Consider the following 96,521-nt stretch of genomic DNA (forward strand, 5'->3'; position numbering starts at 1 on the left):
CATCGCCGATGGTAGTGTGGGGTTTCCCCATGTGAGAGTAGGTCATCGTCAAGATTAAATTCCAGAACCCCTGATTGCTTATGCAGTCAGGGGTTTTGTTTATGTAGAAGTCCATGATTTTCACCGGCACGTTGCGAACGCAACGGTCTGGTACACAGAATTTCTTGACGACCATAGAGCATTGGAACCACCTGATCCCATCCCGAACTCAGCAGTGAAACGATGCATCGCCGATGGTAGTGTGGGGTTTCCCCATGTGAGAGTAGGTCATCGTCAAGATTGAATTCCGAAACCCCTGTCTGCTAGCGCAGACAGGGGTTTTGTCGTTTAAGGGCTGGGCAAACAACTAGAACCGGCTCACCCTTTGCGTGCCTTACTGCTTCGCCTGGCCATTAACTTGCGCCACCATATATAGATCCCGGTAGCAGACAACATCGCGATCACAGCTCCCAGCAGCGCAATCAGCACCTGACCCGTCACCCCGATGATCCTGCCCCCATGGATCGGCAGTTGCAGCCGATAAAAGCGCTCTCCCAACGTACCTTGCCCTGCTATTTCCTGCCCCAGTAAACGCCCATCCGTCCCGTGGAAAAACAACCAGGATTTCCCATGGGCCTCGGTATCATGTTGTCCAAAACCCGCCCCATAAAAGTTGTACTCAAAGCTGTAGTAAAGCTCTCCAATCGCCGCCGTCAGTCCCAGCCGCTTGCCTTCCTCCAGCGCCCGCTCATAGGCCTGTTGATAACTCAGTTGTGTCACGCCCAATTGCTCGGCGGGTAACCTGCCACGGGCCTCATAGACGCTAGGCTTAACCGATGAGAACAGCGAGACAGCAGGCTTGAACACCTGGCTCGGCAAATTCATCGCGACGCTGCTGACTGCAATCGGCAGCAACAACAGCCAAAGCCATAACCCGCCTGCACGATGCAGGTCGAAGTTCAGCCGATAAGCGTGGCCGCCCTTGATCTTCCACGCCGTGGACCACTTCTTCCAGAACGGTTTACCTCTCGGTAGGGTCAGCCACAGCGCGATAAAACAATCGAACACCCATGCGATCGCCACCAGTCCCATCAGCCACAAACCCCAATTACCCGGCAGTGTCAGGTTGTAGTGAAATTCCAGAATGAACGGAATGAAGTTCTCGCGCTGAAAGCAGCAAGCCCCCCAAACACGCCGGCCCATTTCTTCGCCGCTGACCGGATCCAGGTAAAAGACCTGGTTGGGCTCCTCAAAGGGTTTGCCCGTCGCCGGATCGTTTCTCGCAACTGCCGCCAGCATCGCGGTATGACCGGCCTCTTGTGGATACTCCATGTACCAGACTTGCAGTTTGGGATGCTGCCCCTGCAGCGTGTCCACCAGTTCACCTGGCGGCAATGCCGAACCTTTGGCCGTTGCTCCATAAAAGCCGGGATTGAGCCATTCATCCAACTCATGGTTAAACGCCAGAAGGCTGCCCGTGAGTCCCGCCATCATCAGAAACAACGCCGTTGCCAACCCGATGTAGCGATGAAGTAAAACCAGCAATGCGCGCATAAAAATTTCCTGCAAAGACGACAAAGCCAGCGCCTGGAATCAGGAACTGGCTTTGTATGAATCGAGAGGGATTAGAACTGGTAGCTCACCGTCGCACTGACGTTGCGCTCTTCACCCAGGTAGCAGAAGTTCAAACTGGCACACGACGCCACGTACGACTCGTTCGTCAGGTTGTTGGCATTCAGGCGTACATCCACACCCTTCAGTCCAACCTTGCCAAGGTCATAACCCATCGAGGCGTCAAACAGCGTGTAGGCGGGCACCTTCATGGTGTTCTCCGCATCTGCCCAGCTGTAGCCGACATAACGAACACCACCACCGAGTCGCAGGCCATCCAGTGCGCCGCTATCGAACTTGTAGTCTGCCCATACCGACGCCATATGACGCGGCGCCTGCGTCGGCGAGTTCCCCTTGTTCTCGATCACGTTGTCCGCAGTACTCAGCGTGCTGACCATCGACTTCGAATACTCGATATCGGTGAAGGTATAGCTGCCCAACAATTTGAGATGGTCGGTCAACTGCATATGCGCCTCCAGCTCCAGGCCCTGGGAGCGCACAGCGCCGACCGCGCGATAGAAGTTTTCCTGCGGCAGTTTGGTCGCCAGGTTTTCCTGGTCGATGCGGAACAGCGAGGCCGTGAACAAATTGTCGGTACCCGGCGGCTGATACTTCAAGCCGACTTCCCACTGGGTGCCGTCGGTAGGTGCAAGGGGATTGCCGGCACTGTCCGAATAGGAGTTCGGGTTGAAGGATTCGGAATAGCTGACGTAGGGCGCGAGACCGTTATCAAACAAGTAGAGCGCTCCGGCCCGGCCGGTCAGTTTGGTACGTTTATCACTGATCTCTGTGCCCAGCGGTCGTCCCGCTTCGGCAATGCGATTTTCATCGGAGGTCTCAACCCAGTCCTGACGCAGCCCGAGGGAGAACCGCCACTTGTCCATCTCAATCAGGTCTTGCAGGTAAACGCCGGTCTGCTCGAGCCGGCGCAGATAACTGGTTGGGCTGTAATAGCTGATCTCGGAATTGCCATACACCGGGTTGAACGCATTGATTGGCGCAAGAGAGCCGCTGCTCCAGTCCACGACGGTTTTGCGCCGCTGATAGTCCGCCCCCATCAACACCGTATGCTTGGTCGCGCCGGTAAAAAATTCAGCCTGCAGCATGTTGTCGATGATGAACGCATGCAGCTTTTCGTCACCGCCTGAGTAATAGCGATTCAACTCATTACTGGTGGGCGTAGTCCAGCCATAGGCATATACCTGGTCCAGCCGGACCTTGGAGTCCAGATACCGAAAGTTCTGCCGCGCGGTGAAAACATCATTGAAGCGATGCTCGAACTGATAGCCGAACGACTGTTGATCACGCTTGTACCCATCAATGCCCGGCTCGCCTTCGAAGAAGTGGTTGGAGATCCGCTGGCCGTTGCGCTGGTGCAACGCGCCATCTGCCGGCATGCCTCCGTGGTAGCCACCGTCGGGGTCATGCTGCAGGTAAGCCTGGAGTGTGAGGGACGTGTCATCGGTAAAGTCGATGCTCAAGGTGGGTGCCAGCGCGTAGCGTTTTTCCTTGGCATGGTCGAATTGCGTGTCGGACTTGTCTGCAAGCCCGGTCAGTCGGTAAGCAATGCGCTTGTCGTCATCCACCGGGCCGCTGAAGTCGAAACCCATGCCTCGCTGCCCTTGGGAACCTATCGTGGCCTGGACCTGATGGTATGGCTCAAACAATGGCTTCTTGCTGGTCAACGCCACCAGCCCACCCGGCGAGCTGCGCCCGTAGAGCACCGATGACGGTCCTTTGAGGATATCTACGCGCTCGAGGAAATACGGGTCCACCTGCATGGTGCTGTAGGTTCCGCTGTCACCCATGGATTTCAAACCGTCCAGGTAGATGTTATCCACCGAACCGTCGTTGAAACCACGCATCGCCACATAGTCATAGCGGTGAGTGGCGCCATAAGGGTTGGTCAGCACGCCAGGGGTGTAACGCATGGCTTGGGCAACGGTTTGCGAGCCTTGGTCGTCCATCTGCTCGCGGGTCACCACTGAAACCGTCTGAGACGTTTCCAGCAGCGCGGTACTGGTCTTGGTGGCGATCTGGCTGTGGGTCGCGTTGTAGCCTTCCATGCTGCCCAGGGCATTACCCAGGGCGAAGCCTTTGATGTCGGTGGTCGGCAAGGTCAGCGCCTCGCTCTCGGGCTGGACCTGCAACACGAAACTCACGTCGTCCTGCGCCTGCGCCTGCAAGCCTGAGCCGTTGAGCAATTGGCTCAGGCCCTGTTCGGCCGAGTACTCCCCGTGCAGCCCGGGAGACTGTCGGCCCTGAGTCTGCGCAGGCGTGCTGGAAAGGGTGATGCCTGCCTGACGGGCAAACTGATTGAGCACATCGCTCAGCGCGCCTGCCGGGATGTCATAGCGCTGGCTGATACGTTCGACCCCGCTATCAGCCGCGACACCGGCCACTGGCAGCAAGCCGATGCCCATCGTGGTCGACAGCAATGCTGCGCGTACGGCTTTGCCGAGCAAAGGGTAGGAAGAGGGAGAGTTGCTGAAAAAACGCACAGTCATTATCGAGATCCGTAGAGGTCGCTGAAGGCAGATTGAATTGCTTACTGTCTAAGCCGGACTCACGGAAAAAAGCCGCCAAAAATAAATCAGGCACGCCAAAAATAATCAGGCCTGACGCTCCAGGCTCACCCACCAGCGGGTGCGATAGCGCAGGCGCACAGGCAGCGTCTGCGGAAGGATCGCCAATAGTTTCTCGGTGTCCTCCAGGCGAAAAACACCAGACAAGCGCAAATCTGCGATATCGCTCGAGCAGCCCAGATAACCATGGCGATAGCGCCCCACCTCCGCCAGGAAGTCGGCAAGACGCATGTTGCGGGTGACGATCAATCCGTCGGCCCAGGCCCCTGTATCCATATCCGAAGGCGGCGCCAGAGCGGCCGCATTCTGACGCACCAGGTAGCTTTCTCCTGCATGCACTTGAGTGAAAAGCCCGTCGGCGGTATGCGGTGAATGAATCGCCACGTTGCCTGACGCGACGCTCAGGCGTGTGCAATCGCTGTCCTGGCGCACCACAAATCGCCCGTCTATTCCTTCGAACAAACCATGACGGGTGCGAACCAGCAGGGGGGCGGTCGCCGCGGCGCCGCAGGTCACCAGGATTTCCCCGCGCACCAATGTGATCAAGCGTTGTTGCGGGTTGAAGTCGAGGTCCACTGCGCTATCGGTATTGAGCTGCAGGCGCGTGCCATCCGGTAGTTGCACGCTACGGCGTTCGCCAGTGGTGGTAGCCAGGTCAGAGGTCCAACGCTGCCAGCCGGTGAGGTCTCGGCTGACCCAGGCCGCCGAACCCATCAACAGCACGCCGGACAATACCTTCAATGCCTGCCGGCGCCCAAGGCGCTGGGCACTGTTCTCCAGCGCCACATGGGCCCCGGGAATCGCCGCCAACTGGCTGCTTAATTCATGCTGCAGTGCCTGCACGCGTTGCCAGGCCAACTCGTGTTCATGATGAGCCTCGCGCCAGTGCTCGCACTGCGCCTTCAGGCGGACATTGGCGCGATTGTTACGCAGGCGCAGCATCCAGCTGATGGCCTGCTTGACCACCTGCGGGTCGATTCCTGCGCGCGCGGTGTTATCCATCGAGGTCATGCCTCATACCGCAGCACATAACAGTGATAAAGCGCCTCGGCGACATAGCGTTCCACCGAACGCAGTGATACACCCATCTGCTGCGCAATCTGCTTGTAAGTCAGGCCGTCGCATTGAGCCAGTAGAAACGCCTTGCGTACCTTGGGCTTGAGTCCGTCCAGAAGCCGGGCGATGGACTCCAGCAATTCCAGAATCAACGCACGTTCTTCAGCACTCGGCGCCAAGGCTTCGGGCAAATGCGCGATGGACTCCAGGTAGGCGCGCTCGATTTCTTCGCGACGCCAATGATCGATCACCAGGCCCCGCGCGATAGTGCGCAGGAAAGCGCGAGGGGCCTTGAGTTCGAAACGTTCGGTTTTTTGCAGCAGCCGCACGAACGTGTCCTGGGCCAGGTCCGCCGCATCCGCTGCGTTACCCAGACGGCTGCGCAGCCAAGTGTTCAGCCAGCCATGATGGTTGCTGTAAAGCGTCTGTACTGCGTACTCGGATGAGGGCATTCACACGGCCTGGCAAAGCGTCACAAATGATAATTAGTCGCATTGTCGACAAGCCTGAAAAATTTTGCAACTCCTGACGTTAGAGCGCTACCACTGGTCGGTTTCTGACATTAAAAGCAGATGCTTCTCACAAATTCCTAAGATTTATCCTGCCTTGGCCGAAAGCCTGACGAGCCATGCGTGCACCGAAATAGAGCAGTCGCAGAGTCTGCCTATACCGTTACATGGAATGTTGCATCCGGCACGCTCACCCCCTTTTGGCAAAAAGAAGTCAATGAAATGAATCTCAAGTTCAGTCATAAAATTCTGTTGGCCGCGTCAGGCGTAGTGGTTCTGGCCTTCGCGTTATTCACGTTCTACAACGACTACTTGCAGCGCAATACCATCCGGCAAAACCTGGAGTCGTCCATTCAGCAATCCGGTGAACTCACCGCCAGCAGCGTGCAGAACTGGCTCAGCGGGCGGGTGCTGGTACTGGAAAGCCTCGCGCAAAACGTGGCCCATCAAGGCAGCTCTGCCGATCTTCCGGGGTTGGTCGACCAGTCGGCATTTACCTCCAACTTCCAGTTCACCTACGTCGGTTCCACCAACGGCGTGTTCACCCAGCGTCCCGACGCCAAAATGCCCGACGGCTACGATCCGCGTCAGCGTCCCTGGTACAAGCAAGCTGTCGCAGCCGACAAGACCATGCTTACACCGCCCTACATGGCTGCGGTAGGCGGGCTGATCGTGACCATCGCGATGCCGGTGAAAAAGAATGGCGAACTGCTTGGCGTGGTCGGCGGTGACCTGAGCCTGCAAACCCTGGTGAAGATCATCAACTCGGTGGATTTCGGCGGCATCGGCCATGCATTCCTGGTCAGCGGTGATGGTCAGGTGATTGTCAGCCCGGACCAGGACCAGGTGATGAAGAACCTCAAGGACATCTATCCCGGCACCAACGTGCGCATCGAGAAGCTCAGCCAGGAAGTGGTCTTGAATGGCCAGGAACGGATTTTGTCCTTCACCCCTATCAGCGGGTTGCCGAATGCCGACTGGTACATCGGCCTGTCGATCGACAAAGACAAAGCCTACGCACCGCTGGGTAAGTTCCGTACCTCGGCATTGATCGCCATGTTCATTGCGGTTGCCGCCATTGCCGTGTTCCTCAGCGTCCTGATCCAGGTCTTGATGCGCCCGCTGACCACCATGGGCCGCGCCATGCAGGACATCGCCCAGGGCGAGGGTGACCTCACCCGCCGCCTGACAGTGGAAAGCAAGGACGAGTTCGGTGACTTGGGCAGTGCCTTCAACCAATTCGTCGAGCGTATTCACGCGTCAATTTCCGAAGTTTCCTCGGCGACGCGCCAGGTGCACGACCTGTCCCAGCGAGTAATGGCCTCGTCCAACGCGTCGATCATCGGTTCCGACGAACAAAGCGCGCGCACCAACAGCGTGGCCGCAGCGATCAACGAACTGGGGGCCGCCACGCAGGAAATCGCGCGCAACGCTGCTGATGCTTCGCAACACGCCAGCGGTGCCAGTGAGCAGGCCGATGATGGGCGCAAGGTGGTTGAGAAAACCATCCTGGCGATGTCGGAGCTTTCGCAAAAAATCAGCCTGTCCTGCACGCAGATTGAAACCCTGAACGCCAGCACCGACAACATCGGCCACATCCTGGACGTGATCAAAGGCATCTCCCAGCAAACCAACCTGTTGGCCCTCAACGCCGCGATTGAAGCTGCACGTGCCGGTGAGGCCGGGCGTGGGTTTGCCGTGGTGGCGGATGAAGTACGCAACCTGGCGCACCGCACCCAGGAGTCGGCAGAAGAGATCCACAAAATGATCACCTCGCTGCAGATTGGCTCGCGTGAGGCCGTGACCACGATGAACGCCAGCCAGACCTCGAGTGAAGAAAGCGTCGAGGTCGCCAACCAGGCCGGTGAACGCCTGGTCAGCGTGACGCAGCGGATCGTCGAGATCGACGGGATGAACCAGTCGGTAGCGGCCGCCACCGAGGAACAGACCGCCGTGGTGGAAACCCTCAACGTCGACATCAACCAGATCAACCTGCTGAACCAGCAGGGCGTGGCCAACCTCAACGAAACCTTGAAGGATTGCGACGCCTTGTCTCAACAGGCCAACCGCCTGAAGCAGTTGGTCGACAGTTTCAAAATCTGATCGATGAACACACAGGAGCGAGCCTGCTCGCTCCTGTCTCCTTTAGCCAAACATCGCTCGCACATTCGCCAGCGCACCGTCGGCGAATGCCTGCACAAACGGCTCAAATCCCTCCGCGCCAGGTTCAACCGGCTCGGCGATGATCGTCCAGGTCACCCGTGAGGATCCTGCTCCCAACGGTTCGACATCCATGGCGGCCCACAACCGTGCTACGCCCAAGGTGTTGTAGATCGTGGTCCAGGTCATGCGCATGGCCTGCTCGTCGCGGCTGTTGAGTTGCTCCACCACCAGGTGTCCATCGTGGAAGAACTTCTTGCGCAGCGATCCCGCGCCCGCACCAGTGATTTCGATGTGGGACAAGGCGGGGATGAATCGATCAAATCCGCCAAAGTCACCGACCACCGCCCACGCACCGGCGGCATCACAGGCAACCACAACTGAGGACACCACAGGTTTGGCGCAAGGGTTGCGAATCAACGTATCGGGTTTCATAAGGTCTTCCTTCAATTGAGAGCCTGGTCACAGGAAACCGGTGCTGCGCAGGTACTCGCAGCCCTTGCGTAACAGCGCCGGATTTTTTTCGGGGTAGCGTCCGCCCATCTGCTCGACGCCGCGTCGTGCGTTGTCATGGCGGATCATCGAGGTATCGCCGATGTCCTCGCCCACCCCATTGAGGTAGAAGCCCAGTACGCCGAACAGCGCATTGCGGCTGTCCACTGTGTGCAGGTGACGTTGCCAGTGAGCCACGCTCACCAGCTCGAATGCGTGGCCTGCCTGGCGAAAGGCGTCGACGTAGGTTTCCCAGCTCAGGGGCTGCGGGTTATGCAGGTTGAACACCGTCCCTCCAGCACGGCAGCGGCTGCTGTGGAACGCAATAAACCGGGCGAGAAAGTCCACCGGCATCAAGTCGAAATTCAACTCAAGGTGCGGCACCAGGCCCAGTTGGAGTGAACCTTTGAGCATCAACATCAGGCGATTCTTCTGTGGCTCGCAGACTCCGCTGCGGCTGTTGAAGCTGATGTTCCCCGGGCGATGGATATTGACCCAGGCACCTTGCGCTGCGGCGCGTCCCAGCAAGCGTTCGGCAACCCATTTGGACAGGTTGTAGCCATTCTGGATGTAGAGCGGCGGGGTGGCCGCGGCGGGGTTTTCGAGTACCTGGCCATGTGCGTCGATAGTGCTGGCGGCCGACAGCGTCGAGATAAAATTGAAGACCTTCTTGCACCGGGTTTCACACAGGCGCAGGCATTCCAGCACCGGTTCGACGTTGTCCTTGGCCAGGGTGGCGTAATCCATCACATGATTGACGTGGGCGGCGTTGTGCACCAACACGCCGAACTCCCCGGCGAGGTAGTCATACACCTCACTCGACAGGCCAAGACGCGGCTGGCTGATGTCGGCGGCATACACCTGCACCCGGCTCAGGTCCAGGTGTTCCAGACGGTACTCTCGCAGGGCCTCGGCAAACCTCGCGGTCGCCGAATGTCCGGGCCGTTCGCGCACCAGGCACGGCACTTCAAGTGCACCCTCGGCCAACAGTGCCTCGACGATATGCACCCCGAGAAAACTGTTGGCCCCGGTCACGATCACCCGGCGACGTTCGCCCGCCTGTTCAGCCGGCAATGCCTGCACATGCAGCTCACGCAGCGCATCCCGGGTAGCCTGGCCGGTCGGTGCTTCGGGTGGTGCGTCGTCCCCCATCAGCGTAGCGAGGGTACGAACCGTGGGGGTTTCAAAAAACCGACTTAGGGATAGGCTGCGCCCGAACTGCTCGCGGATACGCAGCAGCATCGTCGACAGCAGGATGGAATGGCCGCCAAGATTGAAGAAGCTCTCGTCGGCCGACAGCTGCGTGACCGGCATGCCCAGCAACTCGCTCCACAGGTTGAGCAACTGCACTTGCATGGGCGTGTGCGGTTCGCCGTGAATGATGGCCGGCAGCGTTGGAGTCGGTAACGCCAGCAATGCCTGGCGGTCGACCTTTCCGTTGGGGGTGCACGGCATGCTCGCAAGTTCCGTGCACAGGGTTGGGCGCAAATAGTCCGGCAGTGTTTGCCGGGCATGCTGCGTCAGTGCAGGCAGGGCGTCTTGTGTTTCGGGCTGAGCAACAAAAGCCAGGATTCGCCGCTCACGGTCAATCACCACCGCCACTTGGCGAAACAGCTGACTGCTGCGCAGGCAATGTTCGATCTCTTGCGGTTCGACCCGGAACCCACGGATCTTCACCTGCTGATCCCGGCGCCCGACCAACTCGATGCCGGCAGCGGTCCACTTCGCCAGGTCGCCTGTGCGGTAGGCCCGCAAGGTCTGGCCGTCGGGCAACTCCAGGGGGACGAAATGCTCGGCGGTCTGACGCGGCTGGTTGAGGTAACCCAGGCTGACGCCGGGACCGGCGATGTACAGTTCGCCCAACACCTGCTCATCCACCGGTTGCAGGTGCTCGTCGAGGATCAGTACCTGGCTGTTGGCGATGGGCGTGCCGAGGTTGCGATTGCTGTCGCCCGGCTGCAACGTGTGGCTGGTCACCAGCACGGTGGCTTCGGTGGGCCCGTAGAAATTGTGCAGGCGGCACTGGCCTGCCAACTGCTCGATGACATAGGGCTCGCACACATCGCCTCCGGTCATCAGGTGCGCCAGGCCCAGGGGTTGATCCAGCGGCAGGATGCTCAGCAGCGCCGGCGGCAGGAAGGCGTGGGTGACGCGCTGTTGTCGGATCAACTCCACCAGTTGCTGCGGGTCGCGTCGCTGGTCCTCACTGGGCACGATCAGCTCGGCGCCCGCGATCAGGCTCGGGAAGATATCGATCAGGGACGAGTCAAAACTCAAGGGCGAAAACTGCAAGACCCGGCTGTGTTCGCTCAGTTGCACATGACCCCCGAACCAGGCGCTGAAATGGGCCAGGTTGTGCTGGCTGAGCAGCACGCCCTTGGGGTGGCCGGTAGTGCCCGAGGTGTGGAACACCATGCAAGGGTCGTCCATGGCGGGGCGCTGGCGCATTGGCAGCGAGGTGTCGGGAGTGTCGACGGCACTCACATCCAATGCACAAAACCCGTCCCGCAGTGGATGTTTGCCATCATCCAGCAGCACCGAGACGCCGGCGTTTTCCAGCATCGCTTGCTGGCGTTGCAGCGGGTGGCCCGGCTCCAGGGGCAGGTACACCGCACCGCAGGCGAGTACCGCGAGAATGCTGGCGTACAGCTCCAGGGATTTGCCCAGGCAGACGCCGATTACCGGCGGTGTGTCGTGGGGCCCAAGCAGAGGTCGCAGACGGTGCTGGATAGCCAGGCTCTGGCGATGCAACTGTCGGTAAGTCAGCCCGCTGCCGGCAATGTTCAACGCCAGCCGGTCGGCGAAGGTTTGCAGACTGTTTTCCAATCGTTCGATCAGGGGTACCTGGGCTTGCTGCTGCAGAGCCAAATCGGCCGTCAGGTTAAAACGATGCAGGTACGCCAGGGATGCAAGCGCTTGCAGGCCGTGTTCCGGATCATCAGAGGCGACGGCCGCCTGCGAGAAATAGCCCGGGTCCCGGGAGAACCCACTCACCTGTTGGGCTACCCACTCCACCAGGCGGCTTACTGTGTGTTGACGCAGCCGTTGACCATTGCCACAGGCTTCTCCGGCAACCTCCAGGGTTGTCAGGAGTCGCCGTGAGTGGGCGTAACACCTGAACTGCAGGGCCGGCAATCCACAGCCGGTCAACGCTCCCATACCCACGCGCAGGCTCATCAAGGCTGTGCACGTCACGCCGGGCGGAACCTCCTCGCTACCGTCATCGATCAGCAGGTCTACTAGGTGGGTGACATCCTGTGCTCGCACCACCCCATGACCGTATTGCGCCAATGTCTCACCCAGTTCATTCAGCGCCGCGCTGAAGCCCGCCAGCCCAATCTTCAGGTGCCTCATGGGTGCCCTCCTGGCGCCGCAAGAAAGGCATCCAGCGCCCCAACCACACTCGGCGTTTGCAGCAAGCCGCTGTGGTTCAGGAAGCCCATGATATTGCCGATCAACGGGTGCTGGCGGGTAATGGGAAAGCCCATCGCCTGCACTTCAGTGCGCAGCGCAGAGCGCGTGCCGTCACTGACATCCAGGTGCTCGATCAAGTGCAGGTCGAAGTTTTTCTGCAGGTCGTGGGTCAGGTAATGCTGGAGAAAAACCGGCAGGATCCGGGCGATACAGTCGCGGTCCGCGGCGTCTGCAGACCGCCAATAAATACGCACCAGGCGCGTCCAGAAAAGCGCGTGGCGGCCCTCGTCAAACAAGTGGTCGGCCATCAACCCACGGATGGACTGCTTGACACTGTCGTCCTTGGAAAACGCTGCCACGTCATGGGTCACGGTGTTCTCGGCGATGGCCACGGCAATCAGTTCCACGGCATCGCGCAGGTGTTCGGGCGCCAGCGCCAGTGCGGCAGGCAAGGCGCGGCTCAGCTCGATTTGCGCGGGTAGTTCAAGGGGTGGGATCCCGGTCATCTCGATGGTCTGTTGCATGAAATCGAGGGCGACGAGGGCGTGGTAATCCTCGTCCACCACCACGGTCATGGCGTCGTAGCGACAGGCAAGCGGGAAGGGCACCGAAAAGCGATTCTTGGCGATGCTGCGTGCGGTCTTGTCGACGATCTCGGTTTCAAAGATCACCACGTCGTTGATGAACTTGTAGAACGTCTGCAGCAAGACAAAATCACGGCACTGCGGGCATCGGTCGATAAAGGTTGCGCTCAGCACCAGGGGCTGTCGGCTCAGGGGGTAGATCAGTTTCTGATCGTTTTCCAGCCGCCGCCGCGGGCGTGTGCGGATGGTCGCGCGGCGCTCCCAGTCGTCGGCAAATGAGCGGTAGTCGGCAGGGTTCATGCGCTCATCTCCGGCAGGCACCTATGCAACCCATCCCATAAGGCCAGGCGGCTTTCCACGGCGCCGAGGGCGCAACTGTCGGCTTGCTGCTCGTGGCTTGGGTCGCCGAGGGTAAGGCGTTGCAGCAATTGCGTTGCCGCCGGGCCATGCTCCTGGGCGTCGATCTCCATGTGGCGCTTGAGGTAGTAGCAGAAGGTGGGCGCCTGGCGATGGAGCACCTCGCACTCCTCCAGGATGCGCTTGAACATCGCCGGGATGACGCTCTCGCGCCCGTGGAGAAAGGCAGCCGCCACGCAGTGCGTTGGTGCGTCCAGGGCAACCTGCAGGGTACTTTTGACGAACCGGGCCACGGACGGGTGGATATCGATTTTTTGCAGGGCCGTTTCTGCATCGTTGCCGTCACGCTGCAGGCTGACGAACCGCTCGATGTTCGCCGTGCTCGCGCCGACTTCACGCATGGCTTCCAGGTACAACTCGAAGTGGCTGCCGTGCCCATGGCCGGGATACGCGTCCGACTCTTCGCCCAATACGATCTCATTGATCAGGCGAGCCGCTTGCGGGTCCGTTGGCGGTAACCAGGGCAGGCGCATACCGGTGAGGTCATGTTGCAGGCGTTTGGTGAGTGTCATGAAGTCCCACACGGCGAATACGTGGTTTTCCATAAAGTACTGCAACTTTGGAAGGGTATTTATATGTTTGAATATTGGATGGATATGTAACTTCTGCTTTTTTTGTTTAAGCAGGTGTGAGTGCTGGAACATGTTGATGCCTATAAGTCGTCGTCTCTTCCCTGATAAAAGCGTTGTGCTTTAGCGACAAATAAACATTGGTTTTCACGGATGCACGGGTGCCTTGATAACAGGCAGCGCTGTACGAGGCTGACACTGTTACTAGCAAGCAGCATGCTGTGACAAAATACCAAGGCTTTATTTAAAGGAACGCCACGCGCAGTGACGCACCGAGCATGGATTCACGCTGTCGATTGGGAGAATTGGAGTGTTGGTAATAATCTGATTAAGTATTCAGGTGTTTTTAATTTTATAAGTTTTTCGAGTTGGAATATTGCGGTAGTTGGATCGCTCTGCGGAGTGTGTGAAGTTTTCTTTGGGCTTAATGGTTTAACGGGAGTAATGGTGGTGCACTGGCCTCCGTCGGCCAGCGTCACTTTGCAGCGCTTTGTGGTCGAGGGAGGCGTTTCAGTTCCACGCGGAATTTACAGCGCAGCGTTCTGTTCAGTCTCTTCAAGAGTTTTGAGGTAACCCGTAATCACCTCCATGCCGCGGGTAAGGTGGTTACGCAGGGTCAGGATGCTTTCGTCGACCTTCTTTTGCGCCACGAGGTCGAGCAGTTCGCGGTGATCTTCCTGGGACGTCTTGCCCAGGCCCATGGCCTCGAGGTTGAAGCGCAGGAAACGTTCCTCTTCGTTCAAGCCGTGTTCAACCAGCTTGAGCAACCGCTGATTGCCCGCCTTGCCATATAGCGCCATGTGGAACAGGCGGTTGAGGCGGCCGATTTCGGTGTAGTCGCTTTCCCGTTCCAGCGCGTCGATAAAGGCGCCAGCCTGGGCGATGTCATCGGGCGTGAGCAGGGGAATCGACAAGCGCAGCGCTTCGGATTCGAGGAGTATGCGCAGGGCGTAGGTTTCCGCCGAGTGGTCCTCGATCAGTGGCGCCACCACCGCGCCTTTGTGGGTGACCACATGCAGCAGCGATTGGGCTTCCAGTTGACGCAATGCCTCGCGCACCGGCATCCGGCTGACCCCGAACAAGCTGGCCAGCTCCTGTTGACGCATGGCGGTGCCACAGGGCAAGCGGCCATCCAGGATGGCGTTGCGCAATGTTTCTTCAATCACGGAGCGGGCGAGATGGGCGGGGATAGGCCCGCTGATCTGGATGCTGCTCAAAGGGTTCGGCTTCTGCGTCACGACTACGCTATCCTCCTTTTCAAGGTGAGGTGGCTAATTGGATCCAATGCACACTAGAGATTGTCCACAAGCTTGTCAAACGGGCAAGGTTTCGGCTTGTAAGCGACTCAACAGCGTGTTCTTCGGGCCCACAGCTCCCATTTGTCAGGTCTTACAGGCTAAAGGTCCGTCGTGCACATTTTATTCCCGGGAGTCGGGCCAATAGCGGTATTGCTGCATATCGATATTCACTAACGGTATTTAAAATGCGGTTCTTATGACTATAAAGTCACTCTCCTGACTGCACGGGAGTGAACTCATGTCTGCCACCTCTACTGTTCCAACAGCGACCGACACCACACAAACCTTCGAGATCCGTCCATTTCCCGGCAGCGTCGGCGCCGAAATCATAGGCCTGGACCTGGCCCGCCCGGTCAGCGACCAGGACTTCGCACGCATTCACCGCGCGCATCTGGACCATCACGTCGTGGTCTTCCGCGACCAACGTATCACCCCCGAGCAACAGATCGCCTTCAGCCGCCGTTTCGGCGTGCTGCAAATCCATGTGCTCAAACAATTCCTGCTGGCCAACCACCCGGAAATCCTGATCGTCTCCAACATCATCGAAAACGGCCAATCCATCGGCCTGGGAGACGCCGGCAAGTTCTGGCACTCGGACCTCTCCTATAAGGAGCTGCCGAGCCTGGGCTCGATGCTCCATGCCCAGGAGCTGCCGTCCGAGGGTGGCGACACGTTGTTCGCCGACATGCATAAAGCCTGGGACAACCTGCCCGAGTCCCTGCGCAAGGCCGTTGAAGGCCGCAGCGCCGCGCACTCCTACACCGCACGCTACAGCGAAACCAAATTCGAAGGCAATTGGCGCCCGACCCTCACGCCCGAGCAACTCGCTCAAGTGGCGCAAGTGGTACACCCGATTGTGCGCACCCACCCGGAAAACGGCCGCAAGGCGCTGTTCGTCAGCGAGGGCTTCACCACCCGTATCGTCGGCCTGCCTGAGGATGAAAGCCGCGACCTGCTGGCCCAGCTGTACGCCCACAGCGTGCTGCCGGAAAACATCTACCGCCATCAGTGGCAGCCCCACGACATGGTGTTCTGGGACAACCGCTCGCTGATCCACCTGGCGGCCGGCTGCCCCAGCCACCTGCGGCGCAAGCTGTACCGCACCACCATCCAGGGCGACGCGCCTTTCTGACCCGGAGCATGACCATGTCCAAGAAAACCCCATTTGCGCGCCTGGCCGCGACGGTCGGCCTGGGCGTCAGCCTGCTGGCCGGCAGTCTTGTGGCGCCTGCCGCCGCCCAGGCCGAAGGCGAAATTCGCATCGCCGAGCAGTTTGGCATCGTCTACCTGTTGCTCAACGTGGTGCGCGACCAGAACCTGATCGAAAAATACGGCAAGCAGGAAGGCATCGACATCAAGGTCGACTGGACACAATTGTCCGGCGGCGCAGCCGTCAATGATGCGCTGCTCTCCGGTTCCATCGACATCGCCGGGGCCGGCGTTGGCCCGCTGCTGACTATCTGGGACCGCACCCACGGCAAGCAGAACGTGAAAGCCGTTGCCTCCCTGGGCAACTTCCCCTACTACCTGGTGAGCAACAATCCCAAGGTCAAGACCATTGCCGACTTCACCGAAAAAGACCGCATTGCCGTACCGGCAGTGGGCGTTTCCGTGCAGTCGCGTTTCCTGCAATACGCTGCCGCCAAGCAATGGGGCGACAAGGAATTCAATCGCCTCGACAAGTACACCGTTGCCGTCCCGCACCCGGATGCCACGGCTGCGCTGATTGCCGGTGGCACCGAGCTGACCGGGCACTTCTCCAACCCGCCGTTCCAGGAGCAGGCCCTGACCAACCCGAACGTGCATGTGGTGCTCAACTCCTATGACATCCTCGGGCCTAACTCGCCGACCGTGCTGTTCGCCACCGAGAAATTCCGCAACGACAACCCGAAAACCTACAAGGCGTTCGTCGAGGCACTGACCGAAGCGGCGCAGTTCGCCCAGAACGACAAAGGCGCCGCCGCCGATACCTACATCCGCGTGACCAAGGCCAAGATCGACCGCGCCGAGCTGCTGAAAATCATCGAAAACCCGCAGTTCGAATTTAGCGTCACCCCGAAAAACACCTACCCGCTGGCGGAATTCCTCTACCGCGTCGGCGCGATCAAAAACAAACCCGAATCGTGGAAGGATTACTTCTTCCAGGACGCCAAGCCGCTGCAAGGGAGCTGACATGAACGCGCCCTTGCAAGGCCACACGGCCAGCAACCCGACCACCACCGAAGCACTGCTTTCGGTGGATAAAGTCAGCCTTGAATACCGCACGCCCGAACGGGTGGTGCGGGCCACTCACCAGGTCAGCTTCGCGATCGATCCGGCAGACAGGTTTGTATTGCTGGGGCCTTCGGGCTGCGGCAAATCCACACTGTTGAAATCCATCGCCGGCTTTATCAAGCCGTGTGAGGGCGAGATCCGTCTGCTCGGGCAAAAAGTCGAGCAGCCAGGGCCGGACCGTATCGTGGTGTTCCAGGAGTTCGACCAACTGCCGCCGTGGAAAACCGTCAAGCAGAACGTCATGTTCCCGCTGCTGGCGTCCAAAACCCTCAAGCGTCGCGAGGCCGAAGAGCGGGCGCTGTACTACCTGGAAAAAGTCGGCCTTACGGCCTTTGCCGATGCCTACCCGCACACCCTGTCCGGCGGCATGAAAGCCCGCGTGGCAATCGCCCGGGCGTTGGCCATGCAGCCGAAAATCCTGCTGATGGATGAACCCTTCGCCGCCCTCGACGCCCTGACCCGGCGCAAGATGCAGGAAGAACTATTGCTGCTCTGGGAAGAGGTGCGTTTCACCCTGCTGTTCGTCACCCACTCCATCGAGGAAGCGCTAGTGGTGGGCAACCGCATCCTGTTGCTGTCGCCGCACCCGGGGCGAGTGCGGGCGGAAATCCACAGCCATCAATACGACCTGCACAGCCTCGGCGGTGTGGAGTTCCAGGCTTCGGCGCGGCGCATTCATCGGCTGTTGTTTGATGAAGCGCCCGAGGTGGAAACCGAACTGGGTTTCGCCGATATCCGCATCGCTTATTGAAGGGCTTGCACCATGCGCCAGGAATATGAAATCACTCTCGAACCGTTGCCCGGTGTTCGCGTAGAGCGCGAGTTGCCGTGGCGCCAGCGCCTGTGGCAACAAGGCTGGCTGCGTAAAAGCCTGATCCTGATCGTGCTTGCGATCCTCTGGGAAGCGGCTGCCCGTTATCAGAACAATGACCTGCTGCTGCCGAGCTTCCTGCAGACACTGAGCGCGTTCTACGACGGCATGGCCAGTGGCGAGTTGTTGAGCAAGGTCAGCATCTCGCTGGTGGTGCTGATCAAGGGTTACCTGATCGGCATTGTGCTGGCGTTTGCCCTGACCACGCTTGCGGTGTCGACCCAACTGGGGCGTGACCTGCTGAGCACCCTGACCTCGATGTTCAACCCGTTGCCGGCGATTGCCCTGCTGCCGCTGGCGCTGTTGTGGTTTGGGCTGGGGCAGAACAGCCTGATCTTCGTGCTGGTGCATTCAGTGTTGTGGGCGCTGGCGCTCAACACCTATTCAGGGTTCCTCGGCGTCTCCGAAACCCTGCGCATGGCCGGTCGAAATTATGGCCTCAAGGGTATGCGCTTCGTGTTGTTCATCCTGATCCCGGCTGCGCTGCCGTCGATTCTCGCCGGGTTGAAAATCGGTTGGGCGTTCGCCTGGCGCACGCTGATCGCCGCCGAGTTGGTGTTCGGTGCTACCAGCGGCAAAGGCGGTTTGGGTTGGTACATCTTCCAGAACCGCAACGAGCTGTACACCGACAAAGTGTTTGCCGGCCTGGCGGTGGTGATCCTGATCGGGCTGCTGGTGGAGAACCTGGTGTTCGACACCCTGGAGCGGGTCACCGTGAAGCGCTGGGGCATGCAACGCTGACTGAACACCAACCCGGACTGAAACACCAACCCTGTGGCGAGGGAGCAAGCTCCCTCGCCACAGTCTGCTACGATTGCGCCAAGTTCACTCATAACCCATCACGAGTGCTTGGCATGCAATTACCGGACATGAACCTGCTGGTCGCCCTCGACGCCTTGCTCGACGAGGGCAGTGTGGTAGGCGCCGCGCGGCGGATGAACCTGAGCCCGGCCGCCATGAGTCGCACCCTCACGCGCATCCGCGAGGCAGTGGGCGATCCGATCCTGGTGCGCGCCGGTCGCGGCCTGGTACCGACGCCCAAGGCCCTGGAGCTACAAGGCCAGGTGCGCAGCGTGGTGGAGCAGGCGGCGCTGCTGTTCCGCTCGGCGGACGAAGTGGACCTGCGCACCCTGCGCCGGCGCTTCAGCGTGCGGGCCAATGACTTTTTTGTCGGAGTGTATGGCGGTCGGCTGTTCGACACCATGGAACGCATGGCACCGCTGTGCGAACTGCGCTTCGTGCCGGAAGGCGACACCGATGACGAGGCCCTGCGTGAAGGCCGTCTCGACCTGCGGGTGGGCAACACCATGCCGATCACTCCGGAAGTGAAGGTGCAGAACCTGTTCACCACCACCTTCGTCGGCCTGGCACGGGAAGGGCACCCGTTGTTCGATGGAGAAATCACCGCCGAACGGTTTGCCAGCTATTCCCATATCAGCATCTCCCGCCGCGGCATTGCCCGGGGGCCCATCGACACCGCCCTGAACGCCCAGGGCCTGGAACGCCGAGTCGCGATGATCGCCCCGGGGTTTCACGGCGCGATGTTCATGCTGCCGGACTCCGACCTGATCCTGCCGGTGCCCAAGGAAGCGCTCTACAGCGCCAATCGCCTGAAGCTGCCGTTGCGAGCCTTCACCCTGCCAATTTCCCTGCCGACCCTGGTGCTGACCCAAGCCTGGCACCCGCGTTTCGACAAGGACCCGGCCCATAGATGGCTGCGCGAGACCATGCGTGAATGCTGCGAGGCGACGTGGAAGGAAGCGCAGCCCACGTGAGTCGCAAGTGAGCCCGGTCAATGTGGGAGCTGGCTTGCCTGCGATGCGGGCGACACGGTTTTTCAGGCATAGCGAGGTGATGCCATCGCGGGCAAGCCCGGCTCCCACAGAGATCGCCTACATTTTGATCATTGCGTCTGGTGCACTTATAAGCTTCCGATAAGTCACTTTTTGTCATGTCTAAGCCTTATTAAACTGCTCGGGTATTTCCTATTCCGAGTTGTAGTTCATGACGTCCCTCGCTGCTCCCGCACCCCTGGCCGCAGCCAAACCGACCGCCATTACCCCTCCCGTTTTCGGCCCGCGCATCATCATCGGCCTGGTGGGCGTATTGCTTGCGGTACTGGTGTCCGGCCTCAACGAGATGGTGACCAAAGTCGCTCTCGCCGATATTCGCGGTGCGATGTACATCGGCTTCGACGAAGGCACCTGGCTGGTGGCTGCTTACACCGCCACCTCTGTCTCGGCGATGGCCTTTGCACCCTGGTGTTCGGTGACGTTCTCTCTGCGCCGTTTCACTCTCTGCGCCATCGGCCTGTTCACCGTGCTTGGCGTGCTGTGCCCGTTCGCACCGAACTACGAAAGCCTGCTGATCCTGCGCACCGTGCAAGGCCTGGCCGGTGGCGCCTTGCCGCCGATGCTGATGACCGTGGCCCTGCGGTTCCTGCCGGCCAACGTCAAGCTGTACGGCCTGGCCGGCTATGCCCTCACGGCCACTTTCGGCCCCAGCCTCGGCACACCGCTGGCGGCCATGTGGACCGAATACGTCGGCTGGCAATGGGCGTTCTGGCAGATTGTCGGGCCGTGCCTGCTGGCCATGGCGGCCGTGGCCTACGGCTTGCCCCAGGACCCGCTGCGCCTGGAGCGCTTCAAGCAGTTCAACTGGCGCGGCTTGCTGTTGGGCTTCCCGGCGATCTGCATGTTGGTGATCGGCCTGTTGCAGGGCAATCGGCTGGACTGGTTCGAGTCGCCGCTGATTACCTCATTGTTGATCGGCGGCCTGGTGTTGCTGGTGCTGTTCATGATCAACGAGTGGTCGCACCCGATGCCGTTTTTCAAGTTGCAGATGCTTGGGCTGCGCAACCTGTCGTTCGCGCTGATTGTGCTCGCCGGGGTCCTGATCGTGCTGCTGGCGGTGACCATCATTCCGTCCAGCTACCTGGCCCAGGTCCAAGGCTACCGCCCGCTGCAAACTGCACCGGTGATGCTGATCATGGCGCTGCCGCAGTTGATCGCACTGCCGTTGGTGGCGGCGTTGTGCAACTTGCGCTGGGTCGATTGCCGCTGGGTATTGGGCATTGGCTTGAGCATGTTGATCCTGTCCTGCGTGGGCGGGGCGCAACTTACGTCGGCATGGATTCGCGATGATTTCTACGTGCTGCAACTGCTGCAAATATTCGGGCAACCGATGGCGGTGTTGCCGCTGCTGATGCTCTCCACCGGCAGCATCACGCCCCAGGACGGGCCTTTCGCCTCGGCGTGGTTCAACACCGTGAAAGGCCTGGCTGCCGTGGTCGCCACCGGCGTGCTCGATGCCCTGACCACACACCGCCTGCATTTCCACTCGACCATGCTGGTGGACGGCCTGGGCAACTCGCCCCTGGCCGACAGCGATGCCGCCGGCCTTGCCCATCGGCTGCACGAGCAGGCCGTGGTGCTCACCTCTTCGGATCTCTACTACGTCATGGCCGGTGTCGCGGCGGCGTTGATCCTGCTGATTTTCTGGATGCCGACGCGGATTTATCCGCCCCGCGCGCCGACTTGATTGCTCACTGAGCCAAAGGGATTGTTATGAAACGCAAAGACAAAATCGCTGTAACCGTCATCACCGTGTTTGCCGTAGGTGTGCTGGTTTACCTGCTGGCGCCGGGTGTGTTCGGCAGCAAACGCCAGAGCACCAACGACGCCTTCGTCGCCGCTGACTACACCCTGGTGGCGCCGCGTGTGGCCGGCTTCATCAAGGAAGTGCTGGTGGAAGACAACCAGCGGGTCAAGGCCGGGCAGTTGCTGGCGCTGATCGATGACCGTGACTTCCGCGCCGCTGCCCAGGCGGCCGATGCCGATACGCTGGTGGCCCAGGCGCAGCTGAAAAATGCCACGGCGACCCTGGTGCGCCAAAGCTCGGTGATTGCCCAGGCCCAGGCGACTGTGGCGGCGGATCGCGCCGAAGTGGCGTTTGCCGAACACGAACTGAACCGCTACAACCACCTCGCGGGTGTAGGCGCCGGCACCGTACAGAACGCCCAGCAAGCCAAGACGCGTATTGACCAGGCCACCGCACGCCTGGCGAATGCCACGGCGGTGCTGGCCGCTGAACGCAAGCAGGTGGAAATCCTCAGCGCTCAGCGTGATGCGGCAGAGGGCGGCCTGAAACGTGCCCAGGCCGCACTGGAAATGGCCAGCTATCAGCTGTCGTACACCCGCATCGTCGCGCCGGTGGACGGCATGGTCGGCGAGCGCGCGGTGCGGGTCGGCGCCTATGTGACGCCGGGCAGCAAGATCCTCGCCGTGGTACCGCTGGCCGAGGCCTACGTGGTGGCCAATTTCCAGGAGACCCAGTTATCCCACATGCACGCTGGCCAAACGGTGGACGTGAAGGTCGACAGCCTCGACGGCGAAGTGCTCAAGGGCCACCTCGAAAGCCTGGCGCCAGCTACCGGCGTGACATTTGCCTCGGTCAAACCCGACAACGCCACCGGCAACTTCACCAAGGTGGTGCAGCGTATTCCGGTAAAAATCATCCTGGAGCCCGGCCAGGCGTTGACCGAGCGCCTGCGGGTCGGCATGTCGGTGGAAGCCAGCGTCGACACCCACGCCGCCGCCCAGCAACGTGAGGTGGCGCAGCAATGAGACGCCTTGCCTGGTTAACCTTGAGCCTGCTCACCCTGAGTGCCTGCACCGTCGGCCCGGACTTCCAGCGCCCGCTGAATCCCGTCGGCCAATGGACCGAGCCCCATGGCCGGCAAGCCGCCAGCCACGCGGTCAACGACCCGCTGGAAGAGCGCTGGTGGGAAGTGTTCCACGACGCGCAGCTCACCGCGCTTACCCATCGCGCGCTGACCGATAACCTTGACCTGAAACTCGCCAGCAGCCGCCTGCAACAAAGCCGCGCGGCGCGCCAGGTGATTACCGCCGAGCGCTACCCGACCGTCAACGCCACCGGCGATTACCTGCGTCAGCGCAACAGCGCCGATGGCTTGAGCGATGCCTCGGGCAAGAACGGCCGCTCGGCGTTCAACCAGTGGGACATGGGTTTCTCCGCCGCCTGGGAACTGGACTTCTGGGGCCGGGTAAAACGCGAAACCGAAGCCGCCGACGCCACCCTGCAAGTCGCCGAAAACGACCGCCGCGCGGTGCTGTTGTCGGTGCTGGCGGAAACCGCCCAGGACTACATCCAACTGCGCGGCGTGCAAAACACCCGCGCCGTCACCGAGCAAAACCTCGAGGTGGCGCGCCACAGCCTGAAGCTCTCGCAACTGCGCCTGGCCGATGGTGTCGCCACTGACCTGGACGTAGCCGAAGCCGCTGCTCAAGTGGCCGCCATCGAGGCGCGCCTGCCGGATTTGCAGCAACGCCAGGACCAGTTGATCAACGCCCTGAGCCTGCTGATGGGAGAACCGCCACAAGCCTTGTACGCCGAGCTGTCCAAGGACGCTGCGGTGCCGCAAACCCAACGCCAGGTCGCCATCGGCCTGCCGTCGCAACTGGCCGAGCGCCGCCCGGATATCCGCCAGGCCGAAGCTCGCTTGCATGCGGCCACCGCCTCCATTGGTGTGGCCAAGGGCGACTTCTACCCGCGCATCACCCTGTCTGGCAGCGTGGGCTCCCAGGCGTTGCAGCTGGCGGATTTCGGCTCGTGGAGTTCGCGTGCATTCGCCTTCGGCCCGCAACTGAGCTTGCCGATTTTCAACGGTGGCCGGTTGCAAGGCATGCTCGATCTGCGCGAAGCCCAGCAACAGGAGGCGGCCCTGGCCTACCAGCAGACCGTGCTGCGGGCCTGGCATGAAATCGACGATCAACTGACCCGCTACAACGCCAGCCAACTGCGGCGCGACAGCCTCGCCGAAGCCGTGCGGCAGAACCAGATCGCCCTCAGCACCGCGCAGCATCAATACGTCGAAGGCGTGGTGGATTTCGTCAACGTACTGACCGTGCAAAGTGCGTTGCTGGCGACCCAGGAGCAGTGGGTGGAAAGCTCCACCGGCGTGTCCCTGGCCATGGTCGGGTTGTACAAGGCATTGGGCGGGGGCTGGGAATCGGTATACCCGTTGCAGACCGCCGGACGCTGAATGACAAAGAACTTTGCCAGCCACGCAACAAGGTGTAATGATAATTGCTCTCAATAACGTATCCGAGCTTTTCATGGACACCGCGACTGACGGCCGGCAACAGCTTCATCTCCTGTATCGCGACCATCATGGCTGGCTGCAAGGCTGGCTGCGCAAACGCCTGGGGGATCGCGAACACGCCGCCGATGTGGCGCAGGACACCTTCCTGCGCTTACTGGTATCGGGGCGCTTTCCCGGTGACAAGGAAAGCCGCAGCTACCTGACGCAGATCGCCCGCAACCTGGTGATTGATCAATGGCGACGCCTGCGCATCGAGCGTGCCTACCTGGAAAGCATTGCCCACCTGCCGGAGCCCGAATCCCCGTCCCTGGAAACCCGCGCACTGATCCTCGAAACCCTGATGCAGATCGACGCCATGCTCGACCGCATGCCCGACAACGTGCGCCGCGCATTTCTGTTGTCGCAGTTCGAAGGGCTGAGCTACGCACAGATTGCCGAGCGCCTGGAGGTCACTGTCAGCTCGGTGCAGAAGTACATGACCCGGGCGATTCTCGCCTGCTACCAGGTCGTCTACGAAGAATGAGAACCCGGCACGAAGCGCCGATTGCCCCGGCCATTGTCGAGCAGGCCAGCGAGTGGTTGATGCTGCAATGGGGCGGCGAGATGGACGGCGATCAGCGCCAGGCCTTCGCGCGCTGGCAGGAGGCCGATCCGGAACACCGGCGCGCCTGGAAGCGCTTGCAGCAGTTACAGCAAACCCTCGGCGGTGTGCCTGTCGACAGTGCCCGTGCGGTGTTACGCGATACACCGGACACCCAACGCCGCGCCGCCTTGAAACTGCTCGGGCTGTTGCTGGTGGCCGGTGGCAGCGGCTATCTGGTGCAAAGCAGCCAGCCCTGGCAGGCGGCGTTTGCCGAATACCGCACCGCCACGGGCGAGATTCGCCACCTGACCTTGAGCGATGGCACGCGCCTGGACCTCAACAGCAACAGCGCGGTCGACTTGCGCTTCAGCGCCAGTGAGCGGCGTATCCGCCTGATACGCGGCGAGATCCTGCTGACCAGCGGCCACGATCCGTCCCGGCCATTGATCGTCGAAACCCCGGCCGGAGATGTGCAGGCCTTGGGCACCCGGTTTGCCGTGCGTGAAGTGGACGATGGCAGCCGCGTCGACCTGTATGAAGGACGTGTGCAGGTACGTCCGGTGCGCGGTGCGGCGGTGCAGATGAATGCCGGGGACAGCCTGTGGTTCAGCGCCAGCCGGACTTCGACGCTGGTGCCGGTGGATGCCAATGCCAGCAGTTGGACCGAGAACCGCTTGATCGCCGAGCGCCAGCCGCTGGGGCAGTTCGTTGCCGAGTTGAGCCGTTATCGCCCGGGGCTGTTGCGCTGCGATGCGGCAGTGGCCGGCTTGCTGTTGACCGGCGTGTTTCCGCTGAATGACACCGACGCGATTCTCCACGCGCTTGAGCGTTCGTTGCCGGTGCAGGTACAGGCGGTGACGCGCTATTGGGTCACGATCAAGGCGCGGGGCTAAAAAATTTTTTGCCTACGGCTTGTCGGTTTTCCAACCCCGTCCGGGATACCTCTTGAAAGCCAATCAAGAAGCGTTCTCACGGGGAGCCCTGCAATGTCGCACCACCCAATCCAACCCCTGGCCCGCGCCCTGCGCCGTGGCCTGTTTGTCAGTCTGCTGGCGACGGCGCCTGTGGTGCCGAGCGTGGTCCAGGCCCAGGAGAGTGCTGAAGCCCTGCGCCAATACAACATTGCGGCGGGCAACCTCGACCAGGCCTTGAACCAGTTCGCCAGCGCCTCGGGGATTCTGTTGTCGGTGGACGCCTTGCTGACCCAAGGCAAGCGCAGCGCCGGCTTGCAGGGCCGCTACGCCACCGGGCCAGGGTTGGAGCGTTTGTTGGCCGGCAGCGGATTGGTCGCGGTGCAATCCCAGGGCGGCTGGTCATTGCAGGCCCTGCCCGCGAGCGGCGCGCTGCAACTCGGTGCGACGCAGATCAGTGGTCAACAGGATCAGGAAACGGCCTGGGGCCCGGTCGACGGCATCGTTGCCAAGCGCAGCGCCACCGGCAGCAAGACCGATTCGGCGCTGGTGGAAATCCCCCAGACCATCAACGTCATCACCGCCGCCGAGATCAAGGCGCGGGGCGCGCAAAGCGTTACCCAGGCGTTGCTCTATACACCGGGCATGACGGCCGGCGGTTTTTCCGATCGGGTCAAACTGTTTGATGAGCCTACTTCCCGTGGCTTTACGCCGACGCCGCTGTACCTCGACGGTTTGCACTTGCCCTACGGCGGCGGCAGCACCGGCGGTGCTTTGCAGATCGAGCCCTATTCCCTGGAGCGCATCGAAGTGCTCAAGGGGCCGGCCTCGGTCTTGTACGGGCAGAACCAACCGGGTGGCATCGTCAACATGGTCAGTAAGCGCCCCAGCGAAACCCCGGTGCATCAAGTGGTGCTGGAGGCCGGCACCTACGAGCACAAAAGCGCCGCCATCGACCTCGGAGGACCGCTGGATGAGCAGGGCGAGTTTCTCTATCGCCTCACCGGCCTGGCCAAGGACGAACAGGGCGAGATCAACTACGTCGAGAACAAACGCCAGTTCATCGCTCCCAGCCTGACCTGGCAGCCCAATGACGACACGCGCCTGACCGTGTTCGCCCAGTACCAGAAAGACAAAGGCGTGCCCGAGGCCCAGGGGTTGCCCGCGTCCGGGACGATCTGGGACAACCCCAACGGCAAGATCAAGCGTGATGTGTTCATCGGTGAGCCAGGCGTCAACCAGTACAACCGCGAGCAGTACGTGTTGGGCTATGAGGTGTCCCATCGCCTGAACGACACCTGGACCCTCAAGCAAAACGCTCGCTACGCCGAAGTGGACGACCGCTACACCGCACCGTTGCACGGCTACAGATTTGTGCCCAACCCGGTAACCGGCGTGCAAGACCAACGCTATCTGCAACGCTTCGGCGTGGACTGGTCGCAGCACAACAAAGTATTCGGTGTGGATAGCATCGCCCAGGCGGAGTTCGACACCGGCGCCCTGTCCCACACGTTGATCGTTGGCCTGGATTACTACCACTTCAACTCGCAATTCCACGGCCTGTACGACCGTAATCCGCCGGTGATCGACCTGTTCAAGCCGGTCTATGGCCAGCGGCTGAATTTCGGCCAGCCTTATCGCTGGGACCGCACCGTGACCCAGACCGGCTTGTACGTGCAGGACCAGATCAAATTGGACAAGTGGGCGCTGGTCCTTGGCGGGCGCTACGACTGGGCCAACGTGGTCAACAAGGAACCACTGGCCGACACCCGCACCAGCAGCAAAGACCAGGCGTTCACCGGCCGGGCCGGTCTGGTGTACCTGTTCGATAATGGCCTGGCGCCGTTTATCAGCTACTCCGAATCCTTCCTGCCGCTGTCGGGCACCGATATCAGCGGCAAACCGTTCGATCCTTCTACCGGCAACCAGTACGAAGTCGGCCTGAAATACCAGCCGCCGGGCCAGAAGAGTTTTGTGCAGGTTTCGGTCTATCAACTGGATCAGAAAAACGTGCTGACCACCAACCCGGTAGACACCACCTTCAGCACCCAGAGCGGTGCCATGCGCTCACGTGGCGTGGAGCTGGAAGCCAAGGCCTCCCTCAGCGATGCCTGGGACGTGGTCGCGTCAGCGGCGCGCAATGACATCAAGTACACCAAGGACAACGACGGTCGTCAGGGCCGGCATCCGGCCGGCATTGCGCCGCTTACCGCTTCGGTGTGGGTCAATTACACCGTCCTCGGCGACACACCCCTGGCCGGTGTTGGCGCAGGCTTGGGCGCGCGTTACGTTCGCAGCAGCTTTGGTGATTACTACGCAGGGGCGTTCAGCATTCCGTCCTATACCGTCTACGACGCCAGCCTGAGCTACGACCTGGGCCGCTCGGCGTTCAAGCTCAAAGGCGTGAAGCTGGCAATGAACGTGCAGAACCTCACCAACAAGACCTACGTGTCGCAATGCACCAGTGACCTGGATTGTTACTACGGGGAAGGGCGCACGGTGGTGTCGAGCTTGACTTATGACTGGTAGATACCGGTCATTCGCGGGCGTTTTGTAGCCCTGAGTGCCCACAGTCCAAGGACCGTGGGCACTCAGGGATTCTGCAAAAACACCACATACCCGCGAAACCACTCACTCCCCTTCAAATACCCCGGCTCCTCCCATGCCCCACCCTGAATCAACCCAATCTTGAACGGCACCCCCAACCGGTTCATGCGTGGCAGATACGCCGCGTAGTCCGGGATGCTGTGGCGGCCCTGGTAGGTCTGCACCACCACTTCATCAATCACGCCCTTGAGTTGTGCGATGGCGGCCGGGTCGGCGTTGCTGCTCCAGTCCATCAGCCCGGTGATGCTCAGGCGTAGATCCTTGGGCAAGCGTTGGCGCAGGTCGCGCAGGAAATCCGCGTATTCGTCGAGGTATTGCGTGCGCGCATCGAAGTCGATCTGGATGCCCACCACCGGGTTGCCCGCATCCCGCCAGCGTTGCACCTGGCCGAGCATCTGGCTGTACACCGACTCGGGCCAGTGCAGGGTGTGGGCGCGGTACACCACCCAGATTTCACCCTGGGTGATGCGCGGCACACTCATGCCCTGGGCGATGAATTGCACGCCACGCCGGGGCGCGCGGCGGGTCGAGTTGATCTGGCCCTGGAGGATGTACAGGGTTTTCGCCTGCTTGAGCACCGGCTGCGGCGCGACGCCGCTCCACAGCCAGAACGCGTCATGGTCGCGGGCGTCCACCGCGCCGAAGGCCGGGCTTGCCAGCAGGAGCAGGGCCAGCCAGAAGCGCTTCACGGCTTACCAGTAGTACTGCAGCGACTTGCCCCACTGGGTGTCGGCGAACCCGGTTTTCAACTGGCGGAACCAGCCTTTGCGCACGTTCTTGTCGACGTCCTCGCCACCGCAACTGTTGTAGCCCGAAGGTCCGTAGCAGTTGATGGCACGAAACAGCGCGTAGGCCTTGTCGTTTCGCGGTGCCTTGGGATTGCCGATCACCCGCTTGTAGCCCTCCAGTCGCGAGAAGGTTTCACCCTTGAAGGGCGAGGCAGTGCTGCCCAGGCTGCCGGCGGAGCGCGCTTGTTCCAGGGGCATGCCGTCCAGGCCGTTACGCAGGACGAATTCCCCCAGGCAGTTCAGGCCCTGCGGGTTTTTCGGATCGGCCTGCAAGGTGCTGGCGATTTGCGCGATGCTCGGGCAGGTGTAGCCGGACTCGGCCTTGTCACCGTTCCACTGGAACAGTCTCAACGACTGGCCGCCGCTGTAGACGTAGCCCAGGCTGGTGCCGAGCTTGTCATCGGGAATCGAGGCGGGCAGTTGCTTGAGGTCCTCGGCAAAGGTCTCGAACTGGCCGCGCAGCAGGTCTTTATAGAGCAGCGTGAATTGTGCGGTCTGGCGCTCTACCGGGTCTTCGGCATGGGCAAGCTGTTGGCGCAGCAGGTCGGGACCGGCGACGTTGCGCAGCAGGATATAGCGCACCTGCTTGGCACTGATCGGCGAATCGGCGGCGAATACCTTGGCCAGCTGGCCGCTGCGTTCGTAGTTCATCGCCAATGCCAGCTCCAGCTGGTCACGTTGCAACGGTTGCCTGGCCAGCGGCAGCAGTTGCAGCCACAGCGCCTCGGCGGCTTTCCAGTCTTCCCTGGCTTCCAGCGCGAGGCCACGCAGAGTCTGTTGGCTGAAAGCGAAGTAGTCGAGATTCGACGGCACGTCTTGCGGCAGCAGCTTCAAGGCACGGTCGGGCTGATGCTCGACGTTCAGGGCAAACGCCGCCTGCACGTAGGCATACAGCGCGGGCTCCTGCGCGAACACCGCTTTTTGTGCATCGAGCGCTTCACGCGTGAGCTTCGGCGGCTCACCGGCACGCATCCACATCAGGTCGTTGAGGGCCAGGATCAACGGGTTGCCCACAGGTGCCGTGGTGCTGGTCAGCAGCTTGGTGTCGGCTTCCTGCACCAGTTCATCCAGCGACACGTTGCGCTGGGCATCGGTGGCCTGGGTCAGTTGCCAGGCAAAGTCGTCCGCCAGTTTGTCGGGGTTGGGCGCCAGCCAGTGCACCCGGCGCAACAGGCCACGGGCGGAGGCGGCGTATTCGCCCTGTGGATAAGTTTTCAGGTAGTCGTCGAAAGCGCTTTCGGCCCGTTGCAGGGCAGACTTATCCACATGCTCAAGCGACGGCGTGCCGTATTCATCGAAGGCATTTTGCTGGGCGTCGTTCAGCGCGGTGCGGGCGGTCATGTACAGCGCTGTTTCCTTCAGCCAGGGCAGCGAGCTGCTCGTCAGCCCGGCAAAACCTTTTTGCGCATCGCTGAAGCGTCCGCTGTAAAAGTCCCCGGCGGCTTTCAGGTAGGTGAGCAATGCCTGGCCGTCTGCCGATTTGATTTGGTCGGCCTCGCCTGCCGCTACGCCGTCCGAGGAACAACTGCCGAGCATCTGCAGCCGCAGCTTGGCCAGTAACTGGCGCTCGGCCTGCGGTACATCGGCCTTCACCACCTGGCTGATAAACGCGGCGGCACTGTCATCGGCGTTGCTGCGGCAGCGGCTGCCTTCGCCGGAAAGGAAGGCTTCACCGGCGGTCTTGGCGTCGTCGCGGGTGATGCCCAGCGGGCTGAGCAGTGCATCCAGTTCGGCGGTGCGCGAGTCGTCGGGTTTGTTGTCGGGCTCATCCGCAGCCGGCATAAGCCGATACACCGGAAAGGGCACCGGGCCAAATCCTTCGGACACGTCCTGCTCGCCAAAGGCATTCGGCGCCAGCGGCATGACGTTTTTGTCCGCCAGCAACAGCCGCAGGTTGACCCGGCTGTCATTGCCGGGGCTCAGGAAGGGCAGGTTGCTGCACACGTCCAGGCTGTTGCGCGACACCCGCCAATCCGGGTAGCAAGAGTCATCGCCGCTGGCGTGGGCCTGGAGGGGAAGGGTGGCGAGCAATGCCAGTGCCAGGGGTGACAGAAGACCGATGCGCATGAAATGTCCTTGATCCTGAATCCATGGAAGGCAGCAATCATAGCGTGATCCGATGAAAGCGTCGGAGACGTCCTGCGCAAAATTCAGATTTGTCCGATTGGCGGATGGTTGGTCAAATCCATGCAAAACAGCGGGCGAATCAAGGCCTTTTGACCTAGAGTGGCGGGTGTTCGCGCAAGCGCAGGTTCAGTAGTGGGTGAGGAAGTAGAGGTGCGACGCTCTGTGGCGGAACAAGACAACAAGGCCGGGGCATTGCCCGTGCTCAATCCTGGCCTTTGGGAGAATGCCGGCTGGCTGGCTCGGTTGTGGTGGGTACCGCTGGTGGCGTTGGCCATGGCCATGCGTTTCTATGGCCTGACCGCCTCCGCCATCTGGGGCGATGAAGGTTCAAGCCTGCTGCTCGCCGAGTATTCCCTGGAAGACCTGTGGTTTCACGCCGCACATGACGTTCATCCGCCGCTGTATTTCTTCATGCTGCGCGGCTGGATCGAGGTGTTCGGCGACAGCATTTTCTCCCTGCGCAGCATGAGTGCGATCCCCGGTGTGGTCGCAGTCGGCCTGGGAATCTGGCTGACACGACTGATCGCGACCCGTCGCGCGGCGGTGCTGGCCGGGATTCTGTTGGCGTTGCTGCCCACGGCAGTGCGCTACAGCCAGGAAGTGCGGATGTATTCGCTGCTGGGCGTGTGGCTGCTGGCCGCCACCCTGGCCTTGGTGTATTGGGTCCGCCAGCCTGAGCGCAAGCGCTATCTGGTGGCCTATGCGCTGTTGATGACGGCAGCCTTCTACACCCACTATTTCACCGCGTTGTGCGTGCTGGTGCATTGGTCATGGCTGCTGTTGCTGCGCCAGCCACGGGCCGGCGGCCTGCGCCTGGTCACGCGTGCGGGCTGGTGGGTGGCCAACGTTGCCATTGTGTTGCTGTACTTGCCCTGGCTCCCGAATCTGCTGGGCCTGGTGCAGCACACCGAAGAACTCAAGGTGGGCGGTGATATTGGCTGGGAAGACCCGGTCAACCTGTATTCCGTGCCGTCGATGGTGTGGCAGTTCCTCATTCAGGACCCGGGCGACCACTTGTGGCGACCGCTCTTTGTGGTGTTTCCGTTATTGCTGATGGCGCTGGTCGGTGTGACTGCCTGGCGCGATCAAAGCCGCTTTCGCTTTGGCTGGCTGCTGGGGCTTTTTTTCATGCTGCCGGTGCTGCTGGTCTATGGGGTTTCGTTTATTTCCCCGGTGTTTATCGAGCGTTATCTCACCGCCTACGCGATGAGTTTGCCGATCATCGTGGCGTTGGCCGTCGACCGTCTGTCGCCGCGCCTGCCGCTCGCAGCGGCGGCAGTCTTCGTGTTGTTTGTCGGGGTCGAGCTGGTGGGCGTGAAAACCAACTCCACCGTCGATGAGCATGATCAGTTCAACGTGGTGGTGGAGTTCGTCAATCGCAACTACCAGGAAGATGATCGCATCGTCATCAGCGACATGCTGTGGTTCCTGCCCTACGTCTATTACGACGAGACCGACGCCCAGTTGCAGCTTTTCACTCCGCCCACCGCCGCCGGCAAGTCCACCCGGCCTAATGCCTATGGTTTTGGCACCCTGGTGGACCAGGATGGCGGGCGCATCTACCTTGATCGCTTGTCGGCGTTACCCGCCGAGATCCAGCGTGTATGGCTGATCAGCGCCGCGGAGCCGCCGGATGAGTTTGCCCCGTTGCCGGCCGGATGGCGTCAGCTCAGCCAGCAGGACGGCGGCGGCGCGCGGGCCCGGCTGTTCGTGCTGTGTAACGCGCCAGCGGGCGTGCACCGTGAGGGCTGCGATTAATCCGCGCAACACCTGAGAGGTTTATGTTCGCCTGGGGGGCTAGACTCAGGTGAACCCTCTCTCCAGGAACGCCTCATGGAATCCCCAGTCCACAACTTGCCATCGTTGTTCAAACAGCTCGGTTTGCCCGATGACCCGGTCAGCATCGAGCGGTTCATCGCGGTCCACTCCCCACTCAAGCCCGAATTGCATCTGGCGGAAGCGTTTTTCTGGACGCCGCCCCAGCGGGCGTTTTTGCGTGAAGAGATTCTGGAGGACGCGGATTGGGCGGAGGTGGTGGATGAGTTGAATTTGCGGTTGAGAGAGGGGCGCGGGGCTTGAAACCCGCTTTACTGACTCACACCTTCGCGCCTCCACCACCCATCCCAAAATTTGTATCAAAACTTGACGGCCTGGGATCCATCGACCATATTGATAGTTAGCAAACTAACTGTATGCGAATAATCCAGTGTCCCAGACCCTCGAACAACTCCAGATGAACATCAGCAGCAGCATGGTGGTAGGTGCCAGGACCTGGCGCAAAATCTGCCAGACCACGCTCGTCAGCTATGGCATCTCCGAAGCCTGCGCCGTGCCGCTGCTGATGATCGGCCGCCTCGGCGACGGTGTGCATCAGGTCAAGGTGGCCCAGGCGGCCGGGATGGAAAGCCCGTCCCTGGTGCGGCTGTTGGATCAGCTGTGCAGTTCCGGCTATGTGTGCCGCACCGAAGACATCCACGACCGCCGCGCCAAGGCCTTGAGCCTCACCGCGCGTGGCCGCGAGCTGGTGCAGGCAGTGGAACAGCAACTGGTGCGCCTGCGTCGCGAGGTGCTGGCGACAATCGACCCCGATGACCTGGAAGCTGCTTTGCGTGTACTGCGGGCCTTCGAAGGTGCCAATCAACATCCCATGGTTGTGAGTTCTTGAACGGATTTTTTACCGGCATGCCGCCGGCCAGGGATTGGTTCTATGGCGTAAGGACATTCGCCGCTTCAATGATCGCGTTGTACATCGCCATGCTGATGCAAATGCCGCGTCCGTATTGGGCGATGGCCACGGTGTATATCGTGTCCAGCCCGTTTGTCGGCCCTACCAGCTCCAAGGCGCTGTACCGGGCGGTCGGTACCTTCATGGGCGCGGCCGCTGCGGTGTTTTTTGTGCCGATGTTTGTGCAGACGCCTTACGTGTTGGTGGTGGTGATCGCGCTGTGGACCGGGATTCTGCTGTTCCTGTCCCTGCACCTGCGCACCGCCAACAGCTATGCGCTGATGCTGGCCGGCTACACCTTGCCGCTGATCGCCCTGCCGGTGGTGGATAACCCGCTGGCGGTGTGGGATGTGGCCGAAGCGCGGACCGAAGAGATCTTCCTTGGCATCGCCGTGGCGGCGGTGGTGGGGGCGATGTTCTGGCCGCGACGCCTGGCGCCGGTGTTCGATGACTCGGTGAGCAAGTGGTTTGCCGACGCCCAGGTCTACAGCCAGCGCTTCCTCAGCCGCAACGTGCAACCCGAGGAAATCAGCACCCTGCGCGGCGGCATGGTCGCTACCTTCAACACCCTGGAATTGATGATCGGCCAACTGCCCCACGAGGGCTCCCGGCCGCAAACGGTGCGCAATACAAAGGAGCTGCGCGGGCGGATGATCCACCTGCTGCCGGTGATCGACGCACTGGACGACGCCGTGTACGCGCTGGAACACCGCGCGCCGGAATTGCTCGAGCGCTTCACGCCGCTGCTGACCGCCGCCAACGAGTGGCTGGTCAGCACGCAAAAGGATGCGCCCCTCGAACGCTGGCGTGTCCTGCGCGACCAGATCGAAGCCCTGCAACCCGATGCCGACGCCCTGGATGACCGCCATCAGTTGCTGTTCTCCAACGCCCTGTATCGCCTGGGCGAGTGGGTGGATCTGTGGCAAGACTGCCGCAGCCTGCAAGCCGCCATCCAGTGCGAAAGCCAGGACAGCTGGCGCGCAGTTTACCGCCACTGGCGCCTGGGCCGGCTGACGCCATTCCTCGACCGTGGCCTGATGTTCTACTCGGCGTTTTCCACCGTCACCGCGATCATCGTCGCCTCGGTGCTGTGGATCCTGCTGGGCTGGACCGACGGTGGCAGCGCGGTGATCCTCGCGGCGGTGGCCTGCAGCTTCTTCGCCTCCATGGACGACCCGGCGCCGCAGATCTACCGGTTCTTTTTCTGGACCGCGATGTCGGTGCTGTTCGCCAGCCTCTACCTGTTTCTGGTGCTGCCCAACCTGCACGATTTCCCGATGCTGGTGCTGGCGTTTTCGGTGCCCTTTATCTGCATCGGCACGCTGACGGTACAGCCGCGTTTCTACCTCGGCATGCTGCTGACGCTGGTCAATACCTCGTCGTTCATCAGCATCCAGGGTGCCTACGACGCGGACTTCCTGGCCTTTGCCAACTCCAACCTGGCGGGCCCGGTGGGCCTGTTGTTCGCCTTTGTCTGGACCCTGATTGCCCGGCCGTTCGGCGCTGAGCTTGCGGCCAAGCGCCTGACCCGTTTCAGCTGGCGCGACATCGTCACCCTGACCGAGCCTGCGACCCTGGCCGAACACCGCAAGATGGGCGTGCAAATGCTCGACCGCCTGATGCAACACCTGCCGCGCCTGGCCATGACCGGCCAGGACACCGGCATCGCCCTGCGGGAAGTGCGGGTGGCGCTGAACCTGCTGGACCTGCTGGCGTACTCGCCGCGCATCCTCGGGGTGCCGCGGGTGTTGTTGAACCAGGTGGTGGAAGGCGTCGGCGGTTACTTCAAGGCCTGCCTCAAGGCCGGTGAACGTCTGCCGGCCCCCGGCGGTCTGCTGATGACCCTCGACCGTACCCGCCGCGCCCTCAACGGCCAGGGCCTGCAAGGCGAGGACGAAACCCGCCTGCATTTGTTGCACGCCCTCAGCGGCTTGCGCCTGGCGCTGTTGCCCGGCGTGGAATTTCTTGGCGGCACAGAGATGGAAGCGCCGTTACCCGATGGAGCGCCTTTATGATCGGTGATCTGGATATCAGCGGGGTGTTCCTGCCCACGTTGCTGGTGCTGATGGGCATTACGTATGTGTTGTACCTGGTGGTGCACGGGCTGTTGACCCGCGTCCACTTCTATCGCCTGGTCTGGCACCGGGCATTGTTCAATGTGGGTCTCTACGCTCTGTTGCTGGGCGCAGTGGATTCACTCAGTCGATACCTCATGACATGAAAAAACCTTTTTTGACCATTGGCCGTGTAGTCCTGACGTTACTGGTGGTGACCTTCGCCTGCGTCGTGGTGTGGCGCATGGTGATGTACTACATGTTCGCGCCGTGGACCCGTGACGGCCACATCCGTGCCGACATCGTGCAGATCGCCCCGGACGTGTCCGGGCTGATCCAGCAAGTGGACGTGCGCGATAACCAGTTGGTGGTGCGCGGCCAGGTGCTGTTCTCCGTCGACCAGGACCGCTTCAAGCTGGCCCTGCGCCAGGCCCAGGCCGCCGTGGCCGACCGTCAGGAAACCCTGGCCCAGGCCGTGCGCGAGAACAAGCGTAACCGTGGCCTCGGCAACCTGGTGGCCAGCGAGCAACTGGAAGAAAGCCAGTCCCGCGTCGCCCGTGCCCAATCGGCCCTGGCCGAGTCGCAAGTGGCGGTGGATGCCGCGCAACTCAACCTGGACCGCTCGGTGATCCGCAGCCCCGTGGACGGCTACATCAACGACCGTGCGCCGCGTAACCAGGAGTTCGTGACCGCCGGGCGCCCGGTGTTGTCGGTGGTGGACAGCAACTCCTTCCACATCGACGGCTACTTTGAAGAGACCAAGCTCGACGGCATTCACGTCGGCCAGAGCGTCGACATCCGCGTGATCGGCGACAACGCTCGCCTGCGCGGGCATGTGCAGAGCATCGTCGCCGGTATCGAAGACCGTGACCGCACCAGCGGCTCCAACCTGCTACCGAACGTCAACCCGGCGTTCAGCTGGGTGCGCCTGGCCCAGCGGATTCCGGTGCGCATTGCGTTTGACGATGTGCCGGCAGACTTCCGCATGATTGCCGGGCGCACCGCCACCGTGTCGATCATCGACGACCAACCCAAGTCGGAGAACAAGCCATGAAACGGCTTTTAGCAACCGCCGGGCTGGGGTTGTTGCTGTCGGCCTGCCAGGTGGTGGGGCCCGATTACAAACTGCCGGACAAGGCGGCCGTGAACCGTGGTGACCTTCAGGGCCAGTTGGCCGGGGAGGGCAGCAATGTGGTGTCGGCGCCGGTACCGGCGGACTGGTGGAAGCTTTACCAGGACCCGCGCCTGGATAAGCTGGTGGAGCAGGCCATGGCCTCCAACACCGACCTGCGGGTGGCTGCGGCCAACTTGCAGCGCTCGCGCTATCAGGTGCAGCAAGCCGAATCGGCCGGCGGCTGGAGTGCCGGCGCCAAGGCCGAAGCCCAGCGCCTGCAAGAATCGGGTGAGGCCTATTTGCTGACGGAAAAAGTCCCGGTGGCGAATATCGGCAGCGCCAGTATCAGCACCTCCTATCAATTCGATTTGTTCGGCACCTTGCAGCGCGGCATTGAAAGCTCCCAGGCCACTGCCGATGCGGCCCAGGCGGCGTCCGATATCGCCCGTATCACCCTGGTGGCGGACGTGGTGCGCTCCTACACCCAGGTGTGCGCGGCCAACGAAGAGCTGGCGATCGCCAACGAGTCCCTCGACCTGCAAGCCCAGAGCACGCACCTGACCCAGCGCCTGCGGGATGCCGGGCGCGGTGATGAAACCCAGGTCACCCGTTCGCAAACCCAATACAAATCCTTGCGCGCCGAAATGCCGCGCTATGAAGCACTGCGCCAGGCCGGGCTGTTCCGCCTGTCGATGTTGCTGGCCAGGCCGCTGGATCAACTGCCGGCCGGCACTGCCCAATGCGCCGAGCTGCCGCACATCGCGCAGTTGTTGCCGGTGGGCGATGGCGCCACGCTGCTCAAGCGTCGCCCTGACGTGCGCCAGGCCGAACGCCAACTGGCGGCGGCCACCGCGCGCATCGGTGTGGCCACCGGCGCGCTGTACCCGGACATCAGCATCGGCGCCACCGTGGGCACCGTCGGCATCCTGGATGACCTCGGCACCCCGGCCACCAACCGTTGGGGCTTTGGCCCGCTGATCAGCTGGACGCTGCCGACCAACGGCGCCCGCGCCCGCATCCACGAAGCCGAAGCCGCGACCCAGGGCGCCCTGGCGCACTTCGACGGGGTGGTGCTCAACGCTATCCGTGAAACCCAGACGGGCCTCGCGCAATACACCGCGCAACTGCAACGCCGCGATGCCCTGGCGGATGCCGGCGCGTCGGCCAAAGAGGCGGCGGAGCAGACGCACCGGTTCTTCCAGGCCGGCCGCGCGTCGTTCCTGGCCGACCTGCAAGCCACTCGCACCTACACCGACGTGCGGGCGCAACTGGCCGCGGCGAACACCCAGGTTGCCATGAGCCAGATCGATTTGTTCCTGGCCCTGGGCGGCGGCTGGGAAAGTGGACGAACGCAAGCCACACAAGCCAGCAAACCCTGAGCTGATTGCTATGCTTTGACAGGCGGACTTACGTGATGGTCCGCTGGTCACTGCTCGCGTTTGCTCATGGGGATTCCAATAATGAAAAACCCTTATGCTCCCGCTTTCTGGTGCGTGTTCTTCGCACTGGTGTTGCTATCGGCGACTTACTTCTACGGCATCATGCTGGCCCATCAAATCGACAAGGCCATGGTGTTCCTCGACAGCGCCAGCGCGCTGATCGCGGTGCTGTCCATCGGCGTGGTGGCCTGGGCCTCCTACCAGGGCCAGCGAATCAAGCGAAGACTGCTCGAACAAGGCAAGACCCGCGTGGCGATCTGGGACACCAAGGTTGCCCTGCGCCGGGTCGAGACGGTGTTCGACCGCTACTTCTGGGGCAGCTACTGGCAGCCGGGGCGCACCTTCCAGGAAGTCATGGGCGAACTGACCGGCACCCCGCTGGAAAAAAGCCTCGAAGCCCTGAAAAAACAATGCGTGATGCTTGATCGGCAAGTCGCCGACGGACGGCATTGGCTGAATAACGCCCGGGAATTATCCGACGTGGCCACGGCGATGGCGCGGGAGCGTTACCAGCTGGATTTTTATGATCCCAAGTCGGATACGCCGGGCAATGCGGTGATTCACCGTGAGTTTGAGGTGCTGGTGTATACGTGGACGGCGCGCCTGAAAAGCTTCGACCATCAACTCGATGAGATCGAAACCGAGTATTCCTGAAATCTGTGGTGTCTGTACTGACGCCTTCGCGAGCAAGCCCGCTCCCACATTCGACTGCATTCCAAAGATGGAACTCGATCGAATGTGGGAGCGGGCTTGCTCGCGAAGGCACTTTACCGTTCAGCGCTGAAGTCTGCGCCTATTGAAAAATTGGGCTGCATACGCCAGCCAATGCTAATCTTCCCCGGATTTCGGCGGGCTTGAGCCGACACCCTTCGGGGTTCAGGGAAGACAGCCCACTTCACAGGATTTGATCAGGTCACTACATGAATAAGCCAGCAGTCGTTCTCTTGGGTATCGTCGTCGCCATTGGTGCAATCAGCGCAGGCGGTGCCTGGTACACCGGCAAGCAACTGGAGCCGGTGCTGCAAACCGCCATCCAGGACGCCAACAAGGAACTGCAGACCTCCATGGCCGGTGTCGACGGCACCGTGACCCTCGAACTGGTCTCCCTCGACCGCCAGCTGTTCAGCAGCACCGCCCACTATCGCCTCAAGGCCCAGGGCGCGGTGTTCGGCGAAAATCATCAGGACACCGAACTGCTGTTCGTCGACCATATCGAACACGGCCCGCTGCCGTTCTCGCGCCTGGTGTCGCTGAAGTGGCTGCCGGTCATGGCCACCAGTCACTACGAACTCGAGAAAAACCCCACCACCGAAAAATGGTTCGCTGCCAGCAAGGACGTGTCGCCCCTCAAAGGCGTGGCCAACATCGGCTATGACCGCTCGGTGACCGGCAACGTTGAACTGCTGCCCCTGGAACTCAAGGACGACAAGTCGGCCGTGAGCTTCTCCGGCGCCAACCTCGATTTCGACTCCACCGCCGAAGGCAAGAAGGTCAAGGCCAGCGGCTACATGGACAGCCTCAAGGTCTCGGTCATCGATGCCAACAACGCCAAGCTGGATGCGGAGCTGAGCGGCCTGACCATCGCCAGCAACCTGGAAAAAACCACCTTCGGTTTCTACACCGGGCAAAACACCGTCGAGCTGACCAACACCAAGGTCACCTTCGGCCCGCAGCAAGCAGTGCTGACTCTCAAGAACTTTGAGCAGAAAGACAGCAGCGAAACCAAGGACAACAACCTGGCCGGCCGCGTCGACTACAAGATCGACGAGATCGGTTACCAGGGCAAGCCAGTGGGTTCGGCGGCCATGGCCGTCAGCATGAAGAACGTCGACATCCCGTCGATGCTGGTACTGACCAAGCTCTACCAGGAAAAAGTACAGCCGGCCCAGGCCGCTGCCGCTGCCGGCCAGCCAGTGCCTGAGTTGCAACTGACCGAAGCCGAGCAGACCCTGGCCCAGGCCAACGTCGACCAACTGCTGGCTGCCAAGCCGCAAGTGGCGGTAGAAAACCTGTCGCTGAAAACCACCAATGGCGAGAGCCGCTTCAACCTGGTGGCGGACTTCGCCAAGCCGTCGAGCATGGACCTGCCGCCGGTTGAACTGGGCAAGCAAATCGTTGCGTTGCTGGACGCCAACCTCACCCTGTCCAAGCCGATGATCCAGGACGTTGCCGGCCTGCAGGCGCAGATTGGTGGTGTGACCGACCCGAAAGCCATCGAGCAGCAATCCCAGATGGCCAGCGAGATGATCAGCGGCATGGCCGTGGGTACTCAACTGGCGACCCTGGTGGGTACCGATATCGTGTCCAAGCTGCACTACGCCAACAATGAAGTGACCTTCAACGGCCAGAAAATGACCGTCGAGCAATTCATTGGTTTTGTGCTGGGCAAGTTCGGCGCGGTCAGCGGCGCTCAATAAGACTCGGCTCAAAATGATGTAGGCCAATTCTGAACAATTGTTCTGAATTGGCCTTTTTTGTACCCCCCTCAAGGATATTGCGCCCCGGGAAAGCTTGGCCGCGTCATCAGATGCCGGCCGCCTGGAGTGTCGTGCAGGTGAACTTATCGCTACAGCTTTCCCTGGTGAGGAAGCTGACGACATGTCGCGTAATATTCATCCGTTTATCCGCCTGGCCCTGTGCAGCCAACTGCTCTGGCCCGTCGTGGCATCGGCCGATGCGGCCTATGATTCGCTGATCAACCAGGCCCGCAGTGGCAACTATGGTCCGGCCCTCAACCTGTTGCGCCAAATGCCCGCCGAGCGCCAGACGCCGGGGCAGGTCAGCGATCACCTGTTGATTGCCAGCTGGGCGCGCCAGGACGCCGAGGTGCTGACGGTCTACGAGGCCCAGGGCCGCTCACGCACCCTCACCACCCAGGCGCTGGCCACCGTCGCCCGCACCTATCGCAACCAGCAGCGTTGGGAACCGGCGATTGCCGTGTATCGCCAGGCGTTGCTGCGCGAGCCGAATAACCCGGACTTGCAACTCGGCCTGGCCCTGACCCAGGCGGACGCCGGCCAGACCGCTGAAGCGGTGCAGCGCACCCGCGCCCTGGTGGCCGCCAAGCCCGACGACGCCGACCGCCGCATGGCCCTGGGTTACGCACTGACCCGTGCCGGTTCTACCTATGACGCGCTGTTCGAATTCGACCAGGCGTTCATGCGTGCCGGCAACAAACCTGAAGTCGCCCACGAATACATCGTCGCCCTGCAACGTGCGCGCCTGCCGGAACCGGCCCTGCGCCTCGCTGCCCGGCGCCCTGGCCTGTTGGACCCGGTCACCCAACGCCGCCTCGAAGGCGACCTGGCCGCCGAGCGCGTGCGCATGGCCGAGTTCGCGACCCGCAGTGAAAAAGAGCGCTACGTCATCGCCGACCGTGCCCTCAAGGATTACGACCAACTGCTCACCACCTGGACACCGGATGCCAACGCCCATGATGACGTGGTGCGCTGGCGCATCGACCGTCTGGGCGCGCTGAAAGCCCGGGCGCGCACCGCCGAGGTGATCCGCGATTACGAAGTCTTGAAGGGCGAAGGCGTGCAACTGCCGACCTACGCCCTGCGCTGGGTCGCTGCCGCCTACCTCGACCAGCGCCAGCCGGAAAAGGCCGCGCCGCTGTATCGCCAGGCCCTGGCGGCAAGCGATGCGGACGCCGGCGATCACGTCGAAGACAGCACCGCGCTGTTCTACGCCCTGCTCGAAAACGATCAAGTGGTGGAAGCTCGCGAAGTCGCCGACAACCTGGCGAGCACCCAGAAACCCCGGGTCGAGCTCAAGGGCTTGCCCATCGGCAACCCCAACGACGCCTGGATGGACGCCCAACAATTGGCCGCCCAGGCCGGCACCTATGGCGCCGACCTGCCCGCCAGCGAAAAAGGCCTGGAAGCCCTGGTGCAACAGGCCCCCGGCAATATTGGCCTGCGCCTGGCCCAGGCCGATATGTACCGTGCCCGCGACTGGCCACGGCGCGCCGAAAACACCCTCAAGGAAACCGAAGCCCAGGCCCCGCGCGACATCGGCCTGGAGGTTTCCCAAGGCCACACTGCCCTCGATCTGCAGGAATGGCGCCAGCTCGATGCACTCACCGATGACGTGGTCGACCGCGCCCCGGACAACCGCCAGGTACAGCGCCTCAGCCGCCTGCGGGATGTGCACGACATGGCCGAATTGCGCGTCGAGGCCTACACCGGCAAAAGCAACGGCGGCGGCGATGACGGCGCGGGCGCGGTGTCCGGCAGCCGCGATTTCGGCATCGAAACCTTGCTCTACAGCCCGCCCATCGATGAAGACTGGCGCGTGTTCGGCGGGGCCGGCTACGCCACCGCCGATTTCGAAGAAGGCACCGGCCAACACCGTTGGCAGCGCCTCGGTGTAGAGCGGCGCACCCGCGACATGACCCTCGAAGCCGAGGTCTCCAATCACTCCTACGGCTTTGGCGACAAGCAGGGCGCGCGCATCGCGATTGCCCGCGACATCAATGACCAATGGCAGTACGGCGGCAGTCTCGATTACCTCTCCGCGAGCACCCCGCTGCGGGCACTGAATGCCGACATTACTGCCAACGGCGGCAGCGGGTTTATCCGCTGGCGCGCCAACGAAAGCCGCGAATGGAAACTGGCCCTGAGCCCGTCCCACTTCAGCGACGGCAACAACCGCCTCGAAGCGCTGCTCACCGGTCGCCAGGGCGTGTACAGCTCGCCGGGGGTGCAAGTCGACCTGGGCCTGGAAGTCGGCACCAGCCGCAACACCAAGGAAGACACGCCGTACTTCAACCCGCGCTCGGACTTCAGCGTGCTGCCCACGGCCACCGTCAACCACGTGCTCTACCACCGCTACGAAACCCAGTGGAGCCAGCAGTTCCAGGTGGGGGCGGGCACCTACAGCCAGCGCGACTACGGTACCGGCGGCGTTGCACTGGTGGGCTACGGCCAGCGGTTTCGCTGGAACGACGTGCTCGAAACCGGCGCCAACCTCAGCTGGATCAGCCGACCTTATGACGGTGAGCGCGAAAGCGACCTGCGCCTGATCGTCGACCTCACCTACCGCTTCTAGAAGAGTCCGATCATGCCCGTCTTGTCCCGTTGCCTGTTGGCCCTGGGGTTAATGCTGAGCAGCGCTTGCGCCCAGCAACCCGCACCTTTCACCCCACCCGCCGAGCGGCTCAAGCCTGCCAGCGAAGCGGCGTGGCCGAAGAACCATTTCCTCGGTATCGCCTACCACGACATCGAGGACCGCGACCCCGATCAGGCTGTCGTGGCCGTGCGCACCGAACGTTTGATCGAGCAGTTGGCGTGGCTGCGGGAAAACGGCTACCAGCCCGTCACCGTCGACCAGATTTTGGCGGCCCGCAACGGCGGCCCGGAGTTGCCGGCGAAGGCGATCATGCTCAGCTTCGATGACGGCTACGCGAGCTTCTACACCCGTGTGATGCCGATCCTGCGCAGCTACAACTGGCACGCGCTGCTGGCGCCGGTGGGTTCGTGGGTGGATACGCCGCTGAACCAGCCGGTGGATTTCGCCGGCACACCACGCCCGCGTTCGGACTTCCTGACCTGGCAGCAGGTGCGCGAAATCGCCCAGTCCGGCCTGGTGGAAATCGCCGCGCACACCGACGCCAACCACAAGGGCGTGCTGGCCAACCCACAAGGCAACCTGCAACCGGCCGCCACCACCCGACGCTTTGACCCGGCGACCCATCGCTACGAAACCGAAGCCCAGTTCCAGGCGCGGATGCGCACCGACGTGACGGCGATCTCCAACAAGATCCGCGCCGTCACCGGCAAGGCGCCGCGCGTGTGGGTGTGGCCTTACGGCGCTGCCGATGGCACCTCGCTGGCGGTGGTGGGCGAGCAGGGTTACCAGATGGCCCTGACCCTGGAAGACGGTCTCGACAGCCTCGGCAACCTGATGAGCAGCCCGCGCTTCCTGGTGGCCTCCGACCCGGACGGCGAACACTACGCCAACGCCATCGTCGCGACCCAGACTGAAGCCCCGCTGCGGGTGCTGCATGTGGACCTGGACAACGTCTACGACCCGGACCCGGAACAGCAGGTGCGCAACCTCGACAAACTGATCCAGCGTGTGGTCGACATGGGTGCCAGCACCGTGTTCCTGCAGGCTTTCGCCGACCCCAAGGGCGATGGCCTGGTGCGTTCGCTGTACTTCCCCAACCGCCATTTGCCGGTGCGCGCCGACCTGTTCAACCGCGTCACCTGGCAACTGCGCACCCGGGCCCACGTGAACGTATTTGCCTGGATGCCGGTGCTCAGTTTCGCCCTCGATTCGAAGCTGCCCCGCGTTACCCGTTGGGACCCGCAAACCGGCAAGGTCGCCATCGACCCGGACCAGTACCAGCGCCTGTCGCCGTTCGATCCGAAAGTGCGGCAGGTCATCGGTGAGATCTACGAAGACCTGGCGCGCACCAGTGCCATCGACGGCGTGCTGTTCCACGACGACGCGGTGCTGTCGGACTTCGAAGACGCCAGCCCGCTGGCGCTCAAGGCCTACGCCGCCAATGGCCTGCCGGACACCATCGAAGCCCTGCGCGCCGACCCTGCGGTGATGCAGCGCTGGACGCGTTTCAAGAGCCGCTACCTGATCGACTTCACCCATGAGCTGACGGCCAAGGTCCGCAAGCTGCGCGGCCCGCAGGTGCAGACTGCACGCAATATCTTCGCCGAACCGATGCTCAACCCGGGCAGCGAAGCCTGGTTCGCGCAGAACCTCGACGACTTCCTCACCAGCTACGACTGGACTGCGCCGATGGCCATGCCGCTGATGGAAGGCCAGGACCTCAAGGGCTCCAACGCCTGGCTGGAAAAGCTCGTGGCCACCGTCAAGGCCCGCCCCGGCGCGCTGCAACGCACAGTCTTCGAGTTGCAAGCCAAGGACTGGCGTACCTCGGCCGCCCCCGATCTGGACGGTGCACAAATGGCCGAGTGGATGGGCGTGCTCAAGCGTCAGGGCGTGACCAGTTTTGGCTACTACCCCGACAACTTCCTGGAGAATTCGCCGGATCTGAAAACCGTGCGTCCGGCCCTTTCCAACCAGTGGAATCCTTGACTCATGTTCGACAGAATCCTCGCGCTTATCGTGTTGTCGCTGGTATTGGGTGTGCCCCTGGGCCTGATCTTTCTGGTCACCGGGCAGTTCCTGATGGACTTCGTCTTCTTCTATCCACTGTTCATGTCCGGCTTGTGGATCGCCGGCGGCCTGTACTTCTGGCTGCACTGGGAGCGCCACTGGCCGTGGGCGGATGACACCCCCGCGCCGGTACTCGCCGGTGAGCCGCTGATCTCGATCCTGATCCCTTGCTACAACGAAGGCGACAACGCCGCCGAGACCATCGGCGCCGCGTTGGCCCAGCAATACCGCAACATCGAAGTGATCGCGATCAACGATGGCTCCAGCGACAACACCGCCGCCGTGCTCGATGCGTTGGCCCTGAAAGAGCCGCGCCTGCGGGTGCTGCACCTGGCGCAAAACCAGGGCAAGGCTGTGGCCTTGCGCATGGGCGCGGTAGCAGCGCGCAGCGAATACCTGGTGTGCATCGACGGCGATGCGTTGCTCTCGCCGAACACCGCGGCGTACCTGGTGGCGCCGATGCTCGACAACCCGCGCCTGGGGGCGGTCACCGGCAACCCGCGCATTCGCACGCGCTCCACCTTGATCGGCCGGGTGCAGGTAGGCGAGTTCTCTTCGATCATCGGCTTGATCAAGCGCACCCAGCGGGTCTTCGGGCGGATCTTCACCGTCTCCGGCGTGGTGGTGGCGTTTCGGCGGGCGGCCCTGGACCGGGTCGACTACTGGAGCACCGACATGATCACCGAAGACATCGACGTGAGCTGGAAGCTGCAACTGGACCACTGGAGCATCTTCTACGAGCCTCGCGCGCTGTGCTGGATCCTGATGCCGGAAACCCTCGGCGGCCTGTGGAAGCAACGCCTGCGCTGGGCCCAGGGCGGCGCTGAAGTGCTGTTCAAAAATATTCGTGGCATCTGGCAATGGCGCCATCGCTACCTGTGGCCGCTGCTGTTCGAGTACTGCCTGTCCACCGGTTGGGCCTTCACCTTTTTGCTCTCGGTGATTTTCTGGGCCGTGGGCAAGGTGGTGACGCTGCCTGCCGCCATCGCCGTCGACTCGCTGATGCCGCCGGCCTTCACCGGCCTGCTGCTGGCGGTGGTGTGCCTGGTGCAGTTCGCGGTGAGCATCATGATCGACCGGCGCTATGAAAAGGGCCTGTGGAAAACCCTGTTCTGGACCGTCTGGTACCCGTTGGTGTTCTGGCTGGTGAGCCTGTTCACCACCCTGGTCAGCTTCCCCAAAGTGTTGTTCCGCCAACACCAGAAACGCGCGCGCTGGGTCAGCCCGGATCGCGGTATCAAAGCCCCCACTACGGATGTGCAGCCATGAACCTGATCCGAACCCAACAGCGCCCGGTGATGTGGGCCATCGACGTATTCCTGACCCTGCTGGCCTGGGCCGGGCTGATTATCCTGCTGGTGCGCGGGCTGGTGCCGATGCTCGACAGCCACGGCGGCCCGCGGATCGATGCGCCGATTTTCGCGGCGCTGGATACCTTGCAGATCTACCTGTGGATTGCCGTCTTCAACGCGATGGTACTGATCAGTTGGGCACGCTACCAGCAGCGACGTGGCAAGCACTTTGCCCAGCGGCGCTCGGCGGCCAAGGCCTTGAGCGACCAGCATTTGAGCGACAGCTTCAGCCTGGGGGAAGGTGACCTGGAGCAACTGCGCCGCCCGGGTGTGCTGGTGATTCATAACGACCACGAAGGGGGTGTGCAGGAAGTGACAGCCCATGTGTCCCGGCATGTGGAGCGGCCAGGGTTGAAGTTGGTGGCGGGGCAGGAGCGGACCAAGGAGGTTGGTTAACCGGGATATCGAAAAATGGGATCCAATTCACAAAATAACCGCGAACTTTTCTCATCTTTTGGCTACTAACCAGTCTTGATACCGCATTGATGGCCAAGTAATGGCAATTGTAAGCGCCACCATTGGAGGTGTATCAAAACTGTTACCGCTTGTCGGAATAAAAATTCCAATTGCAAGCAATTAAACGTTGCATGATTTATTTATTGTTAATAATCAGCAACTTATATGCCTGTTAAACATAACTTCCCACTAAGCCAGAATCTTGGCCCACCGGAAGTTCGATGTTAGTTTGCCGGCCCCCGCTTTTTCGACGGATCGAACATGTCTTTATTATTGCCACGGACTCGGCTGCTGCTGGGCGTTTGCCTGCTGACTTGCTTCGCACTCAATAGTGCGACGGCTGCGCCCACGCCTGGCGATCAGGACCTGATCCGCGACCGGCAAAACCGTCTGCTGGAAGAACAGCGCCGGCGCCTTGAAGACCTCAAGGAACTGCCCGGCAAAGAAGCCAAGCCCCAAGCGCCTGCCACCCCGGCCGACACCCGTTGCTTCCCGATCAAAGACATCGAACTCAAGGGTGCCGACAGCCTGCCTACACCGGACCGCGAGCGCCTGCTCAAGCCGTATATCGGCCAGTGCCTGGGCGTCTCCCAGCTCAACCAAGTGCTCAAGTCGATCACCGACTACTACATCGACAAAGGCATGGTTACCAGCCGTGCTTACTTGCCGCAGCAGGACCTTTCCACCGGCCACCTCCAGGTGTTGGTGGTGGAAGGCAAGCTCGAAGGCTTGAAGGGCGCCGACGGCAGCAACCTGTCCCCGCGCGAGCTGGCCATGGCCTTCCCCGGCAAGGTCGGCGAGCAGCTCAACCTGCGGGAAATCGAGCAGTTGGTGGACCAGTTGAATCGCTTGCCGTCCAAGCAGGCGCAAATGGAACTGACCCCCGGAAGCCAGGTGGGCGGCAGTGAAGTGCAGGTCAGGAACGTCCCGCAGAAGCCCTGGCGCGCCAGCCTGTCGCGCAATAACGACGGGCAGAAAAGTACTGGCGAACAGCAGTGGGGCGCCGGCCTTGAGTGGGACAGCCCCCTGGGCCTGGCCGACCAGTTGGTGTTGCGCGGTGGCCACGATGGCGTCAGCGACCATCAGAAAACCTCGAAAAACACCATGCTCTACTACAACGTGCCGTGGGGCTGGTGGAACTTCAGCTACACCTACAGCGAGAGTGATTACCGCACCTTTGGCGTAACCAACGACTTTAAATTCAAGCAGAACGGCGACAACGAAAACCACCAACTGCGCGCCGAGCGCGTGATCCATCGTGACGACGTGAGCAAGACCTCGGTGAACGTCGGCCTGTCGCACCTGCGCACCAACAACTACATCCTCGACGTGCGCACCGAGCCCAGCAGCAACCGCCTCAGTGAACTGCAACTGGGCATCAACCACGGTCGCCGCATCGGCAATGCCTTCGTCAACCTCGACCTGGGCATGCAGAACGGTATCGGCGCCTTCGATGCCCAAGCTGAAAACGAGCGCGATCAGTACGGCAATCGCCTACCCAACGCGCGCTACCGCAAATACACCGCCACCGTCAGCTACTTGCAGCCGTTCACGCTGTGGGGTGAGTCGTTCAGTTTCTCCAGCCTGGCCACCGGCCAACGCAGTGAAGACATTCTGTTCAGCCCCCAGCGCATGAGCCTCGGCGGCTCGGCCTCGGTGCGCGGTTTCAAAGACCAGCAGCTCACCGGCGACAGCGGCGGCTACTGGCGCAACGACGTGCGCTGGGCGCGCCCGGTGACCTGGGACTGGATGCGCCCGGCCTTTGCCGAATACGGCGCCAGCGTCGGCTACGACCAGGGTGTGATCAGCAACGACCGCTATAACGGTGAAGTGCATGGCCGGGTCTCGAGCAACTCGTTGGAGTTGTTCGCCCGTGGCAAATACGTCAGCACCAGCGTGACCTTTGCCCATTCCCTGGAACGCCCGGCAGTGATGAGCGAGCGCGAAGCGCCGATCTACTTCCGCATGGATTTCTTCCTGTAATTCAACGCCCCGTTACATCGAGAATATGACAATGGATGTTCGCCACTTTGCCTTCCTGGCCCGCCAACCTTCTGCTGCGCTGAAACCGCGAGACTCGTTCTTCGGCCTGCCCAAGCGCGGCCTGGTGCTGATCCTGGCCAACGCGCTGTTCTGGCAGCCGCTGCTGGCCCAGGCCGGAGGCATTGTGGTCAGTGCGCCGGGCACCACCGTCGGCCAGGCCGGCAATGGCGTACCGGTGGTGAACATCGCCACCCCCAATGGCAGTGGCTTGTCCCATAACCAATTCAAGGACTACAACGTCGGCCCCAACGGCGTGATCCTCAACAACGCCAACGGCCCCATGACGAACACCCAGCTGGGTGGCTACATCGTCGGCAACCCCAACCTCAAGGGCGGCGCGGCCAGCGTCATCCTCAACGAAGTCAACGGCGGCAGCCCCAGCCAACTGCGCGGCTACACCGAAGTGGCGGGCCAGTCGGCCAAGGTCATCGTCGCCAACCCGTACGGCGTTACATGCAGCGGCTGCGGCTTCATCAACACCCCCAACGTGACCCTCACCACCGGCAAACCGGTGCTCGACGCCAGCGGCCAGTTGCAGCGCTACCAGGTTGACGGCGGCGCCGTGACCATCGACGGCGAAGGCTTGAATGCCAGCAACGTCGACCGCTTCGAAATCATCACCCGCTCGGCCAAGATCAATGCGCAGATCAACGCACGAGAATTGACCGTCATTGCCGGGCGTAACGACGTCGATGCCAAAAGCCTGAAAGCCACCGCGCGCGCCGATGACGGCAGTGCCAAGCCCGAGCTGGCCATCGACTCCTCGGCGCTGGGCGGTATGTACGCCGGTGCGATCAAACTGGTGGGCACCGAAGCCGGCGTGGGTGTGAAGCTCGACGGTACGCTGGCCGCCAGTGGCGGCGACATCCAGCTGGATGCCAACGGGCGCCTGAGCATGGCGCAGACGGCGACCACCGGTAACCTCAAGGTCACCGCGCAGAACGTGAACCTGACCGACAAGGTCTACGCCGCCGGCAATGTGCAGGTGAACAGTGCTGAAGAACTGGTCAACCAAAAGAGCCTGGCCGCTGGCCAACGCATCGAACTCAAAGCCACCACCGTCACCAACCCGGGCATCATCGAAGCAGGCGTGCAGGCCGATAACAGCCGCAATGCCACCGGCGATGTGGTGGTGAATACGCAAACCCTGAACACCAGCGGCAACGTCCTGGCCAGCCGCTCGCTGAGCGCCACGGCCACCCGGGAACTGAACAACCAGGGCGCAGTGATCCAGGGTAAAACCGTCACGCTGAACAGTGCCAGACTGACCAACCAGGGCGCCACCGCGCGGGTGTATGGCGAGCAAGCGCTGGCGATCAACGCGCCGGCCATCGTCAACCTCGGCGGGCTGATTCGCTTCGGTGCCGATCAGGCGGCAACGCTGCAAACCGATTCGCTGGATAACCGCCAGGGCCATATCCAGGTCGCGGGCGGCAGCTTGACGCTCAACAGCGGCACGCTGAATAACACCGGCGGGCAGATTGTCGCGGGCAACCTCGGTGTAACAGCGGACACAATCAACAACCAGAACGGTTTCCTGGTTGCCGACGCCGTGACGGTCAACGCCGCCCGCCTCGACAACAGTGCCAAGGGCTTGATCAGTGCCGAGAAAGGCGCGCTCAACCTCACCGTCACCAACACCTTCAACAACAGCCAGGGTCATGCCCAGGCTGGCACTGACTTGAACCTGCGCGCCGGTGACGTCGCCAACCAGGACGGCAAGCTGGTGGGTGGGCAACTCACCGCTACCCTCGGCAGCCTCAGCAACAACGACGCAGGTGTACTCAGCGCGGATGCCGGCAAGTTGACCTTGACCGTCGCCCAACAGTTGAACAACGCCAAAGGTCACTTGCAGGCCGCCCAGGGCGACATCGAACTGCACGCCGCGAGCCTGGATAACCAGGGCGGCGCCATCATCGGCAAGCAGTTGCTGCTGGATGCGCGAAGCGGGCAGATCGACAACCGCGCCGGGCGTATCGTCGGTGACCAACTGGACGTCCGCGCCGGCAGCCTCGACAACCGCAGTGCCGGGTTGCTGGCCGGTGGTGTGCCGGGTGTGAGCGTGGTGCTGAACGACCAATTGCTCAATACCCAGGGCCGTATTCAAAGTGAGGGTGACCTGCTGCTGACCGGCAAGCGCCTGGGCAACAGCGCCGGGATCCTGCTGGGCAAGGCCCTCACTGTCACCGCGCAAGACCTCGACAACAGCAGCAAGGGCGCGCTGGTCAGCAATGACGGCGACATCACCCTCAACATCAGCAACCTGCTGACCAACACCAACGGTGTGATCGACGCCGCCGAACGCAGTGTGCTGGTCAAGGCCTTGACCACCCTCAACAACCAGGGCGGCACCTTGCGGGGCAAGCGCCTGGATATCGCGGCGCAAACCCTCGACAACGACCAGGGCCAACTCCTGGCCGGCAATCAGGGCGTGAGCTACCGCGGCCAGGACCTGAGCAATCGCCAGGGCATGATCCTCAGCGGTGGTGCGGCGGTCGACCTGACGCTGGGCACCTTGAACAACCAGGCCGGCACCGTGCAAGGCGACAGCTTGACGGTGACAGCCGACAGCGTCGACAACAGCCAAGACGGCACCAAGGCCGGCGCGTTGACCGCCTTGAAGAGCGACCTGCAACTGACGGTCGAGGCCTTGACCAACCGGGGCGGCAAACTGTTCGGCAAGGAGCACGTCACCGTCTCCGGCGCCATCCTGGACAACAGCGCCAACGGCCAGATCAGCGGCAATCAGCTCAGCCTGACCTCGCGTACCCAACTGACCAACCAGGGCGGCCTGATTGAGTCCAACCAGGGCCTGACCTTCAATGGCGGCAACCTCGACAACAGCGCGGGCGGCCAACTGCGGGCGATGGAAGGCGCCAGCAGCACGCTGACGGTCACCGACCAACTGAATAACCAGAACGGCATTCTTGAATTCGGCAGCCAGGCCTTCAGCCTCAGCGCCGGGCATCTGAATAACCAGGCCGGGCAACTGCAGCACGCTGGCACCGGCGTGTTCAGCCTCAATACCAGCAGCCTCAGCGGCAGCCAGGGCAGCATCAATGGCCTGGGCACCGCCGACTGGTCGTTCGGCCGGGTCGATGGCCTCGGCCGTGTGCAACTCAATGAAGCCTTGCACTACACCAGCACCCAGGGCCTGAGCCTCAAGGCCGGCGACCGCCTGGCCAGCGCCAAGGGTCTGACCCTGGATATCGCCAGCCTGGATAACGCGGGCGAGTTGCTCAGCGACGGTGACCTGAGTGTCAACCTGACCGGCGACATGACCAACAGTGGCCGCCTTTCGGCCCAGCAAAAACTGAGCGTGGTCGCCAACAACCTCAGCCAGAACGGCGGGCGTTTGGCCGGCGGCACCACCACCCGCATCACCCTGGGCGGTACGCTGGATAACCTCGGCTACCTCACCGCACGCCAGCAACTCGACATTGCCGCCGCACACATCAACAACCGCGGCACCCTCGGTTCACAAGGCAACGTCAACCTCAGCGCCAGCAATGGCATCAGCAATAGCGCCGACACGCTGCTGTTCAGCGGCGGCGATCTGACCCTGCGCGGGAACAGCTTCAGCAACCTGTACGGCGACGTCTACAGCAAGGGCAACCTGAGTTTCGCGGCGCTCGATGGCGGCATGGCGGCGGGCTTCAGCAACCTTTCCGGTACGGTTGAAAGCGAAGGCAATATCGGCATCAGTGCGCGGAATGTGGAAAACGCCAAGGCTGAATTCGAGTTGGGCCAGACCATCACCACCGGCAGCCTCAATTGGCAGTGCGGCCAGCACTGCGGCGGGCACGACTCGTTCAAGCGCGGTCAAATCACCATCAACCAGACCTACCTTGAATCCGCGATCAAGGACTCGGCCTCTGCGCGCCTGGTGGCGGGCAAAGACCTGCTGATCCAGGGCGACAACGTCCAGAACCGCTATAGCCTGCTGGCGGCGAATGGCAACCTGAGCATCACCGCCAACGACCTGCTCAACCAGGGCGCCGCGACTCGCACCGGGCAGAACACCATCGTCATCGGCACCCCGCAGCGCATCGACACCGATGAGTGGGACCGGATGGAATACATCGACGTACCCGCCTTCAACGCAGCAGTGGCAGCGGGTAATTTCGATGAAGCACGCTTTGAGGTGCTCAAGGCCCGGTCGAGCGACTGGCGTTTCTCCGAGCAAAGCAACGTCACCACCTGGACCGACAACGGCGGCCCAGGCTACACCGCGACGATACAGGCCGGTGGCGCGGTCAACCTCAACGTTGCGCGCACCCTGCAAAATGGCACGTTGCACACCAACACCCTGGAGCAACTGACCGGCACCCTCGGTGACGACCAGACCGGCATCCCCGTCGGCGGCATCAACATCAACCTGAGCAAGCACGTCAACGACGCCACCGCCCAGGCGCCGAGCAGCGTATTGCCGGTGACCAGCATCGCGCCCGACGGCCGCTACGTACCCGTGGACTACACCGGCGAGTCCTTCACCCCGGTCGACCCCACCACCGCGCCCGGCTTCCAGTTGCCCAAGGGCGACTACGGCCTGTTCATCAAAAACGCCGACCCCACCAGTCACTACCTGATCGAGACCAACCCGAACCTCACCACTGTGGCGGGCTTCTTCAGCTCCGACTACATGCTCGGCAAGCTCGGCTACAGCCCCGACAACGCCTGGCGTCGCCTGGGTGACGGGCAATACGAGTCACGGCTGATCCGCGATGCGGTGCTGGCGCAAACCGGGCAACGCTTCCTCGCCGGTGGCCTGACCAGCGACTACGACCAGTTCCGCTACCTGATGGACAACGCCCTGGCCAGCAAGGACGCCTTGCGCCTGAGCGTCGGCGTATCCCTCACTGACCAGCAAGTCGGCGCCCTGACCCACGACATCGTGTGGATGGAAAACCGCGTGGTCGACGGCCAGACCGTGCTCGTGCCGGTGCTCTACCTGGCCCAGGCCGACTCCCGCAACGTGCGCGGCAACAGCCTGATCCAGGGCCGCGACCTCAACCTGATGACCGGCGGCGACCTGATCAACGTCGGCACCCTGCGCGCCAGCAACAACCTCTCAGTGGCCAGCAGCGGCAGCCTCTACACCGGCGGCCTGATCGAGGCCGGCAACAACCTCAGCCTGCTGGCCCAGGACAGCATCCGCAATTCCATGGCTGGCGAGATACGCGGCACCCAGGTCAGCCTCACCACCCTGAAGGGCGACATCACCAACGACAACACCGCCATCCAGGTGCGCCAGGGTGCCGGCATGCGCACCCTCACCGACAGCAGCGCCGGCACCATCACCGCCCGCGAAAACCTGGCCATCGACGCTGGCCGCGACCTCACCAACCACGGTGCACTCACCGCCGGCGGCGATGCCGACCTGAAAGCCGGGCGCGACCTCAACCTGATCGCCGTCAGCGACACCAGCGAGATCCACGCCTTCAGCGACGGCGGGCACAAATCCAGCATCACCACCGACGTGAAAAACCAAGCGGCCACGGTCACGGCCGGTGGCAACCTGAGCATGGTGGCGGGGCAAGACGTCAACATCATCGGCAGCAACGCCACCGCGGGTAAGGACCTGAACATTCAGGCCGGGCGCGATTTCAACGTGGCGTCTGTCAGCGATGTGCACAACGTCGAAGGCAAGGAAAAAGACGGCAAGAAACGCATTAAGACCGCGGATGAGCAGACCACGCAGTTAGCCAGTGTGCTGACGGCGGGCAGGGACTTTACGAGCCAGGCCGGGCGCGACACCACGCTGGTGGCGAGCAAGATCAGTGCGGGGAATGAGGCTTATCTGTATAGCGGGGATAAGTTGAATTTGCTGGCGGCGCAGAACAGTACTCATACGTTGTATGACATGAAGGAGAACGGTGGCTGGGGCGCGAAGAAAGAGCAGCGAGACGAAGTAACCCGCACCACGAACGTTGGGACCGAGATCAAGACTGGCGGCAACCTCACGTTGATCAGCGAAGGTGACCAGCGTTACCAGGTCGCGAAGCTTGATAGTGGTAATGACATCATTCTTAACAGTGGCGGGGCCATCGTCTTTGAAGGCGTCAAAGACCTTCATGACGAGAGCCATACCAAGAGCAAGGGTGACCTCGCTTGGTTCAGCGCCAAAGGTAAAGGCAACACTGACGAAACGCTGCGCCAGAGTGAAATGATCGCTCAAGGGCAGGTCGTTATCAAAGCTGTCGACGGATTGAAGATTGATGTCAGGCAGATCGATCAGCAAACCGTTAGTCAGACCATCGATACCATGGTCAAAGCCGATCCGAATCTGGCTTGGCTCAAGGATGCTGAAAAGCGCGGTGACGTGGACTGGCGCCAAGTCAAAGAGATCCACGATAGCTTCAAATACAGTAACTCCGGTTTAGGTGCGGGCTCGCAGATTGTAATAGCAATTCTGATGGCCGCATTTGTCGGGCCGTTGGCAATGACTGCGGCTGCAGGTGCTGGAGCAGGCGTCGCTGTCGCGGCAGGTGCGGGAGCCGTAGCGGCAGGCGCTGCGACCAATGCGACGGTTAGTGTCGTTAATAATCGTGGCAACTTAGGGGCGGTGTTCAAGGATGTCACCTCTTCGGATGCTTTGAAGGGGTATACGATTTCCGGTGTGACCGCTGGATTGACCGCAGCTTATTTTGATGGCTGGACCGGAACTCATACTGATCAGGCGACTAAGCAAATAACGGGGCCACAGCTCAACACATGGACTGGTGTAGGGCAGTTTGCCGCGAACCAGACATTGCAAGGCGGTACTTCAACGCTGTTGAGTAAAGCATTGGGGCAGGGCGGCAGTGGGAGTGAGGCGCTGAAAACTGCGCTATTCAATACCCTGGCAGCGGCCAGCTTCAATGCCGTCGGCGACTACACGAAAAAGTGGAACATCGAAAACGGTTCAATTCCCAAGATCGCGATTCATGCGATGGTCGGTGGCCTCTTGGCCGAAGCAACGGGTGGAGATTTCCGTACAGGCGCATTGGCAGCCGGCGCCAATGAGGCACTGGTCGTACAGCTTAACGACATCGTGAAGGGCGACAAGACATTGTTGTCCATGAGTTCTCAACTGGTCGGTGTTTTAGCTGCGGCCACACAAAAAGATGCAGATGCTAGCAAATTGGAGAAGGGTGGCTGGGTGGCGAAAAATGCCACGCAGTACAACCACCAGCTTCACAAGTCTCAAGCCGATGCGTTGGATGAACAGCGACGGTTCCATCCGGAAAAGGCTGATCGTTTGAATGCGGCGGCCTGCGCTTTGGTTAGTTGCGCAGAGTCGATCCCGACCAACGATGAAACCTATAAGGACTTCAAGGCACTTCAGGATCGCGGCGCCACTTTTAGTGAGGAGATCGCGTTACTTGAGGCGACCGGCCAGTTTGGTGGCCGTAGTTGGCAGGATTGGAGCGACGATACGCTCAATGCTCACGGCAAGGCGGTGCAGGTCGTTGGAGCAAGCAAAGACACTGCCCTTGGCCTAGTCGGAGGGGCTACTGCATATACCGGGATGGTGATGTCGTCACCCGCATGTGTTGGCGTTGTTACCTGTGCCTTACCCATCGGCTTAGGAGCGCTTGGCACCACCTCGATGGTGGGGGCATGGGATTCTGCTAGCCGGATTACGGCGGATTTTAAATCCAATGAGCCCGACCGAGTGCTAGCTTCTTTCTTTCCGGAAACCTTTCCAGGAGAGTCGAGCGTAACGTCTGACCTGGCATGGAGCACGGCGAAATCCGCAGCTCAGGCGGCTCTGTTTGGCGGCGCGAGTAAATACTTTAATGGTAAGTTAGCTGGAGAGCTTGCCAGTGGTGCAAAAGGGCTAGGTTCTGCTGGTACGGGCACGACGGCGGGTAGTAATGTTGCAAGTACGACGCCTAAAGTTGATGTTTTTTGGAATAAAACAACAGTTCTAGATAGGACTGTTTATCAACGTAACGACCTCTTTGACCCAGAGGCCCTATCGACCTGGAGAGTACGAGGTAAAACTGTTGAAGGCTCAAACCTTGAGAGGATGGCCTCGGGTCGAGCACCAATTGGGTATGATGGGAAATCAGTTGAGTTACATCATCTCTCGCAAACTGAAGTTAATGGATTCGCTGGTACTCGTGGTTCACTTGCAGAAGTTGGTTCTGTTTTCCATAGCCAGAATAGCAGTGTTCTTCATGTCCCATCCAATGCCGCTCAAAGCTTTAGGTATACTCGTTACAAAGACTCTGCAGAATACAGAAACCCTACGACTGACTATGTTTCAGTTCCTACGGATTTGAATGCAAAAACATTGACAAAGCAGGCTAAAGAGTTTAACTCTTATCAGTCGGATTATTGGAAGTTGCGGGCTCGGAGCGGGGAGTAATTAGGCGTGGATTATTCGAGAATAATTAATCTTATTAAAGAGTCGGATTACGTTGAGTTTGCTGATTATGGTGACGGGATTGCTGATGAGTGGATTTATAAAGCTGAAGCTCGTCTTGGGTTGAAGTTGCCTGATAGCTATAAATGGTGGCTGAAGTGTTATTCTGGCGGGGAAATATCTGGGGAGGAGATTTATAGTATCTACGAAATGGATTTTGATAGTGTAAGGGGGGGGGATATCGTTTATATGTCAATCGTTAACGGTCGAAATGGGTTGTGTGGGAAGGAGAGGCTATTTATCTGCGAACCGCCGGGTGCAGGGGAATCATTTTATTTTGCCACGGACGATGGTCTTAATGATGGAGAGTATCCTGTTTATAGGCTTGAACTTTCTGATCAAACTTCTAGTTTGTATGCGAAAAACTTTATCGATTTCTTAGAAAAAAGAATAATGTCTTTCAGTTGAATAACGATTCTGCGTTTAAAAAATGGTTGAGAAAGGCTCGGTGCAAAAGCGACAGGAGAATTAGCTAGTTCTGGTGGGAAACCCACTGTTGAGTTATTTGGTGGGAAGAATGCTCAAACTCCTGGTGCTATAAACGTGGATGTCCGAGCAGATATTCAGTCTGGTATTCGAGCGGACGCAACGAAACTTCCTTTCAAGGATAGTTCGGTGGGAGAGATTGTTGCTAGTAACCCATTCATTCCCAAGAGTGCAGGTGGTACTAACTCAATGATGGATTTTCTTCCGGAAGCTACTCGCGTGGTTGAGCCTGGTGGAAAGATATTTGTCAACGCAAATGCTGCGAACCCTTACGGAAAAATACCAAGTGCGTAAAGGGGACGGATTTATTTAAATATTTAAAAATCCAGATGAGTTGATTAAATAAATCCGTCCCCTTTGACCCAATGTGGTGAGTTTGAAAACGATTGATACCCGAGGTAAAGGGTGGTCTTATGACATGAGAACCCATATGGACACCTTGCAAAGTTCAAAAATTACCGTGGATGGCGTACCGGCAACGAAAATTTTGGACATCCGAGTTCAACCGGGCGGAATGGCTGACGCGAGCAAGCTTATAGAGTATGGAAAGCAACGTAATATTACTGTGATTATTAAAGAGTTCGGTGGCTAATCATATGGCTGAAATTGAAATTGTCTTTAGCGAGAGGCTACATGATGGCGCTTCAGTTGTATGGGGGCGGCTAATACAACAGCTCAAAAACTTTAATGAGGATACCGTCATTGATGGCTTTACCGGCAAGAAAATAGGGTTGGCGGACGTTTCGAATTACTTGGAGAAAAACAAGTGTCAGAGTTTTTTTATTGAGCTGGCAAACGGTTCTGTCGAGTTTTCGTATGTGGCAGATAAAGCGTTTTATCGGCTTGATATGAAACACCTGGCGAATTCGATTGAAGTTGCACAGACCTTGATTGAAGCTTTAATCGATGAGCCCGGCTTTGTTCAGGCTCGAATTTACGACGCCGAGTATGATCGATGGCAAAATGCCGAGAGTCTTACGCTCTTTGAAGTTGAGCGCGTCGAACACGCTCATCTGCCCAAGAAAAGTAATGGGCTGCCTTTTCCGCTGACCCAAGAGGTCGTAGATATATCAAAAAATCCTGGGCGTTGGGTTTTAAGAAACGGCTACATTGAGGCGGTTGGCGCTTTCATGTGGGTAAGCAAATCCTTGCTTCAGTTAGTGGGTGTCGACGAAAAGAAGTTAATGGATATCGACTGCTTTGCAGTAGAAGATTTGGGCGGCGTTTTGAAGATTGCTGCCTATAATCAGTGCTTCACTGCAGCCGTAGGGGCTCAGGCAGAGAGGCAGGACTTGCTGAGAGAAGTTTTGTTTAACGCGTGAATTAGAGCGAGAATCGGGCGCGGGAAATAGGGTTCAGGCCACGGTTTTCTAATTAAAGTATTAATAGTGGTCTGACCCCCTATTTCTCGGTCGATGATATAACAGCGTAAAGGGGGCGGATTTATTTAAATATTAAAAATTTCTTATGAGTTAATTAAATAAATCCGTCCCCTTTAACCAAATGCAAGTGGTATCTGTAATAAGTGTAGTGCAGGTTTGACGGGTAATAGTGACCTGAATGGGGTGGTTAAACAATTCAGTCAGCGCTATCCTACTCTTCTGCTAAGAGTTACCGCTGAGGGAGGGGCAGCAATGCCAAATCGTCTAACAGTCCTAGTTAAAGATGGGAGAATAGTTAATGGACAATGAAGAAGCGCTTAAAGTCATTGACAGTATGATGTGGGTAAAGAAAGCCTCAATTTTCCTTCTGTTGCTTGATTATGCTCTACGTAACCTTGACTCGGCGAGTGATACGCAAAAAAAATGTCAGGAGGCAGTTGATAAGTGTTGGCGATGGTTGTCTGATCGAGGGCTCAGTGCTGATGAATTAGCATATTATCTAGACTCCGATGATATGCAGAGCGGACCGCTGGCAGAAGGAAATTTTGCATCTGAAAGCGTAGAACAAAATAGTTTAATTTTAATATTGTTGGTGATCGGTTTTTTTGCCAATAAGGCCTATAAGATTGTAGGGCTACAAGAGCAAATGTCTGAGCCGGTATGTGAGGCGGACGAGAGCTCTGCTGTATATATTGTTGCTTATATTGAACGGATAGGCTTGTCTGATAAGTTGAGTGTTTATCTATCTGCACACGTTTTGGAAAATAGGGGGCAATCCACGTTTTAATGCTGGCAGAGTTGCTCTTTAACGTAAAGGGCAAGGATTTATTTAGGACGTAAAAGTGACGGATTTGTTTAAATATTAGATTTAAAAACTCCAGCTAGGTCAATTAAATAAATCCGTCCCCTTTGCCTAGAGTGAGTATAAAAAATGGAAAACTTGGAACTCTCCGAGTTAAAATTTCCGAGTATGAGAGAGGAGCTGGTTTCCTATCTGGCAGGTTTGTCGGACTCAGATTACCAGTTCCGTGCCTGGGTAGAACGTTCATCGCCGAATTTAGCTTATGATGAACTTGATTACACAATACATTTTTTATATGACGATACAGGGCTCGCTGAAAATGCATACACTTGGATAGGGCTAGTTTTGAAAAATGATCAGGAAGCTAGAGCCATCGAGGACGTGGTTCAAGCTATTGACGCGCTTTTTGATAAGTATGGTCCTGATCTTTCTGATAAAGAGTATTTGGAAAAAGAAGAGTGGGCACGCATAGTGTGCGTTTCTAAAGATGCTTTAAAAGTTTTGCTTCATGGTAAGTGAGGTTGTTTAACCGAGTTAAAGGGGCGGCACCCAGGCCGCCCGGCTTTTACTCAGGATGGATCGGTATTGAGTCTGCGACTGATGACATCCAGCAAATCACACCCATCGCGCAGCGGAATCGCCAGCAATTGGGCGAAGTCTTGAAGCACCACAGCATCGCTGCTGAGTTGGTCGCGGAAGGCCAGGTTTTCCAGCAGTTGGGTGACGGCGCGAATCCGGTACACGGCGGCGTCGTGGAGGACATCGAGGGGCGCATGGGTGTCGATAAGCAGGGCGGGGACGGTGCAGTCGTGGCCCGTGAGGGGCATGTATCGATTCATTGTCAGTACTCTGTTGGTGGATTAAGCCACCACTCATTCGTCGCCAAACGAATGGGTGGCGGCCGTACGCAGGTTGGCGAACCGGCAACAGAGAAAACCGGCAGACCCGAAGGTCTCCCGCGCACAGCCGCCATATCATGCACAGCTTTGCGGGTGCAAAAACACCTGCATAGAAGCGGGATGCTTTTGCGCTCTGTTGTCAGGTCGCCAAACCTGAATCGCCATGTGGGCGACGGCCCGGACTATAAGCCCGCACCCAAACCCACGCAAGGCAGCAAAGTACTGGCCCACTCCCAATGCCTCATGTCTTCACCCCCATTGCCGACACCCTGGCGATGATTAAACGCATCCACCCACCACCAACATTAAAGGACTGATGTGAAAAACCTTCTCCTGATTCTCCTCTCCACCCTCATCCTCGGCGGCTGCGTCAGCCAGCCCCTCACGCCCGAGCATCGCGCACAGGTCAAGACGGTCAAAGTGCTGCCCGTAAAGTGGGAAAAGAACATGGTCTACATGGGCCGTGAACAAGCCTGGGGTGCGGCCCTGGGCGCCGGGCTTGGTGCGGGCGTCGGCATGGCCAGCGGCGCGTCCAAGCTGGGCACGGCGGCCTTGAGCGGCGCGGGGTTTGCCGCCGGCATGAAGGCAGGGCAACTGGCCGAGATGTCGACGCCGGCCGCGATCCTCACGGTGATGGACGCCGAAAATATCGACTTGGGCGTGTTGCTCAAGCAGGCCTTTATCGATGCCTTGGGTAAGACGTCATCGCTCAAAGTGGTGGGTGACGACGAGCCGGCCGATGCGCAGATTCAACTGACGGTAGGCGAGTGGGGCTTTCGCCTGACCCAGGGTTTCAGCAGCGTGGTCTACCCGACGCTAACCGTGGTGGCGCGCATGGACCGTGGCGACGAGATGCTCTGGCGCACGGTGGAGTCGATCACGCCGTTCAATGGCCAGAATGTCTACGGTTACACGCCGCTCACTTATCGCACTGATCCTGAGGCGTTGCGCCGCGCGTTGATGGGTATCACGCAGATCTCCGGGAGTTATCTGGTGAAGGAGCTCAAGTAGACCAGCGAGAGGTCGCCGCGTGGCTTGCGGTGGCTGATCCTGACGCGAGCAGTTTGATAGAACCCGCCGAGCACCTTGAACATTTTGTATATCCCAGTGTCTTTACCCCGCCCACCCGCAACCGGTCGGGCTGCATGGACTGCAGCGTTTTCAAATGACATTAAGGATTAATGTGAACCTCGCCCCCCAAGCCTCTTTTCTGTCACCGCCCGCTGTGGTGCACAGGCGCGCGCCTGCGTTTCAGGAAGGCACCCTGGGGGAATGCATTCGGATCAATTGATCCCTCGCTTAGTACACCTACTGCCGCCGGGCCTATTGGCGGCTTTTAATGTAGTTCATGGAGTTTGAAATGAAGCGTAAGCAGTTCCAGAAAAGCCTGTTGGCACTCATGGTCGGCGCAATCAGTTCGCAAGCGCTGGCGGTGGAATTCGACCTGGGGCAGGGCAAGAACATTTGGGTCGGCGAGACCTTTAATGAGTCATTGATTATCAACGGGACGTTCTCCGAAGTAGTGGTGCCGACCACCACCAACCCTGCCGGACTGGGTGTGGCCAACACCACTATCCAGGGTTCGTTGATCAACCGTGCCGACATCACTCTGGATTCCCAGGGCGCCGCCATCCGTGCGATTGCCCTGGACCCGCTGTTCTGGTCGGGCCCGCAGAACCTGAGCCCGGGAACTGTCACCGGGGACGTGGTCCAGGCGGGCAACATTCTTATGAAAAATGGGGGTTACGAGGGGCTTGAGATCGGCGCGACGACCATCGGTGGAAGTGTCATCAACTCCGGCACCATCCGTTCCACGCTGCCCCTGAGCCCGCCGGCTTCACCTTCCTACGTGGATGGCGGTGAAGGCATTTACCTGCATGGCACCACCATCGCCGGCGACGTCTCGAACACCGGTGTGATCGACATGAACGGTGATTACGCCATCGGCCTGATCCTCGACCGCCAGAACAATCTGGGGACCACTGTCGGCGGCAAAATCCTCAACGCCGGCACGCTCAAGGCGACGGGCGAGGGCGCCTGGGGCATCGAGGTGGAAACCGACACCAACCCTCTGCGCATCGAAAACAGCGGCCTGCTTTCTGCCAACGGCAATGACGCCAAGACGGTGATGTTTCTAAACGGTTCGGTCGACTACATCCTCAACACCGGCACCGTCGAGGCCACGGGCACCAACGCCAATGCCTTCGAGTTTGCCGGGGCAACCTTTGCCCAGAACAGCGCGACCGGCGCGCGCGGCATCGTTAACCGCGGCACGATCAGCGCCGATGGCACAGCCATTCATGTAGATGCCGCGGACCAGACCTCGGCGTTCGAGATCAACCAGCAAGCCGGCGAGATCCGCAGTAACGCCGGCATCGCCATCGACGCCGCCAACCTTGCCACGCTGAATTGGACCGGCGGCAAAATCACCGGCGACCTGCTCAACTTGAGCGCGGTGAATGTCGCAGGCCAGGCCGATTTCACCGGCAGCCGCATCATCGCGCCGGTATCGGTCAACTCGGGCTCGCTGAACCTGTCGGCGCCCGGTACTGCGATCACTGGCAACCTCAACGTTGCTAGCGGCGCAGGTATTGATATCCACCTGGCCGACAGCGTAGTGCCGACCACGCCGTACCTGACCGTCAACGGTGCAGCGAATTTCGCCCAGGCTTCGAAGCTGACCGTGAGCGCCAAGCCGGGCGACTTCGCCAGCACCAACAACGGCACTCAGTACACCCTGTTGCAAGCCACCAGCGTGCAAGACAATGGCCTGTCTGTGGCCAGCTCGTCCTCTCTGCTGAACGTGCTGAGCTACTCGGCCGACGCGCAAACGGTCAAGGCCGTGGTGGCGGTTAAAGACAACCAGCAAGTGCAGCAGGAGCTCGCCGCGGTGGGCGCCGGCGCTGCGTCAGCGACGGCGGTGAACACCTTTAAAAACGACGTACTGAGCGGACTCAATCAGAACGACCCAGTGTTCCAAACCCTGGCTGACGCCGGCACAGCACAGCAGCTTGCTCAGGTCAGCGAACAACTCAAGCCGGACGTCAATCGCGGCGCCCTGGACGTGGCGTTGTCGGGCCAGACCGTGGTCAACGGCGCGATCTTCAACCGCCTCACCGACCAGCGCGAAAGCCATCAAACCGGCGGCGTGTGGGTGCAGGGCCTGAGCAGCAACATGGACCAGGACGGGCGTGGCGGCAACAACGGCTACTCGGCCAACAGCAGCGGCATGGCCGTGGGTGTGGACGGGCGCTTGAACGACACCACCACGTTGGGCGTGGCGTACAGCTACCTTAACTCCAACATCCATTCCGACCTCGGCAACAAGACCGATGTGGAGGGCCATGCGCTGTCGCTGTACGGCAACTGGTCGCTGCAAAACTGGTTTGTCGACGGCAGCCTCAGCTATGGCCATAACGACAACGACAGCAAACGCCATATCGCCGGCACCACAGCCAAGGGCAGTTACGACAGCAATGTGCTGTCTGCCAGTGTGATCGGCGGCTACAGCTTCAAGCCGTCGCAGGCCGTGGTGATCGAGCCGCGCGTGGCAGCGCGTTACGCCAACGTGCGCATGGACGGTTTCAACGAGAAGGGCTCCTCGGCCGCGCTGAGCACCCAGTCGCAACGCTATGAAGTGGGCGAGCTGGGCGCTGGTGTGCGCTTGGCGGGCAACTTGCCCATGGGTGCCGGTAGCTTGCAGCCGGAAGCAACCTTGATGGCGTATCACGACCTGATGGGTGATCGCGTCGCACAAACCTCCAGCTATGTGCTCGGCGGTTCTGCGTTCACCGTCACCGGCGCTTCGGTGGCGCGTGACAGCTATGAAGCCAGTGTCGGCGTGAACTACCAGGTGTCGGACTTTACCGTGGGTGCCAGCTACACCCGCCAGGCCCGCAGTGGTTTTGATGCCGATGGGGTCATGCTCAAGGCGCGGTACGCGTTTTAAGTATTACGGCCGATAGAAAACGGCATCGGGCTGCGGTTCTCCCACGTAGCCCGAGCCAGACTTTTAAATGTGCTCAAGGAAGTAACCCATGAAAAAGACCTCACTCTTAATCCTCGCCCTGGTCTTGGCCGGCTGCCACTCCACTGCCAGGAACTCCTCGCCAAGCCTGCTGACGGACGGCGTCCAGTTGCAGCAGAAAAAGGTCGAGGTGGACGCCGAACACGCCAAGGTCATCATGAAGGCAACCGGTTTTACCTATCCGGTGCAGTTCTCCGTACGCCGTAGTTCCGATGCAGATCAGCGTCCGGAAATCCTCGGGACGGTGGTGGATTCCGGCCGTGGCAAGGTATTCGGCTGGATCGCCAAGATGAACGAAGTGGGCAACAGCGCCGTCGCCAAACGCTTCCCGCAGTTGGAAGTGCAGGCTGACCCGGGGCAGCCCTTTGAAGTGATCGGCGAGTCACGGGTCTACAACGCCAACTATGTCGGCCTCGTCAAAACCTATGTGTATGAGTGCGGCCCCATGAGTTCGACCTTCAAGCCTGAGAAGCAAAAGGTTTACCTGGTGGAATTCGTGATTATCGGGAAGGGCTGTGAGCAGCATGTGTATGACGTAACTGCGCCTAACGAGCGTGTCCCGGTGGCGACTGTGGCAGCGACGGGAAATATTCCGTCGCTCTAAGTTGCTTTAACCCGAATCGCCAGCCCCTTGCGTCTGACCTTGTGAACGGATCATTCATTCACGAGGTTCAGCCCATGTCCCGTCCTCTTCTGCTGTTACGCCCTGCCGCCCAAGGCTTCACCGTGACCCTGCTGGTGGCGCTTGCCGGGTGTGGGCTCTCTTCATCCCGTGACGTGGCCAAGCCCGCTGAGTCGGCGCCTGTCGTGGAGGTGCAAAGTGAGCCCGCCAGCGTCCAGGGGGCCATGGTCAAGCGGATGGTTGCGCCTGCACCGATGGCGTCGCGATTGGTCATGAACGACTCGATCGCCATGCAATACCAGACCGAGCCTCGGGAGCACTATCAGAACCTCCCGGACAACCCGATTCGCAGCGTTGCCGAAACACCGGTCTCCACCTTCAGCGTCGATGTCGACACCGGCAGCTATGCCAACGTACGACGCTTCCTCAATCAAGGCAGCCTGCCGCCCGAAGGTGCTGTGCGACTTGAGGAGATGGTCAATTACTTCCCTTATGACTACGCCTTGCCCACCGACGGCTCGCCCTTTGGCGTGACCACTGAAGTAGCACCGTCACCCTGGAACCCCCACACCCGACTGTTGCGCATCGGCATCAAGGCCTCGGACCGCGCGGTGGCAGACCTGGCACCGGCCAACCTGGTGTTCCTGGTGGACGTATCCGGCTCGATGAATCGCCGCGAAGGCCTGCCTCTGGTCAAGAGCACCCTGAAATTGCTGGTGGACCAACTGCGCGACCAGGACCGCGTCTCGCTGGTGGTCTACGCCGGCGAATCGCGGGTGGTGCTCAAGCCCACCTCGGGCCGCGACAAAACCACGATCCGCAATGCCATCGACCAACTTACCGCCGGCGGCTCCACCGCAGGCGCGTCGGGGATCGAAATGGCCTACCAAATGGCCCGCGAAGGGTTTATCGACAAAGGCATCAACCGCATCCTGCTGGCCACCGATGGCGACTTCAACGTGGGCGTCAGTGACTTCGACAGCCTCAAGCAAATGGCCGTCGACCAGCGCAAAAGCGGCGTGTCCCTGACCACCCTCGGCTTCGGTGTGGATAACTACAACGAACACCTGATGGAACAACTGGCCGATGCCGGTGATGGCAACTACGCCTATATCGACAACCTGCGCGAAGCCCGCAAAGTGCTGGTGGACCAGCTCAGCTCAACCCTCGCCGTGGTGGCCCGGGATGTGAAACTGCAAGTGGAATTCAATCCGGCACAGGTCAGTGAATACCGATTGCTGGGCTATGAAAACCGCGCCCTGAAGCGTGAGGATTTCAACAACGACAAGGTCGACGCCGGCGAAATCGGTGCAGGGCATACAGTGACCGCGTTGTATGAAATTGTCCCGAAGGGTGAACAGGGTTGGCTGGAGCCACTGCGCTACGCATCGGCGGCCAAGGCTGACGGTAAAACTGATGAGTTGGCGATGTTGCGGGTACGCTACAAACCAGCGGAAGGCGGCGATAGCCGACTGATCGAACACCCGATCAGCAACCAGCACAGCGGCAAACCCAGCGACGACCTGCGCTTCTCTGCCGCCGTGGCCGCCTTCGCCCAGCAACTCAAGGGTGATGGCCGCTACACTGGCAGCATGAGTATCAAGGACACGGCCGCACTGGCACGTTCCGCACGGGGCGACGACCCTTTTGGTTTGCGCGGCGAGTTTGTGCAACTGGTCGAATTGGCCCAGAGCCTCCAGGCCCCGGCCAGACACTGATCCACCTCAAAGGAGTGCGCCACCTGATGGATTCACCCAGCGACGAAGCCTTGCTGTCCCGCTACCGCAGCGGCGACGGTGCAGCGTTCGAGGCCCTGTACGCGCGGCATCGACAGGGCCTGTACCGTTTTCTCGTGTCCTTGAGCAACAAGGCCGAACTGGCCGAGGAAGTGTTCCAGGACACCTGGCTCAGCCTGATCCGCAGCACCAGCGAGCCACAGGGGCGGGCGAGTTTTCGCACCTGGCTGTTCCAGGTTGCCCGCAACCGCCTGATCGACCACTGGCGCAAGCACGGCATCCACAACCCGCTGCACGACAGCTACGATGAGCAGCTTCACGGCCAGCCCGACGACAGCGCCGGGCCTGAGCAACTGCTGAGCCTGAGCCGTGATCAGGCGCGCCTGGACAGCGCGTTGCAAGACTTGCCCGAAGACCAGCGCGAAGTGTTCCTGCTGCGCCTGCATGGCGAGCTGGAAGTGCCACAAATCGCCGCGCTCACCGGCGCCCCACTGGAAACGGTAAAAAGCCGCTTGCGTTACGCCCAGCAGAAACTGCGCCGACTGCTGGCCGAGGAGGTACCCGCATGACTGACCCCCGACATACCCAGGACTCGAACGACGAGCTGCTGATCGAGCATTTCCGTCAACACACCAGCGGCGAGCCGCCGGCTTCCCTGGACGCCTTCATCCTGGCCACCGCCCACCGTGAAGCGCCGGTGCGGCAACCCGGCCTGTGGCAGCGTTGGTTACAGGCCTGCCAACGGCCGCGCTGGCAGATGGCGTTTGCCACCGTCGCGGGTGTGGCCCTGATGATTGGTTTGGTCACGCGCTCGCCGGTGCCGCGGCCGGAGTTATCCACAGGGACTTACGCGGCGGCTCCGCAAGACCTGGCCCGCCCGGCCCCGGCAGCCGCGCCGATGGCTCGATTCTCCGTGGCTCCGCAGGCTGACAGTGCGCCGCAGGTGCAGGCAGAAGTCGCGGGCTCGCTGGCGGATGAGCCGGTGGCGAAGATGAGCAAGCGCTCGGCTGTTGTGCTGCCGCCATTGGAGCAAGGGCTGCAGGAAATCCTGCGGTTGCGGCAGGCGGGAGAGGCGAAGGCGGCGGATGAGAAGCTGCTGGAGTTGCATAAGCGCTTTCCCAAGGAAGACTTGCCGGCGCGGTTGGAGGCGTTGCAGAAACCCTGAATCGACGCCCACAAAAAAGCCCCAGGCCTTTCGACCTGGGGCTTTTTCATCTGTATCTGGTGCACCCGGCGGGATTCGAACCCACGACCCCTGCCTTCGGAGGGCAGTACTCTATCCAGCTGAGCTACGGATGCTTGTGCGGGCGACATCATACCCATGTCGACCTTGGGCGTCCATGCCGCTTTTCGCCCGGCCACCGGTAGGAATACGCGCCGCTGACGCCCTGTGCCGGGCATCTCGGCGCAATACGGTGGAACTCGCCCGAAACACGCTGATCAGAAAAATCGAGCAAATGCGCCGTTTTCGTTCTTTTTTTCGAACAGACTATTGCCCTGCACCCCCATTGATCCTAGGATTCGTTTGAGATTTCAAACGCTCCTGCCTGGGTGCTGAACCGCACATTTGTCCTTTCGTGCGCTATTTACGTGCTTGCGCCCAGTGAATGATTTCCCTGACGGCAGCCCTCAAGGCGCCTTTCAACAACTCTAATTCGCTCCGCGCGTGCGCGGTGCTGTTAAGGAAAGCCGACATGCAGCTCAAAGACACCCAGTTGTTCCGCCAGCAAGCCTTCATTGATGGCGCTTGGGTCGATGCGGACAACGGTCAAACGATCAAGGTCAACAACCCCGCTACCGGCGAAATCCTCGGTACCGTGCCAAAAATGGGCGCCGCCGAAACCCGTCGCGCCATTGAAGCAGCTGACAAGGCCCTGCCGGCCTGGCGTGCACTTACCGCCAAGGACCGCGCCAACAAGCTGCGCCGCTGGTTCGAGCTGATCATCGAGAACCAGGATGACCTGGCTCGCCTGATGACCCTGGAACAAGGCAAGCCGCTGGCCGAAGCCAAGGGCGAAATCGTTTACGCCGCTTCGTTCATCGAGTGGTTCGCCGAAGAAGCCAAGCGCGTCTACGGTGATGTGATTCCCGGCCACCAGCCGGACAAGCGCCTGATCGTGATCAAGCAACCAATCGGCGTTACCGCTGCCATCACGCCGTGGAACTTCCCGGCCGCGATGATCACCCGTAAAGCCGGCCCGGCCCTGGCTGCCGGTTGCACCATGGTGCTCAAGCCTGCGTCGCAAACCCCGTTCTCCGCGTTCGCCCTGGCTGAACTGGCCCAGCGTGCCGGGATTCCGAAAGGTGTGTTCAGCGTGGTCTCCGGCAGCGCCGGCGATATCGGCAGCGAGCTGACCAGCAACCCGATCGTGCGTAAGTTGTCCTTCACCGGCTCCACCGAAATCGGTCGCCAGCTGATGGCCGAATGCGCCAAGGACATCAAGAAGGTTTCCCTGGAACTGGGCGGCAACGCGCCGTTCATCGTGTTCGACGACGCAGACCTGGATAAGGCCGTCGAAGGCGCGATCATTTCCAAGTACCGCAACAACGGCCAGACCTGCGTCTGCGCCAACCGCCTGTACATCCAGGATTCGGTGTACGACGCGTTCGCCGAGAAACTGAAAGTGGCGGTGGCCAAGCTGAAGATCGGCAATGGTCTGGAAGAGGGCACCACCACCGGCCCGCTGATCGACGAGAAGGCCGTGGCCAAGGTTCAGGAGCACATCGCTGACGCCCTGAGCAAAGGCGCGACCCTGTTGGCTGGCGGCAAGGTGATGGAAGGCAACTTCTTCGAGCCGACCATCCTGGTCAACGTGCCGAAAGATGCTGCCGTGGCCAAGGAAGAAACCTTCGGCCCACTGGCGCCGCTGTTCCGCTTCAAAGACGAAGCCGAAGTGATCGCGATGTCCAACGACACCGAGTTCGGCCTGGCTTCCTACTTCTATGCCCGCGACCTGGGCCGTGTGTTCCGTGTGGCTGAAGCCCTGGAATACGGCATGGTCGGCGTCAACACCGGGTTGATCTCCAACGAAGTGGCGCCGTTCGGCGGCATCAAGGCTTCGGGCCTGGGCCGTGAAGGCTCCAAGTACGGGATCGAGGACTACCTGGAAATCAAATACCTCTGCCTGGGCATTTAAGCCCGGCAAGGCATTGTTGCAAACGCAAAGGGCACGAGAGCGCTGTCCCTTTGCGTGTTTCACCCCGTTATTCGTAGTGGCCGGGAAAGCTGTGGCAGTCGATCATCGCATGCTGCCGTAGTTGCCTCCCCGCCACGTATTCCTTGGACCACGCCACCCGATGAGTGGCGAATGAGGACTTTATGAGCAAGACCAACGCATCCCTGATGAAACGCCGCGAAGCCGCTGTACCACGCGGTGTTGGCCAGATTCACCCGATCTTCGCCGAGTCGGCGAAGAACGCCACCGTGACCGACGTTGAAGGTCGCGAGTTCATCGACTTCGCCGGCGGTATCGCCGTGCTGAACACCGGCCATGTGCACCCGAAAATCATCGCCGCCGTGACCGAACAGTTGAACAAGCTGACTCACACCTGCTTCCAGGTACTGGCCTACGAGCCGTACGTTGAGCTGTGCGAAAAAGTTAACGCCAAGGTGCCGGGTGATTTCGCCAAGAAAACCCTGCTGGTCACCACCGGTTCCGAAGCGGTAGAAAACGCCGTGAAGATTGCCCGTGCCGCCACTGGCCGTGCCGGCGTGATCGCGTTCACCGGCGCCTACCACGGTCGCACCATGATGACCCTGGGCCTCACCGGCAAAGTCGTGCCGTACTCGGCCGGCATGGGCCTGATGCCAGGCGGCGTGTTCCGCGCGCTGTTCCCGAACGAACTGCACGGTGTGAGCGATGACGACTCCATCGCCAGCATCGAACGCATCTTCAAGAACGATGCCGAGCCGCGTGATATCGCTGCCATCATCATCGAGCCGGTGCAGGGCGAAGGCGGTTTCTACGTCGCGCCTAAATCCTTCATGAAGCGCCTGCGCGAACTGTGCGACAAGCACGGCATCCTGCTGATCGCCGACGAAGTGCAAACCGGTGCCGGCCGTACCGGTACTTTCTTCGCCATGGAACAGATGGGCGTTGCCGCCGACCTGACCACCTTCGCCAAATCCATCGCAGGCGGCTTCCCGCTGGCCGGTGTATGCGGCAAGGCTGAATACATGGACGCCATTGCGCCAGGTGGCCTGGGCGGCACTTACGCTGGCAGCCCGATCGCTTGCGCCGCGGCCCTGGCCGTGATGGAAGTGTTCGAAGAAGAGCACCTGCTGGACCGCTGCAAGGCTGTGGGCGAGCGCCTGGTGACCGGTCTGAAAGCTATCCAGGCCAAGTACCCGGTGATCGGCGAAGTGCGTGCCCTGGGCGCAATGATTGCGGTCGAGCTGTTCGAAGATGGCGACAGCCATAAGCCGAACGCCGCTGCTGTCGCTTCCGTGGTGGCCAAGGCGCGTGACAAGGGCTTGATCCTGCTGTCCTGCGGCACCTACGGCAACGTGTTGCGCGTGCTGGTTCCGCTGACTTCGCCGGACGAGCAGTTGGACAAAGGCCTGGCGATCATCGAAGAGTGCTTCTCCGAGCTGTGATCAAAAGTTGACCTGATCGACAAAAAACCCGCTTAGGCGGGTTTTTTTGTGCCCGATGAACGGTATTCAGCCGTTGTTCATTGTACGCAGGCGGCTCCTTTGTCTAAGGTGCTGGTATTGCCGATGGAGCGTGCTGGATGACTGCTGTTGATTTACCGGCTGTACCCCGTGTGTTGATTGCCGAGGCCGACCCTTGGTCCCGAGATCTGCTCAAGCAGGTGTTGCTGAATGTGCGCTGTGACGCACGGCTGGATGTGTGTGCCGATGGCCAGCGGGCCACCGAGTTGCTGCGTGACAAACCCTATGACCTGATCATTGCCGATTGGGAGCTGCCCGGCGTCGATGGCCTGAGCCTGCTGCGCAGCGTGCGCCTGCAACGGCGTACGCCGCTGTTGCCGTTTATCCTGCTGAGTACCCGCAACGACAGCGCCAGTGTGCGCGAAGCCTTGCCGCTGGCACCGACCGCGTACCTGACCAAACCCCTGAACATGGAAAGCCTGACCCAGCGCCTGCAGGACTTGCTGCTGAACGAAGGTGAGACGGTGTATTGCGAAGTCCCGGCCCTGGCGCCGGGCATGACCTTGCCGGTGTTTCTGGAGCGCCGCCGGGAAGCCTCCGACGGCGCGCCGCTGCGGGTCGACGTGCAGGCTGCGGTGCAACATAGCCTGGAGCCGGAGGGCCTGGACCTCAAGCGCCTGGAAGAGCAGGTGCGCATGGACCCGCAGATTACTGCCGTGTTGATCGCCGCCGCCAACAGCGCCGGCCATCACGGTTCGCCGGTACAGACCCTGGGCATGGCCCTGCACAAGCTGGCGGCGGGGCAGAGCATGAACCTGATCCTGGGGCTCGCCCTCAAGCACAACGTGGTACTGAGCGACCCGAGCCTTGTGGATTACGCCGAGCGTCATTGGCAGCTGTCCCAGCGCACCGCCGACTACGCCCGCAGCCTGGCGCGCATGCTCGACCTGGATCACGAGCGCTGCTACAGCGCCGGCATCCTCCATCGCCTTGGCGACCTGGCCTTGCTGCGGTGCCTGCAAGACTGGCTGCTGGGCGGTGGCGAACTGGATGATGAAGCGATTGGCGAGTCCCTCTACACCTTCGGCGCGGCCTATGGTTCGGCACTGCGCACACGCTGGCGCCTGCCGCTGGAGTTGCGCCAGTTGATCGCGGCGATTTATTCGCTGGAGGGCGGGGTGTATTCCCGCGAAGCGCTGGTGATGAACCTGGCGGCGCAACTGGCGCGGCTGACCGAGCATGAAGGCGTCGAGGCATTGGCGAAAGGCAAGACGGCACGCTTGCTCAAGGTGGGTTTGCCGGAATTGACGCGTATGCGCAAAACCTAGCAGGCGATGCGTGCCAGTGTGGGAGCTGGCTTGCCTGCGATAGCATCATCCCGGTACAACCAACACGCCGAGGTGCCTGCATCGCGGGCAAGCCCGGCTCCCACAGGTCATCGTGTGGCGTCAGCCGGGGAGCACGCGGTTTTTGCCCTGGCGCTTGGCCTCGTACATGGCCGCGTCAGCGCGGGCAAACAGGCTGTCCACATTGGCGTCCTCGGCGGTCAGGCTGGCCAGGCCCTGGCTGACGGTGACCGCGAAGCTCTCACCGTCGTGGCTGAAACTCAGCTGCGCAATCTCGTGCCCCAGGCGTTCGGCCACCTGCATTGCCATCTCCGGGGCACAACCGGGCAGTATGGCGGCGAATTCTTCGCCGCCAATGCGCCCGAACAGGTCGCCACGGCGCAGAACTCCCCGACCGCTCTCGGCGATACGCTGCAACACCTGATCGCCTTCCAGGTGGCCGTAGGTGTCGTTCACCACCTTGAAGTCATCGATGTCCAGCAACAGGAACGCCAGGGGCGTGCCTTGCAGGCAGGCGCGTTCAAACTCGTGGTGGGCGCACTCGAAGAAATGCCGGCGGTTGCTGCTGCGGGTCAGTACATCGGTGGTGGCCAGACGGTGCAGCTCGAGCTCCAGCTGCTTCTTTTCGGTGATGTCTTCGGCTATGCCTACCACGATCACCGGCTGGCCAGGCTCGGCCTGCTGGTTGATGTAACACTTGTCGCTGAGCCAGCGGATCTGCCCGTCGGCGGTGATGATGCGGTACTCGCGGTCTTCCACGGCGCCGCTATGCAGCACCTGGGCCAGGCTGTGCTCGGCGTAGTCGAGGTCTTCGGGGTGGATGCTGTTGCGCCATTCCCGATAGTCGGTCAACAACATGCCCGCCGTACGTCCGAAAACCCGCTCATAGGCCGGGCTGACGTACAGCACGCGGCGAGTGTCCCACTCGATTGCCCAGAGCACGGCATTCACACTGACCAACAGCGAACTCAGCAGTTGCTCGCGTTCACTCAGCCGTTCCACTTCGCCCTGAGCATGCATCAGGGCCAGCAACGTAGCGGCGGCTGCCGGTCGTGGGTGTTCGAGGACGGGGGTGTCGGTGAAGGTCTTTTCGTGGACCATCGGCACAACTCTCTCTGGGCAGGCCGCGGGGTTGGGCAGCGGTCACAACAAGGGCCGCCGGGATGGCGAAGTGTTGATTGAGAGGGGGAATTTGCTGCGAAGTTCCGTTATCAGCGCCGATTAGAGGCGACCAAGAAATGGCGCCAGAAACATGTAGGAGCGAGTTTGTTGGGGGGAGGGGCTTGCTGTGGGGAAGGAGTTGCGGTGGGGAGGGGGCTGCTGTCGGGAAGGAGCTGCGGTGGGGAAGGAGCTGCTATGGGGAAGGAGCTTGTTGTGGCGAGGGAGCTTGCTCCCGCTGGGCTGCGYAGCGGCCCCAAAATCYTGGGAGCGCTKCGCACTCCAGCGGGAGCAAGCTCCCTCGCCACAGAAGCTCCCCTGCCACAAAAAATCGGCTCGCTACAGCCGTATCAGACCGCGGCAGGCCGCAGCGAATAGGTCTTCAGCTGATGGGCAAAGTCCCGCAGGGATTGAATCCCGCTCGCCTCGGCCTCGTGCACCCATTCCTTGATCGCCGCCAGCATGTCGTGGCCGTTGGTGCTGGTTTTCAGCCAGATCTGTTGCAGCGCCAGGCGCTTCTCGTAGATCACTTTCAGGGCCTGGCTGTGTTCCAGCATGCTCTGGATGCGCACATGGTGGCGGTCATCCAGCAGGCTGGTTTCCCGCGACAGCAGGCGCTTGGCGCGATGGAATTGGTGGCGCACCGAGTGATCGACCTTTTCCAGTTCCTGCTTGACCAGCGGGCCAATCACCAACTTGCGGTACTGGGCCATGATCTGGAAGCGGTTGTTGAGGATCGCCATCGCGGTGTCCATGTCCAGGCTGCCCTTGCCTTCGACCCGGTGGGCGATCGGCGCGACCCGTTGCACCTTGGCCAGGCGCAGGAAGCTGAACACTTTGATCCAGGCCCAGCCCAGGTCGAACTCCCACTTCTTCACCGACAGCTTGGCGGAGTTGGGGTAGGTGTGGTGGTTGTTATGCAGTTCTTCGCCACCCACGATGATGCCCCAGGGAATCAGGTTGGTCGCCGCGTCGCGGCATTCGAAGTTGCGGTAGCCGATGGCATGACCCAGGCCGTTGATTACGCCGGCAGCCCAGAACGGGATCCACATCATCTGGATGGCCCAGATGGTGATGCCGATGGTGCCGAACAGCAGCAGGTCGATCACGCCCATGATCGCCACGCCCAGCAGCGGGTACGGGGTGTAGAGCTTGCGCTCGATCCAGTCTTCCGGGCAGTTCTTGCCGTAGATGCGCAGGGTCTCGGGGTTCTCGGCTTCGGCGCGATACAGCTCGGCGCCTTTGCGCAGCACGGTGGACAGGCCCTTGATCACCGGGCTGTGAGGATCGTCGACGGTTTCGCACTTGGCGTGGTGTTTGCGGTGGATAGCGGTCCACTCGCGGGTGTTCTGCGCCGTGGTGAGCCACAGCCAGAAGCGGAAGAAGTGTTTCAGGCCAGCATTGAGCTCCAGGGAGCGGTGGGCTGAATAGCGGTGCAGATAGACCGTGACCCCGACAATGGTCACGTGGGTCATCAACAGAGTGACTGCCACCAGTTGCCAGGCCGACAAGTCAAGAAAACCGTTGTACCACATAGGCTGTATGGCCCTCAGATAAAGAAAAAACCAGCTTGCGCATTATCACTAAGCCTACAGATAAAACCAGCCGCCCTTTCAGATAGGAGTGACTGGATGTTTCTTATTCTATAATCCGTAGCCTTTGTAGGGCGAATCTGGTTTTTTAGTAAGGATTACTGAACATATGCTGTTTTCATACCGAGGTGCCCTGCGTGCCGGGCTGATGTACCTGCTGGTTTCGATTGTGTGGATTCAGCTCAGCCATCAGGTATTGATCAACTTTATCGATGAACCCGTGGAGCTGGGCCGCTGGCTTCAGATACGCGGTTACCTGTGGGTCAGCCTCAGTGCCCTGGCGATCTACCTGCTCTGCGCGCACTTTGCCCGGGCGAACCTGATCCAGCAGCCACTGAAGGAAAACCGCGAGCGCCTGCGCCAGGCCGCCGCCGTGTTCGATTGCACCCGCGAAGGAGTGCTGGTCACCGATGCCCTGGGGCTGATTGTTCACGTCAACCGGGCCTTTATCGAAATCACCGGCTACCAGTGCGAAGACGTGCTGGGGCACCAGCCGAGCCTGTTCAAGTCCGGGCGCCACTCGGCCAGTTTCTACCAGGCGATGTTCGAGACGCTGGAACGTGACGGTGAATGGAGCGGTGAAATCTGGAACCGCCGTAAAAGCGGCGAAATCTATCCACAGTGGCAGACCATCCGGGTGATCCGTGATGAGCAGGGCCATATCAGCCACTACGTCGCGGTGTTCTCCGATATCAGCGCCATCAAGCACTCCGAGAGCGAGTTGGCGCACCTGGCCCATCACGACCCGCTGACCGACCTGCCCAACCGCCTGCTGTTCACCGATCGTGCCGAACAGGCCCTGGCCTCCGCGCAGATCCATAAACGTGGCTGCGCCTTGCTGCTGCTCGACCTCGACCATTTCAAGATCATCAACGACAGCCTCGGCCATAACGTCGGCGACCAGTTGCTCAAGGCCGTCGGCGAGCGCCTGCAAGGCCTGTTCGGCCCCGGCGTGACCCTGGCGCGCCTGGGCGGTGACGAGTTCGCGGTGCTGGCGGAAAGTTGTCCACAGGTGGGCCAGGCCGCCGCCCTGGCGCAACGTATTCTCGACGCGATGAAAGAACCGGTCATCTTCGACGGCCATCAACTGTTTATCAGCGTGAGCATCGGGATCAGCCTGTTCCCCAGCGACGCGCTGAGCGCCGAGCAACTGCTGCGCAACGCCGACTCCGCGTTGTTCAAGGCCAAGAGCGCCGGCCGCGAAGGCTATGCCTTGTACACCGAAGAACTTACCGCCCACGCCCAGCACCGCGTGGAAATGGCCGGTGAACTGCGCCGCGCGCTGGATCAGCAGGAGCTGCGGGTTTACTACCAGCCAGTGCACGACCTGCAAGACAGCCGAATGATCGGCGTCGAAGCCCTGGTGCGCTGGCAGCACCCGGAGCGCGGGCTGGTGCCGCCGGGGGAATTCATCCCGATTGCCGAGCGCACCGGACTGATTGCCGACATCGACGCCTGGGTCATGGACCAGGCCTGTCGCCAGATGTGCCAGTGGCTGGCAGACGGTGCACCGTTGACGTTTCTCGCGGTGAATGTGTCCAGCCGCCTGTTTGCCCGGCGTGAGCTGTATGAGCAAGTGGCCAAGGTGCTGCACGACACGGGGCTGGATCCGGCGCTTTTAGAGCTGGAAGTCACCGAAAGCGCGGTGATGGAGGACCCGGAAGTCGCCCTTGAGCAAATGCATCGCCTGCGTGAGCTCGGCTTACGCCTGGCTATCGACGACTTTGGCACCGGTTATTCATCGCTGCTGCGGCTCAAGCGCTTGCCGGTGCAGAAGCTCAAGATCGACCAGGGTTTTGTCGCCGGGTTGCCATGGGATGAAGACGATGCGGCGATTGTGCGGGTAGTGATCGCGTTGGCTCAGAGCATGGGCATGCAGGTGCATGCCGAGGGCATCGAGCAGGTTGAGCAGGCGCGGTTTCTATTGGAACAGCGCTGTGACCTGGGCCAGGGGTACTGGTTTGGTCGGCCGATGCCGGCCAGTGAGCTGGATTGGGCGAGGGCGCCGACCATTCGTTAACCACCGCCTGTCCTGATTTCAAACAGGGCCAAAATGTGGGAGCGGGCTTGCTCGCGAAGGCGGTGGGTCAGTCAGCAAATCTGTCACTGACCCACCGCCTTCGCGAGCAAGCCCGCTCCCACATTTGGATCTCCACACGGCTTTATTTCACGGGTCGTCCCGCAAAACCCCTCGCAACCCCTCGTCCCACCAGAAAATTCTTTCTGGTTATATAAACATTCTTAAATAGTATTTTTAAGAATATCCGCGCTTATCTACTATCGCCCTCACGCCGCAAGCAGTGCCGCCACTGCGAGGCACTTCTCATTTCAGGAGCACGACCATGAGCGCATCTCTACGTAGCGTTGACGGCCAGGACGAAGCAGCCATTTTGCGCGAGATCCAGAGCGCCCTGCGCGATCTGCGGTTTGGCGCGGTGGAAATCACTGTGCACAACGCCCAGGTAGTACAAATCGAACGCAAAGAGAAATTCCGTTTGCAGAACCCGGGCAACAAACCGAGCTGAGCAACTCCGGCGATTCGATTGCAAGACCCGCAACTATAAGAAAAAAGCCAACACCCAAGAATTTCAGGAGCCTTCTATGTCGTCGATTCGCCGTTATGCCCTGGCAGCACTGGCCAGTGCCGTGTTTGCCGGTTCCGCTGTTGCCAAGGATTACGAACTGCTCAACGTGTCTTACGACCCCACCCGCGAGCTCTACCAGGACTACAACGCTGAATTCACCAGCTTCTGGAAGCAGTCGCACCCGGGTGACAACGTCAAGATCCAGCAATCCCACGGTGGTTCGGGCAAGCAGGGCCGCGCGGTAATCGACGGCCTGCGCGCCGACGTCGTGACCCTGGCCCTGGCCGGCGACATCGACGAAATCGCAAAACTGGGCAAGACCCTGCCGGAAAACTGGCAAACCCGCCTGCCGGACGCCAGCACCCCGTACACCTCGACCATCGTGTTCCTGGTACGCAAGGGCAACCCTAAAGGCATCAAGGATTGGGGCGACCTGATCAAGAAAGACGTGTCGGTGATCACCCCGAACCCGAAAACCTCCGGCGGCGCCCGCTGGAACTTCCTAGCCGCCTGGGCCTACGGCCTGAAAGCCGGTGGCAGCGAAGCCAAGGCCCAGGAATACGTGAAAGAGCTGTTCAAGCACGTGCCGATCCTCGACACCGGCGCGCGCGGTTCGACCATCACCTTCGTCAACAACGGTCAGGGTGACGTGTTGCTGGCCTGGGAAAACGAAGCCTTCCTGGCCCTGAAGGAAGACGGCGGCGCCGACAAGTTCGACATCGTTGTACCTTCGCTGTCGATCCTCGCCGAGCCGCCAGTGGCCGTGGTCGACAAGAACGCCGAGAAAAAGGGCAATACCGAGATCGCCACCGAGTACCTCAAGCACCTGTACAGCCCGGCTGGACAGGAGATTGCGGCGAAGAACTTCTACCGCCCACGCGATGAGAAAGTCGCCGCCAAATACGCCCAGCAGTTCCCGAAACTGGACCTGGTGACTATCGACAAAGACTTCGGCGGCTGGAAAACTGCCCAACCGAAATTCTTCAATGACGGTGGCGTGTTCGACCAGATCTACTCGGCGCAGTAAGCAAAATCAAACTGTAGGAGCCAGCTTTCTGTGGGAGCCGGGCTTGCCCGCGATAGCATCACCTCGGTGTAACTGATACACCGAGGTGCCGGCATCGCAGGCAAGCCAGCTCCCACAGAAGCTCGCTCCTACAGTGGTATCTACCCGCTAACCAAGGACTCTTATGTCGCGTCGTATCTCCCCCGTCATACCCGGCTTCGGGCTGACGCTGGGCTACACCGTGGTGTACCTCAGCCTGATCGTACTCATCCCCCTTGCGGCGATGTTTGTACATGCCGCTCAACTCACCTGGGATCAGTTCTGGAACATCATCTCCGCACCGCGTGTGCTGGCGGCGTTGAAACTGAGCTTCGGCACTGCGTTGTATGCCGCGATCATCAACGGGGTGATCGGTACCCTGCTGGCATGGGTACTGGTGCGCTACACCTTCCCCGGGCGCAAGATCATCGATGCGATGATCGACTTGCCGTTCGCCCTGCCCACCGCCGTCGCCGGTATTGCACTCACCGCGCTGTACACGCCCACTGGCCTGGTAGGCCAGTTCGCCGCCGACCTGGGCTTCAAGATCGCCTACACCCCCCTGGGCATCACCCTCGCGCTGACCTTCGTCACGCTGCCATTCGTGGTGCGTACCGTGCAGCCGGTGTTGGCCGATATCCCCCGGGAAATCGAAGAAGCCGCCGCCTGTCTCGGCGCCAAGCCCCTGCAAGTGTTCCGCTACATCCTGGTACCGGCGCTGCTGCCGGCCTGGTTGACCGGCTTCGCCTTGGCGTTTGCACGAGGTGTCGGTGAGTACGGCTCGGTGATCTTCATCGCCGGCAACATGCCGATGAAAACCGAGATCCTGCCGTTGCTGATCATGGTCAAGCTCGACCAATACGACTACCACGGCGCCACGTCCATCGGTGTGCTGATGCTGGTGGTTTCCTTTGTCCTGCTGCTGCTGATCAACTTGCTGCAGCGGCGCATCGAACACCCATAAGGAGGCGCGGAACATGTCCCAATCGTCTATTTCCGCCGCGTCCTCGGCCAACGCTGCCCGTCGTGGCAGTGCGGTGTCCCGACGCATCCTGATCAGCCTTGGCTGGCTGGTGTTCTTCCTGTTTTTGTTGCTGCCGCTGTTTATCGTGGTGTCCCAGGGCCTGAAGAATGGCCTGGGTGCGTTCTTCACCGCGATCCTTGAGCCGGACGCGCTGTCGGCATTGAAACTCACGGTGATCGCCGTGGTGATTTCGGTACCGCTCAACGTGGTGTTCGGCGTCAGCGCCGCCTGGTGCGTGAGCAAGTACTCGTTCCGTGGCAAAAGTATCCTGGTGACCCTGATCGACCTGCCGTTCTCGGTATCGCCGGTGATCGCCGGCCTGGTCTACGTGTTGATGTTCGGCGCCCAGGGCTTCTTTGGCCCGTGGCTGCAAGACCATGACATCCAGATCGTGTTCGCCTTGCCGGGCATCGTGCTGGCGACCATCTTCGTCACCGTGCCGTTCGTGGCGCGTGAGCTGATCCCGCTGATGCAGGAGCAGGGCACCCAGGAAGAAGAGGCCGCGCGCCTGCTGGGCGCCAACGGCTGGCAGATGTTCTGGCATGTCACCGTGCCGAACATCAAGTGGGGCCTGATCTACGGCGTGGTGCTGTGTACCGCGCGGGCCATGGGTGAGTTCGGTGCGGTGTCGGTGGTGTCCGGTCACATTCGCGGCGTGACCAACACCTTGCCGCTGCACGTCGAGATCCTCTACAACGAATACAACCACGTCGCCGCGTTTGCCGTCGCGAGCCTGTTGCTGATCCTGGCGCTCTTCATCCTGCTGCTCAAGCAGTGGAGCGAGAACCGTATCAACCGCCTGCGCAAAAGTGCTGGTGAGGAATAAGTCATGTCGATCGAAGTCCGTAATGTCAGCAAGAATTTCAACGCCTTCAAGGCCCTGAACAGCATCAATCTGGACATCCAGAGTGGCGAGCTGGTGGCGTTGCTGGGCCCGTCCGGCTGCGGCAAGACTACCCTGCTGCGGATCATCGCCGGTCTCGAAACCCCGGATGCCGGCAACATCGTGTTCCATGGTGAAGACGTCTCCGGCCACGACGTGCGTGATCGCAACGTCGGCTTTGTGTTCCAGCACTACGCGCTGTTCCGCCACATGACCGTGTTCGACAACGTCGCGTTCGGCCTGCGCATGAAACCGAAAAACCAGCGGCCCACCGAAAGCCAGATCGCAGTGAAAGTCCACGAGCTGCTGAACATGGTGCAGCTCGATTGGCTGTCGGATCGCTACCCGGAACAACTCTCCGGCGGCCAGCGCCAGCGTATCGCCCTGGCGCGCGCCCTGGCGGTAGAGCCGAAAGTGCTGCTGCTGGATGAACCCTTCGGCGCCCTGGATGCCAAGGTCCGTAAAGAACTGCGCCGCTGGCTGGCGCGCCTGCACGAAGACATCAACCTGACCTCGGTGTTCGTGACCCACGACCAGGAAGAAGCCATGGAAGTGGCGGACCGCATCGTGGTGATGAACAAGGGCGTGATCGAGCAGATTGGCTCACCGGGCGAAGTCTACGAAAACCCGGCCAGTGATTTTGTTTATCACTTCCTCGGCGACTCCAACCGCCTGCATTTGGGTGAAGACAAGCACGTGCTGTTCCGCCCGCATGAAGTGTCGCTGTCGCGCCATGAACTGGAAGACCACCACGCGGCTGAAGTGCGTGATATTCGCCCGCTTGGCGCGACCACCCGGGTGACCCTGAAGGTCGAAGGCCAGAGCGAACTGATCGAAGCCGAAGTGGTAAAAGACCACGACAGCCTGACCGGCCTGGCGCGGGGTGAGACGTTGTTCTTCAAGCCCAAGGTCTGGCAAAAAGCCTAAAAGCGCCGCAAAACCCATGTGGGAGCGGGCTTGCTCGCGAATGCGGTGGTTCAGTCGGTACATCCGGTGACTGACACTCCGCTTTCGCGAGCAAGCCCGCTCCCACATTTGGATCTCCAGTGTTGCTCAGGCCGTGGCGTTCTTGTGCCGCACGGCCACGGGCCCCGAGCGCTCTTCAATCTGCCGCTTCAGGTCATGCCGCAGCCCCACCAGGAACGCCAACTCCGCCACCACAAACAACGGCCCCACGATCAACCCGGACACGTCATCGACAAACGCCGGTTTGCGCCCCTCGTAGTAATGCCCCACAAACTGGATCACCCAGCCCACCACGAACATGCCGATGCCACTGCTCAGCCACACCAGCGTGCTTTGCGCCGCCAGCACATGCCCGGCCCACACCGACAGGCCCATCAGCACCGTCATCAGCACGCCGAGCGCCAGTTCCAGGCGCAGGTAGAACCATGCCGAAAGCAGCGCCACTACCACCGCGGGCGACAGCCACAGCCCGGCCACCGTCCATTCGGGGCGTGACAGCAGCACGGCCACGGCCACCACGATCAGCGGGATGCCGATAAAGTGGCTGGCGATATTGCGCGGGTCGCGGTGGTAGGCGGCGTATTGACTGAGATGGTCGACGAGGCTTTTCATTGTTGTTCCTCCTGTAGGATGTTTGATCATGCCCTGTAGGCCCACGACACACTGTCAACTGGCCGACAATCTTCGGAGTTCGCATGGATGTAGAGAAATGGCACCCACGGCTGGCCACCGGTCACTGGTACAGCCATCTGCCTGCTGATCTACAGAATAGCTTGCTGGCCAGCGCCCGGTTGCGGCAGCTGACGGCGGGGCAATACCTGTTCAAGCGCGGCGATCCGCCGTGTGGGTTGTATGCGGTGCTGGAGGGCTCCCTGCGTATCAGCGCGGTGAACGAGCAGGGCAAGGAGGCAGTGTTGAGCCTGGCGGAGTTGCCATACTGGTTCGGCGAAATCTCATTGTTCGACGGGTTGCCCCGCACCCACGATGCCTGCGCCGTCGGGCCGTGTACGTTGCTGCAGGTACCGCAGCCGGCGTTGCTGCACATTCTTGAACAGACTCCGCGTTACTGGCGCGACATGGCCCTGTTGATGAGCCAGAAACTGCGCCTGACCTTTATCAATATCGAGCAATTGAGCCTGATGCCGGCGTCGGTGCGGGTGGCGCACCGCCTGCTGATGATCGCCGAGGGCTATGGCGACATCGAGCAGGCCCGGCAGGTGCTGCAACTGCCCCAGGAAGACTTGGCCGCGATGCTGAGCCTGTCGCGCCAGACCACCAATGCGTTGCTCAAGGACCTGCAAGGCCAGGGCATCGTGCGCCTGGGCTATGGCGAGATCGAAATCCTCGACCCGCAACGTTTGCGCGAGGCGGCGCATGCCTGAGGGTGGTAGCCTGCGTTCACGATTATTCGAGGTGTGTTATGCGCGTCCTGCTAGTGGAACACGAGTCAGAGGCGGCCGAGGCGATGGGCCGCAGTCTTGAAGAGGCCAGCTACACGGTGGAGGTGGCGGCCAATGGCATGGCGGCCCTGCGCTTTGTGGAAAGCACCGAATACGACCTGGTGATCCTGGATGTGATGCTGCCGGGGCTGAATGCCTGGAAGCTGCAGCAGGCGATTCGGTTGAAGGGTGAGACGCCGATGTTGTTTTTGACCACGCCGGACGGGATTGAAGATCGGCTGCGTGGGCTGGAATTGCATGAGGATGATTATTTGCTCAAGCCGTTTGAGGCCCGGGCGTTGGTGGCGCGGGTGAAGAAGGTGTTGCGGCGGGATCGGGGGCGCTGACTGCCACTGGCTTTTGGGGTGTTTGATCGACCGCTTTCGCGAGCAAGCCCGCTCCCACATTTGACCGAGTACATCCTTTGGAATGTGGTCAAATGTGGGAGCGGGCTTGCTCGCGAAGAGGCCCTCACAGCCACCGCAACTCCAGCTACCTCAACCCATCCCGAAACTGCCCCGGCGTCATCCCGGTCCAGCGCTTGAACGCCCGGTTGAAGCTGCTGGTATCGGCAAACCCCAGCAAATGACTGATCTCCGCCAGCGAACACTCGGGATCCCGCAGATGCAGCAGCGCGAGGTTCTCCCGGCATTCGTTCAGCAGCGCATCAAACCGGCAGCCCTCATCCGCCAGATGCCGCTGCAAGCTGCGCAAACTCAAATGCAACGCCTGGGCGATGCGCTCGGCACTCGGCTCACCGTCAGGCAACTGCGCCTCAATGGCCGAACGCACCTTGCGTTCCCAGGTCAGCGGCCGCAGTTGCGCCAGGGTGCGCTTGAGCACGGTTTCATTGTGCTCGGCCAACTCGGGGTTGGCATCGTCCAGGTGGCTGTCAAAGTCCCGGGCCGCAAATTCCAGACGGTCTTCCTCGGCGGCAAAAAACACCGGCGCGCGAAATACCGTGTGCCACGGTTTGGGATCAGCCGGCTCGGGCCGCCGCAGGTACACCGCCAGCGGCGCGTACTCCCGGCCCAGGCGATTGCGGCAGGTGCGCACGTAAATCGCGGCGAACGCATCAATCGCCTCAAACGCGGGTGCGGGTGTACCGGCGGGCTGTTGCAGGCGAAAGCGGTAACGTTCGCCCTCCCGGCTAAGCTCCAGGCTCAGTGCGTCGCTGACCACCTGGTGATAGCGCACGATCCGCTCGAACACTTCCCGCAGGCTGCCGCTGGCCACCAGCGCATAACCCAGCGCGTGAAAGGTGGTGGGGCTGACAAACCGCGACACCCGCAAGCCAATCGCCGGGTCGCCGCTGGCCTGTACCGCCAGTTCCCACAGGCGCGTGGTGGCCGATAGCGGGTAGCGCGCGTTCGGATCTTCCATCAACTGCGGGTCGAGCCCGGCCTGGGCGCACAGCGCGGCGCTGTCGAGGCCCAGGGCGTCGAGCTGCTTGCGCAGGGCGCGGGTCCAGCTGGCGAGAGAGGTCGGTTCGGTCATGTTGATTGGCGCTTGCGGTCAACAGGTTGGCGTGTGGGGCTAGCGTCCCGCCAGATCGCATAGGGCAGGATGTACGCATCAATAAGACAGAGGATGGAAGCATGGACGGTACTTCTGCAAGCCCCCGGCAGATGAACGCACAACAGCGTTCAGCGCATATTCGTGAAGTGGTGCTGGCCGAGGGGCTGTTATTGCGCCAGCGCCACCCCTGGCTGCTGCATCAGGATGCGTTGGGCGCGGGCATCCTGGCCTTTGCCCTGGTGGGCATGCTGGGTTCGGCGGCGCTGTATATCACCGGGCACATGGCGTGGTGGGTGTGCCTGCTGCTCAACGCATTCCTCGCGTCATTGACCCACGAACTGGAACACGACCTGATCCACAGCATGTACTTTCGCAAGCAGCGCCTGCCCCACAACCTGATGATGGGCCTGGTGTGGCTGGCGCGGCCCAGCACCATCAACCCTTGGGTACGACGCCATATCCACCTCAATCACCACAAGGTTTCCGGCAGCGAAACCGACATCGAAGAGCGCGCAATCACCAACGGTGAACCGTGGGGCCTGGCACGTTTGCTGATGGTCGGCGACAACATCATGTCGGCACTGATCCGGGTGCTGCGCGCACCGTCCTGGAAGCACAAGCTGGGCATTCTCAAGCGCACGGCGCTGGTCTACGCACCGCTGGCGCTGCTGCATTGGGGCGCGTGGTATGTGTTCCTCGGCTTTCATGCCGCGAATGGCATCGCCAGCCTGCTGGGCGCGCCGATCGACTGGTCGGCCAACACGCTGGCGGTGATGCACGTCATCGACATCGCCGCCGTGGTGATCATCGGCCCCAACGTGCTGCGTACCTTCTGCCTGCACTTTGTCAGCTCCAACATGCACTACTACGGCGACATCGAGCCGGGCAACGTGATCCAGCAAACCCAGGTACTCAACCCGTGGTGGCTGTGGCCGTTGCAAGCGTTCTGCTTCAACTTCGGCAGCACCCACGGGATTCATCACTTTGTGGTCAAGGAGCCGTTCTACATCCGCCAGATGACGGTGAAAACGGCGCACAAGGTGATGGCGGAGATGGGCGTGCGCTTCAACGATTTCGGCACGTTTGCCCGGGCCAATCGGTTTGCGCGCCAGGAGGGACGGCTGAGCGAACTCAACCCGGTGGAAAGGACAGCGATCTGAGCAAGCGTCCCGGTCACCCTGGGGTGACCGGGTGCGATTTACTGAATGGCCTGGTAGAAGTTCACCTGTGCTTCATCCAGGTACGCGAGGATTTTCGCCGGCAGGCGCTCGGTGGGTTTCGCCGGGCCGAAGGCTTTGTAGAGCGTTTCGAAATGCGCGTGCAGGTCCGCGACGCTTTCCCACTGTTCGTTGAGAAAGAACCGGTTGGGGTTCTCTTCATCCTTATGCCATTGATAGACCACGGCCTTGTCGTGCTGGTGGGTGAGCTTTTGTGAAACGGCCGCTACATCACGATAGAACTCGGCCTGTTTGCCTTCTTTGATGGTGCCGCTGAAAACCAGGTAGAGCATGTTGGAATCCTCGGTTTGGGGAGATTGCAGAACATCTGCATCGCCAAACTAGCCTCAGTGAGCAGGCCCTTGTAGCCAGCCTGCCGCGAATTCAGAATTCGTAAAAGGCGTCGTTGCCCAATCAGGCCAGGGGGGCGAGCCAGGCGCGCAGGGTGTCGGGATGCCTTGCCAGCCAATCGATCGCGGCGTCATCCGGGGATTGCCCGCCACGGTTGAGCGCATCATCGAGTTCGGCAACGATGAGGTTGGAGAGGCGGATATTGTCCAGTACCTGGATCTCGGCAGCCGTGAGTAATACCAAGCGATCCTCGCGCGCCAGCAGCACCGCTCTATCAACACTGCCGAGTAATCCCTTGGGGTCTTTCAGGTCGCGAATTCGATAACGGTGGTGCAGGAACTGAGGATGCCACAGCGGCACGATGCCCCAGCGCCGCTGCTGATACAGCGCCTCGAACGCCTTAATACAATCGTCCTGGCTGCCCGTGCGGAACCGATATCCGGCGTCGTTCAACCCGTATTCGTCCATGATTTTCAGCGAGAAGCGGGTAATGCCCGCACCCGGGCCGATCCCCTGGATCAGCGGGTTCATCCGGGCCCGGACGTCGGGCTTGAGCAGGTCCTCGATGGATACCACGTCATGCTCGCTGACATAGTCCGGCACTCCCCACAAGGCATAAGGCTGATAGTGCAGGCCCAGTTCGCGAGTGGGCGTCACTGCCTCCACCGCTTGCTTGTACAGCCCGTGGCTGAAAGGAATCCAGGCGGAGACCAGCATGTCGACCGAGCCTTTGCGCAACTGCTCGAAGTTTTCCTCGTGCAGGGCATAGTGGCGCTCAACGGTCAGGCCCATGCGTTGCAACACCAGCGCTACCACCGCAGCGGTAACCCGATGGAACGACAAGTCTGTCACCCCTAGTCGAACGACGCGTGGGCCGCTCGCGAGATTTGTTCTGCCTGCAGCTTGGTGAGTCACCGTCATGATTTTTTCCCTATGCTAAAAATCGCCCTGGAACTCGGCGATCATGAACTCGACGAAAGCCCGAGCCTTGGATGAGATCAACCGCGCGCTGGGGTAGATCGCCCAGATATCCCGGGTTTGCTCCAGGACACAGGACGGCATGATTTCCACCAATGCGCCGCTTTCCAGTGAGGGCCTGACGTTCCACTGTGAAACAGAGACGATGCCGAGCCCACCCTCCGCGGCAAGCCGTGCACTTTCGCCGCAATTGACTCTGAGCGAACCACTGATTGCCGTGACTTTGTGTGACTGGGCACCCACGAAACGCCAATGGTCCTCGTCGCCCAGCAGGATGCAGGAATGATTGACCAGCTCCGCAGGTGAAGTCGGTTCGCCATGCGCCTGGAGGTAGGCGGGTGCCGCACACAGGATGCGTCGGTCGCAGCCGAGCTTGCGCGCCACCAGGGATGAGTCCTTCAGGGCGGCGATTCGGATTGCCACATCAATCCCGATCTCGGTCAGGTCCTGCATTTGATCGGACAGTATCAGGTCGATCTTCAGCTTCGGGTTGGCGTGCAGGAACCGGGTAATGGCCGGCATCAGGCACATCCGCGCGAAGGACCCGGGGGCGGATACTCTTAACACCCGTTTGGCCACGTCCTTGCCTTTCACCGCGACCAGATAGGCCTCGTCCACGGCTGCCAGCACCCGGATTGCATGGGGCAGAAACAGCGCACCGTCTTCGGTCAGGCTGACCTGGCGAGTGGTGCGATGCAGCAGGCGCATGCCCAGGTATTCTTCAAGCTTCGCCAGTTTGTGGCTGGCCACCGAGGGCGCGAGTCCCAGCTCCCTGCCGGCTGCGGTGATATTGCCCAGCTCTGTTGATCGCATGAACAGGTTCAACGCATCAATATTCATGCTTCGGCGCCGCTAGTGTGTGGGCGCCGGCGCGGCATCGATCTTCACGCGCAGCAGGCTGTAGGGTTTCTGGCGCAAGTCTTTGCCTGCGTGAAAGATGCTTTGGCGGTGCAGCTGATTGGCGATGAAGTACAGGTAGCCATCAGGACCGATTGACAGTGTGTCGGGCCAAAGCACACGCGGATCATGGACGATGGTCTGCCATTGCCCGTTCGCCAGCCGTTTGCGCACGCTGTTGTTTTCGTAGTCGCCGGCATACACGGCCCCCGAGGCGTCGGCTTCAAGCCCGTCCGAGGCGCCTTTTTCCCCGAGGTCTTTGACCGCCATTTCGAGCCGTGCTTCGCTGACTGTCTCGTCACGCAGCAGTGCCGTGGGGATGGCGTACAGGTGCCGACTCGACAGCGGGCAGAAATACAAGGTCTGCCCATCAGCCGACAGGGCGATGCCGTCCGAAGCCACGGCAAAAGGCTGGGTGCCGCCTTTGGCATCCCGCACTTTCAGGACCTGGCCTTCGACCGTGGGTACGAAGTTCGGGTCGACCGAGGTCGAGGGTGCACCACTGAGCCGGCGTATGGCCGTGCCACTGGCGATGTCCATGACGATGATCGCGCCCGGGCCGGTAAGTGAAGAGTCGGTGATATAGATCACGCCTTGGTCACCCACGCGAAAATCAAAGCGCATGTCGTTGACGTAGGTGCCGGGCAGCATGACGTTTTTCGGGAATACGAGGGTCTTGACCACCTTGTTGGTGGCGAGCTCAACTGCGACGAGCTTGGCACCACCTGGCTGTGGAGGCGAGAAGCCAGGCGCCGCGGTGTCCAGTATCCAGAGGCGTCCGCGCCCGTCGGCCACCACGCTTTGTACGCTGATAAACCCTTTGGCCGGGTCTTTGGGGTTGGCCTGGTTTATCGCCTGGTCAGGGTAGGGTACGACTTTGCCGTCGCGCAATTCTGCGACGGTAAACGGCACCTCGTCGCCCCAGCGAGGAAAGTTGACAAAGATGCGTCCGGTCTCGGTAACGCTCACGCCGGTGGGCATGGCATCGTGGAAGGCGTGCACCTGCTCGATGGCGCCAACGCTCTGATCGGCGGGCAGGTTCGCCGGCATGGAAGCCTGGGCGGCGGTGCCGGTGAGGGCCGCTGCCAAGGCAAGGGCAGTCCAACTGATTGGGTATTTCAAGTACATGGCAGGGCTCCAGGTTTTTCTGTTCTGGAGCCAATGGTGTCGGTTCCCGGCAGGCGAAAAAACCCGCTGATTGCCGATAACAGTTTCATTGAAATCAAGAGAATGGGCTGTCGCGCGCAAGCCTGGTTTTTTAATTGCGGGCGAGCAAGCTTGCTTCAGCAGAGGGGGTATCCACGGTGATCAGGGTTTCGATCATCGCCTTCGCCGCCGGCGACAAGCGAAACCCGGTACGGCTGATGATCCCGCAGCGGTTGTTCAAACTGTCGAGGCTGTGAGGCACGTTGCGCCAGTGCAACACCGTCAGTGCGCCACGGGCAAAGTCTTCGGCAAACGCATCCTCGGCACCCAGGCCAATCGCGTTGGACTGGTGCACGATGGCTGCCAGCGCCGCAAACTGCTCCAGTTCGATAGCGGGAGAAAAGTCGACACGCCCGCTCAGGTTGGCCAGTAGCTTGCGTACCCCGGGAGCGATCAGCGGTGTGGCCAGCGGGTAGTCAAACAAGTCGTTGGTCGAGAGGCTGTCCTTGGCCAGTAACGGGTGCCCGGCGCGGCAGAAAAATACATTGCGCCGGGGTGTCAGGGCCTGGGTCTGGAAATTCGGATCGGCCTCGAAGTGGCGCACATCGGCGATGAAGAATTCGATCTCTTCGCGACTCAAACTGCGTCCGAGTTTTTCCCAGTTATCCACATGCAAACCGCTGCGTACTCGTGGATGAGCGCCGACAAACCGTGCGATTGCTCCAGGCACCAGGTTCACCGCCGCCACGGCATCGCAGCCAAAGCGCAATTCGCCGGCGTCGAGCTTGGTCATGCGGGTGACTTCGTGGCTCAGCCGCGCCGCCCCCTGAACGAGCGACAAGGCATGTTGCAACACCACCTGGCCCTCGGGAGTGGGGCGCAGGTCTTTGTGGGCGCGGTCCACCAGCACACAGCCAAACTCCTGTTCCAGGCTTTGGATGCTGCGGCTGAACGCCGGCTGGGTAATGCCCATGGCGTCGGCGGCGCGCACAAAACTGCGGTACTCATTCAGAGCAATGAAGTAGCGCAGTTGGCGAAGGTCCATGGAGTTTTCCGGCGTCCTGAAGGAAACCGCGATTCTAATCGCCTCGCTTATTCCGCAAAAGAATGTTCATTGTTTTATCTAGATTCAAATTGCATATCCATAGAGCCTGTGCGGTAGGTGGCCGGGCTGAACACCCGGGTGAGTATCAGCATCGCCACCACCGTCAGCGTCAGCACCATCCAGGCGCTTACGAAACTGCCAGTCAATTCCCGCAGCCAGCCGGTCAGCCACGGTGATACGGCGTTGATCAAAAAGCCCACGCCCTGGACGAACGCCGCCAGTTGGCCGGCCTCCCGAGGGTCGCGGCGGTGATCCAGGGTCAGCAACAGGCTCAGGGCGAAACACGCTCCCAGGCCGAAACCGATCAACGCCACCCACAGGTGGGGGAATTCCAGCGGCGCCGTCAGCAGGCCGATATAGCCCACGGTCTGGGCCAGCAGGCTGATGCTCAGTAACGGTCGACGATCAATGCCACGTTGCGCCAGTGCGGGCATCAGCAGCGCGGCGATTACCTGGAAGATCGTCATGAACGCCAGCAGCGAACCACTGGGCAGTACGCCCCAACCCAACTGCTGGTAGTAGGCCGGCAGCCACGCGACCATGCTCATGTAGCCGCAATTCACCAGGCCGAAATACAGCGCCAGCAACCACGCCCGACGGTTGCGCAGGCCCTGGAACGGCGCCGTCACCTGCGGGTTTTTCGCCGCACCCAATGGCAGCCACGCCCACAACAATAGTGCGCCCAGGGCCGGTAGCAGCCAGATCCCGAGCCCCGCCTGCCACTGCTGGAAATGCCCCGCCACCAATGGGCTGAGCAGCGCGGCCAAGCCACCGCCGCCCATCAGCGAAGCCGAGTAAACCCCCATCGCCAACGGCACGCGCTGGTGAAACTGGCGCTTGATCATCGCCGGCACCAGCGCCTGAATCAGCGCCACACCCGCACCGCCGAACAATGCGGTGGCCAGCAGCGCCGGCGCCTGGCCAAACAGCCAGCGCGCGAGGCACGCCAGCAGAATCATCATCAAGCCCAGGGCGATTCCGCGACGCTCCCCCAGCTTCGCCTCCAGGCGCACACCTACCAGCGCCACCAGGCCCATGCAGATCACCGGCAGGCTGGTGAGCAGGGCGCTGCTCTGGAAACTCAGGCCGGTGGCCAGACGGATTTCCCCCAGCAACGGGCTGATGGAACTGAGGATCGGTCGCAGGTTCAGGCCCAGTACTACCAACAAACCCCAACCGGCGAGCTTGCCTGCGAATGAATTATTCAGCGTCATGCAGGGCCTGCCACTCGCGGTAGAGGGCTTGCATCGCTGCCTGCGGCAGGTGCTGTACGGGCAATTTTTGCTCCGCCAGCGGCAGCGCCAGTTGCTGGTAGATCGCTGCTGTGGACAAACCAAAGGGCGCCGCCACGTCGTTGCTGGCAGCGAACACCACGCGGGATATGCCGCACAGGTGCATCGCACTCAGGCACATCGGGCAGGGCTGGCCGCTGGCGTAGATCACACAACCGTCGAGGCGCGGGCCGAGTTGTTGGCTGGCGGCACGGATGGCGAGCATCTCGGCGTGGGCGGTGGGGTCCCGGCTCAAGTGGATTTCGTTGACCGCTTCCACCAGCACCTTGCCGTCGCGCACCAGCACGGCACCAAACGGGCGGCCACCAGCGGCTACGTTGGCCTTGGCCAGTTGCACGGCGTGATGCAGATGCTGTTGATCGTCAGTCATGGAAAACCCCTCGTGCGCAATGAGGCGTGAAGTATGGGCAGCCACGGGGGTATTCTGAAATTAAATATAACCATGCCAATCAGTGGCAAATGGAATGGTGAGCCCATGTTCGATCCTGTGTTGTTGCGCAGCTTTGTTGCCGTCGTCGATTGCGGCAATTTCACCCGCGCGGCCGAGCGGCTGCACTTGACCCAGTCCACGGTCAGCCAACAGATCCGCCGCCTGGAAGATGCACTGGGCAGCCAGGTGCTCGACCGGGATCAGCGCCGCGTGGTGGCCACGGTGGAGGGTGAGCGGTTGCTGGCGTATGCGCGGCGCATCCTGGCGCTGCACGAAGAGGCGGCCGACGTGCTGATCAATCAGCAGAGCGATGGCGTGTTGCGCCTGGCGGTGCCCGAGGATTTTGCGGCCGAGCGCCTGATGCCGCTGCTGTCGGCGTTTGTGCAGGCTTATCCCCGGGTGCGCTTGGAGGTCACCAGCGGCTTGGGGCCGGAATTGTTGCGGGATTATCGCGGCGGTGAATTCGACGTGCTGCTGGTCAAGCAAATGGGTGACAGCGATGACTGCCTGGTGTCCTGGCCGGAGCCGTTGTGTTGGGTCGACAGCCGCAGTTCGCCGTCCCTGGGACGTGATCCGCTGCCGTTGGTGGCGTTTCCCGCTGGCGGCCTGTACCGCAATGAAATGCTGCATCACCTGGAGGTGGGCGGCTGGCGCTGGCGCATCGGTTATTCCAGCGCCAGCTTGGCCAGCGTGTGTTCGGCGGTGGCGGCGGGGCTGGGGATCAGCCTGTTGCCGGTGCGGGTGGTGCAGCCCGGGCACGTGGTGTTGGGCGCGGACAGCGGTTTGCCTGCGGTGCAGGGCGTGCGGCTGGCGCTGTATGGCCGTAACGGCCTTGGTGCGGCCGGGCAGGCGTTGCTACGCCAATTGCAGGATTTGTGTGCCGGTAATCCACGCTGAGCCATGCCTTCAGTGAATATTTTGTATGCCTCAAAAGCATTGAGATTTTCCCCCTCGGCGCCAGGCCGCGCAGGACGTGGCTTCGGCGTATCCGGATGTTTCGGTTATTCAATTTAGATCTATCTATAACTTTAAAGATTACTTTAAGAGATAAGCGTCTGCCCCCGATGATTCAGCCCTCGACGGCCGCCAAGGCAGGCCCGTCGGTTTTTTTGCTTAAGACCGCAGGGGAGTTAATCAATGGGCAATGTCCAGACCGCCGCCAGTGCACAAGAGGCGCAGTGGCGCCACGCACCGGGTGGTGAGTTGGTCGACCTTGGCCGGCCGCATCGCGCGCCGTTGGGGCAGTTGCGTACGCAGAAAACCCCGAAGGGTGTGTTGAGTCGGCGTGAAGCGATCCTGTTGGGGATTCTCGCGCTGGCCTTGCATGGCGCGGTGATCTATTGGGTCAGCCAGAAGCCAACCCCGGTGCTGCCGATTGTGCCGCCGGAAATCCCGCCGATGACGATCGAATTTTCCCAGCCGGCACCGCCGGTCGTGGAGCCGCCACCGCCTGTACCGCCACCGCCGCCGCCACCGGTTGTCGAGCCACCGCCGCCGGTGGTTGATGAATTGGCCGCCAAGCCGGCGCCGAAAAAGATTCCGAAACCCAAGCCGGTGCCAAAGCCTGTGCCCAAGCCCGCACCGAAACCGGTAGCCGAGCAGCCGCCCGCGCCGCCTGTACCCGCGCCACCGGCTCCAGCACCGCCGGCACCGCCTGCGCCCGCGCCGGTCACACCGGCCTCGGCCAACGCCGCGTACCTGAAGAACCCGGCGCCGGAATACCCGTCACTGGCCCAGCGCCGGGGTTGGGAAGGCACGGTGCTGTTGCGGGTGCATGTATTGGCCACCGGCAAGCCGGGTGAGATCCAGATTCAGAAAAGCAGTGGTCGCCAGCAACTCGACGAAGCCGCACTGGCTGCCGTGAAGCGCTGGAGTTTTGTACCGGCCAAGCAGGGTGATGTGGCCCAGGACGGCTGGGTCAGCGTACCGATCGATTTCAAGATTCATTAATTATTGGATGCGGTGTGTTGGACACATCGCGACCTGCACAGAGGGAAAACATCATGGCATTAGCATCTCCAACTGAATCCATCGAAAGCGCGGTGATCTGGCTGCTGGTGGTCTTTTCGGTCGCTACCTGGGGCCTGGCCCTGCTCAAGGGCGTCCAGTTCGGCCGCCTCAAGTCCCAGGATCGCAAGTTCCACAAACAGTTCTGGGCGGCATCCAGCCTGGACTCGGCCGCTGAGTTGGCCGAAACCAAACCCGGCGCCGCCGCTCGTGTGGCCCAGGCCGGTTACGCCGCGATCCAGGTGGGTGAGGCGCCACACGCTGCTGACCTGAGCCAGGCGATCAACCATCAGGACCGTCTTGAACGCGCTTTGCGCCAACAGATCGTGCGTGAGCGTCGCTCCCTGGAAACCGGCCTGGCCGTGGTTGCGAGTATCGGCAGCACCTCGCCGTTTATCGGCCTGTTCGGCACTGTGTGGGGGATCATGGAAGCCCTGAAAGGCATCAGCGCCGCCGGTTCCGCCAGCCTCGAAACCGTGGCCGGGCCGATCGGTGCGGCACTGGTTGCCACGGGTGTGGGTATTGCCGTCGCGGTGCCGGCGGTGCTGGTCTACAACTACTTCCTGCGTCGCCTGAAGCTCACGGCTGCTGACCTGGACGACTTCGCCCACGACTTCTACAGCCTGGCGCAGAAGAACTCCTTCCGCGTGCTGCTGCACCCGACGCTGAGCAAGGCCGGTGCCCAGGGTGGCGCGCAAAAAGTGAAGGAGGCGTCCTGAGATGGCCTTCTCCACGCAAGACAGTGATGAGGTGCTGAGCGAGATCAACGTTACGCCGCTGGTGGACGTGATGCTGGTGCTGCTGGTGGTGTTTATCGTCACGGCGCCGTTGTTGACCAATGCGATTCCGATCAACTTGCCCAAGACCGAGGCCGTGGCCCCGGTGGAGCAGAAGGACCCGCTGGTGGTGAGCATTGATGCGGCCGGGAAACTGTTTATCAACAAGGATGAAATCCAGCCGGATTTGCTGGAATTCAACTTGCAGTCGGCCAAGGCCAAGGACCCGGATGTGCGGGTGCAACTGCAGGCTGATGATGGAGTGAACTATGGCGAAGTGGCGCGAGCCATGGCGTCGATCGAGCGGGCGGGGATTACCAAGCTGTCGGTGATTACTGCACGTTAGTTTCAAATGCCTCGACAATTTTTTTGGCCGTCTCCTTGGCAGGGTGCGGCCTTTTTTTTGCTTTGGGGGGAGTACATATCCGTTATTTAGGTAACGGCTACTTATGGTTCCGCTCTTACAGCGGCTCACTTTTGAACAGCGCAAAAGTAAGCA

The 96,521-nt window shown here is 60.9% G+C and carries 78 protein-coding genes, 1 tRNA gene and 1 rRNA gene; 56 read left to right on the forward strand and 24 right to left on the reverse strand.

The features are described 5' to 3' along the window. The first annotated feature begins 163 nt into the window (after window positions 1-163). A 5S ribosomal RNA gene (gene rrf / locus A462_RS21680) occupies window positions 164-279 on the forward strand. A gap of 78 nt (window positions 280-357) precedes the next feature. Here the strand turns inward: rrf and A462_RS21675 are convergent. The 4 genes from A462_RS21675 to A462_RS21660 all read right to left on the reverse strand — a co-directional run bounded on the left by A462_RS21675 (window position 358) and on the right by A462_RS21660 (window position 5,683). After that, on the reverse strand, window positions 358-1,533 hold the full coding sequence (locus A462_RS21675) for a PepSY-associated TM helix domain-containing protein (RefSeq protein ID WP_008433609.1): 1,176 nt from the start codon (window positions 1,531-1,533) through the stop codon (window positions 358-360). Between the two features lie 71 nt (window positions 1,534-1,604). Further along, window positions 1,605-4,097 (reverse strand): TonB-dependent siderophore receptor, encoded by a 2,493-nt coding sequence (locus A462_RS21670; RefSeq protein WP_008433611.1) that lies wholly within the window; start codon window positions 4,095-4,097, stop codon window positions 1,605-1,607. A gap of 105 nt (window positions 4,098-4,202) precedes the next feature. After that, entirely contained in the window at window positions 4,203-5,186 is a 984-nt protein-coding gene (locus A462_RS21665) for a FecR domain-containing protein (protein ID WP_003218246.1), read from the reverse strand. Next, a complete protein-coding gene (locus tag A462_RS21660; RefSeq protein ID WP_008433614.1) occupies window positions 5,183-5,683 on the reverse strand; it encodes a sigma-70 family RNA polymerase sigma factor in 501 nt (166 codons plus the stop codon). The genes A462_RS21665 and A462_RS21660 overlap by 4 nt, the downstream gene beginning before the upstream one ends. 279 nt (window positions 5,684-5,962) lie before the next feature. Here A462_RS21660 and A462_RS21655 point away from each other — a divergent pair, with 279 nt between their 5' ends. Further along, the gene (locus tag A462_RS21655; protein ID WP_003218243.1) at window positions 5,963-7,843 is read left to right on the forward strand and encodes a methyl-accepting chemotaxis protein; all 1,881 of its coding nucleotides are present in this window, start codon (window positions 5,963-5,965) and stop codon (window positions 7,841-7,843) included. Window positions 7,844-7,885: 42 nt separating this feature from the next. Here the strand turns inward: A462_RS21655 and A462_RS21650 are convergent, their stop codons facing one another. From A462_RS21650 to A462_RS21630, 5 genes are all read right to left on the reverse strand, one after another. Continuing rightward, a complete protein-coding gene (locus tag A462_RS21650) occupies window positions 7,886-8,335 on the reverse strand; it encodes an SRPBCC family protein (protein ID WP_008433617.1) in 450 nt (149 codons plus the stop codon). 27 nt (window positions 8,336-8,362) lie between these two features. Further along, window positions 8,363-11,746 carry an amino acid adenylation domain-containing protein gene (locus tag A462_RS21645; RefSeq protein ID WP_008433620.1) on the reverse strand — a complete coding sequence of 1,128 codons (3,384 nt, stop codon included), beginning with the start codon at window positions 11,744-11,746 and terminating at the stop codon, window positions 8,363-8,365. Next, entirely contained in the window at window positions 11,743-12,690 is a 948-nt protein-coding gene (locus tag A462_RS21640; RefSeq protein ID WP_008433622.1) for a diiron oxygenase, read from the reverse strand. The genes A462_RS21645 and A462_RS21640 overlap by 4 nt, the downstream gene beginning before the upstream one ends. Further along, window positions 12,687-13,451, reverse strand: coding sequence for a DUF3050 domain-containing protein (locus tag A462_RS21635; protein WP_032899180.1), 765 nt, complete (start codon window positions 13,449-13,451; stop codon window positions 12,687-12,689). The genes A462_RS21640 and A462_RS21635 overlap by 4 nt, the downstream gene beginning before the upstream one ends. Before the next feature lie 452 nt (window positions 13,452-13,903). Next, the gene (locus A462_RS21630; protein ID WP_008433627.1) at window positions 13,904-14,614 is read right to left on the reverse strand and encodes a GntR family transcriptional regulator; all 711 of its coding nucleotides are present in this window, start codon (window positions 14,612-14,614) and stop codon (window positions 13,904-13,906) included. A gap of 298 nt (window positions 14,615-14,912) precedes the next feature. Here A462_RS21630 and A462_RS21625 point away from each other — a divergent pair, with 298 nt between their 5' ends. The 11 genes from A462_RS21625 (at window position 14,913) to A462_RS21575 (ending at window position 27,966) form a co-directional block, all read left to right on the forward strand. Further along, a complete protein-coding gene (locus A462_RS21625; RefSeq protein WP_008433629.1) occupies window positions 14,913-15,806 on the forward strand; it encodes a TauD/TfdA dioxygenase family protein in 894 nt (297 codons plus the stop codon). Window positions 15,807-15,820: 14 nt separating this feature from the next. Then, window positions 15,821-16,846 carry an ABC transporter substrate-binding protein gene (locus A462_RS21620; protein WP_003218229.1) on the forward strand — a complete coding sequence of 342 codons (1,026 nt, stop codon included), beginning with the start codon at window positions 15,821-15,823 and terminating at the stop codon, window positions 16,844-16,846. A 1-nt stretch (window position 16,847) separates the two neighbouring features. After that, a complete protein-coding gene (locus tag A462_RS21615; protein WP_008433632.1) occupies window positions 16,848-17,699 on the forward strand; it encodes an ABC transporter ATP-binding protein in 852 nt (283 codons plus the stop codon). A gap of 12 nt (window positions 17,700-17,711) precedes the next feature. After that, window positions 17,712-18,560: an ABC transporter permease gene (locus A462_RS21610; RefSeq protein WP_003218225.1), complete on the forward strand. Its 849-nt coding sequence runs from the start codon at window positions 17,712-17,714 to the stop codon at window positions 18,558-18,560. Between the two features lie 113 nt (window positions 18,561-18,673). Beyond that, window positions 18,674-19,594 carry a LysR family transcriptional regulator gene (locus tag A462_RS21605; RefSeq protein WP_003218223.1) on the forward strand — a complete coding sequence of 307 codons (921 nt, stop codon included), beginning with the start codon at window positions 18,674-18,676 and terminating at the stop codon, window positions 19,592-19,594. 229 nt (window positions 19,595-19,823) lie between these two features. Further along, window positions 19,824-21,359 carry an MFS transporter gene (locus A462_RS21600; RefSeq protein ID WP_008433634.1) on the forward strand — a complete coding sequence of 512 codons (1,536 nt, stop codon included), beginning with the start codon at window positions 19,824-19,826 and terminating at the stop codon, window positions 21,357-21,359. A gap of 26 nt (window positions 21,360-21,385) precedes the next feature. Continuing rightward, window positions 21,386-22,444 carry an HlyD family secretion protein gene (locus A462_RS21595; protein WP_008433636.1) on the forward strand — a complete coding sequence of 353 codons (1,059 nt, stop codon included), beginning with the start codon at window positions 21,386-21,388 and terminating at the stop codon, window positions 22,442-22,444. Continuing rightward, window positions 22,441-23,883, forward strand: a complete 1,443-nt coding sequence (locus A462_RS21590; RefSeq protein ID WP_008433638.1) for an efflux transporter outer membrane subunit — start codon at window positions 22,441-22,443, stop codon at window positions 23,881-23,883. The genes A462_RS21595 and A462_RS21590 overlap by 4 nt, the downstream gene beginning before the upstream one ends. A gap of 73 nt (window positions 23,884-23,956) precedes the next feature. Further along, window positions 23,957-24,466 carry a sigma-70 family RNA polymerase sigma factor gene (locus tag A462_RS21585; RefSeq protein ID WP_008433639.1) on the forward strand — a complete coding sequence of 170 codons (510 nt, stop codon included), beginning with the start codon at window positions 23,957-23,959 and terminating at the stop codon, window positions 24,464-24,466. Continuing rightward, the gene (locus A462_RS21580) at window positions 24,463-25,419 is read left to right on the forward strand and encodes a FecR domain-containing protein (RefSeq protein WP_008433641.1); all 957 of its coding nucleotides are present in this window, start codon (window positions 24,463-24,465) and stop codon (window positions 25,417-25,419) included. Before A462_RS21585 ends, A462_RS21580 begins: the two co-directional genes overlap by 4 nt. Before the next feature lie 93 nt (window positions 25,420-25,512). Then, entirely contained in the window at window positions 25,513-27,966 is a 2,454-nt protein-coding gene (locus A462_RS21575) for a TonB-dependent siderophore receptor (protein WP_008433643.1), read from the forward strand. Between the two features lie 62 nt (window positions 27,967-28,028). Here A462_RS21575 and A462_RS21570 read toward each other — a convergent pair whose 3' ends face one another. Both A462_RS21570 and A462_RS21565 read right to left on the reverse strand, forming a co-directional pair. Beyond that, a complete protein-coding gene (locus A462_RS21570; protein WP_008433644.1) occupies window positions 28,029-28,733 on the reverse strand; it encodes a DUF3142 domain-containing protein in 705 nt (234 codons plus the stop codon). A 3-nt stretch (window positions 28,734-28,736) separates the two neighbouring features. Further along, on the reverse strand, window positions 28,737-30,899 hold the full coding sequence (locus tag A462_RS21565; protein ID WP_008433646.1) for a hypothetical protein: 2,163 nt from the start codon (window positions 30,897-30,899) through the stop codon (window positions 28,737-28,739). Between the two features lie 222 nt (window positions 30,900-31,121). Here A462_RS21565 and A462_RS21560 point away from each other — a divergent pair, with 222 nt between their 5' ends. From A462_RS21560 to A462_RS21470, 21 genes are all read left to right on the forward strand, one after another. Next, entirely contained in the window at window positions 31,122-32,717 is a 1,596-nt protein-coding gene (locus A462_RS21560) for a glycosyltransferase family 39 protein (RefSeq protein WP_008433648.1), read from the forward strand. Between the two features lie 75 nt (window positions 32,718-32,792). Next, entirely contained in the window at window positions 32,793-33,038 is a 246-nt protein-coding gene (locus A462_RS21555) for a DUF2789 domain-containing protein (RefSeq protein ID WP_008433650.1), read from the forward strand. 154 nt (window positions 33,039-33,192) lie between these two features. Continuing rightward, window positions 33,193-33,624: a MarR family winged helix-turn-helix transcriptional regulator gene (locus tag A462_RS21550; RefSeq protein ID WP_008433651.1), complete on the forward strand. Its 432-nt coding sequence runs from the start codon at window positions 33,193-33,195 to the stop codon at window positions 33,622-33,624. Further along, complete coding sequence (locus A462_RS21545; protein WP_008433653.1) at window positions 33,621-35,699, forward strand: FUSC family protein; 2,079 nt, start codon at window positions 33,621-33,623, stop codon at window positions 35,697-35,699. Before A462_RS21550 ends, A462_RS21545 begins: the two co-directional genes overlap by 4 nt. Next, the gene (locus A462_RS21540; RefSeq protein ID WP_003218193.1) at window positions 35,696-35,905 is read left to right on the forward strand and encodes a DUF1656 domain-containing protein; all 210 of its coding nucleotides are present in this window, start codon (window positions 35,696-35,698) and stop codon (window positions 35,903-35,905) included. The genes A462_RS21545 and A462_RS21540 overlap by 4 nt, the downstream gene beginning before the upstream one ends. Beyond that, a complete protein-coding gene (locus A462_RS21535) occupies window positions 35,902-36,792 on the forward strand; it encodes an efflux RND transporter periplasmic adaptor subunit (RefSeq protein ID WP_003218191.1) in 891 nt (296 codons plus the stop codon). The genes A462_RS21540 and A462_RS21535 overlap by 4 nt, the downstream gene beginning before the upstream one ends. Further along, the gene (locus A462_RS21530) at window positions 36,789-38,231 is read left to right on the forward strand and encodes an efflux transporter outer membrane subunit (protein WP_008433656.1); all 1,443 of its coding nucleotides are present in this window, start codon (window positions 36,789-36,791) and stop codon (window positions 38,229-38,231) included. Before A462_RS21535 ends, A462_RS21530 begins: the two co-directional genes overlap by 4 nt. 81 nt (window positions 38,232-38,312) lie before the next feature. After that, a complete protein-coding gene (locus tag A462_RS21525) occupies window positions 38,313-38,945 on the forward strand; it encodes a hypothetical protein (protein ID WP_003218188.1) in 633 nt (210 codons plus the stop codon). A 266-nt stretch (window positions 38,946-39,211) separates the two neighbouring features. Continuing rightward, window positions 39,212-40,708, forward strand: coding sequence for a YdgA family protein (locus A462_RS21520; protein WP_023659325.1), 1,497 nt, complete (start codon window positions 39,212-39,214; stop codon window positions 40,706-40,708). Between the two features lie 181 nt (window positions 40,709-40,889). Then, window positions 40,890-43,343 (forward strand): poly-beta-1,6 N-acetyl-D-glucosamine export porin PgaA, encoded by a 2,454-nt coding sequence (gene pgaA / locus A462_RS21515; protein ID WP_008433659.1) that lies wholly within the window; start codon window positions 40,890-40,892, stop codon window positions 43,341-43,343. Between the two features lie 12 nt (window positions 43,344-43,355). Continuing rightward, window positions 43,356-45,353 (forward strand): poly-beta-1,6-N-acetyl-D-glucosamine N-deacetylase PgaB, encoded by a 1,998-nt coding sequence (pgaB, locus tag A462_RS21510; protein ID WP_008433662.1) that lies wholly within the window; start codon window positions 43,356-43,358, stop codon window positions 45,351-45,353. Window positions 45,354-45,356: 3 nt separating this feature from the next. Continuing rightward, on the forward strand, window positions 45,357-46,703 hold the full coding sequence (pgaC, locus tag A462_RS21505; protein ID WP_003218180.1) for a poly-beta-1,6-N-acetyl-D-glucosamine synthase: 1,347 nt from the start codon (window positions 45,357-45,359) through the stop codon (window positions 46,701-46,703). Continuing rightward, window positions 46,700-47,182, forward strand: coding sequence for a poly-beta-1,6-N-acetyl-D-glucosamine biosynthesis protein PgaD (gene pgaD / locus A462_RS21500; RefSeq protein WP_008433665.1), 483 nt, complete (start codon window positions 46,700-46,702; stop codon window positions 47,180-47,182). Before pgaC ends, pgaD begins: the two co-directional genes overlap by 4 nt. A 321-nt stretch (window positions 47,183-47,503) precedes the next feature. Further along, the gene (locus tag A462_RS21495; RefSeq protein ID WP_008433666.1) at window positions 47,504-49,225 is read left to right on the forward strand and encodes a ShlB/FhaC/HecB family hemolysin secretion/activation protein; all 1,722 of its coding nucleotides are present in this window, start codon (window positions 47,504-47,506) and stop codon (window positions 49,223-49,225) included. A gap of 31 nt (window positions 49,226-49,256) precedes the next feature. After that, a complete protein-coding gene (locus tag A462_RS21490; protein WP_008433667.1) occupies window positions 49,257-57,641 on the forward strand; it encodes a two-partner secretion domain-containing protein in 8,385 nt (2,794 codons plus the stop codon). A gap of 6 nt (window positions 57,642-57,647) precedes the next feature. Beyond that, on the forward strand, window positions 57,648-58,106 hold the full coding sequence (locus A462_RS21485; protein WP_008433668.1) for an SMI1/KNR4 family protein: 459 nt from the start codon (window positions 57,648-57,650) through the stop codon (window positions 58,104-58,106). A gap of 135 nt (window positions 58,107-58,241) precedes the next feature. Further along, window positions 58,242-58,478, forward strand: a complete 237-nt coding sequence (locus A462_RS33245) for a methyltransferase domain-containing protein (protein WP_256579544.1) — start codon at window positions 58,242-58,244, stop codon at window positions 58,476-58,478. Window positions 58,479-58,614: 136 nt separating this feature from the next. Continuing rightward, entirely contained in the window at window positions 58,615-58,776 is a 162-nt protein-coding gene (locus A462_RS34230; RefSeq protein ID WP_008433669.1) for a hypothetical protein, read from the forward strand. Between the two features lie 4 nt (window positions 58,777-58,780). Continuing rightward, entirely contained in the window at window positions 58,781-59,506 is a 726-nt protein-coding gene (locus tag A462_RS21480; protein ID WP_008433670.1) for a hypothetical protein, read from the forward strand. A 358-nt stretch (window positions 59,507-59,864) separates the two neighbouring features. Next, window positions 59,865-60,353 (forward strand): Imm6 family immunity protein, encoded by a 489-nt coding sequence (locus A462_RS21475; protein WP_008433671.1) that lies wholly within the window; start codon window positions 59,865-59,867, stop codon window positions 60,351-60,353. A 144-nt stretch (window positions 60,354-60,497) separates the two neighbouring features. Next, window positions 60,498-60,887, forward strand: coding sequence for an SCO4402 family protein (locus A462_RS21470; RefSeq protein ID WP_008433672.1), 390 nt, complete (start codon window positions 60,498-60,500; stop codon window positions 60,885-60,887). Window positions 60,888-60,937: 50 nt separating this feature from the next. Here the strand turns inward: A462_RS21470 and A462_RS21465 are convergent, their stop codons facing one another. Further along, a complete protein-coding gene (locus tag A462_RS21465) occupies window positions 60,938-61,195 on the reverse strand; it encodes a hypothetical protein (protein ID WP_008433674.1) in 258 nt (85 codons plus the stop codon). Window positions 61,196-61,585: 390 nt separating this feature from the next. On the opposite strand from A462_RS21465, the gene A462_RS21460 reads away from it, so the two are divergent. From A462_RS21460 to A462_RS21435, 6 genes are all read left to right on the forward strand, one after another. Further along, complete coding sequence (locus A462_RS21460; protein ID WP_008433676.1) at window positions 61,586-62,278, forward strand: hypothetical protein; 693 nt, start codon at window positions 61,586-61,588, stop codon at window positions 62,276-62,278. Window positions 62,279-62,627: 349 nt separating this feature from the next. Next, window positions 62,628-65,216: an autotransporter family protein gene (locus A462_RS21455; protein WP_008433678.1), complete on the forward strand. Its 2,589-nt coding sequence runs from the start codon at window positions 62,628-62,630 to the stop codon at window positions 65,214-65,216. Window positions 65,217-65,304: 88 nt separating this feature from the next. Continuing rightward, window positions 65,305-65,898, forward strand: a complete 594-nt coding sequence (locus tag A462_RS21450) for a hypothetical protein (protein WP_008433680.1) — start codon at window positions 65,305-65,307, stop codon at window positions 65,896-65,898. 74 nt (window positions 65,899-65,972) lie between these two features. After that, window positions 65,973-67,634: a vWA domain-containing protein gene (locus tag A462_RS21445; RefSeq protein WP_008433683.1), complete on the forward strand. Its 1,662-nt coding sequence runs from the start codon at window positions 65,973-65,975 to the stop codon at window positions 67,632-67,634. A gap of 26 nt (window positions 67,635-67,660) precedes the next feature. Beyond that, window positions 67,661-68,221: an RNA polymerase sigma factor gene (locus A462_RS21440; RefSeq protein ID WP_008433685.1), complete on the forward strand. Its 561-nt coding sequence runs from the start codon at window positions 67,661-67,663 to the stop codon at window positions 68,219-68,221. Beyond that, window positions 68,218-68,817: a hypothetical protein gene (locus A462_RS21435; RefSeq protein ID WP_008433687.1), complete on the forward strand. Its 600-nt coding sequence runs from the start codon at window positions 68,218-68,220 to the stop codon at window positions 68,815-68,817. The genes A462_RS21440 and A462_RS21435 overlap by 4 nt, the downstream gene beginning before the upstream one ends. A 57-nt stretch (window positions 68,818-68,874) precedes the next feature. Here the strand turns inward: A462_RS21435 and A462_RS21430 are convergent. After that, a tRNA-Arg gene (locus tag A462_RS21430) sits at window positions 68,875-68,951 on the reverse strand. A 395-nt stretch (window positions 68,952-69,346) separates the two neighbouring features. On the opposite strand from A462_RS21430, the gene gabD reads away from it, so the two are divergent. The 3 genes from gabD (at window position 69,347) to A462_RS21415 (ending at window position 73,595) form a co-directional block, all read left to right on the forward strand. Further along, a complete protein-coding gene (gabD, locus tag A462_RS21425; protein ID WP_003218155.1) occupies window positions 69,347-70,789 on the forward strand; it encodes an NADP-dependent succinate-semialdehyde dehydrogenase in 1,443 nt (480 codons plus the stop codon). Between the two features lie 182 nt (window positions 70,790-70,971). Further along, a complete protein-coding gene (gabT, locus tag A462_RS21420; protein WP_003218153.1) occupies window positions 70,972-72,249 on the forward strand; it encodes a 4-aminobutyrate--2-oxoglutarate transaminase in 1,278 nt (425 codons plus the stop codon). Between the two features lie 137 nt (window positions 72,250-72,386). Then, the gene (locus A462_RS21415) at window positions 72,387-73,595 is read left to right on the forward strand and encodes an HDOD domain-containing protein (RefSeq protein ID WP_003218151.1); all 1,209 of its coding nucleotides are present in this window, start codon (window positions 72,387-72,389) and stop codon (window positions 73,593-73,595) included. 120 nt (window positions 73,596-73,715) lie between these two features. On the opposite strand, the gene A462_RS21410 is transcribed toward A462_RS21415, so the two are convergent. Beyond that, entirely contained in the window at window positions 73,716-74,714 is a 999-nt protein-coding gene (locus A462_RS21410; RefSeq protein WP_003218149.1) for a GGDEF domain-containing protein, read from the reverse strand. A gap of 407 nt (window positions 74,715-75,121) precedes the next feature. Beyond that, entirely contained in the window at window positions 75,122-76,306 is a 1,185-nt protein-coding gene (desA, locus tag A462_RS21405; protein ID WP_003218147.1) for a delta-9 fatty acid desaturase DesA, read from the reverse strand. A 166-nt stretch (window positions 76,307-76,472) separates the two neighbouring features. Between desA and dibA the strand changes: the two genes are divergently transcribed. The 6 genes from dibA to A462_RS21375 all read left to right on the forward strand — a co-directional run bounded on the left by dibA (window position 76,473) and on the right by A462_RS21375 (window position 82,827). Continuing rightward, window positions 76,473-78,383 (forward strand): phosphodiesterase DibA, encoded by a 1,911-nt coding sequence (gene dibA, locus A462_RS21400; protein WP_008433689.1) that lies wholly within the window; start codon window positions 76,473-76,475, stop codon window positions 78,381-78,383. Between the two features lie 322 nt (window positions 78,384-78,705). After that, complete coding sequence (oscA, locus tag A462_RS21395; RefSeq protein WP_003170956.1) at window positions 78,706-78,888, forward strand: sulfur starvation response protein OscA; 183 nt, start codon at window positions 78,706-78,708, stop codon at window positions 78,886-78,888. 76 nt (window positions 78,889-78,964) lie between these two features. Then, entirely contained in the window at window positions 78,965-79,975 is a 1,011-nt protein-coding gene (locus tag A462_RS21390) for a sulfate ABC transporter substrate-binding protein (protein WP_003218143.1), read from the forward strand. A 163-nt stretch (window positions 79,976-80,138) separates the two neighbouring features. After that, a complete protein-coding gene (cysT, locus tag A462_RS21385) occupies window positions 80,139-80,957 on the forward strand; it encodes a sulfate ABC transporter permease subunit CysT (protein WP_003218141.1) in 819 nt (272 codons plus the stop codon). A gap of 13 nt (window positions 80,958-80,970) precedes the next feature. Further along, entirely contained in the window at window positions 80,971-81,843 is an 873-nt protein-coding gene (gene cysW / locus A462_RS21380; protein ID WP_003218139.1) for a sulfate ABC transporter permease subunit CysW, read from the forward strand. A 3-nt stretch (window positions 81,844-81,846) separates the two neighbouring features. Then, window positions 81,847-82,827, forward strand: a complete 981-nt coding sequence (locus tag A462_RS21375; RefSeq protein WP_003218138.1) for a sulfate/molybdate ABC transporter ATP-binding protein — start codon at window positions 81,847-81,849, stop codon at window positions 82,825-82,827. A 126-nt stretch (window positions 82,828-82,953) separates the two neighbouring features. Here the strand turns inward: A462_RS21375 and A462_RS21370 are convergent, their stop codons facing one another. Next, on the reverse strand, window positions 82,954-83,478 hold the full coding sequence (locus A462_RS21370) for an Mpo1 family 2-hydroxy fatty acid dioxygenase (RefSeq protein WP_003218136.1): 525 nt from the start codon (window positions 83,476-83,478) through the stop codon (window positions 82,954-82,956). A gap of 83 nt (window positions 83,479-83,561) precedes the next feature. Between A462_RS21370 and A462_RS21365 the strand changes: the two genes are divergently transcribed. Together A462_RS21365 and A462_RS21360 are read left to right on the forward strand one after the other, a co-directional pair. Next, entirely contained in the window at window positions 83,562-84,248 is a 687-nt protein-coding gene (locus A462_RS21365) for a Crp/Fnr family transcriptional regulator (RefSeq protein ID WP_003218134.1), read from the forward strand. A 38-nt stretch (window positions 84,249-84,286) separates the two neighbouring features. Then, window positions 84,287-84,652, forward strand: coding sequence for a response regulator (locus tag A462_RS21360; protein WP_003218132.1), 366 nt, complete (start codon window positions 84,287-84,289; stop codon window positions 84,650-84,652). 145 nt (window positions 84,653-84,797) lie between these two features. Here A462_RS21360 and A462_RS21355 read toward each other — a convergent pair whose 3' ends face one another. Next, window positions 84,798-85,802: an AraC family transcriptional regulator gene (locus A462_RS21355; protein ID WP_003218131.1), complete on the reverse strand. Its 1,005-nt coding sequence runs from the start codon at window positions 85,800-85,802 to the stop codon at window positions 84,798-84,800. Between the two features lie 101 nt (window positions 85,803-85,903). Between A462_RS21355 and A462_RS21350 the strand changes: the two genes are divergently transcribed. Next, on the forward strand, window positions 85,904-86,983 hold the full coding sequence (locus A462_RS21350; protein WP_008433701.1) for a fatty acid desaturase: 1,080 nt from the start codon (window positions 85,904-85,906) through the stop codon (window positions 86,981-86,983). Window positions 86,984-87,021: 38 nt separating this feature from the next. Here A462_RS21350 and A462_RS21345 read toward each other — a convergent pair whose 3' ends face one another. The 7 genes from A462_RS21345 to A462_RS21315 all read right to left on the reverse strand — a co-directional run bounded on the left by A462_RS21345 (window position 87,022) and on the right by A462_RS21315 (window position 93,179). Continuing rightward, window positions 87,022-87,333, reverse strand: coding sequence for a putative quinol monooxygenase (locus tag A462_RS21345; protein WP_003218128.1), 312 nt, complete (start codon window positions 87,331-87,333; stop codon window positions 87,022-87,024). Between the two features lie 121 nt (window positions 87,334-87,454). Continuing rightward, window positions 87,455-88,312 carry a glycine betaine ABC transporter substrate-binding protein gene (locus tag A462_RS21340; protein ID WP_083853196.1) on the reverse strand — a complete coding sequence of 286 codons (858 nt, stop codon included), beginning with the start codon at window positions 88,310-88,312 and terminating at the stop codon, window positions 87,455-87,457. A 15-nt stretch (window positions 88,313-88,327) separates the two neighbouring features. Beyond that, window positions 88,328-89,209, reverse strand: a complete 882-nt coding sequence (locus tag A462_RS21335; protein WP_008433706.1) for a LysR family transcriptional regulator — start codon at window positions 89,207-89,209, stop codon at window positions 88,328-88,330. 12 nt (window positions 89,210-89,221) lie between these two features. Further along, a complete protein-coding gene (locus A462_RS21330; protein ID WP_003218125.1) occupies window positions 89,222-90,394 on the reverse strand; it encodes an L-dopachrome tautomerase-related protein in 1,173 nt (390 codons plus the stop codon). 130 nt (window positions 90,395-90,524) lie between these two features. Next, the gene (locus tag A462_RS21325) at window positions 90,525-91,457 is read right to left on the reverse strand and encodes a LysR family transcriptional regulator (RefSeq protein WP_003218124.1); all 933 of its coding nucleotides are present in this window, start codon (window positions 91,455-91,457) and stop codon (window positions 90,525-90,527) included. A gap of 74 nt (window positions 91,458-91,531) precedes the next feature. Further along, window positions 91,532-92,731, reverse strand: coding sequence for a CynX/NimT family MFS transporter (locus A462_RS21320; protein ID WP_008433709.1), 1,200 nt, complete (start codon window positions 92,729-92,731; stop codon window positions 91,532-91,534). After that, on the reverse strand, window positions 92,718-93,179 hold the full coding sequence (locus A462_RS21315; protein ID WP_008433711.1) for a nucleoside deaminase: 462 nt from the start codon (window positions 93,177-93,179) through the stop codon (window positions 92,718-92,720). Before A462_RS21315 ends, A462_RS21320 begins: the two co-directional genes overlap by 14 nt. Window positions 93,180-93,284: 105 nt before the next feature. On the opposite strand from A462_RS21315, the gene A462_RS21310 reads away from it, so the two are divergent. The 4 genes from A462_RS21310 to A462_RS21295 all read left to right on the forward strand — a co-directional run bounded on the left by A462_RS21310 (window position 93,285) and on the right by A462_RS21295 (window position 96,368). Then, on the forward strand, window positions 93,285-94,136 hold the full coding sequence (locus A462_RS21310; RefSeq protein WP_008433713.1) for a LysR family transcriptional regulator: 852 nt from the start codon (window positions 93,285-93,287) through the stop codon (window positions 94,134-94,136). A 240-nt stretch (window positions 94,137-94,376) separates the two neighbouring features. Then, window positions 94,377-95,189 (forward strand): energy transducer TonB, encoded by an 813-nt coding sequence (locus tag A462_RS21305; protein ID WP_003218120.1) that lies wholly within the window; start codon window positions 94,377-94,379, stop codon window positions 95,187-95,189. Window positions 95,190-95,239: 50 nt separating this feature from the next. Beyond that, window positions 95,240-95,965 (forward strand): MotA/TolQ/ExbB proton channel family protein, encoded by a 726-nt coding sequence (locus A462_RS21300; RefSeq protein ID WP_085984637.1) that lies wholly within the window; start codon window positions 95,240-95,242, stop codon window positions 95,963-95,965. A 1-nt stretch (window position 95,966) separates the two neighbouring features. Beyond that, window positions 95,967-96,368 carry an ExbD/TolR family protein gene (locus A462_RS21295; RefSeq protein ID WP_003218118.1) on the forward strand — a complete coding sequence of 134 codons (402 nt, stop codon included), beginning with the start codon at window positions 95,967-95,969 and terminating at the stop codon, window positions 96,366-96,368. Window positions 96,369-96,521 lie beyond the last annotated feature (153 nt).

Origin of the sequence: Pseudomonas sp. Ag1 (assembly GCF_000278565.1) — a bacterium.
Lineage (GTDB): Bacteria > Pseudomonadota > Gammaproteobacteria > Pseudomonadales > Pseudomonadaceae > Aquipseudomonas.

Coding starts and splice junctions, on each gene's coding strand:
- A462_RS34230 (WP_008433669.1), top strand. CDS start 58,615: ATGGACACCTTGCAAAGTTCAAAAATTACCGTGGATGGCGTACCGGCA.
- A462_RS21610 (WP_003218225.1), top strand. CDS start 17,712: ATGCGCCAGGAATATGAAATCACTCTCGAACCGTTGCCCGGTGTTCGC.
- A462_RS21645 (WP_008433620.1), bottom strand. CDS start 11,746: ATGAGGCACCTGAAGATTGGGCTGGCGGGCTTCAGCGCGGCGCTGAAT.
- A462_RS21550 (WP_008433651.1), top strand. CDS start 33,193: ATGAACATCAGCAGCAGCATGGTGGTAGGTGCCAGGACCTGGCGCAAA.
- A462_RS21625 (WP_008433629.1), top strand. CDS start 14,913: ATGTCTGCCACCTCTACTGTTCCAACAGCGACCGACACCACACAAACC.
- A462_RS21475 (WP_008433671.1), top strand. CDS start 59,865: ATGGACAATGAAGAAGCGCTTAAAGTCATTGACAGTATGATGTGGGTA.
- A462_RS21295 (WP_003218118.1), top strand. CDS start 95,967: ATGGCCTTCTCCACGCAAGACAGTGATGAGGTGCTGAGCGAGATCAAC.
- A462_RS21330 (WP_003218125.1), bottom strand. CDS start 90,394: ATGTACTTGAAATACCCAATCAGTTGGACTGCCCTTGCCTTGGCAGCG.
- A462_RS21525 (WP_003218188.1), top strand. CDS start 38,313: ATGAAAAACCCTTATGCTCCCGCTTTCTGGTGCGTGTTCTTCGCACTG.
- A462_RS21665 (WP_003218246.1), bottom strand. CDS start 5,186: ATGACCTCGATGGATAACACCGCGCGCGCAGGAATCGACCCGCAGGTG.
- A462_RS21355 (WP_003218131.1), bottom strand. CDS start 85,802: ATGACCGAACCGACCTCTCTCGCCAGCTGGACCCGCGCCCTGCGCAAG.
- cysT (WP_003218141.1), top strand. CDS start 80,139: ATGTCGCGTCGTATCTCCCCCGTCATACCCGGCTTCGGGCTGACGCTG.
- A462_RS21530 (WP_008433656.1), top strand. CDS start 36,789: ATGAAACGGCTTTTAGCAACCGCCGGGCTGGGGTTGTTGCTGTCGGCC.
- A462_RS21455 (WP_008433678.1), top strand. CDS start 62,628: ATGAAGCGTAAGCAGTTCCAGAAAAGCCTGTTGGCACTCATGGTCGGC.
- A462_RS21565 (WP_008433646.1), bottom strand. CDS start 30,899: ATGCGCATCGGTCTTCTGTCACCCCTGGCACTGGCATTGCTCGCCACC.
- A462_RS21600 (WP_008433634.1), top strand. CDS start 19,824: ATGACGTCCCTCGCTGCTCCCGCACCCCTGGCCGCAGCCAAACCGACC.
- cysW (WP_003218139.1), top strand. CDS start 80,971: ATGTCCCAATCGTCTATTTCCGCCGCGTCCTCGGCCAACGCTGCCCGT.
- A462_RS21310 (WP_008433713.1), top strand. CDS start 93,285: ATGTTCGATCCTGTGTTGTTGCGCAGCTTTGTTGCCGTCGTCGATTGC.
- A462_RS21675 (WP_008433609.1), bottom strand. CDS start 1,533: ATGCGCGCATTGCTGGTTTTACTTCATCGCTACATCGGGTTGGCAACG.
- A462_RS21315 (WP_008433711.1), bottom strand. CDS start 93,179: ATGACTGACGATCAACAGCATCTGCATCACGCCGTGCAACTGGCCAAG.
- A462_RS21595 (WP_008433636.1), top strand. CDS start 21,386: ATGAAACGCAAAGACAAAATCGCTGTAACCGTCATCACCGTGTTTGCC.
- A462_RS21445 (WP_008433683.1), top strand. CDS start 65,973: ATGTCCCGTCCTCTTCTGCTGTTACGCCCTGCCGCCCAAGGCTTCACC.
- A462_RS21320 (WP_008433709.1), bottom strand. CDS start 92,731: ATGACGCTGAATAATTCATTCGCAGGCAAGCTCGCCGGTTGGGGTTTG.
- A462_RS21590 (WP_008433638.1), top strand. CDS start 22,441: ATGAGACGCCTTGCCTGGTTAACCTTGAGCCTGCTCACCCTGAGTGCC.
- pgaB (WP_008433662.1), top strand. CDS start 43,356: ATGCCCGTCTTGTCCCGTTGCCTGTTGGCCCTGGGGTTAATGCTGAGC.
- A462_RS21360 (WP_003218132.1), top strand. CDS start 84,287: ATGCGCGTCCTGCTAGTGGAACACGAGTCAGAGGCGGCCGAGGCGATG.
- A462_RS21635 (WP_032899180.1), bottom strand. CDS start 13,451: ATGTTCCAGCACTCACACCTGCTTAAACAAAAAAAGCAGAAGTTACAT.
- A462_RS21470 (WP_008433672.1), top strand. CDS start 60,498: ATGGAAAACTTGGAACTCTCCGAGTTAAAATTTCCGAGTATGAGAGAG.
- pgaA (WP_008433659.1), top strand. CDS start 40,890: ATGTCGCGTAATATTCATCCGTTTATCCGCCTGGCCCTGTGCAGCCAA.
- A462_RS21535 (WP_003218191.1), top strand. CDS start 35,902: ATGAAAAAACCTTTTTTGACCATTGGCCGTGTAGTCCTGACGTTACTG.
- A462_RS21350 (WP_008433701.1), top strand. CDS start 85,904: ATGGACGGTACTTCTGCAAGCCCCCGGCAGATGAACGCACAACAGCGT.
- A462_RS21605 (WP_003218223.1), top strand. CDS start 18,674: ATGCAATTACCGGACATGAACCTGCTGGTCGCCCTCGACGCCTTGCTC.
- A462_RS21440 (WP_008433685.1), top strand. CDS start 67,661: ATGGATTCACCCAGCGACGAAGCCTTGCTGTCCCGCTACCGCAGCGGC.
- A462_RS21585 (WP_008433639.1), top strand. CDS start 23,957: ATGGACACCGCGACTGACGGCCGGCAACAGCTTCATCTCCTGTATCGC.
- A462_RS21480 (WP_008433670.1), top strand. CDS start 58,781: ATGGCTGAAATTGAAATTGTCTTTAGCGAGAGGCTACATGATGGCGCT.
- A462_RS21305 (WP_003218120.1), top strand. CDS start 94,377: ATGGGCAATGTCCAGACCGCCGCCAGTGCACAAGAGGCGCAGTGGCGC.
- A462_RS21390 (WP_003218143.1), top strand. CDS start 78,965: ATGTCGTCGATTCGCCGTTATGCCCTGGCAGCACTGGCCAGTGCCGTG.
- gabD (WP_003218155.1), top strand. CDS start 69,347: ATGCAGCTCAAAGACACCCAGTTGTTCCGCCAGCAAGCCTTCATTGAT.
- A462_RS21410 (WP_003218149.1), bottom strand. CDS start 74,714: ATGGTCCACGAAAAGACCTTCACCGACACCCCCGTCCTCGAACACCCA.
- A462_RS21670 (WP_008433611.1), bottom strand. CDS start 4,097: ATGACTGTGCGTTTTTTCAGCAACTCTCCCTCTTCCTACCCTTTGCTC.
- A462_RS21615 (WP_008433632.1), top strand. CDS start 16,848: ATGAACGCGCCCTTGCAAGGCCACACGGCCAGCAACCCGACCACCACC.
- A462_RS21450 (WP_008433680.1), top strand. CDS start 65,305: ATGAAAAAGACCTCACTCTTAATCCTCGCCCTGGTCTTGGCCGGCTGC.
- A462_RS21415 (WP_003218151.1), top strand. CDS start 72,387: ATGACTGCTGTTGATTTACCGGCTGTACCCCGTGTGTTGATTGCCGAG.
- A462_RS21335 (WP_008433706.1), bottom strand. CDS start 89,209: ATGAATATTGATGCGTTGAACCTGTTCATGCGATCAACAGAGCTGGGC.
- A462_RS21650 (WP_008433617.1), bottom strand. CDS start 8,335: ATGAAACCCGATACGTTGATTCGCAACCCTTGCGCCAAACCTGTGGTG.
- A462_RS21345 (WP_003218128.1), bottom strand. CDS start 87,333: ATGCTCTACCTGGTTTTCAGCGGCACCATCAAAGAAGGCAAACAGGCC.
- pgaC (WP_003218180.1), top strand. CDS start 45,357: ATGTTCGACAGAATCCTCGCGCTTATCGTGTTGTCGCTGGTATTGGGT.
- oscA (WP_003170956.1), top strand. CDS start 78,706: ATGAGCGCATCTCTACGTAGCGTTGACGGCCAGGACGAAGCAGCCATT.
- A462_RS21555 (WP_008433650.1), top strand. CDS start 32,793: ATGGAATCCCCAGTCCACAACTTGCCATCGTTGTTCAAACAGCTCGGT.
- A462_RS21520 (WP_023659325.1), top strand. CDS start 39,212: ATGAATAAGCCAGCAGTCGTTCTCTTGGGTATCGTCGTCGCCATTGGT.
- A462_RS21620 (WP_003218229.1), top strand. CDS start 15,821: ATGTCCAAGAAAACCCCATTTGCGCGCCTGGCCGCGACGGTCGGCCTG.
- A462_RS21375 (WP_003218138.1), top strand. CDS start 81,847: ATGTCGATCGAAGTCCGTAATGTCAGCAAGAATTTCAACGCCTTCAAG.
- A462_RS21540 (WP_003218193.1), top strand. CDS start 35,696: ATGATCGGTGATCTGGATATCAGCGGGGTGTTCCTGCCCACGTTGCTG.
- A462_RS21490 (WP_008433667.1), top strand. CDS start 49,257: ATGGATGTTCGCCACTTTGCCTTCCTGGCCCGCCAACCTTCTGCTGCG.
- A462_RS21495 (WP_008433666.1), top strand. CDS start 47,504: ATGTCTTTATTATTGCCACGGACTCGGCTGCTGCTGGGCGTTTGCCTG.
- A462_RS21640 (WP_008433622.1), bottom strand. CDS start 12,690: ATGAACCCTGCCGACTACCGCTCATTTGCCGACGACTGGGAGCGCCGC.
- pgaD (WP_008433665.1), top strand. CDS start 46,700: ATGAACCTGATCCGAACCCAACAGCGCCCGGTGATGTGGGCCATCGAC.
- A462_RS21465 (WP_008433674.1), bottom strand. CDS start 61,195: ATGCCCCTCACGGGCCACGACTGCACCGTCCCCGCCCTGCTTATCGAC.
- A462_RS21340 (WP_083853196.1), bottom strand. CDS start 88,312: ATGACGGTGACTCACCAAGCTGCAGGCAGAACAAATCTCGCGAGCGGC.
- dibA (WP_008433689.1), top strand. CDS start 76,473: ATGCTGTTTTCATACCGAGGTGCCCTGCGTGCCGGGCTGATGTACCTG.
- A462_RS21325 (WP_003218124.1), bottom strand. CDS start 91,457: ATGGACCTTCGCCAACTGCGCTACTTCATTGCTCTGAATGAGTACCGC.
- A462_RS21575 (WP_008433643.1), top strand. CDS start 25,513: ATGTCGCACCACCCAATCCAACCCCTGGCCCGCGCCCTGCGCCGTGGC.
- gabT (WP_003218153.1), top strand. CDS start 70,972: ATGAGCAAGACCAACGCATCCCTGATGAAACGCCGCGAAGCCGCTGTA.
- A462_RS21655 (WP_003218243.1), top strand. CDS start 5,963: ATGAATCTCAAGTTCAGTCATAAAATTCTGTTGGCCGCGTCAGGCGTA.
- A462_RS21580 (WP_008433641.1), top strand. CDS start 24,463: ATGAGAACCCGGCACGAAGCGCCGATTGCCCCGGCCATTGTCGAGCAG.
- desA (WP_003218147.1), bottom strand. CDS start 76,306: ATGTGGTACAACGGTTTTCTTGACTTGTCGGCCTGGCAACTGGTGGCA.
- A462_RS21435 (WP_008433687.1), top strand. CDS start 68,218: ATGACTGACCCCCGACATACCCAGGACTCGAACGACGAGCTGCTGATC.
- A462_RS21365 (WP_003218134.1), top strand. CDS start 83,562: ATGGATGTAGAGAAATGGCACCCACGGCTGGCCACCGGTCACTGGTAC.
- A462_RS21370 (WP_003218136.1), bottom strand. CDS start 83,478: ATGAAAAGCCTCGTCGACCATCTCAGTCAATACGCCGCCTACCACCGC.
- A462_RS21660 (WP_008433614.1), bottom strand. CDS start 5,683: ATGCCCTCATCCGAGTACGCAGTACAGACGCTTTACAGCAACCATCAT.